Source organism: Pseudomonas rhizoryzae, from assembly GCF_005250615.1.
GTDB classification, from domain to species: Bacteria; Pseudomonadota; Gammaproteobacteria; order Pseudomonadales; family Pseudomonadaceae; genus Chryseomonas; species Chryseomonas rhizoryzae.
The window spans coordinates 171,798-261,982 of record NZ_SULM01000010.1 but is presented as its reverse complement, the minus strand read 5'-3'; the positions used below and the strand labels follow the sequence as shown (position 1 = coordinate 261,982).

76 protein-coding genes, 1 tRNA gene and 1 pseudogene (1 of these 78 only partly in view) are annotated in these 90,185 nt (G+C 65.8%); 43 read left to right on the top strand and 35 right to left on the bottom strand.

All coding sequences use genetic code 11. The features are described from left to right. Positions 1 to 178: 178 nt before the first annotated feature. The gene (locus FAZ11_RS18065; protein WP_058760135.1) at positions 179 to 793 is read right to left on the bottom strand and encodes a superoxide dismutase; all 615 of its coding nucleotides are present in this window, start codon (positions 791 to 793) and stop codon (positions 179 to 181) included. Positions 794 to 1,016: 223 nt separating this feature from the next. Then, positions 1,017 to 2,366: a metalloprotease PmbA gene (gene pmbA / locus FAZ11_RS18060; RefSeq protein ID WP_058772540.1), complete on the bottom strand. Its 1,350-nt coding sequence runs from the start codon at positions 2,364 to 2,366 to the stop codon at positions 1,017 to 1,019. A 92-nt stretch (positions 2,367 to 2,458) separates the two neighbouring features. On the opposite strand from pmbA, the gene yjgA reads away from it, so the two are divergent. Beyond that, positions 2,459 to 2,983: a ribosome biogenesis factor YjgA gene (gene yjgA, locus FAZ11_RS18055; protein ID WP_058760133.1), complete on the top strand. Its 525-nt coding sequence runs from the start codon at positions 2,459 to 2,461 to the stop codon at positions 2,981 to 2,983. Positions 2,984 to 3,018: 35 nt separating this feature from the next. Here the strand turns inward: yjgA and tldD are convergent, their stop codons facing one another. The 8 genes from tldD to mreB form a co-directional block, all read right to left on the bottom strand. Beyond that, the gene (tldD, locus tag FAZ11_RS18050) at positions 3,019 to 4,464 is read right to left on the bottom strand and encodes a metalloprotease TldD (protein ID WP_058760132.1); all 1,446 of its coding nucleotides are present in this window, start codon (positions 4,462 to 4,464) and stop codon (positions 3,019 to 3,021) included. A 120-nt stretch (positions 4,465 to 4,584) separates the two neighbouring features. After that, on the bottom strand, positions 4,585 to 5,427 hold the full coding sequence (locus FAZ11_RS18045) for a carbon-nitrogen hydrolase family protein (protein WP_058772541.1): 843 nt from the start codon (positions 5,425 to 5,427) through the stop codon (positions 4,585 to 4,587). A 40-nt stretch (positions 5,428 to 5,467) separates the two neighbouring features. Beyond that, the gene (locus FAZ11_RS18040) at positions 5,468 to 9,295 is read right to left on the bottom strand and encodes a YhdP family protein (protein ID WP_058772542.1); all 3,828 of its coding nucleotides are present in this window, start codon (positions 9,293 to 9,295) and stop codon (positions 5,468 to 5,470) included. 12 nt (positions 9,296 to 9,307) lie between these two features. Next, positions 9,308 to 10,762: a ribonuclease G gene (rng, locus tag FAZ11_RS18035; protein ID WP_058760129.1), complete on the bottom strand. Its 1,455-nt coding sequence runs from the start codon at positions 10,760 to 10,762 to the stop codon at positions 9,308 to 9,310. A 55-nt stretch (positions 10,763 to 10,817) separates the two neighbouring features. After that, positions 10,818 to 11,426, bottom strand: coding sequence for a Maf family protein (locus FAZ11_RS18030; RefSeq protein WP_058766491.1), 609 nt, complete (start codon positions 11,424 to 11,426; stop codon positions 10,818 to 10,820). A 62-nt stretch (positions 11,427 to 11,488) separates the two neighbouring features. Further along, positions 11,489 to 11,977 (bottom strand): rod shape-determining protein MreD, encoded by a 489-nt coding sequence (gene mreD / locus FAZ11_RS18025; protein ID WP_058760127.1) that lies wholly within the window; start codon positions 11,975 to 11,977, stop codon positions 11,489 to 11,491. Next, positions 11,977 to 13,155, bottom strand: a complete 1,179-nt coding sequence (gene mreC / locus FAZ11_RS18020; RefSeq protein WP_240043607.1) for a rod shape-determining protein MreC — start codon at positions 13,153 to 13,155, stop codon at positions 11,977 to 11,979. Before mreC ends, mreD begins: the two co-directional genes overlap by 1 nt. 126 nt (positions 13,156 to 13,281) lie before the next feature. Next, positions 13,282 to 14,325 carry a rod shape-determining protein MreB gene (gene mreB, locus FAZ11_RS18015; RefSeq protein ID WP_058760126.1) on the bottom strand — a complete coding sequence of 348 codons (1,044 nt, stop codon included), beginning with the start codon at positions 14,323 to 14,325 and terminating at the stop codon, positions 13,282 to 13,284. Between the two features lie 231 nt (positions 14,326 to 14,556). Between mreB and gatC the strand changes: the two genes are divergently transcribed. The 4 genes from gatC (at position 14,557) to FAZ11_RS17995 (ending at position 18,255) form a co-directional block, all read left to right on the top strand. Beyond that, positions 14,557 to 14,844 carry an Asp-tRNA(Asn)/Glu-tRNA(Gln) amidotransferase subunit GatC gene (gene gatC, locus FAZ11_RS18010; protein ID WP_058760125.1) on the top strand — a complete coding sequence of 96 codons (288 nt, stop codon included), beginning with the start codon at positions 14,557 to 14,559 and terminating at the stop codon, positions 14,842 to 14,844. Positions 14,845 to 14,852: 8 nt separating this feature from the next. Continuing rightward, positions 14,853 to 16,304: an Asp-tRNA(Asn)/Glu-tRNA(Gln) amidotransferase subunit GatA gene (gene gatA, locus FAZ11_RS18005; protein ID WP_058772543.1), complete on the top strand. Its 1,452-nt coding sequence runs from the start codon at positions 14,853 to 14,855 to the stop codon at positions 16,302 to 16,304. 14 nt (positions 16,305 to 16,318) lie between these two features. Further along, positions 16,319 to 17,767, top strand: coding sequence for an Asp-tRNA(Asn)/Glu-tRNA(Gln) amidotransferase subunit GatB (gatB, locus tag FAZ11_RS18000; RefSeq protein ID WP_058760123.1), 1,449 nt, complete (start codon positions 16,319 to 16,321; stop codon positions 17,765 to 17,767). 89 nt (positions 17,768 to 17,856) lie between these two features. Next, positions 17,857 to 18,255, top strand: coding sequence for a septal ring lytic transglycosylase RlpA family protein (locus tag FAZ11_RS17995; protein WP_058760122.1), 399 nt, complete (start codon positions 17,857 to 17,859; stop codon positions 18,253 to 18,255). A 15-nt stretch (positions 18,256 to 18,270) separates the two neighbouring features. Here FAZ11_RS17995 and FAZ11_RS17990 read toward each other — a convergent pair whose 3' ends face one another. The 6 genes from FAZ11_RS17990 to FAZ11_RS17965 all read right to left on the bottom strand — a co-directional run bounded on the left by FAZ11_RS17990 (position 18,271) and on the right by FAZ11_RS17965 (position 25,110). Further along, entirely contained in the window at positions 18,271 to 19,290 is a 1,020-nt protein-coding gene (locus FAZ11_RS17990) for an alginate lyase family protein (protein ID WP_058772544.1), read from the bottom strand. Positions 19,291 to 19,535: 245 nt separating this feature from the next. Then, a complete protein-coding gene (gene kdgD, locus FAZ11_RS17985; protein WP_058760120.1) occupies positions 19,536 to 20,447 on the bottom strand; it encodes a 5-dehydro-4-deoxyglucarate dehydratase in 912 nt (303 codons plus the stop codon). Between the two features lie 132 nt (positions 20,448 to 20,579). After that, positions 20,580 to 21,332 (bottom strand): FadR/GntR family transcriptional regulator, encoded by a 753-nt coding sequence (locus FAZ11_RS17980; protein ID WP_193557165.1) that lies wholly within the window; start codon positions 21,330 to 21,332, stop codon positions 20,580 to 20,582. Between the two features lie 84 nt (positions 21,333 to 21,416). Continuing rightward, a complete protein-coding gene (locus FAZ11_RS17975; RefSeq protein ID WP_058760118.1) occupies positions 21,417 to 23,150 on the bottom strand; it encodes an ABC transporter ATP-binding protein/permease in 1,734 nt (577 codons plus the stop codon). Positions 23,151 to 23,273: 123 nt separating this feature from the next. Beyond that, positions 23,274 to 23,834 (bottom strand): response regulator transcription factor, encoded by a 561-nt coding sequence (locus tag FAZ11_RS17970; protein ID WP_058760117.1) that lies wholly within the window; start codon positions 23,832 to 23,834, stop codon positions 23,274 to 23,276. 16 nt (positions 23,835 to 23,850) lie between these two features. Beyond that, positions 23,851 to 25,110, bottom strand: a complete 1,260-nt coding sequence (locus FAZ11_RS17965) for an ATP-binding protein (RefSeq protein ID WP_058772545.1) — start codon at positions 25,108 to 25,110, stop codon at positions 23,851 to 23,853. Between the two features lie 173 nt (positions 25,111 to 25,283). Between FAZ11_RS17965 and FAZ11_RS17960 the strand changes: the two genes are divergently transcribed. From FAZ11_RS17960 to FAZ11_RS17915, 10 genes are all read left to right on the top strand, one after another. Next, a complete protein-coding gene (locus FAZ11_RS17960) occupies positions 25,284 to 25,991 on the top strand; it encodes an SIMPL domain-containing protein (RefSeq protein WP_058772546.1) in 708 nt (235 codons plus the stop codon). A 246-nt stretch (positions 25,992 to 26,237) separates the two neighbouring features. Next, positions 26,238 to 27,836 (top strand): ABC transporter substrate-binding protein, encoded by a 1,599-nt coding sequence (locus FAZ11_RS17955; RefSeq protein ID WP_058772547.1) that lies wholly within the window; start codon positions 26,238 to 26,240, stop codon positions 27,834 to 27,836. Positions 27,837 to 27,907: 71 nt separating this feature from the next. Continuing rightward, positions 27,908 to 29,506 (top strand): ABC transporter substrate-binding protein, encoded by a 1,599-nt coding sequence (locus FAZ11_RS17950; RefSeq protein WP_058772548.1) that lies wholly within the window; start codon positions 27,908 to 27,910, stop codon positions 29,504 to 29,506. 43 nt (positions 29,507 to 29,549) lie between these two features. Then, the gene (locus FAZ11_RS17945) at positions 29,550 to 31,142 is read left to right on the top strand and encodes an ABC transporter substrate-binding protein (protein ID WP_058772549.1); all 1,593 of its coding nucleotides are present in this window, start codon (positions 29,550 to 29,552) and stop codon (positions 31,140 to 31,142) included. A gap of 145 nt (positions 31,143 to 31,287) precedes the next feature. After that, positions 31,288 to 32,706, top strand: a complete 1,419-nt coding sequence (locus tag FAZ11_RS17940) for an OprD family outer membrane porin (protein WP_058760111.1) — start codon at positions 31,288 to 31,290, stop codon at positions 32,704 to 32,706. Between the two features lie 319 nt (positions 32,707 to 33,025). Further along, on the top strand, positions 33,026 to 34,036 hold the full coding sequence (locus FAZ11_RS17935) for an ABC transporter permease subunit (protein WP_058760110.1): 1,011 nt from the start codon (positions 33,026 to 33,028) through the stop codon (positions 34,034 to 34,036). Between the two features lie 22 nt (positions 34,037 to 34,058). Further along, positions 34,059 to 34,970 (top strand): ABC transporter permease subunit, encoded by a 912-nt coding sequence (locus tag FAZ11_RS17930; RefSeq protein ID WP_058772550.1) that lies wholly within the window; start codon positions 34,059 to 34,061, stop codon positions 34,968 to 34,970. Next, positions 34,967 to 35,998 carry an ABC transporter ATP-binding protein gene (locus FAZ11_RS17925; RefSeq protein WP_058772551.1) on the top strand — a complete coding sequence of 344 codons (1,032 nt, stop codon included), beginning with the start codon at positions 34,967 to 34,969 and terminating at the stop codon, positions 35,996 to 35,998. The genes FAZ11_RS17930 and FAZ11_RS17925 overlap by 4 nt, the downstream gene beginning before the upstream one ends. Beyond that, positions 35,985 to 36,995 (top strand): peptide ABC transporter ATP-binding protein, encoded by a 1,011-nt coding sequence (locus tag FAZ11_RS17920; protein ID WP_058760107.1) that lies wholly within the window; start codon positions 35,985 to 35,987, stop codon positions 36,993 to 36,995. The genes FAZ11_RS17925 and FAZ11_RS17920 overlap by 14 nt, the downstream gene beginning before the upstream one ends. 120 nt (positions 36,996 to 37,115) lie before the next feature. Beyond that, on the top strand, positions 37,116 to 37,535 hold the full coding sequence (locus FAZ11_RS17915) for a GNAT family acetyltransferase (RefSeq protein WP_058772552.1): 420 nt from the start codon (positions 37,116 to 37,118) through the stop codon (positions 37,533 to 37,535). Positions 37,536 to 37,928: 393 nt separating this feature from the next. Here FAZ11_RS17915 and FAZ11_RS17910 read toward each other — a convergent pair whose 3' ends face one another. After that, entirely contained in the window at positions 37,929 to 39,056 is a 1,128-nt protein-coding gene (locus tag FAZ11_RS17910) for a hypothetical protein (protein WP_058772553.1), read from the bottom strand. Between the two features lie 121 nt (positions 39,057 to 39,177). Between FAZ11_RS17910 and FAZ11_RS17905 the strand changes: the two genes are divergently transcribed. From FAZ11_RS17905 to FAZ11_RS17885, 5 genes are all read left to right on the top strand, one after another. Further along, complete coding sequence (locus tag FAZ11_RS17905; protein WP_058772554.1) at positions 39,178 to 39,483, top strand: nucleotide pyrophosphohydrolase; 306 nt, start codon at positions 39,178 to 39,180, stop codon at positions 39,481 to 39,483. Beyond that, positions 39,480 to 40,232 carry a methyltransferase domain-containing protein gene (locus tag FAZ11_RS17900; protein ID WP_058772555.1) on the top strand — a complete coding sequence of 251 codons (753 nt, stop codon included), beginning with the start codon at positions 39,480 to 39,482 and terminating at the stop codon, positions 40,230 to 40,232. The genes FAZ11_RS17905 and FAZ11_RS17900 overlap by 4 nt, the downstream gene beginning before the upstream one ends. A gap of 49 nt (positions 40,233 to 40,281) precedes the next feature. Continuing rightward, complete coding sequence (locus FAZ11_RS17895) at positions 40,282 to 40,893, top strand: DUF4136 domain-containing protein (RefSeq protein ID WP_058760102.1); 612 nt, start codon at positions 40,282 to 40,284, stop codon at positions 40,891 to 40,893. Between the two features lie 61 nt (positions 40,894 to 40,954). Further along, positions 40,955 to 41,539, top strand: coding sequence for a DUF4136 domain-containing protein (locus tag FAZ11_RS17890; protein ID WP_058772556.1), 585 nt, complete (start codon positions 40,955 to 40,957; stop codon positions 41,537 to 41,539). A 162-nt stretch (positions 41,540 to 41,701) separates the two neighbouring features. Next, positions 41,702 to 44,242: a bifunctional diguanylate cyclase/phosphodiesterase gene (locus FAZ11_RS17885; protein WP_058772557.1), complete on the top strand. Its 2,541-nt coding sequence runs from the start codon at positions 41,702 to 41,704 to the stop codon at positions 44,240 to 44,242. Between the two features lie 7 nt (positions 44,243 to 44,249). Here FAZ11_RS17885 and FAZ11_RS17880 read toward each other — a convergent pair whose 3' ends face one another. Further along, positions 44,250 to 44,450: a hypothetical protein gene (locus tag FAZ11_RS17880; protein WP_058772558.1), complete on the bottom strand. Its 201-nt coding sequence runs from the start codon at positions 44,448 to 44,450 to the stop codon at positions 44,250 to 44,252. A 244-nt stretch (positions 44,451 to 44,694) separates the two neighbouring features. Here FAZ11_RS17880 and FAZ11_RS17875 point away from each other — a divergent pair, with 244 nt between their 5' ends. Beyond that, a complete protein-coding gene (locus FAZ11_RS17875; protein ID WP_058772559.1) occupies positions 44,695 to 46,824 on the top strand; it encodes a TonB-dependent siderophore receptor in 2,130 nt (709 codons plus the stop codon). 395 nt (positions 46,825 to 47,219) lie between these two features. On the opposite strand, the gene nirD is transcribed toward FAZ11_RS17875, so the two are convergent. Continuing rightward, a complete protein-coding gene (gene nirD, locus FAZ11_RS17870; protein WP_058760097.1) occupies positions 47,220 to 47,576 on the bottom strand; it encodes a nitrite reductase small subunit NirD in 357 nt (118 codons plus the stop codon). A 2-nt stretch (positions 47,577 to 47,578) separates the two neighbouring features. Continuing rightward, positions 47,579 to 50,128, bottom strand: coding sequence for a nitrite reductase large subunit NirB (gene nirB, locus FAZ11_RS17865; protein WP_058774034.1), 2,550 nt, complete (start codon positions 50,126 to 50,128; stop codon positions 47,579 to 47,581). A gap of 587 nt (positions 50,129 to 50,715) precedes the next feature. Between nirB and FAZ11_RS17860 the strand changes: the two genes are divergently transcribed. Continuing rightward, positions 50,716 to 54,738 (top strand): bifunctional nitrate reductase/sulfite reductase flavoprotein subunit alpha, encoded by a 4,023-nt coding sequence (locus FAZ11_RS17860; RefSeq protein WP_058774033.1) that lies wholly within the window; start codon positions 50,716 to 50,718, stop codon positions 54,736 to 54,738. Between the two features lie 14 nt (positions 54,739 to 54,752). Here FAZ11_RS17860 and FAZ11_RS17855 read toward each other — a convergent pair whose 3' ends face one another. Continuing rightward, entirely contained in the window at positions 54,753 to 55,673 is a 921-nt protein-coding gene (locus FAZ11_RS17855; RefSeq protein WP_137279375.1) for a LysR substrate-binding domain-containing protein, read from the bottom strand. A 134-nt stretch (positions 55,674 to 55,807) separates the two neighbouring features. Here FAZ11_RS17855 and FAZ11_RS17850 point away from each other — a divergent pair, with 134 nt between their 5' ends. Both FAZ11_RS17850 and FAZ11_RS17845 read left to right on the top strand, forming a co-directional pair. Next, positions 55,808 to 56,713 carry a TauD/TfdA family dioxygenase gene (locus FAZ11_RS17850; RefSeq protein ID WP_240043605.1) on the top strand — a complete coding sequence of 302 codons (906 nt, stop codon included), beginning with the start codon at positions 55,808 to 55,810 and terminating at the stop codon, positions 56,711 to 56,713. Next, the gene (locus FAZ11_RS17845) at positions 56,710 to 57,303 is read left to right on the top strand and encodes a LysE family translocator (RefSeq protein WP_058774032.1); all 594 of its coding nucleotides are present in this window, start codon (positions 56,710 to 56,712) and stop codon (positions 57,301 to 57,303) included. The genes FAZ11_RS17850 and FAZ11_RS17845 overlap by 4 nt, the downstream gene beginning before the upstream one ends. Positions 57,304 to 57,725: 422 nt before the next feature. On the opposite strand, the gene FAZ11_RS17835 is transcribed toward FAZ11_RS17845, so the two are convergent. The 3 genes from FAZ11_RS17835 to FAZ11_RS17825 all read right to left on the bottom strand — a co-directional run bounded on the left by FAZ11_RS17835 (position 57,726) and on the right by FAZ11_RS17825 (position 60,721). Continuing rightward, a tRNA-Sec gene (locus FAZ11_RS17835) sits at positions 57,726 to 57,821 on the bottom strand. 9 nt (positions 57,822 to 57,830) lie between these two features. Then, entirely contained in the window at positions 57,831 to 59,744 is a 1,914-nt protein-coding gene (selB, locus tag FAZ11_RS17830) for a selenocysteine-specific translation elongation factor (RefSeq protein ID WP_058774031.1), read from the bottom strand. Between the two features lie 89 nt (positions 59,745 to 59,833). Further along, positions 59,834 to 60,721, bottom strand: coding sequence for a LysR family transcriptional regulator (locus FAZ11_RS17825; RefSeq protein ID WP_058768748.1), 888 nt, complete (start codon positions 60,719 to 60,721; stop codon positions 59,834 to 59,836). A 109-nt stretch (positions 60,722 to 60,830) separates the two neighbouring features. On the opposite strand from FAZ11_RS17825, the gene FAZ11_RS17820 reads away from it, so the two are divergent. Further along, positions 60,831 to 61,817 carry an aldo/keto reductase gene (locus FAZ11_RS17820; RefSeq protein WP_058774030.1) on the top strand — a complete coding sequence of 329 codons (987 nt, stop codon included), beginning with the start codon at positions 60,831 to 60,833 and terminating at the stop codon, positions 61,815 to 61,817. Between the two features lie 43 nt (positions 61,818 to 61,860). Here FAZ11_RS17820 and FAZ11_RS17815 read toward each other — a convergent pair whose 3' ends face one another. Next, positions 61,861 to 62,178, bottom strand: coding sequence for a DUF2288 domain-containing protein (locus FAZ11_RS17815; protein WP_058774029.1), 318 nt, complete (start codon positions 62,176 to 62,178; stop codon positions 61,861 to 61,863). A 212-nt stretch (positions 62,179 to 62,390) separates the two neighbouring features. On the opposite strand from FAZ11_RS17815, the gene FAZ11_RS17810 reads away from it, so the two are divergent. The 5 genes from FAZ11_RS17810 to FAZ11_RS17790 all read left to right on the top strand — a co-directional run bounded on the left by FAZ11_RS17810 (position 62,391) and on the right by FAZ11_RS17790 (position 67,419). Continuing rightward, on the top strand, positions 62,391 to 63,512 hold the full coding sequence (locus tag FAZ11_RS17810; RefSeq protein ID WP_058768745.1) for a branched-chain amino acid ABC transporter substrate-binding protein: 1,122 nt from the start codon (positions 62,391 to 62,393) through the stop codon (positions 63,510 to 63,512). A 253-nt stretch (positions 63,513 to 63,765) separates the two neighbouring features. Beyond that, positions 63,766 to 64,689: a high-affinity branched-chain amino acid ABC transporter permease LivH gene (gene livH, locus FAZ11_RS17805; protein WP_058760087.1), complete on the top strand. Its 924-nt coding sequence runs from the start codon at positions 63,766 to 63,768 to the stop codon at positions 64,687 to 64,689. Beyond that, positions 64,686 to 65,942 (top strand): high-affinity branched-chain amino acid ABC transporter permease LivM, encoded by a 1,257-nt coding sequence (locus tag FAZ11_RS17800; protein ID WP_058774028.1) that lies wholly within the window; start codon positions 64,686 to 64,688, stop codon positions 65,940 to 65,942. The genes livH and FAZ11_RS17800 overlap by 4 nt, the downstream gene beginning before the upstream one ends. Further along, complete coding sequence (gene livG, locus FAZ11_RS17795; protein ID WP_058760085.1) at positions 65,939 to 66,706, top strand: high-affinity branched-chain amino acid ABC transporter ATP-binding protein LivG; 768 nt, start codon at positions 65,939 to 65,941, stop codon at positions 66,704 to 66,706. Before FAZ11_RS17800 ends, livG begins: the two co-directional genes overlap by 4 nt. An 11-nt stretch (positions 66,707 to 66,717) precedes the next feature. Then, entirely contained in the window at positions 66,718 to 67,419 is a 702-nt protein-coding gene (locus FAZ11_RS17790; RefSeq protein WP_058760084.1) for an ABC transporter ATP-binding protein, read from the top strand. 171 nt (positions 67,420 to 67,590) lie between these two features. Here the strand turns inward: FAZ11_RS17790 and FAZ11_RS17785 are convergent, their stop codons facing one another. Continuing rightward, complete coding sequence (locus tag FAZ11_RS17785) at positions 67,591 to 68,502, bottom strand: LysR family transcriptional regulator (RefSeq protein WP_058774027.1); 912 nt, start codon at positions 68,500 to 68,502, stop codon at positions 67,591 to 67,593. Between the two features lie 101 nt (positions 68,503 to 68,603). Here FAZ11_RS17785 and FAZ11_RS17780 point away from each other — a divergent pair, with 101 nt between their 5' ends. From FAZ11_RS17780 to FAZ11_RS17770, 3 genes are all read left to right on the top strand, one after another. After that, positions 68,604 to 69,203: a short chain dehydrogenase gene (locus FAZ11_RS17780; protein WP_058768742.1), complete on the top strand. Its 600-nt coding sequence runs from the start codon at positions 68,604 to 68,606 to the stop codon at positions 69,201 to 69,203. A 59-nt stretch (positions 69,204 to 69,262) separates the two neighbouring features. Beyond that, a complete protein-coding gene (locus FAZ11_RS17775; RefSeq protein ID WP_058760081.1) occupies positions 69,263 to 69,943 on the top strand; it encodes a hypothetical protein in 681 nt (226 codons plus the stop codon). A 182-nt stretch (positions 69,944 to 70,125) separates the two neighbouring features. Beyond that, positions 70,126 to 72,693 carry a bifunctional diguanylate cyclase/phosphodiesterase gene (locus FAZ11_RS17770; protein ID WP_058774026.1) on the top strand — a complete coding sequence of 856 codons (2,568 nt, stop codon included), beginning with the start codon at positions 70,126 to 70,128 and terminating at the stop codon, positions 72,691 to 72,693. A gap of 6 nt (positions 72,694 to 72,699) precedes the next feature. Here the strand turns inward: FAZ11_RS17770 and FAZ11_RS17765 are convergent, their stop codons facing one another. After that, the gene (locus FAZ11_RS17765; RefSeq protein ID WP_058774025.1) at positions 72,700 to 73,662 is read right to left on the bottom strand and encodes a GlxA family transcriptional regulator; all 963 of its coding nucleotides are present in this window, start codon (positions 73,660 to 73,662) and stop codon (positions 72,700 to 72,702) included. A 287-nt stretch (positions 73,663 to 73,949) separates the two neighbouring features. Continuing rightward, complete coding sequence (gene acs, locus FAZ11_RS17760) at positions 73,950 to 75,908, bottom strand: acetate--CoA ligase (protein ID WP_058760078.1); 1,959 nt, start codon at positions 75,906 to 75,908, stop codon at positions 73,950 to 73,952. Between the two features lie 163 nt (positions 75,909 to 76,071). Here acs and FAZ11_RS17755 point away from each other — a divergent pair, with 163 nt between their 5' ends. Next, complete coding sequence (locus FAZ11_RS17755) at positions 76,072 to 76,422, top strand: 4a-hydroxytetrahydrobiopterin dehydratase (protein WP_058768739.1); 351 nt, start codon at positions 76,072 to 76,074, stop codon at positions 76,420 to 76,422. A gap of 18 nt (positions 76,423 to 76,440) precedes the next feature. Here the strand turns inward: FAZ11_RS17755 and FAZ11_RS17750 are convergent, their stop codons facing one another. Next, the gene (locus FAZ11_RS17750; protein ID WP_058768738.1) at positions 76,441 to 76,854 is read right to left on the bottom strand and encodes a VOC family protein; all 414 of its coding nucleotides are present in this window, start codon (positions 76,852 to 76,854) and stop codon (positions 76,441 to 76,443) included. A gap of 126 nt (positions 76,855 to 76,980) precedes the next feature. Here FAZ11_RS17750 and FAZ11_RS17745 point away from each other — a divergent pair, with 126 nt between their 5' ends. Both FAZ11_RS17745 and FAZ11_RS17740 read left to right on the top strand, forming a co-directional pair. Continuing rightward, positions 76,981 to 77,205, top strand: coding sequence for a hypothetical protein (locus FAZ11_RS17745; RefSeq protein ID WP_058760075.1), 225 nt, complete (start codon positions 76,981 to 76,983; stop codon positions 77,203 to 77,205). Between the two features lie 2 nt (positions 77,206 to 77,207). After that, entirely contained in the window at positions 77,208 to 77,660 is a 453-nt protein-coding gene (locus FAZ11_RS17740; RefSeq protein WP_058782174.1) for a GNAT family N-acetyltransferase, read from the top strand. On the opposite strand, the gene FAZ11_RS17735 is transcribed toward FAZ11_RS17740, so the two are convergent. Then, on the bottom strand, positions 77,657 to 77,869 hold the full coding sequence (locus tag FAZ11_RS17735; RefSeq protein WP_058760073.1) for a DUF3820 family protein: 213 nt from the start codon (positions 77,867 to 77,869) through the stop codon (positions 77,657 to 77,659). The two genes, FAZ11_RS17740 and FAZ11_RS17735, sit on opposite strands and share 4 nt — an antisense overlap. A 122-nt stretch (positions 77,870 to 77,991) precedes the next feature. Here FAZ11_RS17735 and FAZ11_RS17730 point away from each other — a divergent pair, with 122 nt between their 5' ends. The 3 genes and pseudogenes from FAZ11_RS17730 (at position 77,992) to FAZ11_RS25715 (ending at position 81,085) form a co-directional block, all read left to right on the top strand. Further along, a complete protein-coding gene (locus FAZ11_RS17730) occupies positions 77,992 to 78,801 on the top strand; it encodes an SDR family NAD(P)-dependent oxidoreductase (RefSeq protein ID WP_058782173.1) in 810 nt (269 codons plus the stop codon). 655 nt (positions 78,802 to 79,456) lie between these two features. After that, a pseudogene (locus FAZ11_RS25720) lies at positions 79,457 to 80,224 on the top strand (MCP four helix bundle domain-containing protein); the annotation flags it as partial. Beyond that, positions 80,219 to 81,085 (top strand): methyl-accepting chemotaxis protein, encoded by an 867-nt coding sequence (locus tag FAZ11_RS25715; RefSeq protein ID WP_479681261.1) that lies wholly within the window; start codon positions 80,219 to 80,221, stop codon positions 81,083 to 81,085. The pseudogene FAZ11_RS25720 and the gene FAZ11_RS25715, both read left to right, overlap by 6 nt. Positions 81,086 to 81,147: 62 nt before the next feature. Here the strand turns inward: FAZ11_RS25715 and FAZ11_RS17720 are convergent, their stop codons facing one another. After that, complete coding sequence (locus FAZ11_RS17720; protein ID WP_058782171.1) at positions 81,148 to 81,339, bottom strand: hypothetical protein; 192 nt, start codon at positions 81,337 to 81,339, stop codon at positions 81,148 to 81,150. Between the two features lie 183 nt (positions 81,340 to 81,522). On the opposite strand from FAZ11_RS17720, the gene FAZ11_RS17715 reads away from it, so the two are divergent. Then, positions 81,523 to 82,215 carry an aspartate/glutamate racemase family protein gene (locus tag FAZ11_RS17715; RefSeq protein WP_058782170.1) on the top strand — a complete coding sequence of 231 codons (693 nt, stop codon included), beginning with the start codon at positions 81,523 to 81,525 and terminating at the stop codon, positions 82,213 to 82,215. On the opposite strand, the gene FAZ11_RS17710 is transcribed toward FAZ11_RS17715, so the two are convergent. Together FAZ11_RS17710 and FAZ11_RS17705 are read right to left on the bottom strand one after the other, a co-directional pair. Beyond that, entirely contained in the window at positions 82,212 to 83,516 is a 1,305-nt protein-coding gene (locus FAZ11_RS17710) for a leucine-rich repeat-containing protein kinase family protein (RefSeq protein WP_058782169.1), read from the bottom strand. The two genes, FAZ11_RS17715 and FAZ11_RS17710, sit on opposite strands and share 4 nt — an antisense overlap. Before the next feature lie 73 nt (positions 83,517 to 83,589). Next, positions 83,590 to 84,267, bottom strand: a complete 678-nt coding sequence (locus FAZ11_RS17705; protein WP_058782168.1) for a haloacid dehalogenase type II — start codon at positions 84,265 to 84,267, stop codon at positions 83,590 to 83,592. A 242-nt stretch (positions 84,268 to 84,509) separates the two neighbouring features. Between FAZ11_RS17705 and FAZ11_RS17700 the strand changes: the two genes are divergently transcribed. The 3 genes from FAZ11_RS17700 (at position 84,510) to FAZ11_RS17690 (ending at position 88,976) form a co-directional block, all read left to right on the top strand. Beyond that, on the top strand, positions 84,510 to 86,267 hold the full coding sequence (locus tag FAZ11_RS17700) for a putative bifunctional diguanylate cyclase/phosphodiesterase (RefSeq protein WP_058782167.1): 1,758 nt from the start codon (positions 84,510 to 84,512) through the stop codon (positions 86,265 to 86,267). An 84-nt stretch (positions 86,268 to 86,351) separates the two neighbouring features. After that, the gene (locus FAZ11_RS17695; RefSeq protein ID WP_058760066.1) at positions 86,352 to 87,596 is read left to right on the top strand and encodes a sensor domain-containing phosphodiesterase; all 1,245 of its coding nucleotides are present in this window, start codon (positions 86,352 to 86,354) and stop codon (positions 87,594 to 87,596) included. A 132-nt stretch (positions 87,597 to 87,728) separates the two neighbouring features. Further along, complete coding sequence (locus FAZ11_RS17690; protein ID WP_058772585.1) at positions 87,729 to 88,976, top strand: diguanylate cyclase; 1,248 nt, start codon at positions 87,729 to 87,731, stop codon at positions 88,974 to 88,976. Positions 88,977 to 89,018: 42 nt separating this feature from the next. Here FAZ11_RS17690 and FAZ11_RS17685 read toward each other — a convergent pair whose 3' ends face one another. After that, positions 89,019 to 89,375, bottom strand: coding sequence for a hypothetical protein (locus tag FAZ11_RS17685; protein WP_058772586.1), 357 nt, complete (start codon positions 89,373 to 89,375; stop codon positions 89,019 to 89,021). 145 nt (positions 89,376 to 89,520) lie between these two features. Beyond that, on the bottom strand, positions 89,521 to 90,185 hold the 3' portion of the coding sequence (locus tag FAZ11_RS17680; protein WP_058772587.1) for a DUF1615 domain-containing protein. 430 nt of this gene lie beyond the right edge of the window; the window shows 665 of its 1,095 coding nt (coding positions 431-1,095); the start codon falls outside the window, past its right edge; it ends in the stop codon at positions 89,521 to 89,523.

Sequence of the window (90,185 nt, the reverse complement as noted above, 5' to 3'; positions counted from 1 at the left end):
GAGTGTCGTCGTGGTCGAAGACAACTCGCGAGTCATTTCCAGGGCTTGAGCAATACGCATAAAAAATCCGGTGCTTGGAATCAAGCACCGGATTCTGTGCGCTGCCAGTCAGGCGTCAAGGCCGAACTCTTAACTGACTGGCATTAGCCCTAGGGCGGCTTTTTTATCGCGCATCGACTCAGGCGTTCAGCGCCGCTTCGTAGCGACGGGACACTTCCGGCCAGTTGATGACGTTGAAGAAGGCACCGATGTACTCGGGACGACGGTTCTGGTAGCGCAGGTAGTAGGCGTGCTCCCAGACATCCAGGCCGAGGATCGGGGTGTTGCCGGTCATCAGCGGGCTGTCCTGGTTACCGGTGCTTTCCACCACCAGCTTCTTCGCCGGGGTCACGCTCAGCCAGGCCCAGCCGCTGCCGAAGCGGGTCAGGGCTGCCTTGGTGAAGGCTTCCTTGAAGGCGTCGAAGCCACCCAGCTGGGATTCGATGGCTTCGGCCAGGGCACCCTCGGGCTTGCCACCGGCATTGGGGGCCATCACGGTCCAGAACAGGCTGTGGTTGGCGTGGCCGCCACCGTTGTTCTGCACGGCGCCGCGCTTGTCCTGGGGCAGCTTGTCCAGCTGACGAACCACTTCTTCGGCCGGCAGATTGGCGAACTCGGTACCTTCCAGGGCGGCGTTCAGGTTGTTGATGTAGGTCTGGTGGTGCTTGGTGTGGTGGATTTCCATGGTCTGGGCATCGACGTGCGGTTCCAGCGCGTCGTAGGCGTAGGGCAGCTGAGGCAGAGTGTGCGACATGCGGATTGTCTCCATGGTGGCTTTGGTATGGACCCACCGCAGCGAGGCGGCGGGAAGTACGGCTGGAGCGCGGTAGCGCCCCGACTGACCGTGAGCCCGTTCGGTCGCGTGATCCGACCGCGCGGGCTATGTCCTAGTGCATTGCTAGGATACTAACGAGTAACGGGGTGAGCTGTCTCGAATTCGACCGGATTTTCTCGCGACGACTCCCTCGGTGTCGTTTTCAGCTACCTGCGAGGGTCATGCCCTCGATCAGCACGGACCCGGTACGCAGGCTGCCGCGGTGTTCGACATCACTGCCAACCGCCACGATCTGGCGGAACATGTCGCCCAGCCGCCCGGCGATGGTGACCTCCTGGACCGGAAACTGGATCTCGCCATTCTCGATCCAGAAACCGCCCGCGCCGCGGGAATAGTCGCCGGTGACCAGATTGGTACCCTGCCCCATCATCTCGGTGACCAGGAAGCCGGTGCCCATCTGCCGGATCAGTTCGGCCTGATCGGCCGCGCCGTGGCTGACATGCAGGTTGTGCACGCCGCCGGCGTTGGCGGTGCTCTGCAGGCCCAGCTTGCGCGCCGAATAGCTGCCGAGCACATAGGACACCAACTGACCGTTCTCGACGAAGGGCTTGGCGTAGGTGGCCAGGCCTTCGCCATCGAAGGCCGCGCTGCCCAGGGCGCGTGGCAAATGGGGACGTTCGTCCAGGGTCAGCCAGTCGGGAAACACCTGCTGGCCCAGGGCGCCTTCGAGGAAGGACGACTTGCGATAGAGGTTGCCGCCGGAAATGGCGGCAAGAAAGGTGCCGAACAGGCCGGCGGCCATTTCCGGGGAAAACAGCACTGGGACCTTGGCCGTAGGCACCGGACGTGCCCCCAGGCGGCTCACGGCGCGCTCGGCGGCGCGCCGACCGATCTCCTCGGCGCTCATCAGCTCACGGCCGATGCGATTGACGTCGTAGTAGTAGTCGCGCTGCATGGCTTCGCCGCTGCCAGCGATCATCACGCAACTGAGGCTGTGACGGGTGCTGGCGTAGCCACCGACGAAGCCGTGGCTGTTGCCGTAGACCCGGCAGCCCTGGTGGGTATTGAGGGTGGTGCCGTCGGCATTACCGATACGGCTGTCGGCGGCGTAGGCAGCGGCTTCGCAGGCCAGGGCCTGCTCGATGGCCTGTTCGGGGGTGATGTCCCAGGGATGATAGAGGTCGAGATCGGGCAGTTCGCCACGCGCCATCAGCTCGGCGTCGGCCAGGCCCGCGCAGGGGTCCTCGGAGGTGTGCTTGGCGATGGCCAGGGCCGCCGCCACGGTCTCGCGGATGGCGTCCGGGCCGGTGGCGGAGGTGCTGGCCGAGCCCTTGCGCTGGCCCACGTAGAGGGTGATGCCGAAGCCCTGGTCGCGATTGAATTCGACCGTCTCCACCTCGCCCTTGCGCACGGAGGTGGACAGCCCCTGGTCGACCGAGACGGCTACCTCACCGGCGCTGGCCCCCTGGCGTCGGGCCTCGGCCAGGATGGCTTCGACCTGCTCGCGCAATTCGGGTAGCGCGGCGGGACCCACGGCGTCGTTGCGATTCATGACGTTCTCCTTACGGACGGCGCCGGCCAGGCCGGACAACCGTGCGGCAACTCGTTATGATGGCGCCCATTCTTAGCTGGACCCCATAGTTCATGGTTGATTCTTACGACGACGACGCGCCGCTGGGCGAAAAGAGCAAGACTCAGGTCAAGCGTGAATTGCACGCGCTGCAGGATCTCGGCGAACGCCTGGCTGGCCTGCCGGCCGAGCAACTGGACCGCTTGCCGTTGACCGATCCGCTGCGCAAGGCGCTGGCGGAGGCGCCCAAGCACAAGACGCACATCGCGCGCAAAAGGCATGTCCAGTACCTGGGCAAGCTGATGCGTGACCAGGATCTGGAAGCCATCCTGGCGCTGGTCGACCAGATGGACAGCTCCACCCGGCAATACAACGAGCGCTTCCATGCCCTGGAGCGCTGGCGCGACCGCCTGATCGCCGAGGGCGACGCGGCGCTGGAAGCCTTCGTGGCACTGTACCCGGAAACCGACCGCCAGCATCTGCGCGGCCTGGTGCGCCATGCCCAGCACGAGGCGGCGCACAACAAGCCGCCCGCGGCAGCGCGCAAGGTGTTCAAGTACATCCGCGCCCTCGACGAGACCCAGCGCGGGCTGCGCTAGGTCTCGCTGCGGCACGGCCAGCACGGGCATCGGCATCAGGCGCCGGTGCCGCCCACGGTGATGGCGTCGATCTTCAGCGTCGGCTGACCCACACCCACCGGCAGTGACTGGCCATCCTTGCCGCAGGTCCCTACCCCTGCATCCAGCGCCAGGTCGTTGCCGACCATGGAGACCCGGTTCATCACCTCGGGACCGTTGCCGATCAGGGTGGCGCCCTTCACCGGACGACCCAGCTTGCCGTTCTCAATCAAGTAGGCCTCGTTGGTGGTGAAGACGAACTTGCCACTGGTGATGTCCACCTGACCACCGCCCAGGCTGGCGCAATAGATACCCTTCTCCACCGAGGCGATGATCTCGGCCGGATCGCTCTGGCCGGCGAGCATGTAGGTATTGGTCATGCGCGGCATCGGCAGATGGGCATAGGATTCGCGCCGGCCGTTGCCGGTGGGCGCCACGCCCATCAGGCGGGCATTGAGCTTGTCCTGCATGTAGCCCTTGAGGATGCCGTTCTCGATCAGCACGTTGTAGCCGCTGGGCGTGCCTTCGTCGTCGATGGACAGCGAGCCGCGACGATCCGGCAGGGTGCCGTCGTCGACGATGGTGCACAGCGGAGACGCCACCTGGCGACCGAGCTGGCCGCTGTAGTTGGAGCTGCCCTTGCGGTTGAAGTCGCCTTCCAGGCCATGGCCGACCGCCTCGTGCAGGAGCACGCCCGACCAGCCGGCGCCCAGGACCACCGGCAGGGTGCCGGCCGGCGCCGCGGTGGCTTCGAGATTGACCAGCGCCTGGCGCACCGCTTCGCGGGCATAGCCCAGGGCACGGTCATCGCTCTGGAAATAGCGGTAGTCGCAGCGACCGCCGCCACCGCTGTTACCCCGCTCCCGCCGCCCGTTCTGCTCGACGATGACGCTCACGCCCAGGCGTACCAGGGGCCGGACATCGGCGGCCAGGGTGCCGTCGACCGCGGCCACCAGGGTCCGCTCCCAGACCCCTGCCAGGCTGATGGTGACCTGCTGGATCCGCGGATCCAGGGCACGGGTGGCCTCGTCTAGTTGCTGGAGGAAGGCGACCTTGGTCGCGCGATCCAATACGTCGAGCGGATTGTCCTGGCCGTAGAGACGCTGCGCTGGCTCCACCGCGCGAAACGCCTGAACCCGACCTTCGGTGCCGCTACGGGAAATTGAGCGCGCCGCCTGGGCAGCGAGGTCCAGCGCCTCGCCAGTGATGGCGTTGCTGTAGGCGAAGCCAGTCTTCTCGCCGGACAGCGCCCGCACCCCAACGCCTTGGTCGAGGTGGAAGCCGCCTTCCTTGACGATGCCATCCTCCAGCAACCAGGACTCGGAGACGATGCTCTGGAAATACAGATCGGCCGCGTCGATGCCGGGACCAGCCAGGCGCTGCAGCACCGGCTGCAGATCATCGACCGCGAGTCCGCCGGGACCGAGCAGGGCCGCGCCGACGCTTGTTAGGTAATCACTCATGGACACTCCAGACGACGCCGCCACGGGCGCCGGAACGATGAAAGGGTCGCGTCTCGGTCTAGCCTACTCGCGGAAAGCACCGATCCCTGATGCAAATGACCAATGGCCGTCATTGCCGTGCTATCCCTGGCGACCGGCCAGGTGCGCCGGCGCGAAGCGGCGATGCTGTTGCACCGGCATCCGCTGGCGCAGTTCGGCCTGGCGCTGCGCATCGCGCTCGATGAACAGCACCGCCTCGCCACTGGCCTGGACGGCGAGCACCTCGCCCCAGGGATCGACGGCCATGGCATGGCCCCAGGTGGTCCGGCCATTGGCGTGGACGCCGCCTTGGGCCGCGCCCAGCAGATAGCTCTGGGTCTCCACCGCGCGGGCTCGCAGCAACAGCTCCCAGTGGGCCTGGCCGGTCGGCACGGTGAAGGCCGAAGGCGCGCTGATCAACTCCGCGCCGGCCGCGCGCAGGGCGCCGTAGAGTTCAGGAAAGCGCAGGTCATAGCACACGCTCATCCCCAGGCGGCCGACCGGGGTGTCCACCACCGTGAGGGTCGCTCCGGCCGCATAGTGGTCGGATTCGCGATAGCTACCGTGGCTGTCGCTGACGTCGGCGTCGAAGAGATGCAGCTTGTCGTAACGGGCGACGCGTTGCCCTTGGTCGTCGTAGAGCAGGGAGCAGGCGCAGGGTTTGCCCGCCGTTGCGCCGTCGGGCAAGAGCGGCAGGGTACCGGCGAGCAGCCAGAGGCCAAGGGCACGAGCGCGCTCGGACAGCCAGGGCAGGATCTCGCCCTGGCCGAGCGCCTCCGCCCGGGCCAGCTCGGCAGGCGCCGGATGGCCGATGGCGACGAAGTTTTCCGGCAGTACCGCAAGCCGCGCCCCGCCTTGGGCGGCGCGTTCGAGCAGGCGCTCGGCGGCGAGCAGGTTGGCCGTCACCGCGGGGCCGCTGACCATCTGCAGGATGGCTATGGACATAGGTCACTCCAGTCTTCGCCGACCATGCTAGCAGGCTCTCTTATTCGACGGTCATCTTCGGATTCTGCCAGGGGCCTTCGATGTGATAGTTGATGCTGGCTATGCGGGTGAGACGATCGCCGATCAGGCGATCGACGATGAACAGCGCGCCGCCGACCACCGGGGCGCCCGCCAGCAAGGCCGCGAGCGGCAGCGCATTGCTCAACGGCAGGCCAACGCGCAAGTTGGCGTTGACCCTGTTATCGGCCATGTCCAGCACGCCACTCAGGCTCATCTCCGCGCCCGGACCACTCAGGGTGATGGGCTTTTGCGTGCGGAAGACGCCCTTCTGGGCCACGAGTACACCGGTGATGGTGTCGTAGCTCAGGCCCTGGCCGAACAGGTCGGAGAAGTCCAGACGCAGGCGGCGGCGGATGGATTCGAAATTGAGCAGGCCGAAGATCCGCAGCGCCGAGGCAGGCCCATCCACCTTGCGCAACTGGCCCTCGTGCAGACGCGCATCCAGGCTGCCATTGAGGCGGGCCAGGGCGACATAGGCCGGTGAGCCGGGCCAATTGACGCCGGCATTCAGGTGGAAATCGCGACTGGTCACGCTCGAGGCGAAGTTCCAGGCCAGGAGGATATCGGCGATGTTGCCGCCCGAGAGTCGGCCTTGGTAGTAGCTGTGGGTCGCTCCAGGGGCGCCCTCCCAGCGCAGATCGCCTTGCACCTTGAGGCCACGCAGATCGAGGTCCAGCGCGTTGAAATTGGCCCCAGCCGGCGAGGGCCTGATTTGCAGGTGCTGGGCGCCGACTGGCCGACCACCCAATTCGAAGCTATCGATGTTCAGGTTCAGCGCCGGCAATTTACGTGGATCGATGTCGGCCAGCGGATCGGGTCGCGGCGCATCGCTGACCACCGAAGGGTCGGCTGGCGTTTGGGGAATGCGCAGGTGCTGCAGATTGACGTCGATCGGCTGCCCGTTCTGCCGCGGCATCCGCACCTGGCCGGCGATGGTCTGACTGGCCAGCCCAAACTCCCAGGCGGTGTCCTGGGGTTCGTAGGTGAGACGTAGGTTGTCGATTTCCTGACCGAAGGCGAGGAAGCGATCGAAGGTGAGATCGCCACGTCCGAGACTGGAAAGGTCAGGGAGATTGCCATTGCCCTGCCCTGCCCCGCCACTGCCATTCGTGGCAGTGGCCACGTAGCGTTGATAGACGCCTTGCCAGGCGCTCAGGTCGAATTCAGCGAGCTTTCCACGCAGGTCGTAGCCGGAGCTGGCCGGCAGATTGGCGGTGCCACCGCCGAGCATGATCTCCCCGCGCCCCTTGGCGATGGCGGCCGGATCGAGCATCAGGACGGCGTCGGCGATGCCCTTGTAGGTCGCCTCCACGCGACGCTCACCCTCGTTGAGTGCTAGGCTGAAGAAGGCGTCGCGGCTATCGTCGGCGTTCTTGCCGAAGGGCGCCGGCAGGTCGATGGCCACCCCGCGCAGGTCAGAGGTGACCACCAGCTCGCTGTGCTCGGCCAGGGTCAGCCCGAGGCGATAGCCCAATAAGCCACGCGCCGGGATGGGGCGCCCCGCGCTCCCCAGCCAGCGGGCCAGTTGGTCGACATCCACGCGCCCATCCAGGACCAGGCGGGTACGCGGATCGTCGGCCTTGCCTTCGGCCAAGGCCTGGCCACGAATGGGCTGGTCGAAGACCCGCGCCTGGATGTCCGGAGCGCTCAAGCCGGTGCGGGTGTCGTAGCGGAAGGTGCCGCGGATGTCGGTCAGGGTCAGCTTGGGGTCCGCCAGTTCCAGGTGGGCCTTGTCCGGCGTCAGGTCGACCACCACCACCGGTGGCTGGGCCTTGGCCAGCGGGATGTCCAGATTCAGGCCGCTGTTGGGAAGCGCGCCCTCGCCTTTCCAGCCGGCGAAGACCTTGGCGGTCGGCAGCGGCGCCTCCTGCAGGATCTTCAAGCCGTCACGCACGCTGCTGTCGAGCCGGGCGGTGAGCTTCAGGTGCGGGGCGCTGCCGTCGTGCAGCAGCGGGATACGGGCCTCGGCGTCCCGCACGCGAGTGTCGAGGATGCGTCCTTCCGGCACCTGCACCTTGATGCCGTCGTTTTCGATGAACACCTCACCCCGGGCCTGGCGCAGCGCCGGCCAGCCGGGCTGATAGGCCAGCTGGGCATCATGTACCCGGAAGAACAGGCTCATGGTGCGCGAGTGCGCGGGCGAGCCGTGCCGCAGCGAGCCCTGGTACTGGAAGATACCCTCGTCGATACGCCCGCCGACGATGGCGGTGCTCAGCCATTGGGCAAGCTCCGGGCTGAATTGCGTCGCCGGCAGGCGCGTGGGCAGGTACTTGCGGGTATAGCTGGCATCGCCATCCTTGAGGCCGACCCGCAGGTCCATGTAGCTGTCCACCTCCGGATGCAGGCCGAGCTGGATGTGCATGTCGCCACTGGCGGCGCCTTCCGGACCGGTCACCTGCATCAGCGCACTGCCGAGGGTGAATCTCTGGCTGTCGAGGCTCCAGGTCAGCCGCGCCTTGGCGGTGCGATAGCGCCAGGGGTCCGGGAAGATATCGCTCAGGTAGAGCATGAAATCGGTAGTATCCAGGCGCAATTCGCCACCGCCGAGACTGCCACTGAGGCTACCGCTGATACCGTCGGCGGCGGGTGCGCCGTGATAGGCGGAAAAGCCTACCCGCTCCAGGTTGGTGGCGTAGCTGAGGCGCTCCGGCAGGGGCTGCTGCGGATAGAGATCGGCGTTGAGATTGCGTAGCCGGCCATGGGGGGCCAAGGCCTGTAACGCCTGGGCGAGCGGCGCGGGCAAGGGCGCCAGATCCCGTGCCAGGCGCGCGGCCTGGGCGAGATCGAGCTGGTCGCCACGCACCTGCAGGTGCTGGGTGTCACCGTCGTAGGCGAGGCCGTAGCGACCTTCCAGCGGCTTACCGTCGAGCTGGGCCTTGAGTACCAGGGCCGCCGTTTGCCTACTGGCGGCGGCGCCCTGTTGGCCAGCGTCCAACTCCAGGCCTTGCAGACGCACCGGTGGGCGATCGGCATAGGCGAGCGTCAGGTCAGCGGCCCGCAGGCGCAGGTAGGAGTCTTGCAAGCGTCCCTCGGCCCAGTCGAACCAGAGCTCGCCGCTGGCCTGGGCGCGCTGCAGGCGCCACTGCTTGGTCAGGGTGGCCGGTACCCAGCGCGACCAGTCGCTGGCGGGCAGGCTGACATAGCCTTCCAGGCGACTGGCGCGCCAATCGTCAAGACGTGGCGTGCCGTTCAGGTGCGCCGCCACGGTGCCGCCATCGGGCAGCCGGAAGCGACTCGCCAATTCCAGGGAACCGCTCAATTGCCGCGAGAGACTGGCCTCGAGGTATCTGAGGGTGACCGGTGACCCCTGCTGCGGAATCAGGCTGAGCTGGCTGTCCAGCAGGCTGGCATGGTCCAGCCGGCCCAGGGCGTCGAGCAGTGGCGCCGGATCGAAGGGTTTGGCCTCGGGCGCGCGCGGTGGCAGGCCGCGCAGTTGCCAGTGGCCCTGGGCGTCTTCCTGCAAGACCAGATGGACGCCATCGACCTGCAGCGCCTTGAGCCGCAGTTGCCAGTGCCAGAGGCTGCCGAAGACATCCGGCACCACCTTGAGGTAGTCGAGCTGGACGCTCCGCTCTCCCCGTCCCAGGCTCAGATCGCGGAGCACCAGCACCGGATTCCAGATCGCCCAGTGACCTTCGAGGCGGCCCAGACGCACCGGCTCGCCCAGCGCGGTCGACGCCCGTGCCTCGACCTCGTTGCGATACTCCCCGATCCAGGGCATGAGCAACCGGCCCAGGCCCACGTAAAGCGTCATCAAGGCGAGCAGCGACAATGCCAGGATCAGCGCACCACGCTTGAGCAGGGACATCAACGGGCAGACCTAGAGCAGCACCACATCGTACTGCTCCTGGGAATACATGGTCTCCACCTGGAATTTGACGGTACGGCCGATGAAGGCTTCGAGATCGGCGACGTTGCCCGACTCCTCGTCCAGCAGCCGATCCACCACCTTCTGGTTGGCCAGCACCAGGTAGGAATTGGCCTGGTAGGCCCGTGCCTCACGCAGGATCTCGCGGAATATCTCGTAGCAGATGGTCTCGGCGGTACGCAGGATGCCACGGCCCTGGCAATTGGCGCAGGGCTCGCAGAGTACCTGGGACAGGCTCTCGCGGGTGCGCTTGCGGGTCATCTGCAACAGACCCAGCTCGGTGATGCCGATGATGTTGGTCTTGGCGTGGTCGCGCTCGAGCTGCTTTTCCAGGGTGCGGATCACCTGGCGCTGGTGCTCTTCATCTTCCATGTCGATGAAGTCGATGATGATGATGCCGCCGAGATTGCGCAGGCGCAGTTGGCGAGCGATGGCGGTGGCGGCCTCGAGGTTGGTCTTGAAGATGGTCTCTTCCAGGGTGCGATGGCCGACGAAGGCACCGGTGTTGACGTCGATGGTGGTCATGGCCTCGGTGGGGTCGATCACCAGATAGCCACCGGACTTGAGCAGCACCTTGCGTTCCAGGGCCTTCTGGATCTCGTCTTCCACGCCATAGAGATCGAAGATCGGTCGCTCGCCGGGATAGTGCTCCAGGCGCGAGGCCACCTCGGGCATGAGCTCCTCGACGAACTGGCCGATGCGCTGGAAGTTCTCGCGGCTGTCGACGCGGATCTTCTCGGTGCGCGGCCCGACCAGGTCACGCAGCGCCCGCAGCGCCAGGGTCAGGTCCTCGTAGATGGGTACCGGCGTCGGCCCGTTCAGATTGCCAGAGATCTGCTGCCAGAGGCGGCGCAGATAACGGATGTCGGCGAGGATGTCTTCCTCGCGCGCGGCCTCGGCGGCGGTGCGCAGGATGAAGCCGCCCTCCTGCTCGATCCCTTCGCTTTCGACGCAGCGGGTCATGATCGCCTTGAGCCGCTCGCGCTCGGCCTCGTCCTCGATCTTCAGCGAAATGCCGACATGGGAGGTCCGCGGCATATAGACCAGGTAGCGCGAGGGGATCGACAGATGGGTGGTGAGCCGGGCGCCCTTGGTGCCTATGGGGTCCTTGGTGACCTGGACCACCAGGGTCTGGCCCTCGCGCACCAGGGCATTGATGCTCTCTACCGCCGCCCCCTCGCGCTGGGATATCTCGGCGGCGTGTATGAAGGCCGCCCGGGCGAGCCCGATGTCGACGAACGCCGCCTGCATGCCCGGCAGCACCCGTACCACCCGCCCGCGATAGATGTTGCCGACGATGCCGCGTCTCAGGGTGCGCTCGACGTGCACCTCCTGCAACACGCCGTTTTCCACGACCGCGACACGGGACTCCATGGGAGTGATGTTGATGAGGATCTCTTCGCTCATGGAGGACTCTTGGACGACGTGGAAGGGCGGAAGAACGACCGAGGACTCGAATGCCTCAGGGTTGGGCAGTCGACAGGCCAACGGACTGCCAACAAGGGATGGCGAAAGCGCTCAGCAGTTCCGCGGTTTCACACAGCGGCAGCCCTACGACGGCGCTATAGCTACCCTGCAGAGCACGGACGAAGACCGCCCCGGCACCCTGGATCGCATAGCTACCGGCCTTGTCCGCCGGCTCGCCGGTTTCCCAGTAGCGCTCGGCTTCGCCAGGTGCCAGCGGACGGAACTCCACCTCTGCCACCACCACGCGACTCAGGCAACGCTCGCCATCGGTGACGGCGACACCTGTCACCACCCGATGACGGCGGCCGCTGAGCGCGGCGAGCGTGGTCAGGGCGTCGGCCCGGTCGCGGGGTTTGCCAAGTAGCTGGTCATCCAGCACCACGCAGGTATCGGCGCCCAGCACGCAGCCGTCTGCGGTGCCGGCCAGCACCTGCCAGCCCATGGCCGCCTTGGCTCGCGCCAGCCGCTCGACATAGGCGTCCGCCACCTCGCCCGGATGGGGGGTTTCGTCCACTGTCGCGGCGACTTTTTGAAAGGCGACGCCGATCTGTTCGAGCAGTTCGGCACGCCGTGGCGAGGCGGAAGCAAGGTAGAGCTGGGGCATCGACAACAACCAGACGGCAGGAGATGAGGGGAGCATGCCAGCCCAGCGCAGGTGAAACCAGCTTAGTTGACCCCGAATCTGAGGCGCAGCCCGCGAAGCAGCAGGTAGATCCAGGGCCAGAGCAAGGCGCTGACCAGGGCCGGGGTGAGAAAGACCAGGGTCGGCGGGCGGCTGCCAGCCAGGGCGTTCAACCACAGCGCCAGCAGTTGACCGATGCCGTAGACCACCAGCAGCACGAAGCCCTGCTGCCAGATTGGGAAGGCGCGCAGCCGCTGCGCCAGGGAGCGGACGAGGAACACCACCAGACTCAGCACCAGGGCCGTCTGGCCCAGCAGACTGCCGTAGAGCACGTCTTCGGCGATACCCATCACCCAGGCGGTGAGCAGACCGACGCGATGCGGCAGGGTCAGGGTCCAGAAGGTCAACAACATCGCCAGCCATAGCGGCCGGCCGATCTCCATGAATTCCGGCATGGGCGCGACCGACAGCAGCAGCCCGACCAACAGGGAGAGCCAGATCACCCACCCGTTGTGGCCGATGCGCAGCGCCATCAACGATCACCCTCGTCGGGCAGTTCCGGGGCCTGGTGCTGAATCGCGGCAGGCAGCGGCGGCAGCTTCTTCTGCGGCGGAGCGCTGCTCGCGGCCGGCTGGCCGGTCGCCGGGGTGGCGTTATGGGCCGGCGGCTTGGTCGGGGCTACGGAGTGGACAGCGGCGCCACCCTGGGTAGCCGGCGGCTTGGCAGGAGTAGCCTGGCGATTGCCGGAGCTGGCCCCTTGCGACGGCGCGGCCTGGCGACTGCTAGAACCCGCCCCCTGGGCCGGAGTAGCTGCAGCCGGCGGCGTCGCGGCAGCACCAGCCGCGGACGGATTGGCCGGGGCGGCCGGACGTTGCGCGGCATGACGATCGGCCGCTTCCTGAGCCTCGGCGGCATCGTTGGCGCGCTGCTCGGGGGTCCGGGTGTCGCTGAATACCAGCAGCATGTAGCGACTGCGATTGAGCTTGGCGGTAGGAATGGCGCGGACCACGGCGAAGGGTTGCCCCGAGTCGTGGATCACCTTGGACACCGTGGCCACCGGATAGCCCGCCGGGAAGCGTTGCCCCAGGCCGGAGCTCACCAGCAGGTCGCCTTCCTTGATGTCGGCGGTATCGGCCACGTAGCGCAATTCCAGGCGCTCGGGGTTGCCGGTGCCGACCGCGATGGCGCGCAACCCGTTGCGATTGACCTGGACCGGAATGCTGTGGGTCACGTCGGTGAGCAGCAGGACGCGTGCCGAATAGGGCATCACCTCCACCACCTGCCCCATCAGGCCGCTGGCGTCGAGCACCGGCTGGCCGACGAAGACACCGTCCTTCGCGCCCTTGTCGATGATGATGCGATGGGTATAGGGATTGGGATCGACGCCGATCAACTCGCCGACCAGCACCTTGTCGTCCACCAGGGCGGCGGAGTTGAGCAATTCGCGCAGGCGCACGTTCTGCTCGGTCAGGGCGGCGAGCTTCTGCAGCCGGCGTTGCAGCAGCAACTGCTCGGCCTTGAGGCGCTCGTTTTCCGCCATTAGCTCGGTACGGCTGGAAAACTGATCGCTGACCGCTTCCCAGGCACGCACAGGGAAACCCGCCACCTCGTAGAGGGGCGAGAGGACCAGCGCCAGCTGGCTGCGCACGGGCTTCAGATAGTCGAAACGCGCGTCGGTGACCATGACACCCACCGACAGGGCGGCCAGGATCAACAGACGAATGCCCAGTGAAGGGCCTTTGCTGAAAATCGGCTTGATGGTGAGTTCCTCGCAGAACGCGCCCGGCGATCCGGACGCCAGAGGCGACCGGATCGGGGCCTGTAGTCTGGAACTGCCTTATTCGGTGGACAGCAGGTCCATGGCGTGGCGATCCATCATTTCCAGTGCCTTGCCGCCGCCACGGGCCACGCAGGTCAGCGGGTCCTCGGCGACGATGACCGGCAGACCGGTCTCCAGCGACAGCAGCTTGTCCAGGTCACGCAGCAGGGCGCCACCACCGGTCAGCACCAGGCCGCGCTCGGCGATGTCGGAGGCCAGTTCCGGCGGCGACTGCTCGAGGCAGCTCTTGACCGCCTGGACGATGGTCGCCAGGGATTCCTGCATGGCTTCGAGCACCTCGTTGGAGTTGAGGGTGAAGCTGCGCGGAACGCCTTCGGCCAGGTTGCGGCCACGGACGTCGATCTCGCGGACCTCGCCACCCGGGTAGGCGGTACCGATTTCCTGCTTGATGCGCTCGGCGGTGGATTCGCCGATCAGGCTACCGTAGTTGCGGCGCACGTAGGTGACGATGGCTTCGTCGAAACGATCACCGCCGACGCGGACCGACTCGGCATAGACCACGCCGTTCAGGGAAATCAACGCGATCTCGGTGGTGCCGCCACCGATGTCGACGACCATGGAACCATGGGCTTCCTCGACCGGCAGACCGGCGCCGATGGCCGCGGCCATCGGCTCTTCGATCAGGAACACCTCACGGGCACCGGCACCCAGCGCGGATTCGCGAATGGCGCGGCGCTCGACCTGGGTGGACTTGCAAGGGACGCAGATCAACACCCGCGGACTGGGCTGCAGGAAGCTGTTCTCGTGCACCTTGTTGATGAAGTACTGCAGCATCTTTTCACAGACGCTGAAGTCGGCGATGACGCCATCCTTCATCGGGCGAATGGCGGAGATGTTGCCCGGCGTACGACCGAGCATGCGCTTGGCGTCGGTACCGACGGCGACCACGCTCTTCTGGTTGCTGTTACCGTGGGTGCGGATAGCGACCACCGACGGCTCGTTCAGCACGATACCGCGCTCGCGGACATAAATCAGGGTGTTGGCGGTTCCCAAGTCGATCGACAGATCGCTGGAGAACATGCCACGCAATTTCTTGAACATGAGGTGACCCTAGGCGGTGACAAGCAGGCACGCGACAGGACAAACGTGCGGGTAAAAAAGTGCGGCAGACTCTAACAATCGCAGGGATTTAGGGCAAGGCGCCGATATGCTAGATTGAGAGCTTTTCCGGGCTATTAAGTCCTCGTTCAACACGGCGCCCGACCCGCCTAGCCCGTCTCCTGCATACGCGGCCACCAACCGGGTCACGCCGCCTTCCTGCTGGAGAAGCCGATGGCGCTCGAACGCACCGACGTCGAAAAGATCGCTCACCTGGCCCGCCTGGGTCTCGACGAAGCGGATCTCGCCGCTACCACCGCCACCCTCAACGATATCCTCGGCCTCGTCGACCGCATGCAGGCCGTGGACACCGCGGGCATCGCCCCCCTCGCCCACCCGCTGGAAGCCACCCAGCGCCTGCGACCCGACCAGGCCACCGAAAGCAACCGGCGCGATGCCTACCAGGCCATCGCCCCCGCCGTGGAAGCCGGGCTCTACCTGGTACCCAAGGTGATCGAGTGAGACACGACATGCATCAGCTGACCCTGACCGAGATCGCCGCCGCCCTGGCCGCGAAGGACTTTTCCGCCGAAGAACTGACCCTCGGCCTGCTGCAGCGGATCGAGCAACTCGACCCGCAGCTCAACACCTTCATCACCGTGACCCGCGAGCAGGCCCTGGCGCAGGCCCGTGCCGCCGATGCCCGCCGCGCAGCCGGCGAGACCGGCGCCCTGCTCGGCGCGCCCATCGGCCACAAGGACCTGTTCTGCACCCAGGGTGTGCTCACCACCTGCGGCTCTAAGATCCTCACTGGCTTCGAGGCGCCCTATGACGCCACCGTGGTGGAGAAGCTAGCCGCGGCCGGCACCGTCTCCCTCGGCAAGCTGAACATGGACGAATTCGCCATGGGCTCGGCCAACGAATCCAGCCACTATGGCCCGGTGAAGAATCCCTGGGACGTCACCCGGGTGCCGGGCGGCTCCTCCGGTGGCTCCGCCGCGGCGGTGGCGGCGCGCCTCTTGCCCGCCGCCACCGGCACCGACACCGGTGGCTCGATCCGCCAGCCGGCGGCCCTGACCAACCTCACCGGCCTCAAGCCCACCTATGGTCGCGTCTCGCGCTGGGGCATGATCGCCTACGCCTCCAGCCTCGATCAGGGCGGCCCGCTGGCCCGTACCGCCGAGGATTGCGCCCTGCTGCTGCAGGCCATGGCAGGCTTCGACCCCAAGGACTCCACTTGCGTCGACCAGCCGGTGGACGACTACCGCGCCGCCTTGCAGCAGCCGCTGACCGGTCTGCGCATCGGCCTGCCGCGGGAATACTTCGGCACCGACCTGGATGCCCGCATCGGCGAGAAGGTGCTGGCCGTGGTCGAGGAGCTGGAGAAGCTCGGCGCCACCGTCAAGGACATCTCCCTGCCGAATCTGCAGCACGCCATCCCGGCCTATTACGTAATCGCCCCGGCCGAGGCCAGCTCCAATCTGTCGCGCTTCGACGGCGTGCGTTTCGGCTATCGCTGCGAGAATCCGGTCAACCTGGAGGATCTCTACAAGAGATCCCGTGGCGAAGGTTTCGGCGCGGAAGTGAAGCGCCGCATCATGGTCGGCACCTATGCCCTCTCGGCGGGCTACTACGATGCCTACTACCTCAAGGCGCAGCGTATTCGCCGGTTGATCAAGAACGACTTCGTCGCGGCCTTCGCCGAGGTCGACGTCATCCTCGGCCCGACCACGCCGAATCCGGCCTGGAAAATCGGCGAGAAGAGCAACGATCCGGTCTCCGCCTATCTCGAAGACCTCTACACCATCGCCGCCAACCTCGCCGGCATCCCCGGCCTATCGATGCCGGCCGGTTTCATCGACGGTCTGCCGGTGGGCGTGCAACTGCTCGGCAACTATTTCCAGGAAGGCCGGCTACTCAACGTCGCCCACCAGTACCAACAGGTCAGCGACTGGCATCGCCAGGCGCCGAGCGGCTTCTGAGGAAGGATAGAGACATGCAATGGGAAACCGTGATCGGGCTTGAGATCCACGCTCAGCTCAGCACCCAATCGAAGATTTTCTCGGCCAGCGCCACCAGCTTCGGCGCCGAGCCCAATGCCCACGCCAGCCTGATCGACCTGGGCATGCCCGGCACCCTGCCGGTGCTCAACGCCGAGGCCGTGCGCATGGCCTGCAAGTTCGGCCTGGCCATCGACGCCGAGATCGCCGAGCGCAACGTCTTCGCGCGCAAGAACTACTTCTACCCGGACCTGCCCAAGGGCTACCAGACCAGCCAGATGGATCATCCCATCGTCGGCAAGGGCCACCTGGACATCACCCTGGAAGACGGCACCGTCAAGCGCATCGGCATCACCCGCGCGCACCTGGAAGAGGATGCCGGCAAGAGCCTGCACGAAGACTTCCACGGCATGAGCGGCATCGACCTGAACCGCGCCGGCACCCCGCTGCTGGAGATCGTCTCCGAGCCGGATATCCGCAGCGCCAAGGAAGCCGTGGCCTACGTCAAGGCGATCCATGCCCTGGTCCGCTACCTGGGCATCTGCGACGGCAACATGGCCGAAGGGTCCCTGCGTTGCGACTGCAACGTCTCGGTACGGCCCAAGGGCCAGGAAGCCTTCGGAACGCGCGCCGAGATCAAGAACGTCAACTCCTTCCGCTTCATCGAGAAGGCCATCAACCACGAGGTCCAGCGCCAGATCGAACTGATCGAGGACGGTGGCAAGGTAGTCCAGGAAACTCGCCTGTACGATCCGAACAAGGACGAAACCCGCTCCATGCGCAGCAAGGAGGAAGCCAACGACTACCGTTACTTCCCCTGCCCTGACCTCTTGCCGGTGGTGATCGAGCCGGCCTTCCTCGCCGAGGTGCGCAGCCAGTTGCCCGAGCTGCCGACCGAGAAGCGCGACCGCTTCCAGAGCGAATACGGCCTGTCGGTCTATGACGCCAGCGTGCTGTCCGCCAGCCGTGAACTGGCCGACTACTTCGAGGAAGTCCAGCGCGTGAGCGGCGATGCCAAGTTAGCCGCCAACTGGGTGATGGGCGAGTTGTCCAGCCTGCTCAACAAGCAGGATCTGGAGATCGGCCAGTCGCCGGTGAGCGCAGCCCAACTGGGCGGCCTGATCCTGCGCATCAAGGACGACACCATCTCCGGCAAGCTCGCCAAGATGGTGTTCGAAGCCCTGGCCGCCGGCGAAGGTGAAAGCGCCGATGCCGTCATCGAAGCCAAGGGGCTCAAGCAGGTCACCGACAGCGGCGCCATCGAGGCCATGCTGGATGAGGTCCTGGCCGCCAACGCCGCCCAGGTCGAGCAATACCGCGCCAGCGACGAAGCCAAGCGCGGCAAGATGTTCGGCTTCTTCGTCGGCCAGGCGATGAAGGCCTCCAAGGGCAAGGCCAACCCCGGCCAGGTCAACCAGTTGCTCAAGCAGAAACTGGAAGGCTGACGGCATTCGCACGAGGGCTCGAAGCGGGGCTGACAGTCCCGCTTCGAGCCCTTAAGCTGCTGCCGGTCGTTTTGCCAGGAGGCATCGAGATGCATCGGATCCACCGTGCTGGGCTGCTGTCGCTGGTCCTGCTGTTCGCCGGCTGCGCCAGCCATGAACGTTTCCCGCCCACACTCTCCTCCACCGCCGCCCACGATTATCACGATGTCGGCATGGCGTCCTTCTACTCCAAATGGCATGCCGGACGTCGCACCGCCAGCGGCGAGAAGTACGACCCCAACGCTCTCACCGCCGCCCATCGCACCCTGCCCTTCGGCACCCGCGTCCAGGTCACCAACCTGGATAACGGTCGCAGCGTCATCGTCCGTATCAACGATCGCGGCCCCACGGTGCATCGGCGCCTGATCGACCTGTCGCGCAGCGCGGCCGACCGCCTCGACATGGTGGCCGACGGGACGGCGAAGGTCAGCATCTACAGTCTCAATTGATCCCGCGCGGATCGCCTAGTGCCGACAAGATGGGGCATAGGCCCATAACCAGCGGGGCGGCGCCGTAGCGAGACGTCTGGCAATGGTGGTATAGCCAGGGTCGAGCAGACTGGCCGACCAGTACAGGGCCTTGGCACTCAGCGGATCCCAGGGGCCGGAAAAACCGGGTAGTCCGGCCTGGGCGCGCTGGGCGTCGAAGCTCACCGTCGAATGTTGGAATTCCTCATGGCTGCGCTGCCCTTCCGCATAGGGCGATAGCCAGTCGAGCGCCTTGGCCAGGGTTTGGCCCTCGCGCCCCGGCAGCCGCAACCATTCCTCGCCCCGCCCCTGGGCGACCGCCGCGGCCAGTACCAGGGGTTCGAGGTCATAGACGACATAGTGCAGGGCATCGCGCTGAGTGAAATCGAGTACCTCGCCATCGGGCCTCATGTTGGCCGACAGCTGGGCCACGAAGGCCGTGCGGGCCCGGGCGAATAGCGCCTCGTCATCCAGGGCACTGGCCGCCAGCACGGCCAGCTTGACCCTGTGGCTCTGCCAGTTGTTGCTCCAGACGCCACGGGCATCGCCGCGATGGGCCTCCATTCCGTCCAGATAGCCCTGCGCCAGCTGCGCGATGAAGAGGCGCGTGCGCTGGGCGGTCGCCTTGGGCAGGTCAGCGGCCGTCAGCCGATAGGCCGCGATGAGGCTGCCGAGGTTCGTCTCGTCGATGGGATTGAAGCTCGGTCGATACGTTTGCGTCCAGGCATCGAGGTAGCCCGCCAGCCGCGTCAGGGCCGCGGCATCGTGGGTATCCCGCCAGGCCAGTGCCAGATCCAGCATGTAACTGAAATCGCGCACGGCCGCGGCAGACTGATCGTGGATGCCGGTATGGGGCAAGGTCCCCTCGGTATGGATGACCGGCAGCGCCTGGGGGCCTGGCGCCGGAGGGTTGCTGGCCGCCCGTACCAGCGCGATCGCCGAGGGTGGATTCGCCGCCAGGCAGGTCGTGCTCCCCGATGTTGCGGCAAGCGCGAGAAACAGGACGGCTGCGGTCATAGGGCGAACCTTGGCGAGAACATTGGCCGAGAGCAGGCAAGCACCAGGATTGCCGGGTCGTGCTCGGCCGGAAGCGCACGAATCTGGCAGAGCGGCCTTAGGAGCGAATTAAGGCCAGCAGACTCAAGGCCATACAGCATCCGTCCCTGGCTGCAGAGCGGACAGAAAAAAGCCCACGACCAGGAGGCTGGTGGTGGGCTTTGCGGTTGCAGGGACAGGTCGAGGGCCGCCCCCGCCGCCTGTACTTACTGCGGGCCGAGCTTGTCCATCAGCGCCGCCAACCGCTCGTACTCGTCCTGCTTGAGATCGGTCAGCGGGGTACGCACCGGGCCGGCGTCGTAGCCAGCGATCTTGGCGCCCGCCTTGACGATGCTCACGGCGTAGCCGGCGCAGCGATTGCGGATCTCCAGGTAGGGCAGGAAGAAGTCGTCGATCAACTTGCCGACCGTCTCGTGATCGTCACGGGCAATGGCTTCGTAGAACTGTACGGCGGTCTTGGGGATGAAGTTGAACACCGCCGAGGAATAGACAGGTACGCCCAGCGCCTTGTAGGCAGCGGCATAGACTTCGGCGGTGGGCAGGCCGCCCAGGTAGCTGAAGCGGTCGCCCAGACGACGCCGGATGGACACCATGAGTTCGATGTCGCCCAGACCGTCCTTGTAGCCGATCAGATTGGGGCAGCGCTCGGCCAGTTGTTCCAGGTGCTGGGGCTGCAGGCGGCAGACATTGCGGTTGTAGACCACTACACCGATCTTCACCGCTTTGCAGACGGCTTCGACATGGGCGGCCACGCCGTCCTGGCTGGCTTCGGTCAGATAGTGCGGCAACAGCAGCAGGCCCTTGGCGCCGAGGCGCTCGGCTTCCTGGGCATAGGCGATGGCCTGGCGAGTGGAGCCGCCGACGCCGGCGAGGATAGGGACACTGCCCTGGCAGGTATCCACCGCGGTCTTGATGATGCTGCTGTATTCACTGGCTTCCAGGGAAAAGAACTCGCCGGTGCCACCCGCGGCGAACAGCGCGGTCGCCCCGTAGGGGGCCAGCCATTCGAGGCGCTTGGCGTAGGTATCGGCGCGGAAGTCGCCATTGGCATCGAAGTCGGTCAGCGGAAAGGACAACAGACCGGAAGAGAGGACGTGTTTGAGTTCTTGTGGAGTCATCTGGATGCCTCGGCATAGGTTGGACTGAGATGCGGCTAACCCGCGATCTGTTGTAAGTCATCGTACAACCTATCTTGAGCGAGGAGCAAGTCCTCACCGCCAAAATGTCTTGCGCAGCCCGAAACTCCCTTGCTAGGCCTCTTCGACTTGCCGTTCCATCTCTTCGTGAGCACGACGCAGACGCTCGCGACTATTGCTCAGGTGCAGACGCATGGTCGAACGGGCCGCTTCCACATCGCCCTCTTCAATGGCTTGGACGATGGCCTCATGCTCGGCATCCAGACGCGTCTGGTAGCGTTGCTGATCATCGTGCGCCAAGTAGGCGGAATTGAGCCGGGTACGGGGAATCAGCACCGTGCCCAGGTAGCTCATGATGTCGCTGAAATAGCGGTTGCCGGTGGAGCTGGCGATCAGCAGATGCAACTCCAGATCAGCGCTCACCGCAAAGTCGGGCTGCTCGGCCCCTACGCGCATGGTTTCCAACAGGTTCCGCATGGCCTGCAACTGCTCTGGCGAGCGACGCTGCGCGGCGAGACCGGCCGCCTCGACCTCCAGGCTGATACGCAACTCGAGCATCGCCAAGACGTCCTTGAGGGTGATGACGGTGGCCGGATCGAGCGGTAGAGGGGACTCGGCGCGCCGTTGCAGGACGAAAGTGCCGATGCCGTGTCGTGTCTCCACGTAGCCACCTGCTTGCAGCCGGGAAATGGCCTCACGTACCACGGTTCGGCTGACACCCTGAGCCTGCATGATGGCCGATTCGGTAGGCAGTTTGTCGCCAGGTTGGAACTGCCCCTCGCCGATCTGCTGGATCAGCACCGCAACGACCTCCTCTGCCAGGCTACGGGGTCTCTTACGTGGGCGGGATACACTAGGTGCAGACATGGATTTTCTTACCGATTGAAATGGCTTTCGAAATCATAGCACCCCACTCTGCCCAAACGCCCGAGCTAGACCGCCCAGTCTATATCAGAAAGCGTCATCCACCGCTCTGGCACGCAGCTCTTGCTCCTCCAATAAGAGGTGCCGGTGGTGATAGGCGCGCAGGCTTGGACGATGGCCGACGCTGACCAGGGTAAGGCCTGGATTCTCTGCCAGAAGCCGATGGTAGAGCGCTCGTTCGTCCGCTTCGCTGAGTGCCGAACTGGCTTCGTCGAGGAACAACCAGTCGGGGGCATACAACAGTGCCCGGGCCAGAGCCACCCGCTGCTGCTCGCCCGGCGATAGGGTGCGTTCCCAGTGCCGCGCCTCATCCAGGTGCTCGCAGAGGTGCCCCAGGCGACAGTGCTGCAGCACCTCCATCAGGCGCTCGTCGGAGTAGGCATCCTCTGGCTGCGGATAGGACAGCGCCTCGCGCAAGGTGCCTATGGGCAGATAGGGCTGTTGCGGCAGGAACAGCTGGCGCCCGTCGGGCACCGCGATTCCCCCCTGCCCTTGCCGCCAGAGGCCGGCCAGGGCACGCAGCAAGGTGCTCTTGCCGCTTCCCGAAGCGCCTTCGATCAGCAGGTGCTCGCCCCGGGCGATGCGCAGGTCGGTCGGGTGCAGCAGCAGACGACCGGCGGCGCTCAGGGTGAGGCCTTCCAGCACCAGGTCGGCGTCGCTGGTGCGGGGCACCAGGATGTCGGTCTCCTGGCTGAATTCGGCCATGGTCTCGCGGAAGGTGAGCAGACGATCGGAGACGGCGCGCCAGCCGGCCAGGCTGACGTAGGCATCGACGAACCAGCTGAGGCTTTCCTGGACGTTGCCGAAGGCCGAGTTGACCTGCATCAGGTCGCCCAGTTGGATCTTGCCGGAAAAGTAGCGCGGCGCGGCCAGCACGAAGCCGGCGATGATGGCGATCTGGCTGTAGCCGGCGGTGAAGAAGGTCAGCCGCTTGGTGTAGTTCATCACCAGGTGGTAGTTGCCCCAGACGTAACCGAAGCGATCCAGCAGGCGCCGGTGTTCGTTGGCTTCGCCGCGGAACAGGGCGACGCTCTCGGCTTTCTCGCGGACGCGAATCAGGCCGAAGCGCAGGTCGGCTTCGTAGCGTTGCTGCTGGTTGTAGAGGCCGATCAGCCGGCGGCCGATGAGATGGGTCAGCCAGGTGCCGACGGTGGCGTAGATCAGCGCCGCCCAGAACATGTAGGCCGGGATGGTGATGCCGAACAGGGTGATGTCGCCGGAAATGCCGAACAGGATGACGCTGAAGGACACCAGGCTGACCACGGTGCGGATGAAGCCCAGGCCAAGGCTCAGGGTGGTTTCAGCGAAGTCGCGGATGTCCTCGGTCAGGCGCTGGTCGGGGTTGTCGGCACCGCCTTCGCGTTCCAGCTGATAGTAGTTGCGGTCGGACAGCCAGAGACCGAAGTGCTTTTCGGTCAACCAACGCCGCCAGTTGATGGTCAGCGCCTGGGTCAGGTAGAGCCGGTACACGGCCAGCAGGATGGCGGTGGCCGCCAAGCCGCAGAAATACAGCATCAGCCGGATGAAGGCGGCCAGGTCGCGCGTCTGCAAGGCATCGTAGAAATAGCGATACCAGGTGTTGAGGGCGACGGACAGGCCCACGCCGGCCAGGGACAGGGTGATCACCACGCCCAGGAGAAGCCAGGCCTTGCCTTTCTCTTCACTGCGCCAGTAGGGGGTGATCAGGGCCCAGACACGGGCCAGGAAATGCCCACGGGAAGCTCCATAGACGGAGGGCACGGGTACGGCGGATTCGGACATGCTCGGACTCTCAAGGACTGCTCAACGAGACGCTTGCACAGCCTATGCCGGAATGCCTGAACGAATTCTGACTGGAACAATGTAACAATCATCGCCCACCGGGCCGGGGACGATGACGGTCCGTCAGCGCCGGACCGGACGCTTCTGCAACTTACGCTGCAGGGTACGCCGGTGCATGCCCAGGGCTCGGGCGGTGGCCGAGATGTTGCCCTCGTGCTCGGCCAGCACCCGCTGGATGTGCTCCCACTGCAGGCGATCCACCGACATGGGGTTGTCCGGCACCAGGGTGTCGAGGTCGGCGTGCTGGGCCAGCAAGGCGGCCAGGACATCGTCGGCATCGGCCGGCTTGCACAGGTAGTTGGTGGCGCCGCGCTTGATGGCTTCCACGGCGGTGGCGATGCTGGAATAACCGGTCAGCAGCACCACGCGCATGTCCGGATGCAGCTCGAGCAGCTTGGGCAGCAGCACCAGACCGGAGTCGCCCTCCATCTTCAGGTCGAGCACGGCGTAGTCCGGCAGGTCGTCCTTGGCCAGTTGCAGGCCTTCCTCGGCGCTGTCGGCGATGGACACGCGCAGGCCGCGACGATCCATGGCCCGAGCCATGACCCGGGTGAAGGTGGGATCGTCATCGACCAGCAGGATATGGGGCTGGTCGTCGAAACCGCTATTGAGGTCGTCAGTCATAGAAATCTCCAGGCATTCACGCCAGGGCGTAGTGCCGCGGCAGGCGCAATTCGGTCAGGGTGCCGCCTTCCTCATGATTGTAGAGCTTCACCGTGCCACCCGCGCGGGTGACGCTGGCCTGGCTGAGGAACAGGCCCAGACCGAAGCCCTTGCCCTTGGTGGTGAAGAAGGGTTTGCCGAGCTGCTCGGCGATGGCCAGGGGCACCCCGGCGCCGTGGTCGCGGATCGACAGGCACAGCTCGCGCGCATCCCAGTGCAGGCGAATGCCCAGGTTCTCCGGGCAGGCGTCGGCCGCGTTGTTGAGTAGATTCAGCAGTGCCTGGGTAAGTTCGACCGGGGGCGTCAGCCGGGGCGGCGCGCCCAGACTCGCCACCTCGAAGGTGTAGGTGGCCTCCGGGCGCATCAGGTGCCAGCGATCCATGGTCGCCTCCAGCCACTCCACGGCGGTCTGCTCCTGCAGGGTCTGGCGCCGATCGGCTTCGGCGGCGCGCACCAGTTGCTGCAGGGTCTGCTTGCACTGGCCGACCTGGGCCTGCAATAGCGCCAGGTCTTCACTCAGGGTCGGCTGATCCGCATGCTCCTGCTGCAACTCCTTGAGCAGCACGCTCATGGTGGACAGCGGCGTACCTAGCTCGTGGGCGGCCCCGGCGGCCTGGGTGGCCACGGCCAGCAGTTGCTGGTCGCGCATGGCTTGTTCGCGACGTTGGGCCTGCAAGCTCTCCTGCTCGCGCAGGGCGGTGGCCATCCGCGCGACGAACAGGGTAATGACCGCCGCCGACAGGGCGAAACTCAGCCACATGCCGTAGCTCAGCACCGTGCCATCGTTGGCCACCAGCAGATGCAGCGGCTCGTAGGAAAGCAGCATCAGCGAGAAGACGCCAAGGGTCAGGGCGGCCAGTACCAGGGTGTAGAGCCAGGGCAACGTGGCCGCGGCGATGGTCAGGGGCACCAGGTAATAGGAGGCGAAGGGGTTGGTCGGTCCGCCGGCGAAGTACAGCAGCGCACTGTGGATGGCCAGGTCGCAGCCCAGGTGCGCGGCGTATTCCTGCTCGGTGACCGGCCAGGAGCGGGTCAGCCGCAGGGCGGCGAACAGGCAGAGTATCGCCGATACCCCGAGGGTGATGGCCAAGGCGGTCCAGGGCAGTTGAACGATGCCCGAGAGCCGGGCGATGCCTACCGAGCCGGCCTGGGCGGCCAGCACCAGCACGCGGATGAGAACCAGGCGCCCGAGATTCTGGCGATTGGCGGACAACCATTGAACGGGCAAGGAGAACATGCGAGGTTCCAGACGCAGGAGACGATCGAGACGGCCACCAGCGGCGCGCCCGTCAGAACAGACTGACATTATAGCGAGCGCCATCCGCCTTCAGCCGCCGACGCGGCAAAGCGACGCACCATCCGCCGTCGCCGTGGTCCCAAGGCTTTCGTACTGCCAATCAGGAGCTCACCATGACCTTTCCCCTACGCCCGCTCATGCTGGGCGCCGCCCTGTTCAGCGCCGTCGTCGCCACCACGGCCCAGGCCGATGAGGCACGCTACAACCAGGTCAGCCTGAGGGCCGAGGTCAGCCGCGAGATACCGCGCGATCGCATGCAGGTCATGCTCTATACCGAGAGCCAGGGCCAGGACCCGGCGGCGCTCGCCAACGAAACAACCAAGACCCTCAACGCCGCCCTGGAGCAGGCGCGCAAGGTAACGGACGTGAGCGTTTCCTTGGGTAACCGCAACACCTATCCGGTCTACGAAGACCAGGGTCGCGCCATCAGTGTCTGGCGTGAGCGCGGTGAGCTGCGCTTGGAAAGCGCGGATTTCGCTGCGCTGTCCAAGCTGACCGGTGAACTGCTCGGCAACCTGAAGATGGGCAATCTGCAATTCACCATCGCCGACGGTACCCGCAAGCAGCAGGAGGATGCCCTGTTCAAGGACGCCGTGGCCGCTTTCAAGGCGCGCGCCCAATTGGCTACCGAAGCCCTGGGCGGCACCGGCTATCGCATCGTCAACCTGGATCTGGGTACCAGTGGCGTACCCCAGCCAATGCCCGTGCTGCGCATGTCGGCGATGAAGGCTGCCGGTGACGCCGTGACGCCCGATGTTGCCCCTGGCACTACCACGGTCGAAGTCTCGGCGGGTGGCACCATTGAGGTACTGATGCCCTGATCTAGTGCAGAAAAGTAACAATGCTGTCGCTATGCGCACTTTTGGTGCGCATATCTGCCCAGTCCAGGTCACGCCTCTTATATCTTTGCGACATCTGTTTTGCGTTTGGGTCTCTTCGGGTGCCTAGCCCCCGCGCACGAGGGACATGGGCACAAGCTGTGCATGTGGGCCTATCTGTCCACAAGACACCGGAATTATGTTTCGCAATGCCACAAGGCGTTGTGTCGCTCCCTTCATGAGGTCTACATGCACAAGAACGTACTCGCTGCCCTGATCGCCTCCACCTTGCTGGCCGGGGCTCCGCTGGCCCAGGCGGCCAATCTGGTGTTCTGCTCCGAAGGCAGCCCGGCCGGTTTCGATCCGGCGCAATACACCACCAGCACCGATTGGGACGCCTCGGCCGAAACCGTGTTCAATGAACTGGTGCAATTCGAGCGCGGCGGCACCCAGGTCAAGCCGGGGCTGGCCGAGAGTTGGGACATCAGCCCGGACAACAAGACCTATACCTTCCACCTGCGCCCGGGCGTGAAGTTCCATACCACTGACTACTTCAAGCCCACTCGTGACTTCAACGCCGACGACGTGGTCTTCACCTTCCAGCGCATGCTGGACAAGAACCAGCCGTTCCGTAAGGCCTACCCGACCGAATTCCCCTACTTCACCGACATGGGCCTGGACAAGAACATCCAGTCGGTGGAAAAGGTCGACGATCACACCGTGCGCATCCACCTGAAGGATGTCGATGCCGCCTTCCTGCAGAACGTGGCCATGCCCTTCGCGGTGATCCTCTCCGCCGAATACGCCGACCAATTGCTCAAGCAGGGCAAGGCGGCCGACATCAACCAAAAGCCCATCGGTACCGGCCCCTTCGTCTTCAGCCGCTACCAGAAGGACGCGGTGATCCGCTTCAAGGCCAATCCCGACTACTGGGACAAGGCCGAAGGCGCCAAGGTGGACAACCTGATCTTCTCCATCAATACCGATCCTTCGGTACGCATGCAGAAACTCAAGGCCGGCGAATGCCAGATCGCTGCCTATCCGCGGCCGGCCGACCTGGAAGGCCTGAAGAAGGACCCCAGCCTGAAGATGCCCTCGCAGCCCGGCTTCAACGAGGGCTGGGTAGGCTTCAACGTCAAGCACGCGCCGCTGGACAAGGTCGAGGTGCGCCAGGCGCTGGACATGGCCATCAACAAGAAGGCCATCATCGATACCGTCTACCAGGGGGCTGGCCAGGAAGCGGTCAACGCCATGCCGCCGACCCAGTGGTCCTATGACACCTCGATCAAGGCTGTGCCCTACGATCCGGCCAAGGCCAAGGCGCTGCTGGAAAAGGCTGGCGTCAAGGATGGCACCGAGATCACCCTCTGGGCCATGCCGGTGCAGCGCCCCTACAACCCCAATGCGCGACTGATGGCCGAGATGATCCAGCAGGATTGGGCCAAGGTCGGCATCAAGACCAAGATCGTCAGCTACGAATGGGGCGAGTACATCAAGCGTGCCCACAACGGCGAGCAGGATGCCCTGCTGATCGGCTGGAGCGGCGACAATGGTGATCCGGACAACTGGCTGGGCACCAACTTCGGTTGCGACGCGGTCGGCGGCAACAACTTCTCCATGTGGTGCTACAAGCCCTACGAGGATCTGATCCAGGCCGCCAAGCGCACCACCGACCAGGCCAAGCGTACCGAGCTCTACCAGCAGGCCCAGCAGATCATCATGCAGCAGCGGCCCCTGGCTCCGATCGCCCACTCGACCATCTATATGCCCATGCGCAAAGAGGTCGAAGGCTTCAAGATAAGTCCGTTCGGACTGAACCAGTTCTACGGCGTCAGCGTCAGCAAGTGAAGCCTGTTGGCCAGGGTCGGGAGCCAAGCTCCCGGCCTTGGCCGTTCATTTGACTGATGGAGTGAGACCCCATGCGCCTTCCCTACGCCTACTCGTTGCTGGCGGCGAGCCTGTTCGCCTGCGCTCCGCTGGCCCAGGCCGCGAGCAACCTCGTCTATTGCTCGGAAGCCAGCCCCGCCGGTTTCGATCCGGCGCAATACACCTCGGGTACCGAGTTCGATGCCTCGGCCGAGACGGTCTTCAATCGCCTGGTGCAGTTCCAGCGTGGTGGCACCACCCTGGAGCCAGGCCTGGCGACCAGTTGGGACGTGAGTGCGGATGGCAAGACCTACACCTTCCACCTGCGCCAGGGCGTGAAATTCCACACCACCGACTACTTCACGCCCACGCGCGACTTCAATGCCGACGACGTGGTCTTCACCTTCCAGCGCATGCTCGACAAGGAGCAGCCGTTCCGTAAGGCCTACCCCACCGAATTCCCCTACTTCACCGACATGGGGCTGGACCAGAACATCGCCAAGGTGGCCAAGGTCGATGACCGCACCGTGGTCTTCACCCTGAACCAGGTGGACGCCGCCTTCGCCGCCGACCTGGCCATGAGCTTCGCCTCCATCCAGTCGGCCGAGTACGCCGCGCAGTTGCTCAAGGAAGGCAAGCCAGAGCTGCTCAACCAGCAGCCCATCGGCACCGGGCCCTTCGTCTTCAGCCGTTATCAGAAGGATGCGGTGATCCGCTACAAGGGCAACCGCGACTACTGGAAACCCGAGGATGTGAAGCTCGACAACCTGATCTTCGCCATCACCCCCGACGCCGCCACCCGCTTACAGAAGCTCAAGGCCAATGAGTGCCAGGTCAGCGGCTATGCCCGTCCGGCGGATCTGGTGGAGATGAAGCAGGACGCCAATCTCAAGGTGCTGCAGCAGCCGGGCTTCAATGTCGGCTTCCTCGCCTACAACGTGCAGCATCCGCCGCTGGACAAGCCCGAGGTGCGCCGCGCCCTGGACATGGCCATCAACAAGCAGGCCATCGTCGACACGGTGTTCCAGGGCGCCGGCCAGGTCGCGCAGAACGTGATCCCGCCGAACCAATGGTCCTACGACAAATCGATCAAGGGCGCCCCCTATGATCCAACCAAGGCCAAGGCGCTGCTCAAGCAGGCCGGGGTCAAGGACGGCACCGAGATCGCCCTCTGGGCCATGACGGTGCAGCGCGCCTCCAACCCCAACGCCCGCCAGTCGGCGCAGATGATCCAGCAGGATTGGGCCAAGGTTGGCATCAAGGCCAAGATCGTCAGCTACGAATGGGGCGAATACATCAAGCGCGCCAAAGCCGGCGAACACGATGTGTTGACCTATGGCTGGACCGGCGACAACGGCGACCCGGATAACTGGCTGGGCGTGCTCTACGGCTGCAGCGCCATTGGCGGCAGCAACTATGCGCGCTGGTGCGACCAGGACTACGACGCCCTCATCCAGCAGGCCAAGACCAGCACCGATCGCACCGCGCGCACCCGCCTCTACGAGCAGGCGCAGCAGATCATCCGCCAGCAGATGCCGGTGAGCCCCATGGCCCACTCGGTGGTATCCCAGCCCATGCGCAAAGAGGTGCAGGGCTTCAAGATCAATCCCTTCGGCGTCACCGGTTTCTATGGCGTAAGCCTCGACCGCTAACCCTGTCCGGCCCGCTCGGCGGGTCTTTCACGAGGAGCCTTTCGTGTCCAAGCCACTCTTTTCGCTGTCTCTCGCCGCCCTGCTCTGCCTGACGGCCAACGCTGCCCTGGCGCGGCCCCTGGTGGTCTGCACCGAGGCCAATCCGGAAGGCTTCGACCCGGGTCGCTACACCTCGGGCTACACCTTCAACGCCTCGGCCACGCCGCTGTACAACCGCCTGGTGGAGTTCAAGCAGGGCAGCGCCGAGATCGTGCCGGGGCTGGCGCAGAGCTGGGAGGTCTCTCCCGATGGCCTGCAGTACACCTTCACCCTGCGCCCGGGCGTGAAATTCCACACCACGGCCTATTTCAAGCCGACCCGTGACCTGAATGCCGACGACGTGGTGTTCAGCTTCGAGCGCATGCTCGACAAGAACAACCCCTGGTACAACCTCTCCCCCAGCGGCTATCCCTACGCCGCGGCCATGGAGATGGGCACCCTGATCAAGTCCATCGACAAGCTCGACGATCAGCACGTGCGCTTCACCCTCAACCAGCCCGAGGCGCCCTTCCTCGCCGACCTGGCCATGGCCTTCGGTTCCATCCTCTCGAAGGAATACGCCGACAGCCTGCTGGCGAGCAAGAAGACCGAAGACATCAACCAGAAGCCCATCGGCACCGGCCCCTTCGTCTTCGAGCGCTACGCCAAGGATTCCGTGACCCGCTACAAGGTCAATCCCGACTACTTCGGCGCCAAGCCCAAGCTGGACGGCCTGGTGCTGGCGGTGACCCTGGACCCCAACGTGCGCATCCAGCGGGTCCGCAACAACGAATGCCAGATCGGCCTGACGGTGAAGCCCCAGGACGTGGCCATGCTGCGCCAGGACAAGAGCGTCAAGCTGGCCCAGGTGGAAAGCCAGACCACCTCCTACCTGGCCATCAACACCAAGCACAAGCCGCTCGACGATGTGCGGGTGCGCCAGGCCATGGCCATGGCCTTCGATCAGCAGAACTACCTGAAGACGGTATTCGGTGACAGCGGCGCCAAGCCGGCCGTCAACCCCTACCCCTCCTCGCTGCTGGGCTATGCCAAGGACATCAAGCCCTGGCCCCACGACGTGGAGAAGGCCAAGGCGTTGCTCAAGGAGGCCGGCTATCCCAATGGCTTCACCCTTAAGTACTACATCAGCACCGGCAGCGGCCCCGGCGGCAGTCCGGCGCTGGTGGCCCAACTGATCCAGGGTGACCTGGCCAAGATCGGTATCAAGGCCGAGATCACCCAGTTCGAATGGGGTGAGTTCATGAAGCGCACCAAGGCCGGCGAGCACGACCTGATGATGGCGAGCTGGACCGGCGACAACGGTGATCCGGACAACTTCCTCACCAACAACCTGAGCTGCTCGGCGGCGGAAAGCGGCGAGAACCGCTCGTTCTGGTGCGATAAAGCCTTCAACGACGCCATCGAAAAGGCCAAGCGCATCAATGATCCGGCCCAGCGCGCTGCCCTCTACGAGCAGGCCCAGCAGATCTTCCACCAGCAGATGCCCTGGATTCCGCTGGCCCATCCGCTGTTCACCGACGTCCTGCAACCCAAGGTGCAGGGCTATGTGCAGAGCCCGCTGGGGGTCTACGACTTCTCCACGGTGACCCTCGACTGACCGGCGCCTGATGCCGTAATCGACCGGGCCCGGGCGGCCCGTCCCCGCGACCTTTCCCGCCTCGCGCCGTGTTTCGGCGCGACGGGTTCGGTCGTGCCGGAAAACGCCCGAATAACAGAAAAAACGATTGCTTTGGAGCCCTTGCATGAACAACGTCCACCGTGGCGGACTCGCCCTCTCCCTGCTCACCCTGGCGCTGACCGCCCACGCCCAGTCGCCGGCGCCGACGGACCCCAACTATGCCAACGAGGTCCAGACCGTTCCCAACGTGCAAAAGCCGGTGAAGGGCCAGGCAGGCGCCCAGGGCTTTCTCGCCGATGACAGCCTGACCCTGACCACGCGCAACTTCTTCTCCCGCGAGACCAGTTCCGATCCCATCTTCAGCTACGAGAAGAATGGCACCCGGAAACGCACCCATTCGCGCAACACCTGGGTCCAGGCCACCGCGCTCAAGTACAGTTCCGGCTACACCCAGGGCACCGTGGGCTTTGGCCTCGACATCGCCGGCTACCAGGCCACCAACCTGGAACGCGGCAAGGGCCGCATCGGTGGTGGCGGCAACCGTACCCTGGCCAATGCCGAGGGCGAGGGTCATGCCGAGTGGTCCAAGCTGGGCATCGCCGATGCGCGGATGCGGATCTCCAACACCGAGCTCAAGGTCGGTCGTTTCATGCTCGACACCCCGGTGATCAGCTACAACGACAACCGCCCCTTCCCCTCCAGCTTCGATGGCCTGGCCTTCACCAGTGATGAATGGGACAACCTCTCGCTGCAGGGCGGCAGCTTCACCCGTGTCAGCCCGCGGACCGGCGCCGGTGACGAGCACTGGACCACCGAGTACGGCACCCGCGAGGTCACCGCCGACCGCCTGAGCTTTCTTGGTGGTAACTACAAGCTGCCCCAGGGCTGGGAAGTCAGCCTCTACGGCGCCAATTTCGAAGACGTCTGGAACCAGTATTTCCTCAGCCTGACCCAGGCCGGCGGCAACCTCGACACCTTCGCCTGGAAGGCCGTGGCCAACGCCTACCGCACGGTTGACGCCGGCAGCGCCAAGGCCGGCGACATCGACAACACCGCCTGGAGCCTGGCGTTCACCGGCAGCCACCAGGCCCACAGCCTGACCCTGGCCTACCAGCAGATCGACGGCAACGAGTACTTCGACTACGCCCACGAGACCGCCGCCATCTACCTGGCCAACTCCCTGGTCTCGGACTACAACGGTCCCAACGAGAAGTCGCTGCAGCTGCGCTACGAGACCGACTGGAGCTACTTCGGCGTGGCCGGCCTGAGCACCGGTATCTGGTACGCCAAGGGTTGGGACATCGACGGCACCCACTACGATGCCGGCGCCGGCAAGTACGCCAACTATGCCGAGGTCTTGCAGCAGGACGGTGAGAAGCACCACGAGATCGGCCTGATCGCCACCTACAAGGTGCAGCAGGGCGCGCTCAAGGACAGCCGCTTCCGCCTGCTGCTGACCGATCATCGCGCCAGCCAGAATCAGGTCGACGGCAACGTCAAGGAACTGCGCCTGGTCTCCACCCTGCCGTTCAACCTGCTGTAATGGCAGCGCCCGGCGGAACCAGCGAAGCGTCCGACATCTGGCGGGGATCGCGTAGCGAACACCGGCGAAGCGCAGGCAATGTCGAGGATTTCGACAGCGCGGTCGACGTGGTAACCTGCCGGGCTGGGAGCGCCCAGCCAGAGCGCTCTTCGAACCTTTGCGTAGGATCGAACCCGCCTGGGTATCGCCAGGTGGGTTCGCGTGAAGCCAGGACGGTTTCCTCAGGGATGAATCCAGACCCACAAGGTCTGAACCCAAAACGCGGCCGGGCACGTACCCGCGCCGTCATGATCAGCCTCAAGAGGAGATACCCCCTCCGATGCTCGCCTTCATCGCCCGTCGCTTCGGGCTGCTGATACCGACGTTCTTCGGCGTCACCCTGCTGACCTTCGCCCTGATCCGCCTCATCCCCGGCGATCCGGTGGAAGTCATGATGGGTGAACGCCGCGTCGATCCGCAGATGCACGCCGAAGCCATGCACCGTCTGGGTCTCGACAAGCCCCTGTACCAGCAGTATTTCGACTACATCGGCAACCTCGCCCACGGCAACCTCGGCGAATCCCTGCGCAGCCGCGTCGGCGTCTGGGACGAATTCACCACCCTGTTCCCCGCCACCTTCGAGCTGACCGTGTCGGCCATGCTGTTCGCCACCGTGTTCGGTGTGCTGGCCGGCATCATCGCCGCGCTCAGGCGGGGCTCCGTCGTCGACCACGGAGTGATGGGCGTCGCCCTCACCGGCTATTCCATGCCGATCTTCTGGTGGGGCCTGCTGCTGATCATGCTGTTCTCGGTAAAGCTCGGCTGGACCCCGGTCTCCGGGCGCCTGGACCTGCTCTACGACATCCCGCCGCGCACCGGCTTCATGCTCATCGATACCCTGCTCTCCGACGAGCCCGGCGCCTTTCTCGATGCGCTCAAGCACCTGATCCTGCCGGCCATCGTGGTGGGCACCATCCCCTTAGCGGTGATCGCCCGCATGACCCGTTCGGCCATGCTCGAAGTCTTGCGCGAAGACTATGTGCGCACCGCCCGGGCCAAGGGCCTGTCGCCCAAGCGAGTGGTCTTCGTCCACGCCCTGCGCAATGCGCTGATCCCGGTGATCACGGTGCTCGGCCTGCAGGTGGGCAGCCTGCTCTCCGGCGCGGTGCTGACCGAGACCATCTTCTCCTGGCCCGGCATCGGCAAGTGGCTGATCGAGGCCATCGGCGCCCGGGACTACCCGGTGGTGCAGAACGGCATCCTGCTGATCGCCACCCTGGTCATCCTGGTCAACTTCGTCGTGGACATCCTCTACGGCCTGATCAACCCGCGCATCCGCCACCAGCGTTGATGCGCCCGCACGGACCGAGCCTATGACAACGGTAAACACTCCGGCCGCTCAAGACCCGAGCGCCCTCTATCCCTCTCCTCTCAAGGAATTCTGGCAGGCCTTCGCCCACAACAAAGGCGCCCTCGGTGGGCTGATCTTCATGGTCATCGTGATCTTCTGCGCGCTCCTGGCGCCCTGGGTCGCGCCCCATGCACCGAGCGAGCAATTCCGCGACTTCATGCTCACCCCGCCGCTGTGGCTGGCCGGTGGCCAGGCGCAATTCCCGCTGGGCACCGATGAGCTGGGCCGCGACATCCTCAGCCGGCTGATCTACGGCGCCCGGTTGTCGCTGCTGATCGGCCTGGCCTCGGTGGTGGTCTCGCTGATCCCCGGCATCCTGCTCGGGCTGATCGCCGGCTTCTCGCCCAATCGTGCGGGTCCGGTGATCATGCGCCTAATGGACATCATGCTGGCGCTGCCCTCGCTGCTGCTGGCCGTGGCCATCGTCGCCATCCTCGGCCCAGGCCTGACCAATACCGTGGTGGCCATCGCCATCGTCTCGCTGCCCTCCTATGTGCGCCTGACCCGCGCCGCGGTGATGGGCGAGCTGCATCGCGATTACGTCACCGCCTCGCGGCTGGCCGGCGCCGGCACCCTGCGGCTGATGTTCGTCAGCGTGCTGCCCAACTGCATGGCGCCGCTGATCGTCCAGGCCACCCTGAGTTTCTCTTCGGCGATCCTCGATGCCGCCGCCCTGGGCTTCCTCGGCCTCGGTGTGCAGCCGCCCACCCCCGAGTGGGGCACCATGCTGGCCTCGGCCCGCGACTACATCGAGCGCGCCTGGTGGGTGGTGACCCTGCCGGGTCTCGCCATCCTCTTCACCGTGCTGGCCATCAACCTGATGGGCGACGGCCTGCGCGATGCCCTCGATCCGCGTCTGAAGGTGCAGTCATGAGCCTCCTCGAAATCCAGAACCTCTCGGTGCGCTTCGGCGGCACCGACGCCCCGCCGGTGGTGGAAGGCCTCGATCTCACCGTGGATCAGGGCGAGATCGTCGCCATCGTCGGTGAATCCGGCTCCGGCAAGTCGGTGACCATGATGGCCGTGATGGGCCTGATCGATCACCCCGGCCGCATCACCGCCGACCGCCTGCACTTCGACGGCCAGGACCTGCTCAGCCTCAAGGGTCGCCGGCGCCGGCACCTGATCGGCAAGGAGCTGTCGATGGTCTTCCAGGACCCGATGACGGCGCTCAATCCCAGCTACACCGTGGGCTTCCAGATCGAAGAGGTCTTGCGCCAGCACCTGGGCCTCAAGGGCCGCGCGGCGCGCCAACGTGCCGTGGAATTGCTGGAAAAGGTCGAGATCCCGGCCGCCGCCAGCCGCCTGAGCGCCTATCCGCACCAGCTCTCCGGGGGCATGAGCCAGCGCGTGGCCATTGCCATGGCCATCGCCGCCGAGCCGCGCCTGCTGATCGCCGACGAACCCACCACCGCACTGGACGTGACCATCCAGGCGCAGATCATGGAACTGCTGGTCAACCTGCAACGCGAAGAGGGCATGGGGCTGATCCTCATCACCCACGACCTCGCCGTGGTGGCCGAGACCGCCCAGCGCGTGGTGGTGATGTATGCCGGCCAGGCGGTGGAGAAAGGCGTGGTGCCGACCCTGTTCGACGCCCCCGCCCATCCCTACACCGAAGCCCTGTTGGCGGCCATTCCCGAGCACAGCCAGACGGATCGCCTGCACACCCTGCCGGGCATCGTCCCCGGCCGCTACGACCGTCCCGCCGGTTGCCTGCTCAGCCCGCGCTGCCCCTATGTGCAGCCGTGCTGCCAGGAGCGCCCGGCGCTGGAGCCCTATGCCCGTGGCGCGGTGCGCTGCTTCTTCCCGCGCAACGTAGCGCCGGGCGAGGCCCCCGAGGTGTTGCCCGAACATCAACGAACCAGCCATCTGCCGGAGGATCGCCATGGCGCCGTCTGAAGCCACCGTCCTCGAGACTCCCGTGACCCAGGGTAACGTGCTCGAAGCGCGCAACCTGACCCAGCACTATCACCTCTCCCGTGGCCTGTTCAAGGAGAGCGCCACGGTCAAGGCGCTCAACGGCGTCTCCTTCGACCTCCAGGCCGGGCGTACCCTGGCCGTGGTGGGCGAGTCCGGCTGTGGCAAGTCCACCCTGGCGCGTTCCTTGACCCTGATCGAGCAGCCCACCGCCGGCAGCCTGGTCATCGGCGGCCAGGACGTCGCCCAGGCCGATGCCGCCCGCCGCAAGGAGCTGCGCCGCGAGGTGCAGATGGTGTTCCAGAACCCCTATGCCTCGCTCAACCCGCGACGCAAGATCGGCGACCAGTTGGCCGAGCCGCTGCAGATCAACACCAGCCTCTCCCGCACCGAGCGGCGCGAGAAGGTGCAGGCAATGATGCAGCAGGTCGGTCTGCGGCCGGAGCACTACCAGCGCTATCCGCACATGTTCTCCGGTGGCCAGCGCCAGCGCATCGCCGTGGCCCGCGCCATGATGCTGCAGCCCAAGGTGCTGGTGGCGGACGAACCGACCTCGGCGCTGGACGTGTCCATCCAGGCGCAGGTGCTCAACCTGTTCATGGATCTGCAGCAGCAATACCGCACGGCCTATGTGTTCATCTCCCACAATCTCTCGGTGGTGCGCCACATCGCTGACGAGGTGATGGTGATGTACCTCGGTTGCATCGTCGAGAAGACCAGTCGCGACCGGTTGTTCGAGCGGCCGCTGCATCCCTATACCCAGATGCTGCTGTCGGCCACCCCGAGCCTGCACCCGGACCCGAGCAAGCCGCGCATCCGCATCCAGGGCGAATTGCCCAACCCGCTGGACCCGCCACCCGGTTGCGTCTTCCACCGTCGTTGCCCCTATGCGACGGAGAAGTGCAAGACCGAGGTACCGGCCCTGCGCAACGTGGAAGCTCGGCAGGTGGCTTGCCACTATGCGGAGAATTTTCTCTAGGACGCAGACCCGTTGGGCTTCGCTAACGCTCAACCCAACCTACGCAAGCCATGTAGGTTGGGTTGAGACGGCTCTATCGTCGAAGCCCAACATGTACCCTGGCTATAGGTTTCCGGCCCCATGCTCATCCGCCCTTTCCAGCCCAGCGATACCGAGGCCGTGGTCAGCCTCTGGCAGGTCTGTGGCCTGACTCGCCCCTGGAACGATCCCTACCGCGACATCCAGCGCAAGCTCGCCGAGCAACCGGAGTTGTTCCTGGTGGGCGAGGTGGACGGCACCCTCATGGCCAGCGCCATGGTGGGCAATGACGGCCATCGTGGCTGGCTCTACTACCTGGCGGTGGCGCCGGAACACCGTCGCCGGGGCCATGCCCGGCGCCTGGTGGAAACCGCCGAACGCCTGCTGATCGCACGGGGCTGCCCCAAGCTGCACCTGATGGTGCGCCGCGAGAACACGGCGGTGCATGACTTCTACGCGGCATTGGGCTACACCGAGGTGGAGGCCGTCACCCTGGGCAAGCGGCTGATCGTTGACGACTAGCACGCTCGCCGTCTGGCGTCGTTGAAGCTCAATCTGCCGGGCATGACCTGTGAACGTTGGGCTTCGCTGCGCTCAGCGCCAACCTACGGGTACTTTGCCGGCTACCGTGGAGGTTGGGTTGAGAGGGCTCTATCGTCGAAGCCCAACATTGCGAGTTCCATATGGGCAGCGTTGGGCTTCGCTGCGCTCAGCGCCCACCTAGGGTGCGCCAGCCACCGCCGTAGGTTGGGTTGAGACGGCTCCATCGTCGAAGCCCAACATTGCGAGTTCCATATGGGCAGCGTTGGGCTTCGCTGCGCTCAGCGCCAACCTACGGTGCGCACCTACCGCCGTAGATTGGGTTGAGACGGCTCCATCGTCGAAGCCCAACATCATCCGGCACCAACCTAAGCCCTAGCGCGGCAGCAATCCCACCAGCGGCCCCGGATGCTTGCGCACCTCGGCGTAGGGCACCAGGGTGCCGCCGGGTTCGTCGCAGTTGCGCGCGGCGCGGTAGAAGGTCGGGCCCAGGTAGAGGCCCTTGGGCGTCAGGTACCAGGGCGCGAATTGCCAGACGTCGGCGCTGCGATAGTCGCAGCCGTCACCCCCGGCCGGTGCCCGCATCAGGTCGGGATAGAGGCGGCTGAACAGCCGTACCACCCAGGGTGCCAGGGTCTTTTCCCGATAGTCCGCCAGGGCCTGGGAATAGCGGTCGTCCGGCTCCGGTCGGATCGGCTGGCCGTGGCCCAGCCAGAGAAAATCCTCCAGCGCCAGCTCCTGGCCGGTCTTGAGGTCCAGGGTCAGGGGCGCGCTGCCGAAATCCGGGTGGGCCGCGCCGCTGCAACTGTACTGGCTGAACAGATTGACGCTGAGTACCCGGTCGGTGAGCAATTGCGGCGTCACCTTCAGGCTGTGTTCGCCGTCGCTGCCGATGCAGCTCAGATGGGCGTCCACCTCCGCCCAGAGTCGTTCGCGCAGCACGGCATTGGCCGCCTCACTGGCACCCTCCACGGTGAACAGCCGCATGCCCGAAAGGGGCTCGCGCCACCAGTGCAGACCGCGGCCCATGAAGGTCTGCCGCTCGCCGGGCTGCAGGGTCAGGCCCTGCAGCCGGCGGAGTTCGTAGGGATCCTCCTTGAGTAGCCGCTGGCGATAGCGATCCGCGGCGGAGCTGTTCGGCAGCTGCAGCGGCGCCAGGGCGATGGGTAGGGTCTTGCCATCACCGCTCCAGGTGCCACGCCAATGCCCATCAGGGTCACGCGTTAATGACCAACTCGCCTTGGGGCTGTCCTGCCAGGAAGCGCCCTCCTCCAGTTGCAGGCGGTCGCCCGACTGCGCCGGGCCGCTCAGGCGCAGATCCCGCCGGTAGCGATCATAGAAATAGCGGCCATAGGCTTCGTCATTGGCACTGGGATCGAGCTCGACCACCACGGTGGCCTGGCCCAGGGTGCCTTCCAGCAACAGCTTCTCGGCATGGGCGGTGCCGGTGGTCAGGACCAGCGCCAGTAACAAGCAGCACAGGCCGGACAGGCGAGCGTTCATGAAATCTCCAACGGACAGCGTTTCGATTGACGATTCAGAGTAAAGCAGCCTGGCCAGGCTGTCCTCCACAGGGGCCCACCCGCCATGGGAGAATGAGCTTTTCCGCGAAGCCCGGACGCCCATGGATCTCCCCGCCCTGCTCTCCCGCCTGCACGCCATCCGCGACGCCAATGCCTGGCGGCGTTACCACAACCCCAAGAACCTGGCGATGGCCGCCAGTGTCGAGATGGCCGAACTGGTGGAGATCTTCCAATGGAAGAGCGACGCCGAGGCGCGCGAGCTGACCGCTGCCGAGCGCGAGCATGCCGGCCAGGAGATCGCCGACGTCCTGCTCTATCTGCTGCAACTGGGCAGCGAACTGGGGCTGGACGTGGAACAGGCGGTGCTGGCCAAGCTGGCCGACAACGAGAGGCGCTTCCTGCCGTGAGCGATACCTTCTTCGACGACCGCGCCACCCGCTTCGCCGCCAACATCTACGGTGGCACCAAGGGCGCCATCCGCCTGGCGGTGCTACAGGCCGACCTCGCCGAGGTACTGCCGCCGCGCCCGCTGCGGGTACTGGACATCGGCGCGGGCCTCGGCCACATGAGTCTCTGGCTGGCCCAGCAGGGCCATGCGGTGACCCTGGCCGAGCCCTCGGCACCCATGCTCGCCGGTGCCCAGGAGGTCTTCGCCGACAACGGACTCCAGGCCGACTGGCTGGCGCTGCCCTGGCAAGAGTTGCCCACCTTCGCCGAACCCTTCGACCTGGTGCTCTGCCATGCCGTGCTGGAATGGCTGGAGACGCCCACGGCGATCCTGCCGACACTGCAACGCTGCCTGGCCGAGGACGGTTGGCTATCCCTGGCCTTCTACAACCGCGACGCCCTGATCTACCGCAACCTGCTCAAGGGGCATTTCCGCAAGCTCCGGCGCGGCCACTATGCCGGCGAGGGACGTGGCCTCACGCCGCAGCAGCCGCTCGATCCCCGCGAGGTGGAAGCCTGGCTGGCGTCCCAGTGGCAGATCCAGGCCCGCAGTGGCGTGCGGGTGTTCCACGACTACATGCCGCCGGACTTCCAAGCCCGCGCTGACGGCGACGAACTGGTGGCCATGGAGCTGGCGCACCGCCGACATCCCGCCTTCGCCGGCCTGGGGCGATATCTGCATTGGCTCTGCCAAGCTAAGGTAGAGTGAAGCCGGGCACGGTATGCTCTGGCCCAGGCATTCCTTCGAGGAGCTGGTCATGCGTCGCCCCCTGCTTTGCCTGTCGCTCGCGCTGTTCGCCCTGGCCGGTTGCCAGGGCAGCAATCCCTATGTCGCAAGCGCCCTGCCGCAGGCCTCGGCGCCGGTGCTGCCGCAGCAGGACCCGGCCGCCTATCCGGCCACACCCATCGATTGGGGCCGCTTCCGTAGCTGGGCCTGGGCGCCGGGTGCCGCCTTGATCAGCGGCGGGTTGGATAGCCCTACCCTGCAGCGGGCGGTAGCCGATGGGCTCGACCAACGCGGTCTGCGCCCGGCCATCGATGGTGCCCGCCCCGATCTACTGGTCCGCGCCCGTCTCACCCAGCAGCAACGCAGCGAGCAGTACACCGACTACTACGACACCAACTACGGCTATGGCGGCTATGGCCCCTACGGCTACGGACCCGGCTATGGCGCCACGGTCGGCCAGGCGCGGACCCGCACCCGGACCTACCTAGTGGACGTGCTGGAGATAGAGCTGCTGGACCCTGCCAGCGGTCGCGTGCTCTGGCATTCGGCCGCGGAGCAGTCCGCCGGCGGCAACAGCAGCGAACGCGCCCGTACGCTACGCGACACCATCCGCCGCGTCTTGGCCAGCTATCCACCGAGCTGACGGGACAAGTCGTCCCTGAAGCAGTCCAAGCACCTTGAGTGCCTCACCCAGAGGGTCGTTCATGAAACGCTGTCTTCTGCTGCTGTCGGTCTTGCTGCTCGCGGCCTGCGCCGAGCGGATGCCCATCAACCTCGACTACGATGCCAGCCGCGATTTCGCGGCCTATCGCAGCTGGAGCTGGGCGGACCCGGCCATCGAGTACCGGCCCAACGATCCGCGGGTCCGCAGCGACCTCACCGAGCAACGCCTGCGCGAGGCGGTCAGCGCCGGCCTCGATCAGCGCGGCCTGCGTCCCGCCGCCACCGGCACTCGGCCGGGCCTGAAGATCAAGCTGTACGTCATCCTCGACCAGCGCCAGCAGAGCGTCAGCTACAGCGAACCCTATTGGGGTGGCGGCTGGGGCAGTCCCTGGGGACCCGGCTGGGGTCCCAGCCCCTGGGGTCCTAGCTATGTCCGTACCCAGACCGTCACCTACCCAGTGATGACGGTACAACTGGACATGCTCGATGGTCGCGACGGCAAACTGGTCTGGCGCGCCAGCGAGGAACGCCTGATGGACGATCAGAACGCCACCCCGGCGCAGCGCAGCGCCGCCTTCGACCGCCTGGTGAAGGAACTGCTGACCCACTATCCGCCGCGTCGCTGACGCGGACGACCGTCCAGGCGGCTGAGTACTGCCCCCGGTCAGATGGCCGGGGGACCATCCTTTATTGGCTGGCGATAATAGCCAATTGCCAGACCCCCTCTTCCGCTCCCGGCACCTACTCGAGGCGTCTGCCAGCCGTTCCCACGCGTCTTTGGGTCACTCATGCCGTCAGCTCCCGTCGCTACCCGCCGCAGCCACCAGATGCTGCTGCGGCTGTTTCCCGCCATCTGCGCCCTGCCGATCCTGCTCGGCCTGGGCTGCTATCTGCTGATCAAGACCGCCACCAGCCAGGATGCCGACGTTCAGCAGCGCGCGCAGAAGTACATCTCCCGTACCCTGGGGCAGGTGCAATACGAGATCGCCCACAACATCATCAATTACGCCAAGTGGGGCGAGGCTTACAAAAACCTGCATTTGAAGGTCAACCTGTTCTGGGCCAACGACGAGCGCAATGTCGGCGACATCCCCTACGAACTGTACGGTTACAATGGCGTATTCGTCCTCGACCCCCAGGACCAAACCGTCTACGCCGTGATCGATGGCCTGCCTTCGACGGCGCCCATCGGGCAGTGGCTCGATGGCGATCTGACCGAACTGCTGGCGGCGACGCGCAATCATCCCGGGGAAACCGAAAGCCTGGTAAGGCTGTTCAGCGTCGACGGCCAGCCCGCCCTGGTGGCCGCAGCTACCATCACGCCCGGTGCCAGCTACAGCGTGACGCCCGTACCCGGCAAGCAGTCGGTGATGCTGTTCGTCAATGTGCTCGATCAGGCCAAGCTCGATCATCTCAGCGAAACCTATGGCCTGCCTGAGCTGAAACCTTCCCGTACGCCCCTTTCCGGCTTCGAGTCCATGCGGATGCTGGATTCCTCCTGGCTGCTGAATTGGCATCCGCCCCAGCCAGGTGCTCACCTGCTGCACCAGACCCTGCCGGTGTTCCTCGCCGTGGTTCTGACCCTGGCCCTGGTGCTGGTGTTGCTGATTCGCCACGCGCTGAGTTCGGCACGTCAGCTCGATCAGCAATTCGATGCCCTAATCGCCAGCCAGGCAGAGCTTACCCGTAGCGAACAGCGTTTCCGCGACCTGGCCGAGTCGGCGTCCGACTGGCTCTGGGAGGTCGATGCCGAGGGGCGCCTCTCCTATCTCTCCGAACGTTTCGCCCGGATCACCGGCAACACGCCGCACAGCTGGCTCGGCCGCTCCCTGGCCGAACTGTTCAGCCCGGAGACCACCACCCTGGCCGCCTGGCTGGCCGCCAGTGCCGATCGCCTCGACGAGCGCGAGGTGCTGCGCTGCCATTACCGCGACCGCCTGGGCCATCCCCGCGTCTGCGAGATCACCGCCCGCCCCTTGCCGAATGGCGCCGGCTATCGCGGCACCGCCAGCGACATCACCGCCGCCTTCACCGCCCAGGCCGAGATCGAACACCTCTCGCAGCATGACAGCCTGACCGGTCTGTCGAACCGCCTGCATCTGCAGCAATTCCTCGCCAGCCATCTGGCGCGCAATCCGGCGTACCTGACCCTGCTCAGCCTCGACCTGGACCGCTTCAAGCCGATCAACGACAGCCTCGGTCATGCCGCCGGCGATCGGGTGCTGCAGGAAATCGCCCAACGCCTGCAAGCCAGCCTGAGACCGGGTGGCCTGGTGGCACGGGTGGGCGGCGATGAATTCATCGTGGTCCTGGTCGGCGCTCTGGAAAAGACGGTGATCGAACAGATCTGCGCCCGCCTGGTGATGACCTTGAATCGCCCCATCGTGCTGGAAGACCAGACGGTCAGCGTTGGCACCAGTATCGGCGTCGCCCAGGCACCCGGCCAGGCGATGCAGGCCGAGGAACTGCTACGGCTGGCCGATATCGCGCTCTACCAGGCCAAGGCTGCCGGGCGTAACGGCTGGTGCTTCTACGCCCTGGAGATGGACGCCCAGCTCAGCCAACGGCGTCAACTGGAGCAGGAGCTGCGCCAGGCGCTGCCGCTCGGCCAGTTGCGCCTCTATTACCTGCGCCGCCACCTCCCGGAGACCGATGTCCTGTGCGGCTTCGAGGCGCAACTGCGCTGGGCGCATCCCGAGCAGGGGCTATTGCTGCCGGACGCCTTCCTGCCGCTGGCCGAGGAGACCGGGCTCAGCGTGCCCCTGGGGCTCTGGCTGCTGGAGGCCGCCTGCCGCGACGCGGCCGCCTGGCCAACGCCGCTGAAGGTCGCGGTGACCCTGTCATCCCGCCAATTCATCGCTGGTGGTACGCCGCTGGCAGACACTGTCGCCCAAACCCTACAGCGCAGCGGTCTCGCGCCCAGTCGCCTGGAATTGCAATTCAGCGAAACCCTGCTGGCGGACAGCACCGGCGAATTGCCGGCGCAATTGAGCGCGCTCAGGGCCTTAGGCGTGCGGCTGAGCCTGATCGACTTCGGCAGTGGCTCCGCCGCCCTCGAACTCCTGCGCCATCGGTTGCTGGACGGCATCCGTATCGACCGACGCTTCATCGCTACGCACCAAGGCGCCGATCCGGCCATCGTCCAGGCGCTCATCAGCCTTGGACAATCGCTGGACCTGACGGTGGCGGCCGAAGGCGTCGAGAGCGCTGGGCAATTTTACTGGCTGCGCGCCCAGCACTGCAGCGAAGTCCAGGGCAGCTACCTGGGTCTCGCCCTGGCCGATGTCCAGTTGCCTACCCTACTCGCGAAGGCGCCGCAGCAGGGCTGACCGCCACTCAAAGCCGCTCCAGCCAACCCAGATCGCCGCCCCTGGCAGGTACCGGATAGCAGCCGTAGGGGGCGTAGCCATGGGTACAGACCGGATCGGCCGGCAATAGCGGTGCGAGTACCGGGCGCGGCTGCCAGCTGTCCACCAGGACCAGCGCCAGCAGCAGGGCGATGAAGAGCACGGAGCGAATTGTTCTTGGTGTACGCATGGTGACCTCCGGCGAGGCGAATGCGAGCGTCGAACGAACAGCGCCTCACCCCATGAGTATCGAGCCACGCCGCCCTTCGCGCCGCCCTCCAGGCCACCCTTTCGCGCAATGCTGCACTACCGTTCAAGCAACAGTTATCAGAAGTCCTATCTGAAAGTCTTGGCAAAGTTCTAGGGCACAAATAGAATTGATTATCTTTAGCCAATAACTCTCAATACACTTCTGCGCGTTTCGGAGCACCTCGATGAAACCTACCCTGGCCCCTTTGGCCGCCCGGATCCTGGCGGCCATTGCCGGCACCGCCTGCCCGCTCGTTCAGGCCGCGGATTCTCCGCTTGATCTCCCCAGCGATACCATCACCTCGTCGGTCATCGAGACCCAGGAAGGTGTCGCCCAGGGCTACCAGGGCAAGCCCACCACCGGTACCACTCGCCTGAACCTGACCAACCAGCAGACACCCCAGGGCGTGACTTCGGTGACCCGGGAACGCCTGGATGACTTCCGCCAGGAAAGCGTGCGTGACGTGCTGGACTACACGCCGGGCATCAACGTGCAGAAGGTCGAGACCGACCGCACCTACTTCACCTCTCGCGGCTTCGACATCACCAACTTCCAGTACGACGGCGCTGGCATGCCGTTCTTCTGGGGTGTGCTGGTGGGCGATATCGATACCGCGCCCTACGAGCAGATCGACATCCTGCACGGCGCCAATGGCGTCATGACCGGGCTGGGCAATCCCTCGGCCACGGTCAACTTCGTGCGCAAGCGCCCGACCTATACCCCCGAGGCGGAGGTCACCCTGAGCGCCGGCTCCTGGGACAAGCGCCGGCTCGACCTCGACGTGTCCGGCCCGCTCACCGAATCCGGCAACGTCCGCGGTCGGCTGATCTACGCCAACGAAAACAAGAACTCCTACCTGGATCGCTACTCGCGGGAAAAGAACATCTTCGCCGGCCTGCTGGCCTTCGACCTGAGCGAGCGCGACACCCTGACCGTCGGCTTCGAACAGCAGAAGAGCGACGCCAACGGTGCCAGCTGGGGCGCCCTGCCGCTGACCGATGCCAGCGGTAACGCCATCCATTACCACAGCGTGCATTCGAACATCGCCCAGCCGTGGGTCTACTGGGACGTCGACACCCAGCGCGCCTTCGCCGAGTGGGAGCACCGCTTCGACAACGACTGGGTCTCCAAGCTGACCCTCACCGGCGTGGATCATCGCGAAGACACCCAGATGTTCTATATGTATGCGGGCGTCAACGGGGCCGGCGCGGATTCCTTCTACGGACTCGCTTCCAAGTACAAGGCCAAGACGCGCGACCTGATCGGCGATCTGTCCTTTACCGGGCCTTTCCAACTGCTGGGCCGCGAGCACCAGCTCACCCTGGGCGCCAATGCCGGTCGTTCGCGCACCCAGGAACGCTCGCTGTACGACTCCAACCTCAACTACGCCGAGGTCAGCCTGGCGGATGCCCTGAACGGCGCCCTGCCGCTGTCCAACTTCAATGTGGCCAGCCCGGCGCAGACCTCCGACTACACCAATCGCCAGAAAAGCCTCTATACCGCGGCACGCTTCAGCCTGAGGGACGACCTGCACCTGCTCGCCGGCGCGCGGCTGCTCAGCGCCGACAGCGATGGCAGCAGCTACAACGTGGAGCAGAACGCGCGTAACCACGGTCGCACCACACCCTACCTCGGCCTGGTCTACGACCTCGATCCCCAGTACGCCCTCTATGCCAGCTATACGGAGATCTTCGCGCCGCAAAGCTACCGGGACCCGAGTGGCAAGCAGCTCGATCCGCTGGAGGGCAAGAGCTACGAAGTAGGCGTCAAGCGGCAATCGCTGGACAAGAAATCCAGCCTCACCGCCGCCGTCTTCCACACCAAGCAGGACAACGTTTCCACCTATGCCGGCTACGATGCCAGTCTGGGCGGCAGCCTTTACAACGGTCGCTCGTTCGAAGGCCAGGGTCTGGAGCTGGAGATCGCCGGCGAAATCCTGCCCGGCCTGCAACTCAGCGGCGGCTACACCTACCTGTGGATCACCAACGAGGACGACCAGCGCGCGCGGCGCTTCATTCCCCGTCACCAGCTCACCTCCAACCTGACCTATCGCCTGCCCACGGCACCCAAGGTCAAGGTCGGCGGCAGCCTGAGATGGCAGAGCGAGGTGCAGTACGACGGCGTCGACAACACCAGGCAGGACGCCTATGCCCTGGTGGGCCTGATGGCCGGCTACGAGATCGACCGCCACTGGAGCACCCAGCTCAACCTCGACAACCTGACCAACGAGAAATACCTGCAATCGCCGCGCTACGGCCAGAGCAACTTCGGCGAACCGCGCAGCGTGACGGCATCGGTCAGTTGGCGTTATTGAGGGGGATGAGCCTAGTGGGGAGTCAGGCTCATAAGGGGTGGGGGCGGCCCTCACCCCAACCCTCTCCCCGAGGGAGAGGGGGCGGCACCGAGGGGGCGAGATTGGGTACGCCCTGGTCGGGGCTTGGCCCAGTACTAGGTTGTATACCCAGCCGACCCAGCCCCGGACAAGGCTACGCCGTTGTCCAGGCTACGGCACCGAGGTCACCCTCCGCGCCCTACTGCCCCCTCTCCCCTTGGGAGATGGCTGGGGTGAGGGTCGCCCACGCTAATACCCAGCCGACCCAGCCCCGGACCAGGCGGCGCCGTTGTCCAGGCTACGGCACCGAGGTCACCCTCCGCGCCCTACTGCCCCCTCTCCTCTTGGGAGAGGGCTGGGGTGAGGGCAAGCCCCGCTCAGGCGATCTCCACCTGCTCCCCGTTCAGCCGTACCGCCCAGGTGGGCAGCGCCTGCTCGGGGTACTCCAGGCAGCCACCGTCGCTCAGGCGGAAGTGCTGCTTGTACAGCGGCGAGGCGATCACCAACTCGCCGCCGAGTTGGCCGACGATGCCGCGGCCGATGACGTTGGCGCCGGACTTGGGGTCGCGGTTGCCCACGGCGAAGACCTTCTGCTCGGTGTCCGGCAGATAGAACAGCGCCACCTGCTCACCCTGGTGCAGGGCCACCACGCCGGACTGGGGCACCAGATCGGCCAGGCTGCACAGCGGTTGCCATGCAGCTTGCGGGGCGCGTGCAGTATTGGTCTGGGTCATGGTCAAGCCTCCTCGGAAACGGCGATGAGCTGGAGTTCGTCCTGGCGGGCCGGCCGGCGTTGGCCGCGTTCCTTGACGAAGTGGATGTCCGGGTCGCTGCCTCGCTGGTTGACGAAGGTGCGGAAGCGCTTGAGCTTGTCGGGATCGTTCAGGGCATTGGCCCATTCGCATTCGTAACGATCCACCACCAGTTGCATCTGGGCCTCCAGTTCGGCGCCCAGGCCCAGGCTGTCCTCGATGATCACCTGCTTGAGGTAGTCCAGCCCGCCCTCCAGCGACTCGCGCCACACCGAGGTGCGCTGCAGGCGGTCGGCGGTACGGATGTAGAACATCAGCAGGCGGTCGATGTAGCGGATCAGCGTCTCGTCGTCGAGATCGGTGGCGAACAGCTCGGCGTGCCGCGGCCGCATGCCGCCGTTGCCGCAGACATAGAGGTTCCAGCCGTTCTCGGTGGCGATCACGCCGATGTCCTTGCTCTGTGCCTCGGCGCATTCACGGGTGCAGCCGCTGACGGCGAACTTGAGCTTGTGCGGGGCGCGCAGGCCCTTGTAGCGGTGCTCGATGTCCAGCGCCATCTTGACGCTGTCCTGCACCCCGTAGCGGCACCAGGTGCTGCCCACGCAGCTCTTCACCGTGCGGGTGGACTTGCCGTAGGCATGGCCGGTCTCGAAGCCGGCGGCGATCAGCTCGCCCCAGATGTCCGGCAGCTCGTGCAACTGGGCGCCGAACAGGTCGATGCGCTGGCCGCCGGTGATCTTGGTGTAGAGGTCGTATTTCTTCGCCACCTGGCCGATGGCGATCAGGCCTTCCGGGGTGATCTCGCCGCCCGGGATGCGCGGCACCACCGAATAGGTGCCGTTCTTCTGCATGTTGGCCATGAAGGTGTCGTTGGTGTCCTGCAGAGGCACCAGATGCGGATCGAGGATGGCGCCGTTCCAGCAGGAGGCCAGGATGGAGGCCACCGCCGGCTTGCAGATGTCGCAGCCATGGTGACCGCGGCCATGGCGGGCGAGCAGCTCTTCGAAGCTTTCGATGCCTTCCACGCGGACCAGGTGGTAGAGCTCCTGGCGGGTGTGGGCGAAATGCTCGCAGAGGCTCTTGTCGACCTCCACGCCGCGGGCGATCAGCTCGTGCTCGAACACCTGCTTGACCAGCGCCGCGCAACCGCCACAGCCGGTGCCGGCCTTGGTGCAGCTCTTGATGCCGGCGAGGTCGGTGCAACCACTGTCGATGGCGGCGCACACCGCGCCCTTGGTCACGTTGTGGCAGGAGCACAGGGTGGCGGTGTCCGGCAGGGCATCGGCGCCCAGGGTCGGGGCGCCCTCGCCCACCGGCATGATCAGGCTGGCCGGGTCCTGGGGCAGCGGGATGCCATTCTGGGCATATTGCAGCAGGGTGTCGTAGTAGCTGTTGTCGCCCACCAGCACGGCGCCGAGCACCTGCTTGCCGTCGGCGGAGACCACCAGGCGCCGGTAGCTGGCATTGGCCTCGTCGATGTAGCGATAGCTGCGGGCACCCGGGGTGGCGCCGTGGGCATCGCCGATGGAGCCCACGTCCACACCCAGCAGCTTGAGCTTGGTGGACATGTCGGCCCCGGTGAAGGGGGTGCTCTGGCCGTGGCACAGCTCGGCGGCCACCAGGCGGGCCATCTGGTAGCCGGGAGCGACCAGACCGAAGATGCTGCCGTTCCAGGCGGCGCACTCGCCGATGGCGTGGATGGCGGAGTCGCTGGTCAGGCAGAGGTTGTCGACCGCCACCCCGCCGCGGGGGCCGAGTTCCAGGCCGCAGCTGCGGGCCAGGGCGTCCTGGGGGCGGATACCGGCGGAAAACAGGATCAGATCGGTCTCGAGGAAATCCTCGCCGGCGAAATTCATGCGGTAGCGGTACTCGCTGCCGGCGGTGATGTTCTGGGTGGCCTTGGACAGGTGCACGCCCACGCCCAGGTCTTCGATGCGCTGCTTGAGCGCGGCGCCGCCGAGGTCATCCAGTTGCACCGGCATCAGCCGCGGAGCGAATTCCACCACATGGGCTTCCAGGCCCAGGGACTTCAGCGCATTGGCCGCTTCCAGACCGAGCAGGCCACCGCCCACCACCACGCCGCGGCGGGCCTTGGCGGCGGCCATGCGGATGGTGTCCAGGTCGTCCAGGGTGCGGTAGACCAGCCGCGAATCGCCCTCGGCGCCTTCGATGGGCGGCACGAAGGGATAGGAACCAGTGGCCAGCACCAGGCGGTCGTAACCGAAGGCGCCTTCGGCGGTCAGCACCTGGCGCTGGTCACGATCGATGCCGGTCACCGCGCAGCCCAGGTGCAGCACCAGGCCGGGCACGGCATAGAGGCCGGCTTCGCTCATGGCCAGGGATTCGGCGTCGCGGCCGGCGAAATACTCGGAGAGGTGCACGCGGTCATAGGCGCGCTGGCGCTCTTCGCCGAAGACCTGGATCTCGTAGCGATCCAGGGCACCGGCCGCCAGCAGTTGCTCGACGAGGTGATGGCCGACCATGCCGTTGCCGACGATGATCAGGCGTTCTTTGCGGGTCACGATGCTGTTCATGGAGGCTATCCCCCGGCCGAGGCCAATCAGGTTGATTCGCGGCAATAAAAAAGGCGCCTGAAACCTTGCGGTCTCAGGCGCCTTTGCCTGTTCTCTGTAAGGAGGAGCCTGTGGCTCGTCTCCGTGCCCGTTGCCTGCAGTGGCAGTCGATCGCCGTTGATCGACCGGGCGACCCGAATTGGCGGGTCTGCTGGAGCACCTGCATCGGCTGTGCCAGTTTTGCGCAGTCACCGGAAAATCCATGGCCGGCGCGGCTTGCAGGGCATCAGCGGGCGGCCAGGACCGAGCCGCGCCAGGCGCCAGACGGAACCAGAACGGTGCAAAGACCGCCGTCGTTGCCCCGTCGCAGCGCACCCGCGACCCAGACAGCCTGCGACGACAGCCACCGGCCAGCGCTCGCCAGACCAGTGCTGGCGCGCTTCGTCCCGCGATCGGCGCAAGCTGGCGCGGGCCTTGCTAAATCCCGTTCATGGACCGGTCAACGCCGATCGCTCCCTCCACGACAAAGGCGCCGTGCTCGCTTCCCCTGATAGCCCTGGGAAAGCGACCGGCGCCTTTTTGCTTTCCAGCTTTCGGGAATCCTTGCCATGACCACTACCCACCTCAAGAGCGTCTGCCCCTATTGCGGCGTCGGCTGCGGGATCGTCATGCAGGTGGAAGACGGCCGCGTCACCAAGGTCAGCGGCGATCGCGACCACCCCGCCAATCGCGGCCGGCTCTGTACCAAGGGCAGCACCAGCCACCAGGCACTGGTCGACAGCGGCCGCATGGAGCACGCCTATATTAGAGGCGATCGCTCCCACGAGCCGGTACGGACCGGCATGGACCAGGCCATCGCCGCCACCGCCGAGCGGCTGCGTGCCATTCTCGACCGCGACGGGCCAGATGCCATCGCCTTCTATATTTCCGGCCAGATGTCGCTGGAGGCCCAGTACCTGGCGAGCAAGCTGGCGCGTGGCTTCATCGGTACCAACCAGCTCGAATCCAACTCGCGGCTGTGCATGGCCAGCGCCGGCACCGGCTACAAGTTGTCCCTGGGGTCCGACGCGCCGCCCGGCTCCTACGACGACCTCGACCGCGCCGACCTCTTCCTGGTCAGCGGCGCCAACATGGCCGACTGCCACCCCATCCTCTTCCTGCGCCTGCTGGACCGGGTCAAGAGCGGCGCCAAACTCATCGTCATCGATCCGCGGCGCACCGCCACCGCCGAGAAGGCCGACCTGTTCCTGCAACTGCGGCCGGGCACCGACCTGCTGCTGCTCAACGGCCTGCTGCACCTGTTACACGCCGAGGGCTACCTCGACGAAGCCTTCATCGCCGCCCACACCGAGGGCTGGGAGGCCATGCCGGCCTTTCTCGCCGACTACGCTCCCGCATTCGTCGCCGCGCAGACGGGGCTGGCCGAGGCGGACATCCGTACCGCCGCACGCTGGATCGGCGAGGCCGGCGAATGGACCAGCCTTTGGACCATGGGCCTCAACCAGAGCACCCATGGCACCTGGAGCACCAACGCCCTGTGCAACCTGCACCTGGCCACCGGCAAGCTCTGCCGGCCGGGCAGCGGTCCCTTCTCGCTCACCGGCCAGCCCAACGCCATGGGCGGCCGCGAGATGGGCTACATGGGGCCCGGCCTGCCCGGCCAGCGCAGCGTGCTGTCCGCCGCCGACCGGGCCTTCGTCGAGCAGGCCTGGGGCGTGGCGCCGGGCACCCTGCACACTCGCCTGGGCCGCGGCACCGTGGCCCTGTTCGAAGACCTGGCGGCGGGCAAGGTGAAAGCCTGTTGGATCATCTGCACCAACCCGGTGGCCAGCGTGGCCAATCGCGCCAGCGTCATCAAAGGCCTCCAGGCCGCCGAACTGGTGATCGCCCAGGACGCCTTCCTCGACACCGAAACCAACGGCTACGCCGACATCCTGCTGCCCGGCGCCCTCTGGGCCGAGGCCGACGGGGTGCAGATCAATTCCGAACGCAACCTGACCCTGGCGCAACAGGCCGTCACCCCACCCGGCGACGCCCGCGCCGACTGGCGGATCATCGCCGACGTGGCCTGTGCGATGGGCTATGGCGAGCACTTCGCCTACACCTCCGCCGCCGAGGTGTTCGCGGAGATCACCCGGTTCCACAATCCCCAGACCGGCTACGACCTCCGCGGCGCCAGCCATGCCCGCCTGCGCGAAACCCCACTGCAATGGCCCTGCCCCAGCGCCGACAGCGCTCCGCGCCAGCCGATCCGCTATCTCAACGATGGCCGCAGCCAGACCCTGCGTCTGGACGAGTCCGGAGAGCCAACCGCGCTCAACTTCGCCACCCCCAGCGGCAAGGCGCAGTTCTTCGCCCGCCCGCACCTGGACCCGGCGGAACTGCCCGACGATGACTACCCCTTCGTGCTCAACACCGGCCGCCTGCAGCACCAGTGGCACACCCTGACCAAGACCGGCAAGATCGCCGCCCTCAACCGCCTCAACCCGGCGCCCTTCGTCGAGGTGCATCCCCAGGATGCCCAGGCCCTGGGCTTGACCAGCGGTGACCGTCTGGAAATCACCTCCCGCCGCGGTCGTGCCGTGCTGCCGGTGTCGATCAGCGACCGGGTTCAACCCGGCAATTGCTTCGCGCCCTTCCATTGGGCGGACGTGCACGGCGAAGACCTCGCCATCAACGCCGTGACCAGCGATGCCATCGACCCGCTCTCCCAGCAGCCGGAACTCAAGGTCTGCGCCGTGCGCCTGACCCGCGTCGCCACGATCCCCTTGCGCCAACTGCCGGCCGACGAACCCGTTTTGGAAGGCTCGCGACTGTCCGCCCTCGACCGCCTGGCCAGTCTTACCGGGATAGCGACCACCGTGCGGCCCCAGCTCAGCGCCGCCGAACGCACCTACCTGGCCGGCTTCATGGACGGCCTGCGCGACGGTGGCAGCGAGGGCGTGCCTTGCCTGCCGGTCCAGGCGCCCTTGGCCGCCGACACCCGACTCTGGCTCGACGGCCTGCTCGCCGGGCTGTTCAGCCGCCTGCCGCAGGCCCAGACGGCGCTGGCGCCCGCCACCCCGGCCGATCTGGTGGTGCTCTGGGCCTCCCAGACCGGCAACGCCGAGGCCCTGGCCGAGCGCTGCGCCGCCCGCCTGCGGGAAGCCGGGCTGCAGGTGGAGCTGCACGACATGGCCGCCTATGCCGTGGAACGCCTGGCCGGCGCACGGCGCGCCCTGCTGGTGAGCAGCACCTTTGGCGATGGCGAAGCACCGGACAACGGCCAGAGCTTCTGGCAGGGCCTCAGCCACCTCGACACCGCCCTCGCCGAGCTGGACTACGCCGTGCTGGCCCTGGGCGACTCCACCTACGACCAGTTCTGCGGCCATGGCCAGCGCCTCGACGCCCGCCTGGCCGAACTCGGCGCCCGCCGTCTCTGCGCGCGGCTCGACTGCGATGCCGACGGCCATGACCGCGCCGACGCCTGGCTGGCCGCGCTGCAAAAGCAGTTGGCACCCACCGCCAGCAGCGCGCCCGCCGCCCGTACGACCGCGACGACTCGCCCCGCCCAGGTACCGGCACGCCTGGTCATCAACCAGCGCCTCAACGGCGCCGGCTCCAACAAGGAAGTACGGCTGTTCGGCTTCGAGTCCGAGCAGCCTCTCGCCTATCAGGCGGGCGACGCCCTGAGCGTCAGGGCGCACAACTGCCCTGAGCTGGTCGAGGAAATCCTAGCCCTGGCCGGGCTCGACGGTGAGCACCCCGTCAGCGTGCCCAAGGTCGGCGAGCTGTCCTTGCGCCAGGCGTTGGCCGAGCACTACGAAATCGCCCGCCCCAGCCCCGAAGCCCTGGCCCTGGTGGCCGAACGCAGCGGCCACGCCAACATCCAGGCGCTGCTGGCCGCCCGCGACGAACTCAAGGCCTGGCTCTGGGGCCGGCAACTGGCCGATGTCCTGGCCAGCTTCCCCGCCCGCCTCACCGCCGAGGAACTGCTCGGCAGCCTCAAGCGCCTGCAGCCGCGGCTCTATTCCATCGCCTCCAGCCCCCTGGCCCATGCCGGGCAGGTGCACCTCACCGTCTCGGCGGTACGCTACGGCACGCGCAAGGGCGTGGCCTCGACCTTCCTCGCCGATCGCCTGCAGGACGCCACCACCGAGGTGCAGATCCAGCCCTCGCGCCACTTCCGCCTGCCGGAGCAGGGTGACGTCCCGCTGATCATGATCGGCCCCGGTACCGGCATCGCGCCCTTCCGCGGCTTTCTCCACGAGCGTCGCGCCCGCGGCGACAACGGCCGCAACTGGCTGTTCTTCGGCGAACAGCACGCCGCCCACGACTTCTACTATCGCGACGAGCTGGACGCCTTCCAGCGTGATGGCACCCTGAGCGAACTCAGCCTGGCCTTCTCCCGCGACCAAGCCGAGAAGATCTACGTGCAGGACCGCCTGCGCGAGCGCGGCGCCGAGGTCTGGCGCTGGTTGCAGGACGGCGCCCGCGTCTACGTCTGCGGCGACGCCAGCCGCATGGCCAAGGACGTCGACCAGGCCCTGCGGCAGGTGGTAGCGACCCACGGCCAGCTCAGCGACGAGGCCGCCGCCGACTATGTGCGCGGGATGAGCGAGCAGAAGCGCTATCTGAAGGATGTGTATTGAGCGAGGGCATAAGCTCACTCGATGAAGGTCAATCCTTCCGGCCTCGGCAAGACGGGCGCCACCGCACCCAAGTGGTCCCGCAATCCAGCGAGGACGTCATGGGCTTCGCTGCGCCTGGGCCAGACCAGGTAGTAGCTCAATCCTGAACGGACCACGGTGCGATTGGCGAATACCAATTGCCCGCTGGCGATCTGCGCCTGCACCAGGGACAGGTCACCGATCGCCACCCCAAAGCCCTGGACCGCGGCCGAGATACCCGCGTCCAGGGTTTCGAATCTCTTGCCGGCATGCCAATTCACCTCGGCCAGACGCCCGATCCGGTCCAGCCAGAGGCGCCAGTCGCGGCAATCGTGGGAGGCATGCAGCAGCCCGTCCCCACCGAAGATCGGATCCTCGCCGCCGCAGGCACGCTGGTAACGCGGCGCGCAGACCGGCACCAGCCACTCATCGAACAGCCGTACGCTAGCGCAATCGCTCGTGAATTCACCGTCGGCCAGGATCACCGCGCAGTCATAGGGCTCGGAGCGGAAGTCGACGAAGTCGATGTCCATCCAGACGCTGGTCAACTGAACCCGATTTTCCCCCGTTGCCACCCGGTACGCCTCGATGGCGGCCATCAACCAGCGCATGGTCAGGGTGGAGGGCGCCTTGAGTCTCAGACAGCCACGGCCGCTGCGTACCAGATCGCAGACCCCCTGCATGTCGGCGAAGGCCGAGCTCAGGTCTTTTGCCAGAATCAGCCCGGTGGGCGTCAGCTTGAGGCTGGGACCCCGACGCTCGAACAGCAGACAACCCAGGTCCTGCTCCAGCGTCTTGATATGACGGCTGACCGCACTCTGGGTGATGTTCAATTCCTGCGCGGCACGGGTGAAGGACAGCTGCCGGGACGCGCTTTCGAAGGCACGCAACGCATAGAGCGGCGGAAGACGGGACATCCTTGGTCCTCGATGATGAGTTTGAATCATCCTTCCACCCAGTTTTATCCGTTTTTACCCCTGCGTCCAGCACCGGATGATGGCCGTCCTTGACGCTCTGGCGCGTCATGACTGCCAAGTTCTCGAGACCTATCATGTATTTGGGATCAGTCTCCTTCGATACCCTGCTGGACAGCGCTCTCCGCCAAGGCGACCTCTCGGCCGCCGCCATCGCCGACATCCTCCACTTCCGCGTCTTCGGCAATCCCCAGGGCTTCCTGCTGTTGCCGAACCAGGACATCGGCGACATCCCGGCCACCCCCCTCGACCGCCAAGCGCTGGCCAAGCCGGACTACCGCAGTGAATTGCTGCTGTTGCAGGCCACGGCGCTGCTGGGCGACCCCATCGGCTATCCCCAGGAATCCGACGGCAGCCTGATCAACAACTTCTTTCCCCAGGCCGCCAAGGCCCAGCAACTGTCCTCGGACGGCTTCGATACCGAGCTCGACCTGCACACCGAGAACGCCTTCCACGAGGTGCCGCCGGACTTCCTGGCGCTGCTCTGCCTGAGAGCCGCCCCGAACCACGACGCCATCACCTACATCGCCTCGGTGGACAAGATGCTCGAGGAAGTCGACGCCGACACCACCGAACTGCTGTTCGCCGAGTCCTTCAACTTCCTCTCCGACTACTGCCTGAGCGAAAAGAATTGCCGGATCGACCTGGGCCGCCACCGGCCGATGCTCTATGGCCAGCGCGCCAGGCCCTACCTGAGATTCGATCCGTACTTCATGCTGGCCCGTTCGGCGCAGATGCAGCGGCTGATCGAGGAAATCAAGGAGATCGCCTGGAGTGTCGCCCAGCCGGTACGCCTCGCGGCCGGCGATCTGCTGATCATCGACAATCGCCGCGCAGCCCATGCCCGCAGCGCCTTCCAGGCCCGGTTCGACGGTAGCGACCGCTGGATCCAGCGTACCTTCGCCATCTCTCACCAACGCCAGCTGATCGGCGAAACGGGTGATCCGTCGCGGATCATCGGCTTGAGGCCCCATGGACGATGAGTGAATACCTTAGCTTTGCCGTCACGGTCTTCCTGCTGATCTCCTCACCGGGTCCCATCGTCGCCCTGGTCGTCGCCGACGGTCGCCATGGCTTTCCCTGGTGGACGATCCTCGGCGGCCTGCTGTCCGCCCAGGTGCTGTTGCTCTTGGCGCTAGGCCTGATCCAGCTGGCCATCGGCCTCGACCCGAAGCTGCTGCTGGCCGGCCAGATCCTTGGCGGCCTCTATCTGCTCTGGTTGGGTATCCGCCTGTTCAAGGCCCAGGCCGACGACCTGGCGAGCGCCCGGCGTGGCAGCTTCCTGCGCGCCCTCCTGGTGGGCCTGTCCAACCCCAAGGACATCCTCTTCCTGGTGGCCTTCCTGCCGGCGTTCATCTCCCTGCAGGCACCGCTCGGGCAACAGGCCCCGGTGCTACTGGCGATCTGGGCCGCCATCGACCTGCTGGTGCTGGTCGCCTATGGTTACCTGGCTGGCCATCTGCACCGGCTGAACGGTCTGACCCGCCTCACCCAGCGCCTGCCCAGCGCCGCTCTCTGCCTGATCGGCCTGGCCTCCGTCGGCCTGGGCCTGCGTGCCCTGTCCCTCGGCTGAGGCTTCATACAGCGGCGCCTGGCGGCCGCTACGCGCACGGCTCCAGACGATCTCGTCACTCAACGCGGTCTGGATGAATTCGATGGGCAGGCCACCATGGTCGATCATGGCGGTCCAGAAGCCCTCGATGGGCTCATAGGGCCCGAGGATGACCGCCTGGCCGACCAGCGCCGCCGCCAGGTCGCTGACCTGGTAGGCCACATGGGGCTGGGTCTTGATCAGCGGATGCAGCGGCGAGTCGGGCGTGAACCTGTGCCACTGGATGGGCACCGGACCGCTGAGATCATCGGCGGTGTACATCCCCACCTTGGCCGCATAACGCGCGCCCGGCATGACCTCGGTGGTGGGGATACCCAGGTGGTGAAGACGGTAGGAAACTCCTGGCCGGCGCATAGGGCGATCCTCTTCGGTACGGCGCGAAATGGCGGAAGGCAGTGGGAGTCGAACCCACCCGGGAACGGCTGCCGTCCCCAACCGGGTTTGAAGCCCGGCCACGCCACCGGGCGTGATTGCCTTCCTCTTGCGCGCTAGTCCTCGGCGGCGCGGGCCCAGGCGCTGTCCGGGCGGACCCGGCGTTCGTCGCCGAAGCGACGGGTGAAACCGATGCGATCCAGGCAGTCGAGGATCTGGATGCTGCGCTTGCGGCCGATACCCAGGGCATCGCGGAAGGCCGCGGCGCGGATGATCCCGGCTTCGCGCTCCAGGCGCAAGGCCTCACCAGCTGCGGCTTCCAGACTCGCCTGCGGATAGAACAGATCCTTGACCACCTGGGTCAGTTCCCCCAGCCGGGCCAGTTTGCGCAACAGCAGCCGCACGTCCGCCTCCGGTTGGCCGAGGCTCTTGGCCAGATCCCGAGTCCAGGGCGGATCGAAGCGTTGGGCTTCCAGCAGTGGCCAAAGCCGGGCCTTGAGCCCTTCCTCCGCCGCGGTGAGCCGCACTCTGTGATCGGGCAAATGCAGCCAGGGACCGCTGCTCTGCAGCCGCCCTTCGGCCAAGGCGGCCTCCAGCAGCGCCAGGTAAACCGGACGCTCCAGATCCGGCACGGCGATGCGCCGCAGGCGATCACGATCCGGGCCCAGTTCGTCGGGTTGCTCCTGGTGGAAGGTGGCGAGCGCCGCGCCCAGGCGCTCGAGAGCAGCCTGCCACAGCGGTGCGGCGAACAGCCGGGGACCGACCCGCGTCTCCACCCTCAGGGTATCTGCCGGCAGCTGCCAATCGCCCTCGGGCCGATTGAACTGACGGGCCAGCAAGCGCGGATCGAGGCCGCCGTCGGCCTGGGCCAGCAGCTCGGGCAAGGCCTCTTCCAACCCACCCTGGCGTAACGCCTGGAGTTGCGCCAGGCGCTGCGGCGTCCGCCGCTGGCGCGCTGGCGCGAAGGGATCGAGTAACCGGGCGCCACCCAGGGTGCGCTGGGCGGATTGGTCGCGCAGCACCAGGCGATCGCCATGCACCCCGTGCAGCGGCGCATTGAGCACCAGCTGTGCCAGAGCCGTGGCGCCCGGCGCCAGGCTGTCGCCCTCCAACAGGGCGACCCGACCGGTGAGATCCTGGGCGCCGAGGTGGACATGCACCGGCGTCCAATGGGCCAGGCTGCGCGACTCGCCTGGCAGGAGGCGTAGTTCGACATCGATGCGGGTGGTGGGCGCATGCAGCGCCTCGGCCACCAGCCAGTCGCCGCGGGCGATGCCGTCGGTGCTCAGGCGCTCGCCGGCGAGATTGAGGGAGACGCGCTGGCCGGCATGGGCCGTCTCGGCTGGGCGATTCTGCGCATGCAGGCCACGCACCCGCAGCCGCTGGCCGCGTGGGGTGAGGATGAGTTCATCGCCTACGGCCACCTGGCCGGCAAAGGCGGTGCCGGTGACCACCACCCCGGCCCCGGAGACGCTGAACACCCGGTCAACCGCCAGGCGGAAACCACCCCGGGCATGGCGCTCGCGCCCCTCACCCAAGGCCCCGAGCAAGGCTGCGCGTAGTTCAGGAATGCCTGCGCCGCTGGGGCTGGCCACCGGATACGAGGACGCTCCGGCGAAGGGACCGCCTTCGAGCAGCGCCGTCACCTCCCGGCGCACCTCGGCGAGGCGCTGCGCGTCTACCCGGTCGGCCTTGGTCAAGGCCACCAGCGCCCGCGGAATGCCGAGCAATTCGAGGATCGCCAGGTGCTCGCGGGTCTGCGGCATCACACCATCGTCGGCGGCTACCACCAGCAAGGCCAGGTCCAGACCGCTGGCCCCGGCCAGCATGTTGTGCACGAAGCGCTCGTGCCCGGGCACGTCGATGAAACCGCTCAGTTGGCCGTCGCCCAGGTCGGCATAGACGTAGCCCAGGTCGATGGTGATGCCGCGCGCCTGCTCTTCACGGCGCCGATCACCGGCAATACCGGTCAGGGCCTGGATCAGGGCGGTCTTGCCATGGTCGATGTGCCCGGCGGTGCCGATGATCATGAGGGCAGCACCAGACGGGGAAAGATTGACATCAGGGGAGCTCCGAACAGCGTTCAGACGTGCAGAGTAGCGGCGCCCGCCAACCTCGCCTAGCCGTGACGCTCGCGCAAAAAAGCGACGAAAGCCCGCAACGGCGCGGGCAAATGGCGACGATCCGCGTAATAGAGGCGCGGACCGGGAAAGGGCGTCGACCAGTCCGCCAGCACCTCCACCAGCCGACCGTCCTCCAGCGGTTCGGCCAGGTAGTCGGCAAAGGAGCAGATCAGACCGATGCCCTCCAGAGCACCTTGCAGCTCCAGGTCGAGGGTGGAGGCCAGCAGGCGCTGTCCCGGCTGGATCTGCACCCTCTCGCCGCCGCGCTCGAAGCTCCAGGGCGCCACCAGGCCACTGGCGAAGCGATGGCCGATGCAGGAGTGGCCTTGGAGGTCGGCGGGATGCTGGGGCACACCGTGGCGTGCCAGGTAGGCAGGGGCTGCGGCCACGGCGAATCTCTGGCTGGCCGGGCCCAGGGGCACGGTGATCATGTCGCCTTCCAGGTGCTCGTCGTAGCGCACCCCGGCGTCATAGCCGGCGGCCAGAACGTCGATGAAGCGATCGTCCGCCACCACCTCCAGGCGGATACCGGGATAGGCCGCCAGGAAGGGCCCCAGCAGTGGCGGCAACAACACCCGGGCGACGATGGTGGGCACGTTGAGCCTCAGACTGCCCACCGGACTCGCCCCTTCGGCGTTGATGGCATCCAGCGCCTCATGCACCTCGCGCAGGGCCGGCGTCAGCCGTTCCAGCAGGCGTTGGCCGGCATCGGTGGGGGTCACGCTGCGGGTGGTGCGATGCAGCAGCCGCACCTCCAGCTCCCGCTCCAGGCGGCGTACCGCATCGCTCAACGATGAAGCCGCCACGCCACGTCGATAGGCCGCCCCACGAAAGCTGCGCGCCTCGGCCACGGCGGCGAAGGCGGCCAGATCATCCAGGTTCATCGTGCCTCCACTGTACGATTGCCCGTACAGGTCGTTGTGCCGAGGCCGGATTATCGCACAGCGCTATCGTGGCTAGAGTGAGGGCTCATCCCCTCACGAGGTATCCCTCATGCAACAGCGTCGCTTGGGCCGCCAGGGCCCGCAGGTATCGATCCTCGGTCTGGGCTGCATGGGCATGTCCGACTTCTATGGCGCCGCCGACCGCGGCGCTGCCATCGCCACCGTCCATGCCGCCCTGGAGCGCGGCGTCACCCTGTTCGACACCGGTGACTTCTATGGCATGGGCGACAACGAATTGCTGCTGGGCGAGGCTCTGCGCGGTCGGCGGGAACAGGCGCTGATCAGCGTCAAGTTCGGCGCCCTGCGCGGTCCGGGCGGTGAGTGGCTGGGTTACGACACCCGCCCCGCGGCGATCAAGAATTTCGTCGCCTATAGCCTCAAGCGCCTGGGCGTGGACCATATCGACATCTACCGCCCGGCGCGGCTGGATCGCCAGGTACCCATCGAGGACACCATGGGCGCCCTCGCCGAGTTGGTGCAGGCCGGCTACGTGTGCCACATCGGTCTGTCGGAAGTGGGTTCGGACACCCTGAAACGGGCAGCCGCCGTGCATCCGGTCAGCGATCTGCAGATCGAGTATTCGCTGGTCTCCCGCGGCATCGAGGCGGACATCCTGCCGACCTGCCGGGAACTGGGCATCGGCATCACCGCCTACGGCGTGCTCTCCCGCGGCCTGCTCAGCGGCCACTGGCGCCAGCCCAAGGGCAACAGCGACTTCCGCGCCCATAGCCCGCGCTTCCAGCCGGGCAATGTGGAGCGCAACCTGGCGCTGGTGGAAGGCCTGAAGCAGTTCGCCGAACGGCGGGGCACCACCCCGGCTCGGCTGGCGGTGGCCTGGGTCGCCGCCCAGGGCGAAGACATAGTGCCGCTGATCGGCGCCCGGCGCCGCGATCAGTTGGACGAGTCCCTCGGCGCGCTGGAGATCACCCTGAGCGCCGCGGACTGCGCCGAACTGGAACGGCTGCTGCCGCCAGACGCCGTCGCCGGTGATCGCTACGGCGAACACCAGCTGCGCGACCTCGATAGCGAACGCTGATCCACATCCGTCATCAGCCCGCCTCGCGCGGGCTTTTACCTTGCTAGTCCGCCGCGCGCTCGGCCGGACGCTCCTGCATCAACACCCAGGGCGCCACCACCACCGCCCACAGCGCCACGTGCGGCGCTTCGAGTCGATGCCGCGCCCGCGCCTCGTCGACCTTGGCCAGTTGCCCCTGCTGCAACCACCGCCCGACCCGGGTGGCATCGTCCTGGGTCACGGCGATGGCGGCCTCGATCAGGTCCAGTTCCGGCGCCACTTGCAACAAGACGCCCCGTGCAAAATGCGGTTGCAATTCTTCCCAGCCGATGGCGGCGGTCTGCCCGAGCAGGGTGGCATAGAGCGTTGCGTGATCGGTCATGGTGCTGGCCTCGCGAAAAGGGCGGATTCTACCGACGCCCCCCGCGCTTGCCGAGCGCCCGGACGTGCGGCAGACAGATCCGACAAGTTGTCATCGCCAGCTTTCCAATACGAACGGACGATGATTAAACTGCGCAGCGCGTCATAACTACCAAATTGGCACGATCTCGCTTCCAACTGCCTCATTAATAAAGCATTCCGAGTGGAGCACTCATGAACAAGGCATCCCTGCGTTTCTCCCGTCTGTTCGCCGCCCTGGCGCTGGCCGGTCTGGCTAGCCATAGCTTCGCCGCTGACACCTTGAAGATCGCCCTGGCCGGCCCCAAGACCGGTCCGGTCGCGCAATACGGTGAGATGGAATTCATCGGTGCGCAGATGGCCATCGACCAGATCAACAAGGCCGGCGGCGTCGACGGCAAGCAACTGGAAGGCGTGGTCTTCGACGATGCCTGCGATCCCAAGCAGGCCGTCGCGGTTGCCAACAAGATCGTCAACGAGGGTATCCACTTCGTCGTCGGTCACCTGTGCTCCAGCTCCACCCAGCCCGCCTCGGACATCTACGAGGACGAAGGCATCCTGATGGTGACCCCGGCTTCCACCAGCCCGGACATCACCAACCGTGGCTACAAGCTGGTCTTCCGCACCATCGGCCTGGACAACATGCAGGGCCCGACCGCGGCCAAGTACATCATCGAGCATGCCAAGCCCAAGGTCGTCGCCATCATCCACGACAAGCAGCAGTACGGTGAAGGCATCGCCACCGCGGTCAAGCAGACCCTGGACCAGGCCGGCGTCAAGGTCGCCCTGTTCGAAGGCATCAACGCCGGCGACAAGGACTTCTCCTCGCTGATCGCCAAGCTCAAGCAGGATAACGTCGACTTCGTCTACTACGGCGGCTACCACCCCGAGCTGGGCCTGCTGATGCGCCAGGCAGCGGAAAAAGGCCTGAAGGCCAAGTTCATGGGTCCGGAAGGCGTCGGCAACAGCGCCATCTCCGCCATCGCCGGCCAGGCGTCCGAAGGCCTGCTGGTCACCCTGCCGCGCTCCTTCGACCAAGATCCGAAGAACCAGGCCCTGGTCCAGGCGTTCAAGGACAAGAAGCAGGATCCGAGCGGCCCCTTCGTGTTCCCCTCCTACGCTGCCGTCCAACTGATCGCCGATGGCGTCCAGAAGGCTCACAGCGAGAAGCCCGAAGACGTGGCCAAGGCCCTGCGCAGCAACACCTTCAGCACCCCCACCGGCGACCTCTCGTTCGACGCCAAGGGCGACCTGAAGAACTTCGAATTCGTCGTCTACCAATGGCACGCCGACGGCACCAAGACCGAAGTCAAGTAAGACCCGCCCGTACCAGCCGAAGCCCACTGCCCCGGCAGTGGGCTTCGTTTATCCGCCTCGCCTAGAGGCACGGGATTTGCCTGGAAGACGCCCAACGGCGCGCGCCAGGGCCGTGCGCGGAATTCGCCCGGCAACCTCCCCGATCTGCGTAAACCTACGCCAACGGGGCCGCCCAGGACGGGCTGGCGTTCTCCGCAACGCCGTGACTTGACGCCAGCGCCGCCGCGCATCCGGGAATCCCTTGGAGACAGCAATGCCCGATTTCTACCACTACCTGCAACAGCTGGTGAACGGCCTCACGGTCGGCAGCACCTATGCCCTGATCGCCATTGGCTACACCATGGTCTACGGCATCATCGGCATGATCAACTTCGCCCACGGCGAGGTCTACATGATCGGCTCCTACGTGGCCTTCATCGCCATCGCGGGCCTCGCCATGCTGGGCATCCACAGCCTGCCCATCGTCATGCTCGCCGCCTTCGCCGCCAGCATCGTGGTCACCAGTGCCTACGGCTACAGCATCGAACGCATCGCCTATCGCCCCCTGCGCGGCGGTAACCGGCTGATCCCGCTGATCTCGGCGATCGGCATGTCGATCTTCCTGCAGAACTGGGTGCTGCTGGCCCAGGACTCCAAGGACAAGGCCATCCCCAACCTGCTGCCCGGCAACTTCATCATCGGCACCGATGCCATGAACGGCGTGGTGATCTCCTATGTGCAGGTGCTGATCTTCATCGTCACCCTGCTCACCATGCTCGGCCTGACCTGGTTCATCTCCCGCTCCCGCCTGGGCCGCGCCTGCCGCGCCTGTGCCGAGGACATCAAGATGGCCAACCTGCTGGGTATCAACACCAACGGCATCATCGCCCTCACCTTCGTCATCGGCGCCGCCCTGGCGGCGGTAGCGGCGGTGCTGCTGGGCATCCAGTACGGCGTGATCAACCCGAGCCTGGGTTTCCTCGCCGGGATCAAGGCCTTCACCGCCGCGGTGCTCGGCGGCATCGGTAGCATCCCCGGCGCCATGCTCGGTGGCCTGGTACTGGGCGTGGCCGAGGCCTTCGGCGCCGACGTCTTCGGTGACCAATACAAGGACGTGGTGGCCTTCAGCCTGCTGGTGCTGGTGTTGCTGTTCCGTCCCACCGGCATCCTCGGCCGTCCCGAGGTGGAAAAAGTATGAGTGCCCGTCTGCGAACCGCTTTCTTCAGCGCCCTGCTGGTGCTGGCCGTCGCCTATCCCGTCCTCGGCCTCAAGCTGGAGACCGTGGGCGTCAACCTGGAGGTGCACGGCGCCTCGCCCCGTATCCTCTGGACCATCGCCACCGCCGCGGTGCTGATGTTCGTCTGGCAACTGGTGCGTGACCCGCTCACCGCCGGCTGGCGTCGCAGCGGCGGCCTGCGGCTGCCGCAAACCGGCCTGGGCAGCAAGCTCACCGAACCCAAGACCCAGCGCTGGGTGATCCTCGGCCTGATCCTGCTCGCCCTGGCCTGGCCCTTCTACGGCTCGCGCGGCGCGGTGGACCTCGCCACCCTGGTGCTGATCTACGTGATGCTCGGCCTCGGCCTGAACATCGTGGTGGGCCTGGCCGGCCTGCTGGACCTGGGCTACGTGGGCTTCTACGCCGTGGGCGCCTATACCTACGCCATGCTCTCGCACTACTACGGCCTGGGTTTCTGGACCTGCCTGCCCATCGCCGGCGCCATGGCCGCGCTGTTCGGCTTCCTGCTCGGTTTCCCGGTGCTGCGCCTGCGCGGCGACTACCTGGCCATCGTCACCCTGGGTTTCGGCGAGATCATCCGCATCCTCCTGCGCAACCTCACCGACTGGACCGGCGGCCCCAACGGCATCAGCGGCATCGACAAGCCGACCCTGTTCGGCCTGACCTTCGAGCGCCGCGCGCCCGAAGGCATGACGCCCTTCCACGAATACTTCAACATCCCCTACAACTCGGAATACAAGGTGATCTTCCTCTACCTGATCGCCCTGTTGCTGGTACTGCTGACCCTGTTCGTGATCAACCGCCTCTTGCGCATGCCCATCGGTCGCGCCTGGGAAGCCCTGCGCGAAGACGAGATCGCCTGTCGCGCCCTGGGGCTCAACCCCACGCTGATCAAGCTCTCGGCCTTCACCCTGGGCGCCTGCTTCGCCGGTTTCGCCGGCAGCTTCTTCGCCGCCCGCCAGGGCCTGGTGTCCCCGGAATCCTTCACCTTCATCGAGTCGGCCATCATCCTGGCCATCGTGGTGCTGGGCGGCATGGGCTCCCAGCTCGGCGTGATCCTCGCGGCCATCGTGATGATCCTGGTGCCGGAGCTGCTGCGCGAGTTCAGCGAATACCGCATGTTGATGTTCGGCCTGCTGATGGTCGTGATGATGATCTGGCGTCCGCAAGGCCTGCTCCCGATGCAACGCCCGCACCTGGAGTTGCGCAAATGAGCCAAGCCCTTCTCGATGTCACCGGCCTGTCCATGAGGTTCGGCGGCCTGCTGGCCGTCAATGGCGTCAACATCCGCGTGGAGCAAGGCCAGGTGGTCTCTCTGATCGGCCCCAACGGCGCCGGCAAGACCACGGTATTCAACTGCCTGACCGGCTTCTACCGCCCCACCGGTGGTGAGATCCTGCTGCGCGGCGAGGCCATCCAGGGCCTGCCCGGGCACAAGATCGCCCGCAAGGGGGTGGTGCGCACCTTCCAGAACGTCCGCCTGTTCAAGGAAATGACCGCGGTGGAGAACCTGCTGGTCGCCCAGCATCGCCACCTCAACACCGGCTTCCTGGCCGGCCTGTTCAAGACCCCGGCCTTCCGCAAGAGCGAAGCCGAGGCCATGGACTACGCGCGCTTCTGGCTGGAACAGGTCAACCTCACCGAGTTCGCCAACCGCAACGCCGGCAACCTCGCCTACGGCCAGCAGCGCCGCCTGGAAATCGCCCGCTGCATGATGACCCGCCCACAGATCCTCATGCTCGACGAGCCGGCCGCCGGCCTCAACCCGCGCGAGACCGAGGACCTCAAGGCGCTCATCGCCCTGCTGCGTGCCGAGCACGGCGTGACCGTGCTCCTGATCGAGCACGACATGCATCTGGTGATGAGCATTTCCGACCACATCGTGGTGATCAACCAGGGCACCCCCCTGGCCGACGGGACGCCGGAGCAGATCCGCAACAATCCCGACGTGATCAAGGCCTACCTGGGCGAATCCTGATGGAGACCTCCATGCTGCAGTTCGACAACGTCTCCACCTTCTATGGCAAGATCCAGGCCCTACACGGCGTCAGCGTGCAGGTGAACCGGGGCGAGATCGTCACCCTGATCGGCGCCAACGGCGCCGGCAAGTCCACCCTGCTGATGACCCTCTGCGGCACCCCACGCGCCCACAGCGGCAGCATCCGCTACGAAGGCGAGGAGCTGGTCGGCCAGGACACCGCGCAGATCATGCGCAAGGGCATCGCCGTGGTGCCGGAAGGCCGCCGGGTGTTCGCCCGCCTGACGGTGGAAGAAAACCTGGCCATGGGCGGTTTCTTCACCGAAAAGGACGCCTACGAGCGCCAGCTGGACAAGGTCCTCGGCCTCTTCCCGCGGCTCAAGGAACGCTATGCGCAACGCGCAGGCACCATGTCCGGCGGCGAGCAGCAGATGCTCGCCATCGGCCGGGCGATGATGAGCGAGCCGCGCCTGCTGTTGCTCGACGAGCCTTCGCTGGGCCTGGCGCCCATCATCATCCAGCAGATCTTCGAGATCATCGAACAACTGCGTCGGGATGGGGTGACGGTGTTCCTCGTCGAGCAGAACGCCAACCAGGCGCTCAAGCTGGCCGACCGTGGCTACGTGCTGGAGAACGGCCGCATCGTCATGCAAGACAGCGGCGCCGAGCTGCTGGCCAACCCGGACGTGCGCAAGGCCTATCTGGGCGGTTGAGCCTTTTGCTCTATCGCGGGTTGGGTCGCGACGGCTCCAGCGTCGAAGCCTAACGGCGACGTAGCGTGGAAAATGGCGCAGCCTTTTCCACTGGGGGCTTCGCGGCGAAGCGCGCCCTCTCCCACAGGGAGAGGGGGCTGTCCGCGCAAGCGTTGAGCATCATCGCCCCCGCTACCCCAAGGCCTCCAACCGCTGCCGACTGCGCTCGAACCAGTCGCTCAACGCCTCGGCCACCACCCGCGTGCGCTTCGGCAAGCCACTCTGGTAGGGATGGACGAGGAACAGCGGCAGGCTGGGCGTGCGCCACTCCTTGAGCAGCCATACCAGCGTCCCCGCGGCCAATTCCTCGTGCACCATGAAGGACGGCAGCCGGGCGATGCCGTGTCCGGCCAGGGCCGCCTGCTTGAGCAGGCTGTAGTGATTGCAGGCCAGACTGGACGCCACCCGTATGCGGCTGAGCTGGTGATCGCGGTGGTACAGCCAGACATCCCCCTCGGCATAGTGATTGTTCACCACACAGCGCTGCGCGAGCAGGTCCTCGGGGCGGGTCGGTAGCGGGCGCTCCGCCAGGTAGGCTGGCGCGGCGCAAGTCACCTCCTCCATGGCGAACAGCGGACGCGCCACCAGGCGCTCGTCCGGCTCCACCCGGGCGCGGATGGCCAAGTCGAAGCCCTCGGCCACCAGGTCGCGATAGCCGTTGTCCAGCACCAGATCCAGCTGGATGTGCGGATGGGCGGCGCGACACGACAACAGCACCTCGAAAAAGGTATAGCCAAGGGAAACCGGCACCGTCAGCCGGACCTGGCCGGCCGCCTCCTCGCGCAGCCGCGCCACGCTCTGCAGCGCCCGCTCGCGTTGCTGCAACAACGCCTGGGCCTCGGGCAGCAAGGCGCGGCCAGCGGTGGTGGGGTCGAGACGCCGAGTGGTCCGATGCAAAAGCGTGGTTTGCAGCCTGAGTTCCAAGGCCCTGATGCGCTTCGATAGCTGCCCCTTGCTGCAGCCCAGGCGCTCGGCCGCGCGGGTGAAGCTGCCGCTTTCACAGAGGATGGCGAAGGCTGCGAGATCGGCAAAATCGTCCTGCATCGTTTCCCCCTGGAAACACTGGATTGCCGATTAGGCGATTTATCGCGGCAGTGTGCAAGCCTAGGCTGGAAGCTCTTCAGTAGCCATCACGGAGCCATGCCATGAAAGTCATCCTCGTCGGTGCCAGCGGTACCCTCGGCAGCGCCATCGCCGAACGCCTCGGTCGTCGTCACGACCTGATCCGGGTCGGGCGGCACTCCGGCGATCTCCAGGCGGACATCACCGACCACGCATCCATCCGCGCGATGTTCGCCAAGGTCGGCCGATTCGATGCCCTGGTCAGTGCCACCGGCGCGCTCGCCTTCGCCCCCGTGACCGAGCTGACCCAGGCGGACGTCCAGGTCGGGCTGAACAGCAAGCTCATGGGCCAGGTCAACCTGGTCCTGCTCGGCCAGGCGCAGGCGGCCGATGGCGCCTCCTTCACCCTGACCAGTGGCATCGTCAGCGAACACCCCATCCGCCAGGGCAGCGCGGCGGCCATGGTCAACGCCGCACTCGAAGGCTTCGCCCGCGGTGCCGCCATCGAGCTGCCACGCGGCCAGCGCATCAACGTGGTCAGCCCCACCGTGGTAGAGGAATCCCTGGCGCACTATGGCGACTTCTTCCTCGGCTTCAAGGCCGTTCCGGTCGCCGATGCGGCCCTGGCCTACGAACGCAGCCTGGAAGGTGCGGAAACCGGCAAGACGTATCGCGTCTGGTAAGTCCTTGAGCTCGCGGCGTTGTCTGAGTAACGTGTGCCCACCTTAGTCGGAGTACCTCGATGCCAGCGCCGCGCTCCATCTTTCCCCTCGCCCTGCTCGGCCTACTTGGCGGTTGCAGTCTGTTCCAGAGCGACGACACCCCGACCGCCCCGGGGGGCGAGCGGCTGCAGGGCGATCTACGCTGGAGCGGCGAGCAGCTGCTGTTCCGCCCCTGCCAAGAGCAGCGTTTCTTCGACGTCACCGACGCCAACAACACCGCCATCCTGCGCGATGCCCACGAATTGGCCGCCGATAGCGGTGCCGCTTCGCTGTTCGCCGATCTGCGCGGCAAGGTGAAGTCCGGCGGCCACGACGGTGCCCAGGGCGTCTTCGCCGTCACCGAGGTCTATCGTGTGCAATACACCGGCCCCGGCTGCAGCGATCCGAACTTCAAGCGCACCGCGATGAGCGCTGGCGGCCATGGTCCGGACTGGAGCGTCCAGGTCAGCAACCAGGGCATGCTGATCAGTACCAGCGGCCAACAACGCCGCGCCCTCCCCTATCTGCAGGAAGAACTACCCGGCGGCATGCGGGCGCTGTCCACCGAGGCCAACGGCGAGAAGGTCGAATTGTGGATCAGTCCACGGCGCTGCGTGGATGGTCGCACCGGCACCGTGCAATCGCTGCAGGCCGAATTGCGTATCAACGGCGAAGCCTGGCAGGGCTGCGCTTTCTACGGTGGCGCAGGGAACCCTACCTAGGCCGCCGCTTTCCAAGCGCCATTAGCGCGATGCCCTTGGCATCTTCCTCTTTATGTTCAGCGGCGCGCACCAGCAGCGGCTAGTCTGGCAGCGCTAAGGTTTCATTCGCTTCGCTTGAGCATCCAGCGGTCTCGGTGGTCGTAGCACAGGCATAGGAACGCTCACTCAGCCAGGGTTCAGGCATGCCATCATCTTTAGTCGCCCAAGGCACCGCACCACGCCGCCGGGGCCATACCTTGATCCTCCGGCTGTTTCCAGCCCTGTGCGTCCTGCTCCTGGGCCTGATCGGCCTGGGTTGCTACCTGCTGGTGGACAACGCCATGCGGCAGGACGCCGGGGTCGCCCAGCGCACGGAGCAAACCGTAGAGCGGACCTTCACCCGCCTCGACGAAGAAGTCGCCCGCAACATCATCGACTACAGCAAGTGGGAGGAAGGCTACCGCCGCCTCCACCAGAACCTCGACCTGGACTGGGCGTTCGAGCAGAACAATCTCGGCTCGGCCCTGTTCAGGGTCTATGGTTACGAAGGGGTCCTGGTGTTCGATGGCCAGGACCGCCCACGTTACCGCCTGCTCGACGGCCAGATCGCCGACCCGGCGACCGCCAACTGGCTGGAAGGCAATGTCGCCGGCCTGCTGGCGGCGGCACGCAGTCCCGATGCCCGCGACGGCAGCGTCTCCGCGGTGCTATCCGTAGCCGGCATGCCCGCACTGGTAGCGGCCGCCGCCATTACCCCGGGAGGTCATAGCGGGCCTCGCGAGATCGATCCGCCGCTGTCGGTGCTGGTCTTCGTCGATGTCCTGAGTCCGAGCAAACTGGCCGAACTCAGCGAAGCCAATGGCCTGCCGTCCCTTACCGTCACCACTACCCCCACCAAGGGTCGCCCCAGCTGGCAACTGCCGAACTCCCACTACAGCCTGACGTGGCGGCCGCCACGTCCGGGTCTATGGCTGATGCAACAGACCCTGCCGCTGTTCGGTGGGGGGGTCTTGATCCTCATGCTGGGCATGATCTGGCTGCTGCGCCAGGCACTGGTCTCGGCGCGGCAATTGGATGCCCAGTACGACGATCTGCTGGCCAGTCGCGCCGAACTGGCCAACGGCGAACGCCGTTTTCGCGACATCGCCGAGGCTACCTCGGACTGGCTCTGGGAAGTCGACGTCGACTTGCAGCTGGTCTACGTATCGGAGCGCTTCGCCGAGGTCACCGGCGAAGCCGCCAACCGCTGGCTGGGCCGGCCACTCAACGAACTGCTGACCCCCCATGCCGATACCCTCGCCCACTGGCTGGCCGGCCACCATCACGAACGCAAGCCACGGCCGCCGCTGATCTGCCACTACCTGGACGGCAAAGGTCGTGAGCGCACCTGCCGGGTGGCGGCCCGGGCCATTCCCGAAGGCGGCTACCGCGGCACCGTCACCGACCTGACCGACGAGATCGAAGCCCTGGCCCAGGTGCAGCACCTCTCCTGGCACGATCCCCTGACCGGCCTGCCCAACCGGCATCGCCTGCATCAGTTCCTGGCGACGCATCTGGAAGGACCGGAACCCCAGCCGCTGGCGCTGCTCAGCCTGGACCTGGATCGCTTCAAGACGGTCAACGACGCCCTGGGGCATGCGGCGGGCGATCAGGTCCTGCAGGAGGCGGCGCAACGGCTGCGGCAGAACGTGACCGCGACCGACCTGGTGGCGCGCCTGGGCGGCGACGAATTCTGCGTGGTGCTCAGCGGCGAGCGTGCGCCGGGCGCCATCGCCGATCTCTGTCGGCGGCTGGTGGAACAGTTGCGCCAGCCCTTCCGCCTCGGCGAACAACGGGTATTCATCGGCAGCAGCATCGGCGTAGCCCTGGCGCCGCGCGATACCGGTATCCCTGCCGAATTACTGCGCCTGGCCGATATCGCCCTCTACCAGGCCAAGGCCGCTGGACGCAGCACCTGGCGTTTCCATGAGCCCGCCATGAACGAACAGGTCCTGCTGCGCCGTCAGCTGGAGCAGGATCTGCGCCAGGCCTTGCGTGACGACCAGCTCAGCCTCTACTACCAGCCCCGGCGGCGCCTGGACGACGGCAGCCTCAGTGGTTTCGAGGCCCTGGTACGCTGGGAACACCCCAGCCAAGGCCTGCTGGAACCCCTGGACTTCCTCGCCCTGGCCGAGGATGCAGGCCTGGCCCAGCGGCTCGGTCGCTGGGTACTGGAAACCGCCTGTCACGATGCCCAGGGCTGGCCGGAACACCTCTCGGTGTCGGTGAACCTGTCGCCGCAGCAATTCCATGCCAACGAGGATCCGGTACAGACCGTGGCCGAGGCCCTGTACCGCAGCGGCCTGGCCGCGCAGCGCCTGGAACTGGAACTCACCGAGCGCACCCTGCTCGATCCGGCAGCGGACGTCGCCAACACCCTGGCCGCGCTCAAGGGGCTGGGCGTACGCCTGTGCCTGGATGACTTCGGTTCCGGAATCTGTTCGCTGGCCCATCTGCGCAGCTATCCGCTGGACGGCATCCGCCTCGATCGCAGTCTCATCGCGAGGCGCGACCGTGGTCCCGAGGACTGCGCCGTGGTCCGCGCCCTGATCGACCTCGGCCGCTCGCTGCGGCTGAAGGTCACCCTGAAAGGGGTGGAAGACACCGAACACCTGCGCCTGCTGCGGCCGTTGGCGGCGGACGAGATCCAGGGCTTCTATTGCGGCTCGCCCTTACCGGCCAACCGCCTGAGCGTCTGGCTGGATGAGACGACACCGGAAACTCTGAGCTGAAGCGCGTTAGCGCTCCGCTACCATGCTGCCTTCACCGCTGGCACCACGCCGCTGGTTGCGATCATCGCGGGGCGTGACACCGAAGAAATTGCGATAGGCGCTGGAGAAATGCGGCCCCGAAGAGAACCCGCAGGACAGCCCGATCTGGATGATGGACTTGCTGGTCTGGGTCAGCATCTTGCGCGCCCGGTTCAGCCGCAGCTCCAGGTAGTACTGGCTGGGCACCCGGGCCAGGTATTGCTTGAAGATCCGCTCCAATTGCCGGCGCGAGACGCAGACGTGTTGGGCGATCTCGTCGGTGGTGAGGGGCTCCTCGATATTGGCCTCCATCAGCATCACCGCCTGGGTCAGCTTGGGATGGCTCGAACCGAGGCGATTCTTCAGCGGAATCCGCTGCCGCTCGCTGCCTTCGCGCAGGCGCTCGACGATGAGCTCCTCAGCGATGGCGCCCGCCTGCTCCGCGTCCCGATCACGGCCGATCATGGCCAGCAACAGATCGAGGATGGCCAGGCCACCGCAGGCGGTCAGGCGATCACGGTCCCATTCGTAGAGGTGATGGGTGGCGATGACCTTGGGATGCTGCTCGCTGAATTCCTCGAGCCAGCGCCAGTGCACGGCGGCGCGGTGACCATCGAGCAGCCCCAACTGGGCCAGCACCTGGACGCCAGCGGAGAAACCGCCCAGGACCACACCGGCCCGGGCGCTCTGGCGCAGGGCAGCGGCCAGCGGCGGCGGCAGAGAGCGCGGCGGCTCGTCAGCCAGCACGAAGAGACGATCCAGCCGCTCCAGTTGTCCTTCCCAGTGTCCGCCCGGCAGGCGTGGCTGCAACTCGCTGGCGGCTTGTAGGAAGCGCACCTCGTAGGGCGAATCGCTCGATTGACGGGCGGCGAGTTCCAACGCTTCCTCGACCAGGCCCACGGTCAGCGGACGGACGTCGGGCCAAAGCAGAAAGGCGATGCGGGTGGTCATCTAACGTCTGGCTTCCTGTCGAGAACGGGGTGCGGACCGATCCGGGACCGCGCGCCATGAAACCCTTGTGGGGTGGCACGCATGGTACGCCGCAGCGGCGACGCTGTCCCGGCCTTTGGGCCAGAGGCAGACCAGAGCGCCGTCCCATCCGCCGGCTGGCGCGATTCTAGCGCCAGCGAGAGGCCGCGGCTTTTACCCTGGCGACAACTCCTTACATGAGGTTCACGGCCCCCAAAAGAAACCGCCCGCTACCGGATCGATAGCGGGCGGTTGGGGACGCAAGGGAATCAGGCGACGGCCTGGCTCATCTGCTGGTGGGTACCGACCAGGTGCTGGACCACGCCCGGATCGGCCAGGGTGGAGATGTCACCCAGGGCATCGTATTCACCGACGGCGATCTTGCGCAGGATGCGTCTCATGATCTTGCCGGAGCGGGTCTTGGGCAGGCCCGGCGCCCACTGGATGACATCCGGAGTCGCGATGGGGCCGATTTCCTTGCGCACCCACTGCTTGAGTTCCTGGCGCAAGGCTTCGCTGCCCTCCTCGCCCTGGTTGAGGGTGACGTAGACATAGATGCCCTGGCCCTTGAGGTCGTGGGGCATGCCCACCACCGCGGCCTCGGCGACCTTGGGATGGGCCACCAGGGCGCTCTCGATCTCGGCGGTGCCCATGCGGTGGCCGGAGACGTTGAGCACGTCGTCGACCCGACCGGTGATCCAGTAGTAGCCGTCTTCGTCGCGACGGGCGCCGTCGCCGGTGAAGTACATGCCCTTGAAGGTCTTGAAGTAGGTGTCGACGAAGCGGTCGTGGTCGCCATAGATGGAGCGCGACTGGCCCGGCCAGGAGTCGAGGATCACCAGGTTGCCTTCCACGGCGCCGTCGAGCAGGTTGCCCTCGTTGTCCACCAGCGCCGGCTGGACGCCAAAGAATGGCCGCGTGGCCGAACCGGGCTTCTGGCCGATGGCGCCGGGCAGCGGGCTGATGAGGATGCCGCCGGTCTCGGTCTGCCACCAGGTATCGACGATGGGGCAGCGCTCCTGACCCACGGTCTTGTAGTACCAGTGCCAGGCCTCGGGGTTGATGGGTTCGCCCACCGAGCCGAGCAGGCGCAGGCTGCTGCCATCGATGCCGCGCATGGCGGCGTCGCCCTGGGCCATCATGGCGCGGATGGCGGTGGGCGCGGTGTAGAGGATGTTGACCTGGTGCTTGTCGATGACCTGACCCATGCGGGTCACGTCCGGGTAGTTGGGCACGCCCTCGAACAGCAGAGTGGTGGCGCCGTTGGCCAGCGGGCCGTAGACGATGTAGCTGTGACCGGTGATCCAGCCGACGTCGGCGGTGCACCAGTAGACCTCGCCGGGACGATAGTCGAACACCCGCTCGTGGGTCAGGGCGGCGTAGGTCAGGTAGCCACCGGTGGTGTGCAGGATGCCCTTGGGTTTGCCGGTGGAACCCGAGGTATAGAGGATGAACAGCGGCGCCTCGGCCGACATCTCCTTGGGCTCGCAGTGCTCCGGGGCCACCGAGGTGATGTCGTTGTACCAGACGTCGCGATGACTGTGCCAAGCGATGTCGGCGCCGGTGCGCTTGCAGACGATCACCTTGTGCACCGAGTGGGTGGCCGGGTTGGTCAGGGCCTCGTCGACGTTGGCCTTGAGCGGGATCTTGCGGCCGCCGCGTACGCCTTCGTCGGCAGTGATCACCAGCTTGGATTGGCAGTCGCTGATGCGGCCCGCCAGGGATTCGGGAGAGAAGCCGCCGAACACCACCGAATGCACCGCGCCGATACGGGCGCAGGCCAGCATGGCCACTACCGCCTCGGGAATCATCGGCATGTAGATGGTCACCACGTCGCCGCGGTGGATGTCCTGGCCGCGCAGGGCGTTGGCCAACTGGCAGACTTCGCGATGCAGTTCGCGATAGGTGATGTGGCGGCTGTCGGCCGGATTGTCGCCTTCCCAGATGATGGCGGTCTGGTCGCCACGGGTTTCCAGATGACGATCCAGGCAGTTGTAGGAGGCATTCAGGGTGCCGTCGGCGAACCACTGGATGTCGACGCGATGGTCGTCGAAGGAGGTCTGCTTGACGCGGGTGAAGGGCTTGATCCAGTCCAGGCGCTGGGCCTGCTCGCGCCAGAAGCCATCCGGATTGAGGATGGACTGCTGGTACAGGCGACGATAGGCGACCTCATCGGTCAGGGTCCGGGAAGCGGCTTCCGCGCGGACCGGGTAAAAAGCGGCACTCATGGGATGATCTCCTCGGCGGGAAACTGTTGTTCTTGTTGTCGTCCGTTGTACGGCGCGCACCCGCTTTGAGCCATTCGACCATGGTCGGACGGGGCGCCAGGCGTTGAGCGACAGGCCTGCTAGGCTACACCCTGCGCGATTCTTCCCCCTGTCCGGAGTATCCATGACCGATCTCGCCCATTCCCATTGCGTTCCCTGCCGTTCCAACGAGCCGCCCCTGAGCGATCAAGCCAGTGCCGAACTGCTCAAGGCGGTACCCGGCTGGACACTGGTCAGCCGCGACGGCATCGCCCGCCTGGAGCGTCGCTACCCATTCAGCAATTTCCTGGAGGCGCTGGACTTCACCAATCGCGTCGGTCGCGAAGCCCAGGACGAAGACCATCACCCGGCCCTGCTCACCGAATGGGGCGCCGTGACGGTGAGTTGGTGGACGCACAACATCAGGGGCCTGCACCGCAACGACTTCATCATGGCGGCGCGTACCGACGCCGTTGCCCTGGCAGGCAATACCTAGATCAACGGCCGCAGGGCGTCAGTCGCAAGCGCCCGCCAGCCCCTCGGCATGGACGAAACATAGTTTGTTGCCTTCCGGATCGCGGCAGTAGGCGGCATAGAAGTCCGGCCCATAGCCAGGCCGCACCCCCGGTGCCCCCTCATCGCTACCACCCAGTTGCAGCGCCCGGTGCCAAGCCGCCTCGACCGCCGCCAGCGAGGGCGCGGCGAAGCTCACCTGCACGCCGTTGCCCCAGGAAGCGGGCAAACCATTGAACGGCAGCTGTACATAGAACTGTGGCCACTGCCGCCCTGGCCGCTGCCAGCCGCAACCAGGCGGGCCGCCGTCGTCTTCCGTCGGCATCCGTACCAGGCCGAGTTCGTGCAATACGCTGTCGTAGAAAGCGGTCAGGCGCTCCAGATCGCGCGCGCCCAGTTGAACATGGCTGAACATGGCTCTCCTCCCAACTGTCCAGGTGCCGTCGAATCACGGTAGCCCAGCGAGGAGCGACTGCCTACCGGCTCGACAAGCCCCGCCCGGGCGGTTAGCGTGGCGGGCTTTGCCTCCGACGACGTGCCCATGAATCTGCGTAACCTTCCCCGCCTGACCAAGATCGGTCTGATCTTCTTCATCCTCGGTCTGCTGGGCGTCGCCTTCGCGCTCTATGGCCTCTACCAGGGACCGCGCCCCACCGAGCCCGGCACGATACGTAGTCTGGTCTTCGCCGTGGGCGTGCAACTGACCGGCTATGTCCTGCTGAACCGCAATCGCTTCCGCTTCATGTCTGGCCGGCGCAAGGACTGAACATGACCATCGACTGGTCGTGCCGCGCTGCCCAAGTCCTGACTCCCGCCGAACTCTACGCGGCGCTGGTACTGCGCGCGCGGGTCTTCGTGGTGGAGCAGCAATGCGTCTATCCCGACCCCGACGGCCTGGACCTGGCGGCAGACGTCTGGCACCTGTTCGGCTGGCGGGCCGGCGAGTTGCACGCCTATTTGCGCCTGCTCGGCGCCGTACGAGATGAGGTGGTGATCGGCCGGGTGATCGTGGCACCAGAAGGCCGCGGCAGCGGGCTCGGCCACCGACTGCTGGAAGAAGCCCTGCGCGCCTGCGCCGAGCGCTGGCCGGGGCGCCCGCTATTCCTCTCCGCCCAGGCCCATCTGCAGGCCTATTATGGCCGCTATGGCTTCACGTCCTGCTCGGCGGTGTACGACGAGGATGGTATCCCCCATATCGATATGCGCCGCTCACTCGCCTAACGCCGCCGCAAGGGGTCGAGCAGCGGCTTGAGACCGTTGTGGTCGATCTCCTGCATCAGCGCCAGCAGCCGGCCCAACTCACCCTTTGGAAAGCCGCTGCGGGCGAACCAATTGAGGTAGTGACCCGGCAGATCGGCCAGCAGGCGGCCGGCATACTTGCCGTAGGGCATGGTCCAGGTCACCAGGGCTTCCAGATCCGCAGGTTGCATCGCTTGTCTCCTCCGAATGGCGTGGCGATTATGCCATGCCTGATCGGGTCACCCGTCGGCCCTCGGGAGCGCGAGGCATCCGTGGCGATCCCAGCAACAACAGACGTGCAGAGGATTTCAACATGAACAACGTATCCCGGCCGCTGGCCGCCGTGACCGGTGCCTCCAGCGGCATCGGCTTCGAACTGGCCAAGCAGTTGGCCCGCCATGGCCATGATCTGCTGCTGGTCTCCCGCGGCGACGGCCTCGACGCCGCCGAGCGTGAACTACGCGCCCTGGGGGTCAAGGTGTGGAGCCATGCAGCCGACCTGCGCACCGCCGTAGGGGTGGAAGAAACCTATCGCTTCCTGCGCCGCCAGGGACGCCCGCTGGACGTGCTGGTGCTCAACGCCGGAGTCGGCCTGGGCGGTGCCTTCGTCGGCCAGACGCGCCTGGAAGACGAGATGGCGCTGATCCAGCTCAACGTGATGTCGACCGTCCACCTGGCCAAGCTGGTGCTGCCGGAAATGGTAGCCGCTGGTCGCGGCCGGGTACTCTTCACCTCTTCCATCTCGGCCACGGCGCCCATTCCCTTCGAGGCCGTCTACGGCGCCTCCAAGGCCTTCATCAACTCCTTCGCCTTCGCCGTGCGCAACGAACTCAAGGACAGTGGTGTCACCCTCACGGTACTGATGCCCGGTCAGACCGATACCAATTTCTTCCATCGCGCCGGTGAAGACGATACCAACGTCGGCACCGGCCCGAAGAATGATCCGGCACAGGTAGCCGCGCAGGGCTACGCGGCCTTGATGCAGGGGCTCGATCACGTCTACGGAGGCGGTCCCGAGGTGCAACACGAAGGCGAGGTGCTCAACCGCGTGGAGAGCGAAGCCCAGCAGGCCGAGCGTCATCGCGCCTGGTCGGAACCGGGGTCGGCACAGCGCGATACGTGAGAACGGTTTGAACAGCCAGGGCGGTCACTTTCTAAGGTGTTGCGCACGCTCTGGCGCAAACAACTTATTATTTTACCGTCGACACTTTTTTAGAACAGCCGGTCCGAACACGATTATCTGGTTTGGTGTTTCAGAAGTTCGCGCAATAATTCGCGAGGAGTGGCAAGGCAGGCAAGGAAGGTCCATCTCCGCCGCGAAAAAACGCCGCCGACATTGCACCGGTAACTTCTGAAACAGCACACTAGCTGAAGCTAACCCTGACGCCTCTTAATAACCATCTCAGCCCTACCTTGAAGCTTTGCAAAAAGCCGGATCGTCCTTTTAACAATCTTTCAATTACGCTGTTGGCCGACTGTGCTACCAGCTGACTTTCTTTCTGGCTTACCGCCTTCATCAGCGCCAATCCAGAGCATTCAAGCCTGCTTCCCAGCGCCTAACGCACCGTCCCCAATCACCATGCAGAATCAGTCTTTCCAAGGTTTTTTGCGACAAAAAAGCAGCGCCACTAAATTGCCAGACTGAAGTCAATGGGTAACTTTTACAGAAAATACCGGCTGTCGGTCTATTCATAGGCTCTCATCGGAACGAACGTCTCAGGCGCCGTCTTTTTTGAAACATTGCTTTCAACCTTGCCATCGTTATCGAGGACTGAAAGATGTCGCTACGTAATCTTAAAATCGGGACGCGAGCATTACTTTGTTTCACCAGCTTCGCCGTACTACTGGTCGTCCTCGGCAGCTTCAGCCTATTGCAGATTGGCAAACTGCGTGACAGCGAACAGCGCGTCGAAAAGAACACCCTGCCCAGCGTTATACAGGCCGCCTATCTCGAATCCAGCATCATGCGCATCCGCTTGGAAACCCTGAGATTCATCTCCACCAACGATGCCGAGCTGCTACGTACCACCCAGGCGCGGCTCAAGCAGGAACGCGAGGCCTTTTCCCAAGGGGTGCAGGATTACCAACCACTGATAAGTGGTGAACATGAACGCCAGGCCTATCAAGAGCTTCTCCAGCTCGTCGGCCCCTGGCACACGGCCTTGGATGAGGTCCTGCGTCAGTCGGAGAGCAATGGCATGCAGGCCGCCCAGGCGGCGGTGACTCAGAGCTTCCGACCGCTCAGCGAACCGCTACTGACCAAAGTCCAGGACTTGATCAAGGCCAACCGTGGGCAAGCCACCCAGGTCGGTCACGAGGCCACCAGCCTGTATGAACAGAGCCTCACCTACGTCATCGCCAGCATGGTTCTGGCTCTGGCGATGACCCTGCTGATCGCCTGGCGCTTCACCCTGAGCCTGGTCGTGCCGGTCCGCCGCAGCATGATGGTGGCCGAAAGTATCGCCAACGGCGACCTGATGCAGGCATGGCAGGATGACGGTCGCGATGAGATCCATCAGCTCAGCCTGAGTTTCGAGCGGATGCGCAGCAATCTGGTGCAGACCCTGCAGCAGATCAGCGATTCCGCGATCCAGCTGGCGGCGGCGGCCAGCGAGATGCACGCGGTGACCGAAGACGCCAATCGTGGTCTGAATCAGCAGAACCAGGAAATCGAGCAGGCCGCTACCGCCGTCAACCAGATGACTGCCGCGGTGGAAGAAGTCGCTCGCAACGCCGAAAGCACCTCGAGCGAAGCACGCAACTCCGATACCGCCTCGCGCCAGGGCAGAGCCAGTGTCGAACAGACCGTCCATGCCATCGAAGCGCTCAATGGCAACGTCACTGACAGCAGCAGCCGCATCCAGCAACTGGCTCATGATGTCGGCAACATCACCACGGTGCTGGAAGTGATCCGCGGAGTGGCCGAGCAGACCAACTTGCTGGCCCTCAATGCCGCCATCGAAGCCGCTCGTGCAGGCGATGCCGGTCGTGGTTTCGCCGTGGTCGCCGACGAGGTTCGCGCCTTGGCGCAACGGACCCAGCAGTCGACGCAGGAGATCGAATCCGTCATCAGTCAGGTCCAGCGTGGTAGTAGCGAGGCGGTCAACACCATGAACGCCACTGCCGGCCTCGCTCAGCGCACCCTGACCCTGGCGCGGGATTCGGAGCAGTCATTGACGCTCATCACCACCGCCGTGACCGGCATCTCCGAGCGCACCACCCTGATCGCTACGGCTGCCGAAGAGCAGGCCCATGTCGCCCGGGAAGTCGACCGGGCGCTGGTGACCATCCGCGACCTGTCGGTGCAGAGCGCCGCAGGCGCCAGCCAGACCGCCACGGCCAGCAGTGAACTATCGCAATTGGCTGTACGGATGAATCAAATGGTCGGCCGCTTCAAGGTGGCCTGAAACACGACCAGAACGCCCGAAGATCATACCCGTGCATGACCTTCGGGCAGCGAACGCTTCCTCTAGTTGACCGGCTTGGCTCCGGGCGTGCCGCACTTGGCGAACTTACCCTTGGCGTCCTTGCACTGCGCGGCCTTGGTCTTGGTCGCCTCGCATTTGACGAACTTGCCCTGGGCATCCCGACAGGGCGCCGCCTGGACACTGGCAGACACGAAGACGGTCAGGGCTACCGCGGTGAACAGCGCTTTCAGCATAACGATCACCTCCAAGGCCGGGAGTGGCCTTTTGCAAGCATAGCGGAGGTCAACGCGGCTGCCACCTGGCCGCCCGGACCTGAGCGCCACCCCGACTGTACCGCCCGATCCGGCGGTCACTGCCTCTCACTGGTCGTACCACCCGCCTGGCAAGATGCTTTTTTGATCAAAGCGAGAAGACCTATGCGTACCCTGGGCCTGTTGGGCGGCATGAGCTGGGAGAGTTCGGCTCACTACTATCGCATCCTCAACGAAGAAGTCCGTCGCCGGCTGGGGGGCAGTCATTCGGCGGCCTGCCTGCTGCTGTCGGTGGATTTCGCCGAGATCGCCGCTCTGCAGCATGCCGGTGATTGGGCAACGCTGGGGCAGCGTCTGCAGCGCCATGCGCAACAGTTGGCCGCCGGGGGCGCCGCGGCACTGGTGCTCTGCACCAACACCATGCACTGCCTGGCGGCGGAGATAGAGGCGGCCACGCCCTTGCCCTTGCTGCACATCGCCGACCCCACGGGTGCGGCGATCCGCGCCCAGGGGCTCAAGACCATCGGCCTGCTGGGGACGGCCTTCACCATGGAGCAGGCGTTCTATCGCGAGCGGCTGGCACAAGGCTTCGACCTGGAGGTGCTGGTGCCCGAGCCGGCGCAGCGCCAGACCGTACATAGCGTCATTTACGAGGAGCTGGTGCGTGGCGAGATCCATCCGGCCTCGCGCGATGCCTATCGCGCGATCATCGCCGAACTGGTCGCCCGGGGCGCCGAGGGCATAGTGCTCGGCTGCACCGAGATCATGTTGTTGGTGGACCAGAGCGACAGCGCGGTGCCGCTGTTCGACACCACCCACCTGCATGCCCTGGCCGCGGTGGATTGGGCCCTGGCTTAGTCCTTCAGGCGCCGCTCCACCTCAGCGAGCAACGGTCGCTTGTCCAGGGCGCTTTGCTGGCACTCTTCAGCCAAGGCCATCAGCGCCGGATCGACCGGCTCGCTGCAACGCGCCAGCCACTCTGCCAGCAGGATGCCGAAGGCGCGACTCTCGAAGCGCTGCAACCGTGCGGCCTGGCGGGCATCCTCGGGTAACAGCGAGGCGCCACCGAAGTCGCCGAGCAGGCAGCGGGCGCCACCATCCCAGAGGATGTTGTGGGCATAGAAGTCGCCATGCACCAGTCCATGGGCGTGGAGGTGCGCCAGGGCGCTGGCCATGCCGCCGGCCATGTCCCGCACGGCAGCGGCGGTGAAGCGGGTGTCCTCTGGATAGACGTCGCGGCTGCAGGTGGTGAAGCTGGGCGGGCCGGCCAGGTTGCCGAAGGCCGGCTCCACCAGCTCCAGCACCAGACCGCTGCGCTGCTCGGGATGCTCGGCCAAATCGCCGAGGGCACCGATCAGCCAGGGGTGGGCACCGGCGCTGAGGCTGGCGGCGCTTTCGCTTTCCGGAGTGCCGTCGCTGGTCATGCTGCCCTTGAACAGCTTGACGGCGACCTCGCGCGGGCCACTGGGCGATTGCCAGAGCGCCTGATGGATGATACCGGAGGCCCCCTCCCCCAGCCGTTCGCCGAGAACCAGGTCGCGCCAGGCGATGCGCTGCTGACGCGCCGCCTGGGTGCGGACCGCCTGCTCGCGGGCGGCGCCCAGCGGATTGTCGCCATAGGCCAGCCAGGTCAGACGCGGCAGGTCGAGAATGGCTGACGGCAGCGCCGTGAACCGATTCGCCGACAGCCGCAGCAACTCCAGCTGGTGCAGGCTGGCCATGGACGCGGGCAAGGCCTCGAGGCGGTTGCCGGCCAGCATCAGCTTCTGTAGCGCCGGCCTTTCGCCGAGCGCTTCCGGCAAGGCCTGGATCTGGTTATCGGTGAGAATCAGCCAGCGCAATCTGGGGGGTAGCGCCGCAGCGCTGACCCGCTGCAGCTGGCAGGCCTTGAAGCCGATCATCTCAAGATTCGGCAGGGTCCCCAGTACCTCGGGCAATTCGCTGAAGGGATTGCCCGAACAGAACAGGATGCGCAGCCGGTGCAGCCGTCCCAGGTCGGCGGGCAGGCGGGTCAGTTGGTTATCGGAGAGGTCCAGGATCTCGAGGCTGTCGGCCAGGGCGTAGATCTCTTCGGGAAACTCGGTCAGGTCGGCGCGCAGGGTCAGGCGCGTGGCCCCGGCCAGTTCGCCGGCGCGCAGCCGGGCTAGGGTATCCGTCATGGGGGACGACTCTCACTGTCTTGGAAAACCGGGACCACCCCGGCGCTGGCGCGGACGTTAGCACGGCTGCTCGCTAGCGGCGGCCTTCATGCGCCAGAATGAGCGCCATTGCCTCTGGCAGATCGCGCCCCGTGACCAGGGGCGGCGCCAAGGGGTTGGCCACTTGTTCGGCGGTCCGCCGCACCAGGGCGCCCTTGAGTCCTGCCGCCTGGGCACCGGCGATGTCCCAGGCATGCACGGCGATCAGCCACAGGGTGTCGGCGGGCTGACCGAGGGTGGCTGCCGCCTGACGGTAGGTGACGGTGGCGGGCTTGAGGGCTGCGGCGTCTTCGGCGGAAAGGATGGCGGCAAAGCCATCGGCCAATCCGGCAGCCGCGAGTTGCGCCTGGGTAGCGCTCCGGGCATTGTTGGAAAAGGCGATGCAGCGTACGCCGTGCTCGCGGGCGAAATCGAGCGCGGGGCGCACGTCGGGATGGGCCGGCAAACACTTGAGCGCATCTGCCACCCGCTGTTTGTCAGCGGCCCCGACCGGCCGCCCAAGTCGCTCGCCGAGCATGTCCAGAGCCGCCTGGCCCTGGGTCGCGAAGGGCGCGTGGCGGCCGCAGAGTTCGGCGGTCATGGCGTTCTGCAGGGTCTGGGCGAACCACAGCACGCGGCTGTGTGGATCGCCGAACAGTTCGGTGAACAGCCCATCCAGGGCGGACATATCCAGTATGGTTTCGTTGATGTCGAACAGGCAGGTGACGGTCATGATGGCAACCATGGAGAAGAAGCAGGTTCGACCTGGGCGATTACCAGAGGTGCAGTCATCGACTCTACTCCGGCAACCGAGCGAACGACCTGCAGGGAAACGCCTTATTAAAGTATTACCATCATCGCGCGATATGCTCAGTAACCCTACCTCTCGCTCGCGACTATATCCGGTTAGCCAGCCAGAGCACCTTGAGATGTACTTGCTCCGCCTGGGCGTAGCGCCCACCGCGAGATAGTCCGATGGCCGATTCACTGCAGCATCAAGACGACCGCCTCAATGCACTGCATGCGCTGGAGTTGCTCGACTCCGCGCCCGCAGAAGACTTCGATCATCTCTGCGAACTGGTGGCCAGCAGCTTTGACGTGCCCACCGCCCTGATCAGCCTGGTGGATCGCGATCGCCAGTGGTTCAAGTCTCGGGTCGGCTTCGACCTTGCGCAGATGCCGCTGGAAGATGCCTTCTGCGCCCATACCATCCAGGAAGCCGATGGCCGGATGGAGATCAGTGACGCGCGCTGCGATGTCCGCTTCAGCCACAACCCCCTGGTGGTGCGGCCACCGCACATCCGCTTCTATGCCGGTTCGGCCCTGATCACCGAAGGCGGCTACGCCATCGGCAGTCTATGCATCCTCGACAACCGGCCGCGCGAGCTGAACGCCGTGGAACGCAAGCGACTGGACGACTTCGCCGTGCAGGTGATGCGTCTCATCGCCCTGCGCCAGCACCTGCGCCGCCGCGACCCGGTCAGCGGCCTGCCCAATCGGCAGCAGTTCCAGGCCGATGTTGCGCAATTGGCCGAACTCTATCCGGGCGAGCGACGCCTGCTGGTGCTGGTCGACCCCTTGGAAGCCAACTGGAAGGAACAGTTGATCCTGGCACAGGGCATGTGGCCCTTCGAAGCCTTTCTGCGCTCCCTGGCCCTGCGCCTGTGCGATGCACTGGGTGAGCAGGCCAAGGTCTACCACGTGGACACCAAGAGATTTGCCTTCCTACTGCCGGGCGACTGCGCCTACTCACCGCTGCTCGATACGCTGATCGCGCAATTGCGAGTACCGGTCCAGGCCGACCGGGTACCCATAGATCCACCGGTCAAGGCCGGCGTGGTGCCCTTCATGCTGAGAACGGACGACGTCCGCGATCTCTTGCGTAAGGGCATGGTGGCGGTCGATCAGGCCACTGCCGACGGCCAGCGTTGGAGCCTCCACGAACGTTTCCAGGACGAGGCATTCCAGCGGATCTTCCAACTGATGCGGCAGATCCCCGAAGCCCTCGAACGCGGCGATTTCAGCTTGGCGTTCCAACCACGCTGCGCCCTGCCCGGGCGCACCCTGCTCAGCGCCGAAGCCTTGCTGCGCTGGAATCATCCAGAGCTGGGCCCGATCGCGCCGGGCGACTTCATCCCGGCGATCGAGAAGACCGCGCTGATCCATACCGTGACACGCTGGGTGATCCGCACCGCCATCGCCCAGCTCGCATGCTGGGGGGAGCGCTATCACGGACGGCTGTCGCTCAATCTCTCGCCACGGGACTTCGAAGAAGGCAACCTGGTCGACCTGCTGAGTTCCACCTGCCAGCACCACGCCGTGGACCCGCAGCGCCTGGAGGTGGAAATCACCGAAGGCGAATGGCTGCGTCGCAACCCGGTAGCCATCGCCCAGCTGCATGCCCTGCGCACGCTGGGTGTGGAGATCGCCATCGACGACTTCGGCAGTGGCTACAGCAACTTCGCCTATCTGTACGAACTGCCCGTTACCAGCGTGAAACTGGACCGCTCGTTGATCCATGACCTGCCCATCGACTCGCGCAAGCAAGAGGTGGTCAGGGCGTTGCTCGCCCTGGTCGCCAAACTGGGCTATCGCAGCGTCGCCGAAGGGATCGAGACGGAAGAGGTACTGGCCTTCTTACAGGAGGCCGGCTGCGAAGAGGTTCAGGGGTATCTGCTGGCTCGACCGATGGCCCTGCCAGCCTTCGAGGCCTGGTACGACGCTCGACGCTAGCCCAACTCGCTTGACGTCATTTGACTGACAAAATCACTTCAGCCTCTACACTGATTCAGGTCGCAGTTTCCCTGGAGTGAGGACATGAGGGAATCGAGTACCGAGTTGTTGGATGTGGTCGGCCTGGATACCAGTGACCTGAGCAGCAAGGGCTATATCGACAAGGTGCTGCATGCCCTGCGCACCCACCTGGACATGGACGTGGCCTTTCTCGCCGAATTTCGCCAGCAGGATCGCGTCTTTCGCCACGTGGACGCCGAGCCCAAGGCGCCCCTCAAGGCCGGCGACGTCATCCCCCTCAGCCAAGGCTATTGTCAGCAGGTAGTGACCGGCCACCTGCCCGAGTTGATTCCCGATACCCGCGCCGTGGGTGCCACGCGCCTGATCCCGGAGACCCGCAGCGTACCCATCGGGGCACATCTGAGCGTGCCGGTCAGACTCAGCGACGGCGAGTTGTATGGGACGTTCTGCTGCTTCAGGTACCAGCCCGATCCGACCTTGAGTCCGCGCGATCTGGAACTGGTGCGCACCTTCGCCGAACTGGTGGCAGACCGGCTCAGCCTGGACCTGTCCAGTCGCCGCGGCCAAGTGGAGATGCGCCAACGCATCCGCGGCGCGGTGGCCGCCCACCAGCCCAGTATCGTCTATCAGCCGATCTATCATCTCGCGGACTTGCGCATCGCCGGCTGGGAATCGCTGTCGCGCTTCCATTGCCCGCCGCAACGCAGCCCCGATCTGTGGTTTTCCGAAGCCAGCGCCATCGGCCTGGGCGACGAACTCGAAGAGAACGCCATGCGCTATGCCCTGCAAGGATTGCACAGCCTGCCGGACGCCACCTACCTCACCATGAATTGCTCACCGCAGACCATTCTCGGCGGTCGGTTGCCGGCACTGTTGGCGGGCAGTGCCCCGGGGCGGCTGGTGCTGGAGATCACCGAGCACGCCGAGGTGGAGGACTACGACGCTCTCCATGCCCAGCTGCGGCCACTCCGGGCACAAGGCGTCCGGCTGGCCATCGACGACGCCGGTGCCGGTTATTCGAGCCTGAGGCATATCCTCAAGCTACGCCCGGACATGATCAAGCTGGACATGAGCCTGGTCCGCGACATCGACCACGATGCCGATCGCCGCGCCCTGGCCTCGGCGATCATTGCCTTCGCCCAGGAGACTCACAAGGAGGTCATCGCGGAGGGCGTGGAGACCTTTGCCGAGTTGCGAGCGCTCAAGGCCTTGAATGTCGACAAGGTACAGGGCAACCTACTCTCCTGCCCGTTGCCCCGCGTCGAGGCACTGCAGCTGCCGCTCTACCAGCAGCTCGAAGAGCCTTGACTTTGATCGAGCCGAACGAGTTCAGCGACGTTTCAAGTTGCTGACTGGTCTGCCGATAGCCATAAAAAGTCTGAGCTTCCAGTCAGTGCCGGACCCTTCGTCGGCCGATCATCGTTTCTGCAGGAGCAGCCGGTGCGTTCAATTCTGGTCATCGAAGATAGCCCCATGGTCCTCAAGATCCTGGAGCATCTCTTTCGTCAGCAGCGCGATTTCGAGCCGGTGTTCTGCGCCACCCTGGCCGATGCCGAGGTGATGCTGGAGACCTCAGCCGAGTTGTTCTTCGCCGCTCTGGTGGATCTCAATCTGCCCGATGGGCCCAATGGCGAGAGCGTCGATCTGGTGCTGCGCTATCGCCTGCCCTGCATCGTGCTCAGTGGCTCCTACGACGAACGCCGGCGTGACGACCTGTTGACCAAGGGTGTGGTCGACTACGTACTCAAGGAAAGCCAGTACTCCTACGAATTCGCCTTCCGCCTGCTGCGCCGCCTGGAAGACAATGCGAAGGTGAAGATCCTCATCGCCGAGGACTCGACCGCTACCCGCAACTACATCCGCCACGTTCTCCGGCCGCACCGCTACCAGTTGCTGGATGCCCACGATGGCCATGAGGCCTTGCGCCTGCTGCAGGAGCAGCCGGATATCGACTTGCTGGTGGTGGACCACAGCATGCCGGGGCTGAGCGGCTTCGAACTGGTCCAGACGTTGCGCCAGAAACTGGGGCGCCACGACCTCTGCATCATTGGCCTGTCCGCCGACGAAAAGGGCTCCTTGAGCGCCAAATTCATCAAGCAGGGCGCCGACGACTTTCTGCGCAAGCCCTTCTGCCCGGAAGAGCTCAACTGCCGGGTGGTGTCCACCTTGGAGCGGCGCGATCTGCTGCGTGCGCTGACCCATGCCGCCCAGTACGACTCCCTGACCGGTCTGCGCAATCGCCGTTCCTTCCAGGAGCAGGCCCTGGAGTGGTTCCGGCTGGCCCAGTGCGAAGGGCGATCGCTGAGCGTGGCCATGCTCGACCTGGATCACTTCAAACGCATCAACGACGAGCACGGCCATGCCAGTGGTGACAGCGCCCTGTTGATATTCGCCCAGGCGCTGGCACGCACCCTGCCCCAGGACCTGACCGGTCGCCTGGGCGGCGAGGAATTCGCCGTGGTCAGCCGTATGCCGCCGGAGCAGTTGCAGCAGGCCCTGGACCTGCTCCGACGCTATTGCCAATCGCAGCACTATGCGCCTGGCGCGCCGCCGCTGTCGTTCAGTGCGGGCGTCTTCGCCGGAATCGCCAGCAATCTGGAAGGCTTTCTCCACGAGGCCGATCGGCGGCTCTATCAGGCCAAGCAGCAGGGCCGTGGCCGTACCTGCGTGAATCTCGAGGCGGGCTAGGCGCCCTCTGCCTTGGCACCTGACGCCCAGCACCGGCCAGGGTCAGCGGGATTCAGGTGGCACTTGCTGAGTCAGGGTAGCCAGGGAAGCGAGCACGCTGTCCAAGGCATAGGCTGCCTCGAAACGCGCCAGATTTTGGCTCAGGTCAGCCAGGCTGGTGGTGACCCCCAGCCAATTGCCCAAGCCAAGCTGCCGCGCCGCCTCGGGCAGCGAGCAACCGCCCTGACGTCGCTCCAGCCAGGCCAGCACCAACTCGGGCGGCGTATCGGCTTCGAGACCGAGGGTACGCAGCAGCCGCAGGGCCTTGGCCTGCTCGCGGGGCGGCAGGCGGAGACTTGCTGCAGGGGTAGGCTGATCGACGATCAGCGTCAACCGGGAACCAGGCGGGGTATCGGTCATCTGGACCTCAAGGGGGACTACACCAGAACCGCGCGGCGCAAGGCCGCTATCAATGTGCCATGGTAGGCGAATAGTCTGGCCAATTGCCATACCTGCCACCGACCTTCATCTCCCAGGCGACACCGCTCCGCTCTTGCCGGCCCGCTCAGCGGCGGGCGCGTCCCAGGCAACGCTGCCACCGCTCTTCGACCCGCTGGGCGAACCAGGCGGTGGTCAGGTTGCGCGTGATCTTCGGACTCTCCAGGGTGATGCCCGGCAGTACCGCGCGGGGCAGCGTGCGGCCGGCCTTGCGTTCGGCGAGGGCGTAGACCTTGGCATAGAGATCGGTCTCAGCGAATTCTGCGGTGTTGCCCGCTTCCAGGTCATGGCGGATGGCGATGTCGCTCAGGCCCAGCGCCGGGGCCAGGCGATTCACCGCGCGCTCGGTCTCGCCCAGGGCCCGCGAGCCCGGCACCACCAGATCGCCGTCCAGCGCCAGCTTGACCCCGGACGCCCGACTCACCGCGCTCTGGAAGGCGGCGTTGCGGCTGGCGTACCAGCCGGCGTTGAAATCGGCGAAGCGATACAGCGGTGAGGGATAGTCCACGGGATAGCCGAGCAGGTGCATCGTCCCGAAATAGAGACCGCCGCGTCGACTGAACACCTCATGGCGGATGGAACCGCTGCGTTCGTAGGGATAGCCGCGCGCGTGTTCCTCGGCGAAATCGATGCTCACCTGCATGGGACCACCGGTGCGTACCGGGTTGAAGCGACCGAACAACTGGCCGCCGAGGGGCACCATGGCGATGAAGTCCTCGAAGATCAGACTCA

Bases quoted from the DNA above. Each gene is read 5' to 3' on its own strand.
- FAZ11_RS18065 (WP_058760135.1), bottom strand. From the start codon at position 793: ATGTCGCACACTCTGCCTCAGCTGCCCTACGCCTACGACGCGCTGGAA.
- pmbA (WP_058772540.1), bottom strand. From the start codon at position 2,366: ATGAATCGCAACGACGCCGTGGGTCCCGCCGCGCTACCCGAATTGCGC.
- yjgA (WP_058760133.1), top strand. From the start codon at position 2,459: ATGGTTGATTCTTACGACGACGACGCGCCGCTGGGCGAAAAGAGCAAG.
- tldD (WP_058760132.1), bottom strand. From the start codon at position 4,464: ATGAGTGATTACCTAACAAGCGTCGGCGCGGCCCTGCTCGGTCCCGGC.
- FAZ11_RS18045 (WP_058772541.1), bottom strand. From the start codon at position 5,427: ATGTCCATAGCCATCCTGCAGATGGTCAGCGGCCCCGCGGTGACGGCC.
- FAZ11_RS18040 (WP_058772542.1), bottom strand. From the start codon at position 9,295: ATGTCCCTGCTCAAGCGTGGTGCGCTGATCCTGGCATTGTCGCTGCTC.
- rng (WP_058760129.1), bottom strand. From the start codon at position 10,762: ATGAGCGAAGAGATCCTCATCAACATCACTCCCATGGAGTCCCGTGTC.
- FAZ11_RS18030 (WP_058766491.1), bottom strand. From the start codon at position 11,426: ATGCCCCAGCTCTACCTTGCTTCCGCCTCGCCACGGCGTGCCGAACTG.
- mreD (WP_058760127.1), bottom strand. From the start codon at position 11,977: ATGGCGCTGCGCATCGGCCACAACGGGTGGGTGATCTGGCTCTCCCTG.
- mreB (WP_058760126.1), bottom strand. From the start codon at position 14,325: ATGTTCAAGAAATTGCGTGGCATGTTCTCCAGCGATCTGTCGATCGAC.
- gatC (WP_058760125.1), top strand. From the start codon at position 14,557: ATGGCGCTCGAACGCACCGACGTCGAAAAGATCGCTCACCTGGCCCGC.
- gatA (WP_058772543.1), top strand. From the start codon at position 14,853: ATGCATCAGCTGACCCTGACCGAGATCGCCGCCGCCCTGGCCGCGAAG.
- gatB (WP_058760123.1), top strand. From the start codon at position 16,319: ATGCAATGGGAAACCGTGATCGGGCTTGAGATCCACGCTCAGCTCAGC.
- FAZ11_RS17995 (WP_058760122.1), top strand. From the start codon at position 17,857: ATGCATCGGATCCACCGTGCTGGGCTGCTGTCGCTGGTCCTGCTGTTC.
- FAZ11_RS17990 (WP_058772544.1), bottom strand. From the start codon at position 19,290: ATGACCGCAGCCGTCCTGTTTCTCGCGCTTGCCGCAACATCGGGGAGC.
- kdgD (WP_058760120.1), bottom strand. From the start codon at position 20,447: ATGACTCCACAAGAACTCAAACACGTCCTCTCTTCCGGTCTGTTGTCC.
- FAZ11_RS17980 (WP_193557165.1), bottom strand. From the start codon at position 21,332: ATGTCTGCACCTAGTGTATCCCGCCCACGTAAGAGACCCCGTAGCCTG.
- FAZ11_RS17975 (WP_058760118.1), bottom strand. From the start codon at position 23,150: ATGTCCGAATCCGCCGTACCCGTGCCCTCCGTCTATGGAGCTTCCCGT.
- FAZ11_RS17970 (WP_058760117.1), bottom strand. From the start codon at position 23,834: ATGACTGACGACCTCAATAGCGGTTTCGACGACCAGCCCCATATCCTG.
- FAZ11_RS17965 (WP_058772545.1), bottom strand. From the start codon at position 25,110: ATGTTCTCCTTGCCCGTTCAATGGTTGTCCGCCAATCGCCAGAATCTC.
- FAZ11_RS17960 (WP_058772546.1), top strand. From the start codon at position 25,284: ATGACCTTTCCCCTACGCCCGCTCATGCTGGGCGCCGCCCTGTTCAGC.
- FAZ11_RS17955 (WP_058772547.1), top strand. From the start codon at position 26,238: ATGCACAAGAACGTACTCGCTGCCCTGATCGCCTCCACCTTGCTGGCC.
- FAZ11_RS17950 (WP_058772548.1), top strand. From the start codon at position 27,908: ATGCGCCTTCCCTACGCCTACTCGTTGCTGGCGGCGAGCCTGTTCGCC.
- FAZ11_RS17940 (WP_058760111.1), top strand. From the start codon at position 31,288: ATGAACAACGTCCACCGTGGCGGACTCGCCCTCTCCCTGCTCACCCTG.
- FAZ11_RS17935 (WP_058760110.1), top strand. From the start codon at position 33,026: ATGCTCGCCTTCATCGCCCGTCGCTTCGGGCTGCTGATACCGACGTTC.
- FAZ11_RS17930 (WP_058772550.1), top strand. From the start codon at position 34,059: ATGACAACGGTAAACACTCCGGCCGCTCAAGACCCGAGCGCCCTCTAT.
- FAZ11_RS17925 (WP_058772551.1), top strand. From the start codon at position 34,967: ATGAGCCTCCTCGAAATCCAGAACCTCTCGGTGCGCTTCGGCGGCACC.
- FAZ11_RS17920 (WP_058760107.1), top strand. From the start codon at position 35,985: ATGGCGCCGTCTGAAGCCACCGTCCTCGAGACTCCCGTGACCCAGGGT.
- FAZ11_RS17915 (WP_058772552.1), top strand. From the start codon at position 37,116: ATGCTCATCCGCCCTTTCCAGCCCAGCGATACCGAGGCCGTGGTCAGC.
- FAZ11_RS17910 (WP_058772553.1), bottom strand. From the start codon at position 39,056: ATGAACGCTCGCCTGTCCGGCCTGTGCTGCTTGTTACTGGCGCTGGTC.
- FAZ11_RS17905 (WP_058772554.1), top strand. From the start codon at position 39,178: ATGGATCTCCCCGCCCTGCTCTCCCGCCTGCACGCCATCCGCGACGCC.
- FAZ11_RS17895 (WP_058760102.1), top strand. From the start codon at position 40,282: ATGCGTCGCCCCCTGCTTTGCCTGTCGCTCGCGCTGTTCGCCCTGGCC.
- FAZ11_RS17890 (WP_058772556.1), top strand. From the start codon at position 40,955: ATGAAACGCTGTCTTCTGCTGCTGTCGGTCTTGCTGCTCGCGGCCTGC.
- FAZ11_RS17885 (WP_058772557.1), top strand. From the start codon at position 41,702: ATGCCGTCAGCTCCCGTCGCTACCCGCCGCAGCCACCAGATGCTGCTG.
- FAZ11_RS17880 (WP_058772558.1), bottom strand. From the start codon at position 44,450: ATGCGTACACCAAGAACAATTCGCTCCGTGCTCTTCATCGCCCTGCTG.
- FAZ11_RS17875 (WP_058772559.1), top strand. From the start codon at position 44,695: ATGAAACCTACCCTGGCCCCTTTGGCCGCCCGGATCCTGGCGGCCATT.
- nirD (WP_058760097.1), bottom strand. From the start codon at position 47,576: ATGACCCAGACCAATACTGCACGCGCCCCGCAAGCTGCATGGCAACCG.
- nirB (WP_058774034.1), bottom strand. From the start codon at position 50,128: ATGAACAGCATCGTGACCCGCAAAGAACGCCTGATCATCGTCGGCAAC.
- FAZ11_RS17860 (WP_058774033.1), top strand. From the start codon at position 50,716: ATGACCACTACCCACCTCAAGAGCGTCTGCCCCTATTGCGGCGTCGGC.
- FAZ11_RS17855 (WP_137279375.1), bottom strand. From the start codon at position 55,673: ATGTCCCGTCTTCCGCCGCTCTATGCGTTGCGTGCCTTCGAAAGCGCG.
- FAZ11_RS17850 (WP_240043605.1), top strand. From the start codon at position 55,808: ATGTATTTGGGATCAGTCTCCTTCGATACCCTGCTGGACAGCGCTCTC.
- FAZ11_RS17845 (WP_058774032.1), top strand. From the start codon at position 56,710: ATGAGTGAATACCTTAGCTTTGCCGTCACGGTCTTCCTGCTGATCTCC.
- selB (WP_058774031.1), bottom strand. From the start codon at position 59,744: ATGATCATCGGCACCGCCGGGCACATCGACCATGGCAAGACCGCCCTG.
- FAZ11_RS17825 (WP_058768748.1), bottom strand. From the start codon at position 60,721: ATGAACCTGGATGATCTGGCCGCCTTCGCCGCCGTGGCCGAGGCGCGC.
- FAZ11_RS17820 (WP_058774030.1), top strand. From the start codon at position 60,831: ATGCAACAGCGTCGCTTGGGCCGCCAGGGCCCGCAGGTATCGATCCTC.
- FAZ11_RS17815 (WP_058774029.1), bottom strand. From the start codon at position 62,178: ATGACCGATCACGCAACGCTCTATGCCACCCTGCTCGGGCAGACCGCC.
- FAZ11_RS17810 (WP_058768745.1), top strand. From the start codon at position 62,391: ATGAACAAGGCATCCCTGCGTTTCTCCCGTCTGTTCGCCGCCCTGGCG.
- livH (WP_058760087.1), top strand. From the start codon at position 63,766: ATGCCCGATTTCTACCACTACCTGCAACAGCTGGTGAACGGCCTCACG.
- FAZ11_RS17800 (WP_058774028.1), top strand. From the start codon at position 64,686: ATGAGTGCCCGTCTGCGAACCGCTTTCTTCAGCGCCCTGCTGGTGCTG.
- livG (WP_058760085.1), top strand. From the start codon at position 65,939: ATGAGCCAAGCCCTTCTCGATGTCACCGGCCTGTCCATGAGGTTCGGC.
- FAZ11_RS17790 (WP_058760084.1), top strand. From the start codon at position 66,718: ATGCTGCAGTTCGACAACGTCTCCACCTTCTATGGCAAGATCCAGGCC.
- FAZ11_RS17785 (WP_058774027.1), bottom strand. From the start codon at position 68,502: ATGCAGGACGATTTTGCCGATCTCGCAGCCTTCGCCATCCTCTGTGAA.
- FAZ11_RS17780 (WP_058768742.1), top strand. From the start codon at position 68,604: ATGAAAGTCATCCTCGTCGGTGCCAGCGGTACCCTCGGCAGCGCCATC.
- FAZ11_RS17775 (WP_058760081.1), top strand. From the start codon at position 69,263: ATGCCAGCGCCGCGCTCCATCTTTCCCCTCGCCCTGCTCGGCCTACTT.
- FAZ11_RS17770 (WP_058774026.1), top strand. From the start codon at position 70,126: ATGCCATCATCTTTAGTCGCCCAAGGCACCGCACCACGCCGCCGGGGC.
- FAZ11_RS17765 (WP_058774025.1), bottom strand. From the start codon at position 73,662: ATGACCACCCGCATCGCCTTTCTGCTTTGGCCCGACGTCCGTCCGCTG.
- acs (WP_058760078.1), bottom strand. From the start codon at position 75,908: ATGAGTGCCGCTTTTTACCCGGTCCGCGCGGAAGCCGCTTCCCGGACC.
- FAZ11_RS17755 (WP_058768739.1), top strand. From the start codon at position 76,072: ATGACCGATCTCGCCCATTCCCATTGCGTTCCCTGCCGTTCCAACGAG.
- FAZ11_RS17750 (WP_058768738.1), bottom strand. From the start codon at position 76,854: ATGTTCAGCCATGTTCAACTGGGCGCGCGCGATCTGGAGCGCCTGACC.
- FAZ11_RS17745 (WP_058760075.1), top strand. From the start codon at position 76,981: ATGAATCTGCGTAACCTTCCCCGCCTGACCAAGATCGGTCTGATCTTC.
- FAZ11_RS17740 (WP_058782174.1), top strand. From the start codon at position 77,208: ATGACCATCGACTGGTCGTGCCGCGCTGCCCAAGTCCTGACTCCCGCC.
- FAZ11_RS17735 (WP_058760073.1), bottom strand. From the start codon at position 77,869: ATGCAACCTGCGGATCTGGAAGCCCTGGTGACCTGGACCATGCCCTAC.
- FAZ11_RS17730 (WP_058782173.1), top strand. From the start codon at position 77,992: ATGAACAACGTATCCCGGCCGCTGGCCGCCGTGACCGGTGCCTCCAGC.
- FAZ11_RS25715 (WP_479681261.1), top strand. From the start codon at position 80,219: ATGCGCAGCAATCTGGTGCAGACCCTGCAGCAGATCAGCGATTCCGCG.
- FAZ11_RS17720 (WP_058782171.1), bottom strand. From the start codon at position 81,339: ATGCTGAAAGCGCTGTTCACCGCGGTAGCCCTGACCGTCTTCGTGTCT.
- FAZ11_RS17715 (WP_058782170.1), top strand. From the start codon at position 81,523: ATGCGTACCCTGGGCCTGTTGGGCGGCATGAGCTGGGAGAGTTCGGCT.
- FAZ11_RS17710 (WP_058782169.1), bottom strand. From the start codon at position 83,516: ATGACGGATACCCTAGCCCGGCTGCGCGCCGGCGAACTGGCCGGGGCC.
- FAZ11_RS17705 (WP_058782168.1), bottom strand. From the start codon at position 84,267: ATGACCGTCACCTGCCTGTTCGACATCAACGAAACCATACTGGATATG.
- FAZ11_RS17700 (WP_058782167.1), top strand. From the start codon at position 84,510: ATGGCCGATTCACTGCAGCATCAAGACGACCGCCTCAATGCACTGCAT.
- FAZ11_RS17695 (WP_058760066.1), top strand. From the start codon at position 86,352: ATGAGGGAATCGAGTACCGAGTTGTTGGATGTGGTCGGCCTGGATACC.
- FAZ11_RS17685 (WP_058772586.1), bottom strand. From the start codon at position 89,375: ATGACCGATACCCCGCCTGGTTCCCGGTTGACGCTGATCGTCGATCAG.